Origin of the sequence: Nitrosospira sp. Nsp13, assembly GCF_900101945.1 — a bacterium.
Taxonomy (GTDB): domain Bacteria; phylum Pseudomonadota; class Gammaproteobacteria; order Burkholderiales; family Nitrosomonadaceae; genus Nitrosospira; species Nitrosospira multiformis_D.
Map to the genome: position 1 here is coordinate 115008 of NZ_FMVD01000005.1, position 115343 is coordinate 230350.

Sequence of the window (115343 nt, forward strand, 5' to 3'; positions counted from 1 at the left end):
TCGCAGCACTCCCAGAGAAAATTCGGATCGAGATCCTCCGCCATTTTCTGAGCGATATCCATCAATTCGGACGGCGATGGTGCGTCAAACCGCAGCAGTACCGAAGCCGCCTTTATTTTTGCACGCTTACCGTGAGGCGCCTCCACTTGAAGAGACGTCGTATTGTCGGCAAGGATTGTGCCTACTTTGAAGATACCTTCCTCTTCGTAAAAAACATTCATAAAATGGTTTTTTGCGGGTGCTGCCGGTAAAAATCATGAACATCGCGAACGAAACATGATGTTTGGGAGGATTGACTATGGGATTATAGCCTGAAACGCACTTGCAACAAGACAAGACGGACCAGACAGTGTCCGCTCCGGTTCTGATGGCAGCCTGCCGGACTTGAAGAATCGAAGCGAAAGTGACCGGTACTTTCTATTTGGCTTTTGCAGCCGGCTTTCTTTAAGTCCGACGAACTCCCCTGACACGTTAATGTGAGTTCCAAGTCAATCCGATCTAAAAAACCCTTGTACCCTGATGCTGCGCTCGATATAAGCTCATCCATGACAAGATATTTTTCAGGAATCGACTATAATAAATTTGTACGAAACCGCAATCTCGCCATAAAGGGGACACCGTGAACCAATTTTCAATCGCGTTGGAAAAGCGACGTAACTCTTCCATCCCTGCCTTGATTCTTTTGACCGCGCTCTTGCCTGCCTGCGCGGCTCTTGACGCCGATCCCGACAGGGGTGCAACGATAGTCAAGCAGGATGTTTTTGGCGACAGCTTTACGGCGATAAAGTACCTTGATCAAGGATGGACGCCCGCCGACAGTCTCTGGTTTTACACCATCACGCAGGGATCCGACATGATGCCCTACGATTTTTTCCTGGCGCTGGAGCAGGTGGATAAAGCCGAGCCGTTCCGCTCTAACGAGAACATGAATCGATATCGTTATCTGCCGCAGAAAGTGACTTCCAGTAATCCGGATGGACTGCCGGTTGGATTTGTCAAGGATGATTATAAGGGTAAAGAATATCTCGGTTTGACTTGTTCCGCCTGCCATACCGGACAAATAAACTATAAGGGCAAGGGGATACGGATCGATGGCGGTCCGGCAAGCGCAGATATGGAAACCTTCATGGCGGATATTGTCCGCGCCTTGATAGCGACCCTCAAAAACGAGGAGGTTCGAAACCGGTTTGTGAAAAATGTATTAGCCCGCGGCAATTACAAGACGGAGGCCGAGGTCCTCGCAGACCTCAAAAAATATCGCGAACGTCTCGCCAGTTACATTACGATCAACTACAGCAGCCTCCATTACGGCTATGCGAGGCTGGATGCGTTCGGACGCATTTACAACAGGGTTCTGGAACATGTCATCAACGTCAAAGAGCTCCAGGAACTATTGCGCGACCCAAGGATAATGGGAAGCCACGCGATGACAGAGGAACAGATAAGATCGATAACAAATGGGGCGGGTGATGTCCTGAGCGGCGCTGAACGAGACAGTATCATCGAAAATATTGTGACGACTTTAAACGAGAATAATGGCTGGGAAGCACTCGGGCGTTTACGGAAGAAGCTGTTTAACCCACCTGACGCACCGGTAAGCTACCCATTTCTATGGGACACGCCTCAACATGACTATGTTCAATGGAACGGCCTCACGGAAAATGCCGGGCTTAAGGCAATTGCACGCAATACGGGGGAAGCGATAGGCGTATTCGGCACACTTGACTGGACGGAAAATAAAGGATTCTCGCTATCCGCCTTCATCAATGGCCAAGGTTTGTATGGTCGTCATATCAGCTATTATTCTTCCGTTAATGTCCAGAACCTGCGCCTTATCGAAGCGCGCCTGTTGAGTCTTCAATCTCCACTATGGCCGGAGGATATCCTTCCACCCATTGACGAGACCCGCCTTGCAAACGGGAGATCATTGTTCAATAAGCATTGCGTGAGCTGCCATGCAAGAATCCAGCGCGACGATCCTGATCGCCGCATCGTGGCGCATATGTCGAGGGCGAGCGATGTGGGTACGGATCCGCAGATGGCTGAAAATAGCGTAAGTTACCAAGGTTTCTCCGGCATTCTGCGGAATCAGTACGTTGGCATGAGTGTAGGCGATGTCTTGCTGGATCGGCGGGCTCCGGTTGCGGCCTTGCTGACACGAGCGACTATTGGGGTTGTCGCCACTCCCGACCAGGACAAATGGTTTTTACACCGCTGGATCGACTGGATTTCCAATTTGGCAGCAGGGTTCCGCCATAACGAGATCAAACCATCGATCAAGCACGGTGATTACGACCCAGACACCACGGCTAACCCAGTCGCATCTTTAAAATCTTATAAGGCAAGGCCACTGAATGGCATCTGGGCAACCGCACCTTACCTGCATAATGGCTCCGTACCAACGCTTTATGATTTATTACTGCCAAAAAGACGTCCGGGAGATCCGCCCGACGGTGAATATCGGCCTGATGAGTTTGAAGTTGGTGCACGCGAATTCGACCCTGTGAAGGTAGGCTTAAAAAGCAGCGGATATGGGGGCTTCACGTTCAAGACCGATATCAGCGGCAATAGCAACGCCGGGCATGACTACGGTGTTAGACGTACCGTAGACGAGTCAGATGGGCCTGTGGATCAGAAGATCAAGGATCAATGCATGAATGAAACAATTAAAGACGAACTTTTGGATAAATCCATCAAGGATAAATGCCTGTACCCCATGTCGAAAGAGCAACGTCTCGATTTGCTCGAATACCTGAAGACACTATGATCGACTTTCCGATTTCCGATCAGCACGATTCTTGATATCTATCACCTACAAATCATAAGGGAGCTACCGATGAGTGCAAACTACCTGGAGCAGTACGACGCCGCTGCCGATGCAGATAAATCTCCGTTGGCACGCCGCTGGATCGACACAGAACCGTTACCATTTTTCAAGGAGCTGCGTGAAAAACGCCCCATTCTGATAACGCCCAAATTCACCCTGGTCACACGCTTCGACGATGTCAGGGAAGTGCTGAGCATGCCTAAGGTATTCACGGTTAAGCCCTATGTTCCGAAGATGGCCGATTATCTGATGATGCATGACGATGATGCCCTGCATACACGCGAAAAATCACTGATGCAATGTATGCTGAATCGCGATGACCTGCCTGCTGTGCGCGAAATGGTGGCAAATGTCTCCAAGGAGATCCTCGACACCGCCAACGGCAACATTGAGCTGGTCAACAACTATTGCCGCATGGTGCCGGCAACGCTGGTACGAGAATATTTCGGACTAACCGGAGCGAAACGGAGTGATTTGATCGAATGGTCTTACTGGAACCAATGGGATACCTTCCACAATCAGCCTTTCGATCTGCTGCCCCCGGAAAAATCCCAACACATCATTGATCGCCATAATGAAACTTCCAAAGCGCTCGGTATGTTCATCGTTGAACTTATTGCTCGCCGCCTGCTACAGGTAAAAGCGGAGGCAATAACCCTTTCAACCCTCGTGCGGCTGGACGACGATATCGTAACCAGAATGTTGCGCACGGATTACCCTAAACAACTGGATTTCGACATCAAACGGCTCGGGCTGAATGCTGGCGGTCTCTTGATTGGTGCAATCGAGACCACTGCACAGGCGGTTGCCCAGATCATCCAGTATCTGATGGAACGTCCGGAATGGCTGGGCAAGGCGAAGACTGCCGCGCTAAAGGATAAGCCCGCCGAATTCGATGGCATCGTCTGGGAGGCTCTGCGCTTCGTCCCGATTACTCCCTATTTGTTTCGCACCACCGCGAGCGATTACACCGCGGCCAAGGGTACCGGACATGCCACCGTCCTTCGCGAGGGCACTCATGTTTTACCGGTTACCCTGTCGGCAATGTTTGATGAGCGGGCGTTTGAATCACCGGACGAATTTATGCCGCAACGCAATTGGTACAATTATTTCCATTTCGGTTTTGGTAGTCATGAATGCCTGGGACGCTACGTTGGAATGGTCATGATTCCCGAAATGGTGCGTCAGGTCTTGAATCGGCAAAATATCAAGGCCAATGCACCGATCGACTACAAGTCCGGCCCCTTCCCGGAACAATACGACCTTTCCTGGACCTGACAAGCTGTCGGATTTGAAGGAAATCGGCTGTAAAAATGTCTGGCCCGGACATATTTCGTCGCTTTTTCCAGCCCACAGGCTGCCAGCAATAGAGGGCTTGAATAAGCTCCCGGAATGGGTTGCCGGCAAATGAGGAACGATTGCCAGATTTTGGGATTACCTGGCACCCGCCTCCTTGAGGAGTTTCTCGACGTCCTGGTGGCGATACTTCGATGCCAGCATCAGCGCTGTGGCGCCATTACCCGCCTTGGCGTTCACATCGGCCTTGCCTGAGAGCAGTGTTTGTACCACGCCTGTATGACCGATCTGCGAGGCCAGCATCAACGCGGTCGCACCGTTGTCCAACCGGGCATTCACATCGGCCCCGGCGGCAAGCAGCATTTGTACTATCCGACGATGCCCTTCTTGCGAAGCCTGCATCAACACCGTGACGCCATCGCCCCTCCTGGCATTCACATCAGCTTTGGCGGCAAGCAATTCTCTCACTACCTCTCCGTGGCCTTTCTGCGACGCCTGCATCAATGCGGTGGTGCCGTTACTTGTCTTGGCGTTGATGTCTGCTTTGGCTTCTATCAATACTTGCACCACCTCTTCATAGCCATTCTGCGATGCTGCTATCAATGCGGTAACACCATTATCCGCCTTGGCGTTCACATTGGCTTTGGTCGCGAGCAGCGTCTTGACCCGAGAAACATTACCGTTTCCGGCAGCAGCGATGAGTTCGCTATCGCCCATGTTTGCCCACGTACCCGGTGAAGCGCAGAGTAAGAGCATGCTCAAAACATGCCTATATTTCTGCAACCCGATCATTTCAATTCTCCTTTCCATGACATGTTCCTGATTCCGGTTCATATAGAGCAACGACAACGTTTTAGCTTCGTGTCGGCTTAGCATATGCTACGTGCACCCCTTTTAACGCGAACCATCTCAGATTACGTTGATCAAACTTCAAGTTCAAGCAGTAATACGCTACCAGCCTGCCGGTTTTAAAGATCGAGGCGAGAAAATTGACAGCGCGAAGACAGATCCCGACGATTTTGAAGGCCGATAGTTGTTCCATTGGTCTTTATGGGCCGAAAGCGGCAAAATACAGACCCGTCCGATGGTTTCACAGTTGGCCTTTGCCGTCGATTTCCTTTAAGTCCGGCAGGCTGCTAGACTTATCTAATCTAATACACGTTCAAAGTCATGTATTACCGTTTTCGGGAGACTCGATGCGAAAAATCCTGTTATCACTATTCCTGTTATCCGTAGCTTCAGCAGCCGGCGCGGCCGAGAACAACATACGTCCCGGATTATGGGAAGTCACGACAACGTCGATGTTGTTGGCCTTGGTGCCCCAGATTCCGCCGGATCAAATGCAACAATTGACAAGCCTGGCCAAGCAATATGGATTGGACATGCCGCAGATCCAGAATGGAGCGGCAACATCCAGAGTCTGCATCACCCAGCAAATGGCGGACGAAAAAATTCCTTCCTATTTTCATCAAAATCAAATCGGATGCAGTTTTAAAAACGCGGTTCGAACAGAAAATAGCTACGCGATGGATCTCGTCTGTATAAATCCTCAATTAAAGGGCAATGGAAGAGCTGAGGGCACGTTTACGACTCCCGAGAACTTCTCGGGATGGACGATATTCAAGGGTACTGTACAAGATCGTCCTATCAATGAGCACGCCGATACGAGTGGCCGATGGATCAGTGCAAGCTGTGATACGGTGAAGCCACCCCACTGATTTCTGTCCATAGCCGTTCCTTCGCTCCTCAGGTCATAGCGGCCACAACATAATCATTAACTTGTAGTGGTTTCTCCTATCGCCTTGAGCAATTTCTCGTGGATACCGCCGAAACCACCGTTGCTCATGATGAGAACACGGTCGCCAGGACGAACCGCAGCCACGATGGCTGCGATTAGCTGCTCCAGATTGTCATGGCTCACCGCCCGGCTGCCCATGCCGCTCAATGTCTCTTTCGCGTTCCAGCCGAGATTGGCCGTATAGCAAAACACCAGATCAGCCACCGCAAGGCTATCCGCCAAGCTGTTTTTCCATATACCCATTTTCATGGTGTTGGAACGGGGCTCCAGCACAGCGATGATGCGTGCGCCGCCGGTGTTGCGTAAGCCTTCGAGAGTCGTTCGGATGGCAGTGGGATGATGCGCAAAATCATCGTATACCGTAATGCCATTGATTTCGCCGCGCACTTCCATGCGGCGCTTCACGTTTTTGAATTGCATCAGCGCGGCGATAGCGATGCTGACCGGCACGCCGGCATGGCGAGCCGCAGCCAGCGCAGCCAGCGCATTCATGCGGTTGTGTTCTCCCAGCAACTCCCAATACAATATTCCCTGGACTTCGCCCATGAAATGGATTGCAGCCCCGCCATCGGCCAGGATATTCGCCTGCCAGCCATCGGCTATTCCTACTCGTTCCACCGGCGTCCAGCATCCTTTGGTCAACACACGTTCCAGGCTTCCCTCTTTCCCATTGCTGACGATAAGACCATTACCAGGAATTACGCGTACAAAATAGTGAAACTGCTGTTCGATTGCCGCAAGGTCCGCAAATATATCGGCGTGATCGAATTCCAGGTTATTGAGAATCGCGGTTCTGGGGCGGAAGTGAATAAACTTGGAACGCTTGTCGAAAAAAGCGGTGTCATATTCATCCGCTTCGATGACAAAAAAGGGCGAACCGCCCAGTCTGGCCGACAACCCGAAGTTCCGTGGTATGCCTCCAATCAGGAACCCCGGTTTCATGCCGGCGTATTCGAGTATCCACGCCAGCATCGAACTGGTCGTGGTCTTGCCGTGAGTCCCCGCGACCGCCAGAACCCATTTGTCGCGCAATATATTTTCAGATAGCCATTGCGGACCGGAAATATAGGGAAGGTTGCGGTTGAGGATCTCCTCAATCAGCGGATTGCCGCGAGTTACCACATTCCCGATTACGAACAAGTCAGGATTCAGCCGGATTTGTTCGGGGGAAAATCCCTCTATCAGCGCTATCCCCTGGGCCTCCAATTGCGTACTCATGGGTGGATAAACGCCAGCGTCGCAGCCGCTCACCTCATGACCCGCTTCGCGTGCGATTGCCGCGACGCCACCCATGAATGTGCCACAGATGCCGAGAATATGAATATGCAAGGCTCAACTCCTGAATATGAATAAACGATAGCGGCTTTGGCGCAAAGCAAAGTTGCGGTCTTTACCAGCTATTGCACAAGGAAATGGCCAATGAGGGCCTAAATTCCTGGCATAACCGGAAGAACTGTGCCAGACCCGGGAGCGGGCTCACCCAAAAGATGAGCATCAAATATCAAATAAATTCTTTACGAAATCATAATTCTAGACTGAAAAATGAGCGATCAACACCGGCTTTTAGGTGAAAGCAACCCTCGCGAAATCGCGCATTCCACCCCTTCCGGCCAGCGGATCTAACTGAGCAAGTCCGCCATGGAGCGCGATGTCGGGGGACCTGTTAAGAGATTCCTTCGCGTCCGCACGCAAGCATGCGATAGGTTGTCCTTCATTTTTTGTTACACTTACGGTTTTGCTCTCGTTAATTTATCATCAAGGTCCACCAAGCAACTGGGCCTAATGCGGAGCGTTCTCGATTTTCCTAACCCGACCCCACCAGGCTAAGTGTTGTCGCGCCCTCATACCTATGATGCGAGACTTATAAATCCGGAAATGGTAGCTCATCCGTGTCAAGATGCCGTTTCAGGATGAATATTCACACATGAAATCGCGTCTCTCCCGCTCCATCCGCTGGTCTGCCTGTTTATTCTGCCTTGTATTCAATGCACATGCCGACACGCCACCTTCAACATCGAAAAACAGGAGTGAACGGACAGACCCCGCCGCCAAGGCAGAAACCAAGAATAACAAACCTGTATTCATCGATGCGGAACGCATACAAGGTCATCATGAATATGAAATCGAGGCTAGGGGCGATACCGAGTTGCGTCGCGGCCCTGTTGTCTCAGCCGATCAAAATAACGTACCCGTCAAACAGTCCGGCAATGCGCCGGACAGTGCCCCATTGCAGCCGCAGCAGAACTATACACTATCGCCGGCCGCAAAAGATGGACCCGCTTCAGGATTGCCTGTTACCGCTGCGGAAAGCAAAGACGATGCGTCTGTATTGGCTGGGGTCGAGCACTTGCCAGGACATCTTGAACGGGAGGGAGAGGCTCAACTGCGTAGTGGTGCCCAAGGCGGCCAAACCGGACCGGTGCCTACCCCATCGGCGCCGGCCCCCGCGTTAAAAGATGGAAGCAGGCTGGCAATGCCGGGCGCGGGGACAGAACCCGGTAAAAATAAGCCCGTAACCATCGGGACCGAGCAAATTTGGGGACACCTTGAGCAGGAAGGCGATACCCGGCTGCGTCTGGGTGGCGCGGTGGCGCCGGGCGATGAGCCCCGATTGGTGGCATTGAAAGATGGAAGTGCATTGACTGCTCCATCCACCAAGCCGAAAAAGAAGGAAGCTAGACCTGTGTTTGTTTCGGCGGATCGCCTGGAGGGTCACACCGGACAAGAGATTGATGCAATCGGGAAGGCTGAACTGTTTAACGGCGACCAGTTTATCTCTGCGGATCGAATGAAATACCATCAGGATACGGATATAGCCGAGGCCCAAGGCGGTGTACGTGTCGAACAACGCGGAGATATATTGGAGGGCTCACAGCTCAAGTTCAATCTGGTGGATAAAACCGGGCAATTAAGCGATCCCAACTATCGTTTAAAAGATGCAAGCAGCCGGGGCAACGCCAATATGCTGCTGTTTGAAGGCGAGGATCGATACCGGCTTCGGCAAGCGACCTATACAACATGTCCGGCTGGAGATGATGATTGGTATTTGCAAGTTGACGATGTCGAAATCGACAACGCAAAGAAAGTGGGTACCGCCCGGAAAGTGAAACTGACATTCAAGGATACCCCAATCCTGTATACGCCCTGGATGAATTTCTCATTCAGCGGGAAACGCAAGACCGGGCTTCTTGCCCCCTTGTACGGTTACAATGTCCGGACAGGTGTAGAACTGACGGTCCCGTTTTACTGGAACATCGCACCCAACGTTGATGCAACAATCTCTACGCGCGCGATGTCGAAGCGTGGTGTCGCGTTGAACAGCGAGTTCCGCTATCTGGGAACCACGTTAAATGGCAACTTGATTGCCGAGGTATTGCCAACCGACCTTGATACCAAAGAAACCCGCTATCGGGTGTCGTTTGGACATAATCAGACCTTCGGTCAACATTGGTTCACCCGCCTGGACTACAACAGGGTATCCGACGACACCTATTTCCGTGATCTCGGTAATACCATGAATCTGACCTCCCGAACCAATCTATTGCAACAGGGTCTTGTCGCCTACAATCGTAATCTGGGAGACAACGGGACGCTGAATATCACTTCAGTCGTGCAGCAATTTCAGACTATCCAGGATCCCCGGAACCCGATTACCCCTCCTTACAAGCGGCTACCGCAAGTTACCCTTACCGCGAATAAGGCCGATGTTCTCGGACTGGATTTCAATCTTGTCAGCAGTTACACGAACTTTTCCCACCCTACTCTGGTAAGTGGTCAACGGGTCACGTTCTTTCCCAACGTCAGCTATCCTATGCGAAGCGCATTTGGTTATATCACTCCGAAGGTTGGCCTGCATCATACGACATATAACCTCGAGTCTCCTGGCTCATCCTCCGGCGTACCACAAGATACGGATCCGTCCCGCACCCTGCCCCTGTTCAGCGTGGATAGCAGCGTCATGTTTGATCGAAAAACGGAATTACGCGGAGAACGGTTTACCCAGACTCTCGAGCCACGGCTCTTTTACGTTTATGTGCCATTCCGTGACCAGAATTCACTACCCAATTTCGATTCCGCCAAGACGGATTTCAGTTTTGCCCAGATCTTGACCGAAAATCGCTTTAGTGGCAGCGACCGTATCAATGACGCAAATCAGCTGACCTTTGCGCTTACATCCCGCCTGATTGAGGCGGACACCGGCAAAGAGCGTTTGCGGCTCGCCATAGGTCATCAACTAAGCTTTATAGATCGCCGCATCACTTTGGACGCGCCTTCGACAATCAACAGAAGACCGGATTTTATTGCCGCGATCTCGGGGTTTATCACCCCAACGATAAGCACCGATACCAGCGTGCAATTTGACCACAGCAGGCTGATGGCTGACGTGGTGCGTTCAGGCTTGAGCTATCGCCCCGAACCTGGCAGGGTAATAAATTTTGGCTACCGGTTTACCCGCGATGTGTTGCACCAGGTCGACGCGTCGTCACAATGGCGATGGTCGGAACGATGGCAAACTGTGGCACGGCTGAATTACTCGGTACTGGATCAGAAGATTCTGGAAGGGCTGGCGGGACTTGAGTATAATGCCTGCTGCTGGTCATTGCGGTTCGTGGTCCAGCATCTGACTCTTGCCACGCAGAAAACAACGACTGCGGCATTTTTGCAACTTGAGTTGAATGGCCTGATGCAAATCGGATCAAACCCGCTACAGGTATTGCAGCGTAGCATTCCTGGATACACCAGGACCGGCAGCCAAGGGAGTGGCACAGTGGAGGGGCCATAGCCCGGATAATAAATTGCGAAGGCTCGCGGATTGCCATGATTTCCTTACTCTGCAATCTTTGAACTTAAATCGGCAGTGGACTGCTCGTTCTCCAGTTTAGCGCTATGATCCATAAAGGCTTCTTGCGCCACTTGACCTTCACCTTCATGGTGAGTACGCTACAATCACCAGATTTTGGTTGATACGCTTATTCGCATGGGCACGAAATTTTTGTTACGCCCCCCTGTTCTGCTGGCTATGTTCACGGCCGGGATCGCTATTGCTCAACAACCGGCCTATTCCAGCGGTATTCAATCTATAGACCATATCGTCGCGGTTGTGAACGAGAATGTCATTACACGCAACGAACTGGATGAGATGCTTAAAGCCGCCGTTAAACAATTAGAGAAACAGGGTATGCAGGCACCCTCGCGGGCGGTAATGGAAAAGCAGATGCTGGAGCGCATCATCGTCAATCGCGTACAACTGCAACTCGCGAAAGAAACGGGCCTGACCGTCAGCGATACCGAACTCGACCAGACTATCCGCCGCATCGCCCAGGAGAACAAGCTGTCATTGTCGGAATTTCACAGCGCGCTTGAGGAGGATGGGATCAGCTTCAACAAATTCCGTAATGAAATTCGCGACGAAATTATCTTGGTACGGCTGAAAGAACGCGAGGTAAACAATCGGATAAGCGTAACCGAAGGTGAGGTGGACAATTTTTTGCATACGCAGGAAAACTCGGCAGACAGCAGCGAATACCGCATCGCCCATATTCTGATCCAGTTACCGGAGCAGGCGGATGCCATAAAAATCGAGGCTATGCGGCAGCGAGCAGAAGCGGCTCTGACTCAATTGAAGGATGGCGTCGAGTTTGCCAAGGTGGCCGCCGAATTCTCCGATGCAAGCGACGCCATGCAAGGCGGCTTGCTGGATTGGCGCCCCGCCAGCCAGCTGACCAAGAGATTCGCCGATTACGTGACCCCAATGAAACCCGGTGAATTATCTTCGATAATCCAGAGCCCGAACGGCTTTCATATCCTCAAGCTGGTCGACCGGCGCAATCAAAACGAAGCCATAACGATGGTGGACCAGACTCATGCTCGCCATATTCTTATCAAAATCAATGAGCTTACGTCCGAAGGCGATGCCCGGCGCCGAATAACGGACCTGAAAGAGCGTCTGGACAACGGTGGTAAATTTGATGAACTGGCGAAACTGCACTCTGAAGATGCGAGTGCTGCATCAGGAGGCGATTTGGGCTGGGTCTCGCCGGGTGACACCGTACCGGAGTTCGAGCACGCCATGAGCGCACTTAAGGACGGAGAAATCAGCGGACCGGTACAGTCCCCATTCGGCTGGCACCTGATTCAGGTAATTGAACGCCGTTCCCAGGACATGAGCAAGGAACGGCAGCGGCAAACGGCGCGCCAGGCAATCCGTGCGCGTAAAGCCGACTCGGCTTTCCAGGACTGGCTGCAACGATTGCGTGATCGGGCTTACGTCGAATACAGGCTGGAGGAAGGCTAATATCGAAACGCTGTTATCAAACGCGTTCGATAGCATAAGTGAAGAAAATGACTTCCTTCCGGTAGTGCCATGATCTCTCCTGGAATTTCCGTAACGCCCAAGCTGGCCCTCACCGCAGGTGAGCCTGCCGGAATCGGTCCAGATTTGTGTGTACAAATCGCTCAGCGGAATCTGCCATGCGGGCTGATCGTTATCGCCGACCGTGAGTTGTTGCGAGAGCGCGCCCGGTTGTTACGGCTTCCACTGGAAATAATAAACTACTCCCCGCTCAGCAGCACCGAACACAGAATCGGCTGCTTGCAGGTACTGCACATACCACTGGCTGTACCGGCGACTCCTGGAAAACTTGATCCAGCCAATGCGCGCTATGTTCTGGAAACGTTGGAGCATGCCGTTGATAGGTGCATGAATCGTGAATTCGATGCGATGGTAACCGCGCCGGTACATAAAGGTATCATTAATGACGCCGGTATCGCGTTCACCGGTCACACGGAATATCTTGCCCAGCTCACGAACAGCCGGGTAGTCATGATGCTGGCAGGCGGCGGCATGCGGGTAACGCTGGCCACCACTCATCTACCGCTAAAGGACGTCGCGGCGGCCATCACCCGCGAAATACTGGAGCAAAAACTGCGGATTATTCATCACGACTTGATCACACGCTTCGCCGTCGAGAGGCCCCGCATCGCCGTGGCGGGACTGAACCCTCATGCGGGTGAATCAGGCCATCTTGGAAGAGAGGAAATAGACATCATCATTCCTTTGCTGGAAGAACTGCGTGACGAAGGCATGAATTTAATTGGCCCGCTACCCGCCGACACGCTATTCAATCCTTCACACCTGAAGAATTACGATTGTGTATTCGCCATGTATCACGATCAGGGACTGCCGGTGCTAAAACATGCCAGCTTTGGCACAGGCGTGAACATTACATTGGGGCTTCCTATTATCCGCACATCGGTAGATCATGGCACTGCCCTGGATTTGGCGGCAACCGGCCGGGCCGATCCCGGCAGTTTACTGGTGGCAATTGATATGGCTATGATGCTGGCCGGAAATCGGAAGTAGTTCAGGAAAAATTGGTGCTTTACCATAAATACCAAACCGGATTCCCGCGACACCGGTTGCCAGACAGGATTCATGCAGCACATTCCCCGTAAGCGTTTCGGCCAGAATTTCTTGATTGATCGCCCAATCATCGCGGATATCGTTCGTGCCATCCATCCGGGCAAAGACGATCTTCTAGTGGAGATCGGGCCTGGGTTAGGGGCCCTGACGCGTCCTCTGCTACAATCGCTCGATCATTTGCAAGTGGTGGAGATCGATCGTAATATCGTCGAACGCCTGCACCGGGAATTTTTGGAAGAGCGTCTGACAATACATTCGGCCGATGCGCTGGAATTCGACTTTTCCGTGCTTGGAAAGAATCTTCGGGTGGTGGGTAACCTGCCCTACAATATCTCCACGCCACTCCTGTTTCATTTGGCTCGATTCGCAGACGGTATCCGCGATATGCATTTCATGCTGCAAAAGGAAGTGGTGGCGCGCATGGTGGCTCAACCCTCCACTCCGGACTACGGACGGCTTTCGGTCATGTTGCAATGCCGCTTCGAAATGGAACAACTCTTCATCGTCCCCCCAGAATGCTTCCATCCCGCGCCAAAAGTAGAGTCGGCGGTTGTGCGCATGATTCCGCGCAGGCAACCGTTAATTGAAGCTCACAAGGAAAGCATATTTGCTGGAATTGTCTCCGCCGCGTTTTCGCAACGGCGTAAGACGTTGCGCAACACATTGCACGGGTATCTCAAACCAGAAGACTTCACGGCACTGGGAGTCGACCCGGGAAAGCGGGCGGAGAATTTATCGGTGACACAGTTTGTCGCGATTGCGGATTACCTAAGTGGACGGCAAGCTTCTGCCGTAATACAAGATAACCCATAGACTTTCAGTAGAAATATATCGGCTCTCATTCGGAATATGAAGAGCGATTTCTTATTTATTTAATATTCCGGTCATGAGCCTGAGTATAATTCAAAAAAAGAGGCAGAAAATGAAGACACTCCTTCTTCAGCCATCATCATGAAACTTTCGCCCCTTGCATTCACCTTTACGGTCTTGTTGACCTACAGCCTGGCGCAGTCAGCCAATGCGACTATCTATTGGTTTACCGACGAAAATGGTGTCGCACATTTCAGCAATGTACCCACGGATAAACGTTACGTTCCGTTTACGTCGACCAACGACGCCGTTGCCAAGAAAACAATTCCCGGCACACGTGACAGGCGGCCTGATACGCCGGCCAAGGTTCAGTATGGCGCCATCATCGAAGAAATTGCCAGGATTTACGCCCTGGAAAGTGCGCTGATACATGCCGTGGTTTCCGCGGAATCCGCTTACAACGCCACGGCAGTGTCAAAAAAAGGCGCGGCGGGCCTGATGCAGCTCATGCCGGATACCGCGCGGCGATATGGCGCCACCGACCGTTTCGATCCCGTACAGAATCTTCATGCCGGTACCCGATATCTGAGTGACCTGCTGAGAATGTTCAATGGCAACGTAAGCCTGGCACTGGCTGCTTACAATGCAGGGGAGAACAATGTCGTTAAATATGGAAACCAGATTCCGCCGTTCCAAGAGACCCGGATGTATGTGCCAAAAGTACTGGATCTTTATCGCAAATATCAGGTCAGCATGAAGCTGCCCCCGGTACGACGAGGAATCTGAAAAAACTAGCGACTAACGAAGATACTGCGAATAAGAAAGCTATCGAAGACAGACACGGTTTTTCTCACCCAAATAACCCGGAATAATGGGTCTTCGACTTAGGCAGTCATATCATTCGAGATTGCTCTTATTTCTTCGGCATATACAGGTCAGTAATCGACCCTTCCGCAATTTCGGCCGCAAAAAATACGGTCTCAGACAAGGTTGGATGGGGGTGGATGGTGAGTCCAATGTCTTCCATATCCGCGCCCATTTCAAGCCCCAGCACTGTTTCGGCGATCAGCTCGCCGGCGTTCACCCCTACGATGCCCGCACCAAGAATACGGCGGCTCTTTTTGTCCAGTAGCAGTTTGGTCAACCCTTCGTCGCGCGCCATTGCGATCGCGCGGCCACTTGCCGCCCAGGGAAACACCGCTCTTTCGTACTCGATGCCTTGTTTGCCAGCTTCGGTTTCGGTCAAGCCCATCCAGGCGATTTCCGGGTCGGTGTAAGCCACAGAGGGAATGGCGCGGGCATCAAATGCCGCTTCTGTGGTATGGTCTCCGCCCGCAATGATTTCCGCGGCGAGCTTGCCTTCATGCGATGCCTTGTGAGCGAGCATAGGCTCGCCGCAAATATCACCGATGGCAAAAATATGTGGAACATTGGTGCGCAGCTGTTTATTTACCGGAATGTACCCACGTTCATCGATATTGACGCCGGTGTTCTCCACGCCGATATCGCGGCCGTTGGGGCGGCGCCCCACCGCCATCAAAATGCGGTCGTAGAGCTGCGGTTCAGGTGCGGGGACGGTATCGGATGCGCTTTCAAATGTAACTCTCAAGCCATTCTCCTGCCCCTCGATCCCTGTAACCTTGGTTTTTAGGTAAATCGCTTCGTAGCGTTTCTGTATACGCCGGTGCAGAGGCTTGACGAGATCCGCATCTGCGCCGGGGATCAATTGATCCATCAACTCCACTACGCTGATTTTGCACCCGAGTGCGTCATAAACGGTCGCCATTTCCAGGCCGATAATGCCCCCGCCAATGATAAGCATACGTTTGGGAATATCGTCCAGTTTCAACGCACCGGTTGAATCCATGAGTCGCGGATCATCATAGGGAAAGCCGGGAATGCGTGCCACGCTTGAGCCTGCGGCGATGATGCAGTACTCGAAAGATACGGTTCTCAGGCCATCAGGCGTTTCCACCTGAATCATATTCGGAGAAACGAACTTACCCGTTCCTTGCACCACTCGCACCTTGCGCTGCTTCGCCAATCCAGTCAGTCCCTTGGTAAGTTTGGCGACGACAGATTCTTTCCATGCCCGCAACTTATTGAGTTCTATGGCGGGCTTGCCGAAAACAATGCCTTGGTGCCCTGTTTCTTCTGCTTCGGTGATGACTTTCGCCACATGCAGAAGTGCCTTGGAGGGGATGCAGCCGACATTGAGGCATACACCGCCGAGCGTGGGGTAACGCTCGATCATGACGACTTTTTTACCGAGATCGGCGGCGCGAAACGCGGCGGTATAGCCGCCCGGTCCCGCACCCAGTACCACGATATCGGCATGAATATCGCCCTGTGGAATATCGCGAGATCCGGCCGGCGTGGATTCTGAATTTACCTTGGCAGACGAGTCTGGCGACATCCCGGCCTTCTTCGGTTCGGACGCCGATGATGGAACAGGCGTCTCAATCGGCTCAGCCGACGAAGCTGGCTTGGCCGGTTCAGCCGCTGTTTCCAATACAAGTATGATCGTCCCCTCCGACACTTTATCGCCGATCTTGACTTTAATCTCCTTCACGATGCCCGCCTGAGGCGCGGGAATCTCCATCGTCGCCTTGTCGGTTTCCAGCGTGATAAGCGATGTTTCCTTTTCCACCGTATCACCCGGCTTCACCAGCAGTTCGATAACGGGAACGTCCGTGAAGTCCCCGATATCAGGGATTTTTATTTCGATCAACTGAGTCATGACAAACTTTATATAAGGAAAAAATCCGAGCTCTCTTAATTTCTCGTGGCTCTCTTTGTTGGAAATATTGTTGCCTGATTCATTTATTGTCTGATGTGTCCATCGCCCAGTACGATGAATTTCTGGCTGGTCAGCCCTTCCAATCCCACCGGGCCACGCGCATGAATCTTGTCGGTGGAGATGCCGATTTCTGCACCCAGGCCGTATTCAAACCCATCGGCGAAGCGGGTAGATGCGTTTACCATCACTGAGCTGGAATCGACCTCGCGCAGGAAACGGCGGGCGCGGCTATAATCCTCGGTAATGATTGAATCAGTATGCTGCGAGCCATAAACGGCAATGTGTTCGATGGCCTGATCCAGTCCACTTACCACTCGCACACTCAGAATCGGCGCAAGATACTCGGTGTGCCAATCCTCTTCCACCGCTTCATTCATTTGCGCGATGATGGCGCGAGATGGTGCATCACCACGCAGCTCCACTCCTTTATCTAGATAGATTTTGCACAGAGGAGGTAGCACCTCCCTGGCAATAGCTTCATGCACCAGCAGCGTTTCCATAGTATTGCAGGTTCCGTAACGCTGTGTCTTGGCGTTGTCGGCAATGCGGATAGCCTTATCCAGATCGGCTCCCTCGTCTATATAAACGTGGCATATACCGTGCAGATGCTTGATGACCGGAATACGTGCTTCATCGGAAATACGCTCGATCAACCCCTTGCCGCCACGCGGTACGATCACGTCAACGAACTCTTTCATGGTGATGAGTTCCCCCACAGCCGCCCGATCAGTGGTTTCGATCACCTGAATCGCGGTCTCAGGCAGCCCGGCGGCTTTCAATCCTTCCTTTACGCAAGCCGCGATGGCCTGGTTACTATGAATCGCTTCCGACCCACCGCGCAGTATGGCCGCGTTACCTGCCTTAAGGCATAATCCCGCAGCGTCGGCCGTAACGTTGGGACGCGCTTCGTAAATGATCCCCACCACCCCAAGGGGTACGCGCATTTTCCCTACCTGTATGCCAGCGGGGCGGAAACTCAGATCGCTGATTTCCCCGATTGGATCCGCCAGCGCGGCAATTTGCAGCAGACCTTCCGCCATGCCGGCAATACCTTTCGAAGTCAGTGTCAAACGATCAATCAGTGCCGTATCCAGCCCTCTTATTTTTGCGTTTTCCACATCCTTTGCGTTCGCGGCCAACAGCTCCTGCTCATCGCGCTGGATGGCCATCGCCATGATGGCGAGAGCCTGGTTTTTAGAGGCGGTCTCCGCTCTGGCGACGAGGCGCGATGCGCTACGAGCCTCGCGTCCTATTGATTGCATGTAAGTTTTAATGTCTATGATATCCATATCTCACTTCCGCTTAGACAATGAATTGACTCACTCGTAACTGATCCAACAATGATGGACGCTGTCACCGCTTGCCAGCCGCCAAACGCAATCCCAGTTGCAGCAATTCATCCCATGCGTCACCTTGCGCCACACCTTTGCTGATCCTATCTATTTTCGCGGTATGCAACAAGGCCTGCACCAATTGCTTCATATTGAGACGACTGACTGCGCTTTCCACAATTTTCTGTTGATCTCCCCCCCATACCCTGGCTTGATTCATCAGTTGCATGAGTGGCCTGCCTGAATCCCGTCCTTCAAGAATGACAATCAGCGAGCGAATCTGGCCCGCGAGTGTAGCAACAATAAACGGCAATGCCGTACCCTCGCCCTGCAAGCCTTCCAATATCCGGGTATACCGGACGGTATCCGCCGCCATCATCGCATTGGACAGTTTGAAAACATCGTAACGCGCCACATCCAGCACCGCATCCTTCACCTGATTGAAAGATAGCATGCCCACCGGGTAGAGCAGCGCGAGTTTCTTGAGTTCCTGGTGGGCCGCGAGCAGGTTGCCTTCCACTTTGCCGGCAAGAAATTGTAATGTCTCGGGTTCGGCACTTTGCTCCTGCATTTCAAGCCGTTGACCAATCCATGCGGGCAAGCGGCCACGCTCCACCGGGGAAACCGGAATCATTACACTCGATTTCTCAAGCGCCTGAAACCATTTTGCAGCAGAACCCTGCTTGTCAATTCTAGGCAGGGTAACAAGCGTGACAGTGTCGGGTGGCAGCGAATGGCAATATGCTTCTATAGTCGCGCTACCTTGAATTCCTGGTTTGCCGGACGGAATACGTATATCCATTATACGTCGTTCCCCGAACAGTGAAAGACTACTGCTGCTCTGCCGCAAGTCAGCCCAATTGAAGTGATGATCTATCGTGAAAATCTCACGCTCACCATAGCCGGCCTGACGCGCCCTGGTACGAATTAAATCGGCTGCTTCAATGGACAGCAGCAGCTCATCGCCAAATACCGTATAAAGCGGCGCAAGCTGTTTCTGAAGATGCCGGGAAAGCTGCTCGGGGCTAATACGCATGGCTTTAAGCTATTATCCTAGAATCCGCTGGTTGGCCGCTCATTTTCCGGGATAATACTTTGATCCATATAGATTTCTTGCGCAACCCGATTCTCACTTTTTGCGTGGGTCCGCTACGAGGCGGATTGCACCGTTTCCAGGTCTTCACCTGAACCCGCGATTGAACCGCATTGCCGGATTCAGGAGGATTTGGCGGGTGCTACTTTCACCGCCTCCAGTCGCCGCAAGATTTGCTCCGCGGAGTCACTTTGCATTTCTCGGACGAGCATTGCCTCCTCTCCCTCCTTTGCCACGACCTGCGCATCGGTATAGGGAATAATGCGACGCAGGGCAATCTCATTGGTGGGAATGAGATCTACTCCTTTGGCATCATAGAGGCGAAAAGAAACCCGGTATCGCAATTCGAACTCGCGCACCCTTCCGCCTCCCGATACCGACATGATTTGTTTGTCATTCACTACACTGATAATATCCAGCGTAGCTTGCGCGTCTTTTGCCTTTTCAACCACACGCGTGGTGGTACCCGCCTGAATGAGACGCCTAACATCCATGCCAATGGGATGCCCTACGGGAAAAGAAACATAAATGGTTTTAAACGGCAGCGAGGCTTGACCGCGCAACTGAAAACCGCATGCGGTGAGCACGAAACACAATGCAACCAACAAGATATTTTTCATGGTTAAATCCTCACGGGTGACGCTTATATCCTCACACAACGATATTCACGAGCCTGCCCGGCACTAATATCACTTTCTTGACTGTCTTTCCGGCGATGAATTTCTGTACTTGACTACTTTCCAGCGCCATACGTTCAATCGCCTCTCGCTTTGCATCATTGGCAATACATATCTGACCGCGTAGTTTACCGTTAACTTGCACTACCAGCTCAATTTCATCCTGCACCAAAGCAGTGCTATCGGCTTGCGGCCATGGTTGATCGAGGAGTTCGGTTCCCGGTTTGAGTTCGTGCCACAACGCATGACAGATATGAGGAACGATGGGCGACAGCAGCAATACGATTTTCTCCAGCGATTCCCGCATCAAATCAAGTGCTGCCGGGCTGGAATCTTCCAGTTTTCCGAGAGCATTCATTAATTCCATCACCGCCGCGATGGCGGTATTGAAAGTGTGGCGTCTACCCAGGTCGTCGCTCACTTTGGCAATGGTCTGATGCAACTGAAAACGCAAAGCCTTGAGTTGCCCGTCAACATCGTTACCTCGCGCCGGATTGTCCGTCAGCACTTCTTGTTGCAGGTACTCATACACTTGTTTCCACAACCGTTTCAGAAAGCGGAAAGCACCCTCCATTCCGGTATCCGCCCATTCCAGCGTCTGCTCTGGCGGGCTGGCGAACATCATGAATAGACGGGCGGTATCGGCACCATATTGTTCCACCAGTTTTTGCGGATCAACACCATTATTCCGGGATTTCGACATGGTGCCAATGCCCCCGGATTCAACCGGTTGGCCATCCGCGCGCAGCAGCGCACCGATCGGCTTGCCTTGCTCGTCCGTCTGAATATCCACGTCCGCCGGATTGAAATAGGTGACGCGTCCGGTTTCGGTTTTCCGAAACATGATCTCATTCAGCACCATGCCTTGCGTCAGCAAGTTGGCAAATGGCTCATCAAACTTTACCAGCCCGAGATCACGCATGACTTTGCTCCAGAAGCGGGAGTAGAGAAGATGCAAAATAGCGTGTTCGATGCCACCGATATATTGATCTACAGGCAGCCAGTAATTCACGCGCGCATCGGTCATGGTTTCAGCCATCGCCTTGCCTTGGCCAGTACAGGCATAACGGATGTAGTACCAGGAGGAATCCACGAAAGTATCCATGGTATCCGTTTCCCGGCGTGCGGGTTTGCCGCAGGCCGGGCAGGAACACTCGTAAAATGACGGGGCTTTTGCCAGCGGATTGCCGGCACCATCCGGCACAAGATCCTCCGGAAGCACTACGGGAAGCTGGTCATCCGGAACCGGTACCACGCCGCATGTATCGCAATAAATCAGGGGAATGGGACAGCCCCAGTAACGTTGGCGTGAAATGCCCCAATCGCGCAGGCGATAGTGCACCCGTTTTTCGCCCAGCCCTTTCTGTTCCAGCACTGCCGCTATCGCGTCCACCGCTGCCTGGAATTCAAGGCCGGAAAACTCACCTGAATCAAAGGTCACACCATGTTCTACATACGCCTGCGTGAGGGGGATTGCCAGGTTGCCGTCACTCGGCTTGATCACCGGCCTGATTCGCAGCGAATATTTTGCTGCAAACTCGAAATCGCGTTCGTCATGGGCCGGAACAGCCATTACCGCCCCTTCACCGTAGCCCATCAATACGTAATTAGCGATCCATACCGGCACCTTCGCCTCGGTCAGCGGGTGAATAACAAACAGCCCGGTGTTCATCCCTTTCTTTTCCTGGGTGGCAAGTTCCGCTTCCACGGTGGCGCCGTGCTTGCAAACCTCAATGAATTCGGCAAGTTTTGGATTGCCTCTCGCGGCATATAACGCAACGGGATGCTCGGCCGCGATGGCAACGTAGGTTACGCCAAGCAGTGTATCGGCACGGGTGGTAAAAACTTTCAGCGCCTGTGGCATACCCGAAAGCGTATCGGCAGGAAAGATAACGTCGACACCAAAACTCTTGCCGATCCAGTTGGCCTGCATGGTCTTGACCCGCTCCGGCCAGCCGGGCAGGACACTCAGTGTCTCCAAGAGCTCGTCGGCATAGGCGGTGATTCTCATGTAATACATGGGGATTTCGCGTTTCTCCACCAGCGCCCCGGTGCGCCAGCCGCGCCCATCTATCACCTGCTCGTTGGCAAGCACGGTCTGATCGATAGGGTCCCAATTTACAATACCGGTCTTTCTATAAGCCAATCCTTTTTCCAGCATTCTCAGAAAAAACCACTGATTCCAGCGGTAATAATCCGGTGCACAGGTGGCAAGCTCGCGGTCCCAGTCTATAGCCAGTCCCAGACTCTGCAACTGCTTACGCATGTAAGCGATATTGTCGTATGTCCACCGCGCGGGGGGTACATTATTTTGTATCGCTGCGTTCTCCGCGGGCAGACCGAAAGCATCCCATCCCATGGGTTGCAACACGTTATAACCTTGCATGCGGCGATAGCGCGATAGCACATCGCCAATCGTGTAGTTGCGCACGTGCCCCATGTGCAGCTTGCCGGATGGATACGGAAACATCGACAGGCAGTAATATTTCGGCTTGCCAGCGATCTCAACGGCCTTGAAAGCGGCACTCGTCTCCCAATGCCGCTGGGCATCCTGTTCGATTTGCTGCGGATGATATTTTTCTTGCATAATCCGGCTCGCCATAAAGCTGAGAATTATACCGCGAACAAATACCCCCGGTGCCATCCGTATTGTCTCATTGATGAGGAATTCCGTTCTGCGTCGGCCTCCAGACAGGGTAGCGCTAGGCGCGCCGCCGGAAGTGGCCTGGTCTATTCACCTGAATCCGGGAGCTGGATAGAGTGAATATGCGATTTCTGGGATACAGGGCAAGGCGCAACGACGCGGAATACCGCGACCGTGCAGAACGAGCAGTGTCGATTTGAGCGCGAGGCGGCATGCAGACGCCATGAAAAAATGTTTAGCGGATGACAATTGTCAGCCTGAAGTCCCCGCGCAACAGATCGAAAATGAGGGCATCTTCGCTTGCTTTCAGAACTGCAAGGAGCTCCTGTATCGAGCGTACTTTCCTGCGATTAACTCCGATGATGATGTCTCCCGGCCTGAACCCATGCAGCCAGGCAGGACTATTGGCATCCACCTCGGTCACCAGCACACCTTCAGTTCGCCCGCGACCCGCTTTGAGATTTGCTACTGCCGCACCCGCAAGCTGAGGCACCGCTACCGCCCCGCTACCGGCCAATTCAGGCGGCTTGTCGATCTTTATTTTTACGGTCAGAGGCTTGCCATCTCTTATCAGCCTGAGGTCTATTGTTTCTCCAATCGGCCTCATCCCTACTTTATTGCGCAAATCCACGGCACTGCGCACCGCGCGCCCGTTGATCGCCGTTACCACGTCACGTGGCTTCAACCCCCCCTTTTCCGCAGGCGAGCCGGGGTCAACCGTGCTGATGATGGCGCCTTCGGTGGAGGCCAATCCCAGAGAGGATGCAAGATCGTAGGTGATATCTTCACCGTTCGCGCCCAGCCTGCCGCGGCGCACCTCTCCAAAGCGCACAATCTGATCCAGCACCGACTTGACCATCGCGCTTGGCACCGCGAAACCGATGCCGACGCTGGCACCGGAGGGGCCGATAATGGCCGTGTTGATACCGATCAACTCCCCTTTGAGATTCACCAGTGCGCCGCCGGAGTTGCCCGGATTGATGGATGCATCGGTTTGTATGAAATCCTCGTACCCTTCGATATCAAGTCCGCTTCTGCCCAACGCGCTGACGATACCGGAAGTGACGGTCTGTCCCAGACCAAACGGGTTGCCGATAGCCACAACAAAATCCCCTACCTTAAGCAAATCGGAATCACCGAGGCTCAGAGCCCGCAAATTCTTTGCTTCAATTTTCAGTAAGGCAATATCGGTGCCGGGATCCGTTCCCACCAGCTTCGCCTGAAACTGCCGCCTGTCCTTGAGCGTGACAAGAACCTGCTGGGCATCCTTGACCACATGAAAATTGGTAACGACATACCCTTTAGCCGCATCCACGATCACCCCCGATCCGGCGCTGCGCTCGGGACGGGCTGCCTGATCAGGAAGTTCGAAAAAGCGGCGAAAAAATGGATCGCGAAACAATGGATTGTCTTCGATGGCGGAGCGGGTCTGCACCGAAATATTTACCACGGCCGGCGTCACGTCCTGAAGCAGCGGAGCCAGCGAAGGAACGCTACTCTTGTTATCGAACGGCAGAGCAGAGCGTGTGGGCAACGCTGTCGTTAGCAAAACAAGGAAAACCATTGGGAATATAACGAATCTGAACAATCTCTTCATCGACATGCCGGGCAATTTCATTCAGTCAAATTGAAGTACCGGAATTCAGCTTTTGTTCAAGCTCAGGATTTCCGCCATCGCAGGCTCGAATGTTTCCGGGTCAAACGCCTTATCGCCATCAGCGACAGGTCCGTTTCCCGTTTTAAGCCCGCAAAAATCATAGAGCGTGGGATCAGCCAAATGCGAAGGCTGCACGTTCTGCAATGCCGTAAACATCGTCTCCAGCCTGCCGGGAAATTTCTTATCCCACTGTTGCATCATTTCTTTTACCGCCTGCCGCTGGAGATTTTTTTGAGAGCCGCACAGATTACAGGGAATGATCGGGAAATCTTCAATCTGGGCATAGGTTTCCAGGTCTTTCTCCTTGCAATAGGCAAGCGGACGAATCACGATATGCTGGCCATCATCACTCACCAGCTTGGGCGGCATGGTCTTCAGCTTGCCGCCGTAAAACAGATTGAGGAACAGCGTTTCAAGAATATCGTCGCGATGATGCCCCAGCGCGATTTTTGTCGCTCCCAGTTCGCCTGCAACGCGATACAACACCCCCCGGCGCAAACGCGAGCACAGGCTGCAAGTTGTTTTACCCTCCGCAATGACACGTTTCACCACGCTATAGGTATCTTGTTCGACAATGCGGAAAGGCATGTCAATGCTGGTTAGATAGCCCGGCAATACATGCTCGGGGAAACCGGGCTGCTTTTGGTCCAGATTGACCGCAATCAATTCGAACGGCAATGGCGCGTGGGCCTGCAAGCTGCGCAGGATATCGAGCAACGCATAGCTATCCTTGCCACCCGATAGGCACACCATCACCCGGTCTCCCGCCTCGATCATATTGAAATCGGCAATGGCTGTACCGACAAGGCGCCTCAGCCGTTTGTGCAGCTTATTAATATTATGTTGTTCTTTTCTGGATACGATTTCCATTTTTTTATCTCATCGCTCGAAAGCATTGATTTGCCCGAATATACTAGATGCCATAAAACCCGGACGAGGCCCGGACGATCAGCAGCGCTCTACTTCTGGATCAACTCGCCGCTAGATTTTAAGGAAAATCTTCCGGATAGCAACAGTTTGTTCGGAAATCCTTTCCAAAAGCCGCCTCAGGCACGAAAGAAACGTGCTCCGACAGCTCCTTAGTTACGACTATTGCCCACGAAGTCTGGTGGCACAAACTGGACCTCAACACGCCTCATCAAATGCCGTCATTCATGCCACTTTGATAATTTTCGGGGCAGGCTGATGAAATATCCGGGCTACAAACAACATGACTAAAAGTCAATACGTTACATTTTTTTGTACTTTGTGAATTTCTTGGTTCATGTTTATCCTCTGAACAGGAATTATACGAATCATTTGCCGATAAATATTCAGATTATGAAAGCAACTCATTTCCTAATGCGAATATGTTGTTTTCATTTATGAAAATTTCCCCCTACGATGCAAGTGCAGTTCGGTTACTTCATAAATTTGAAATCAAGGAGTGCTTTTAATGAAATCTAACAAGATCAAATATCTCGCGGCTGTGGTGGCGCTAGCCACTTCAGGCTCTGCTTTTGCCGCATATACGGGTACAACGGGGAATAGCTCGGTATTGTTCAATGCGTATGAGTCCGTGAGCGGTTATACCTTTGCATGGGATACCGGTTTGCGCAAGGATGACATCACCGCATCATCGTCGTTCTCTCACAACCTGGCTGCAGACGCAAACTGGAATTCGTTTCTCTCCGCCGTGGGTGCCTCCCATGTAGCGGATATCAAATGGAACCTGATAGCAGCGGATACCAATTCCGGTTCGCTAGATGGGGACCCTATCAGCTTCCTGACAACGGGAGCCGCTGACGGCGTTCCCAACGGCACGCGTAATGCTCAACTGAATTCCTGGGTTGGCAATGTAAATTCATATATAACTGCAGCAAGCTCGGTAGGCGCGAACGGCGGCCAAGGCGCCATAGACGCCCCGGGGTTTGTGGGGGGAAATACCTACCTGCATCTGAAAGACGGCTCCGCCGACTTTGCATCATATGAAGTTGCGCATGGCTCCAATTGGAATACTAAAGCTAATTTCGATACAACTGCGGGATTAGGAGAGAGCCTGAGTTTTTACGAAATCACAAAAAATGGGACCTCCAATACCGCTATCGTGAATGCGGCGTTATTGGGTACGGTGACACTGAGCAGCGCCGGAGAGCTTAGCGTTTCTCCTGTCCCGGAAGCTGAAACCTGGGCGATGCTTCTGGCCGGTCTGGCTCTGGTGGGCACTATCGCCCGGCGCCGTTCCAACTCCCTGTCCTAGATTTAAAACAACTCACTCCCCGTTTGTAAAAAGCCCGGCACACTTTCGCCGGACGGGGAGTAGCTTTGCCCGAATAATTCCAAAATATTCGGCATTCAACTTATTTTAAAAGGATATTGAAATGAAACAGAAACTGAAACTTTTCGCTGCCTCCCTGGCGCTGGCCTTTACCGGCCAGTCATATGCGGTGGGTCCTACCGTCACGCCGGACCTGATCCTCTACACAGGTGGGGGCGCAGAGCAAAACAATGTGTTTGAGACCATCGCCAAGTCGTTATTCACCCCGGGCACCATAGACTACTACACTGATGATGCGGGCAATGCCAAGGGCAGGTCATTCCGTGCCGTATACGGCAAGCTTGCCGCCGCTGCCGGGTCCCTGCCGGCTGGCTCGAACGTTCTGATTGTCTATCGCTCCCTCGGAGGCGTATTTGCCAACGGCATCGGTCCACTGGTTCGCGGCCAGACCCTGCCTTACTACCGGGTTATCGGCAACGCGACGCTTATCAGCGCCGGCGGCAATCCTTCCTATCGGATCACTAATACCGGCCTGACGGATCCCAAGGCGCCGGATATCGGTCTTGCGAATGAAGAGCTGGCGCTTTTCACCGGTTTAAACCTGCCTTCCGGCGTCTCGCCCGTCACTGCAGCCGAGTTGAGCCATGTTACATCCCAGCCGCTTTATGCCGTCGTGAACGGCATTGCGGTCACCAACAACCTGGCGACGCAGCGGCCCAATGGTTTCAGCAAGGCTGAAATCGCGGCGATCCTTTCAGGCGGTATCCAGGATTGGAGCCAGCTGAGAAATGCGACGGATACCGGAAATCTGCCAGCGGGTCCTGTGGTGGTGATCGACCGGAACTTCGGTTCAGGTGCCAAAGCGGCCGCCAACCAGTACTTCCTGAATAACCCGGGCGGAGCCGCCTTTGGGGGTACCGTAGATCCAATCAATCTGTCGGGTGATTTGGGCGATCCAGTGAATTATAGCGAATACACCGTGCGCACTGAACCTAGCGCCGGCAACGTACCAGGCGTCCTGGACGGCGTATTCGCCAAGGGCCAGCGCGCAATCGGCATCCTCGGCCTGGAAAATATTCCGACCGGAGCCAGCAATTGGCAATTCACGAGCATCGATGGCGCAAGCGTCGGCACCACCACCTTCAACAAGGCACAGGCAATCAGCGGGCGGTACGACTACTTCTATCAGGCTTCCGTCAATACGCGCAAGAATGCGGTGAACGGCCAGCGCTATAACCAGAGTGGCACTGCCTGGGGCGCCGTAACCACCGCCTTCATCAACAAGGCGCTGGATCCGGCCGTGATCACCACCGTTCCCGGCACGATCCTTGATCCCATCACGTTCCCTGAAACGGGGAATGCCGCACTGGATGCCTTCCGCGCCAAAGGTACCCGCTTCGGCAATTCGACCGCTCCACTGCAACTGGTGGAGTAAGAAGGTCACCACGGGGCCCCGCGTTCTGCGGGGTTCTGGTTGGAGCCCTGCGTCCTGCAAGGCGTTTTGGCTTGAGATCCCCACGTTCTGTGGGGATTTTTCGGTTTTTGATCGGTAGAGATGACTGCTAAAACAGCAAATATCCGCCGTGTTTATAACTGGTTGAAAGTGCTTACTTCAGGAATTTTTTTATTCGCGACAATCCCGCCCCACGTTGGATAAAGATTAATCCTGAATTCTGTAATTGATCGTCATTTTCTTGATAGCTTCATGATCCATAATGAATTTTTTATATATGTTGATTTTCGCCGTGTTAGCGATACCGCTACAACTGCCGAATTCTGGTTAAAGGGTTTACCACATGAAATCACCGCGACACAATTTGGCCAAATGCTCCCGTCCCGAGCACTTGCGTCACCGATTAACCACTAGCTTCAAATTGCTGTGGGCGGCCAGCGCGGTGATGCAGGCATGGTCGAATGTAGCTTACGCCATCGACCCGGCGTCATTGCCGACGCCTTGCGCGGGCGGTGCATGCGGCGCTGGCGGCGATCTGCCTTTCGTGGGCCACGGCCAGATAGGTCATGGCGGCATGCCCGAGATCAACGGCCACACCATGACGGTGCACCAGTTAAGCGAACAAGCCATTCTCAACTGGAAAGATTTTAATATCGGCGCCGACAAGGCGGTGGTCTTTGACCAGCCCAGCGTCACCGCGTCTACCCTGAACCGCGTGTGGGGACCGGATGTCAGCACGATTGCCGGACAATTAAGAGCGAACGGTCAAGTTTACCTGATCAACCAGAACGGCGTTCTCTTTGCCAACGGCGCACAGGTCGATGTTGGCGGGTTGGTCGCGTCAACTCTCAATATCAAGGATTCAACTTATCTTGGAGGGTTACTCACGGGCAACACAGGTGTAATAGATAATACATTCCCGGCAGTATTTGAAAGTGGGACAGGTTTCACCGGCAATATCGAAATCAAACCGGGTGCCATTCTCGCTACCGCCAACGGCGGGCGCATTATGCTACTGGCGCCCACGGTCACCAATCAAGGAAAGATCAGCACACCGGACGGGCAGGCCATATTGGGCGCTGGAAAAACCGTCTATCTGGCCGCCAGTAGCGACCCGGCGCTGCGTGGCCTGCTCATCGAGGTGGATGCGGGCGGGCTAACCAATTCAACCGCCAGCAACCAGGGGACAATCACGGCGGAACGCGGCAACATCACCCTGGCGGGGCTGCTGGTGAATCAATCCGGCCGCCTGACTGCAACGACTTCGGTGAATGCCAATGGATCTATTCAACTGTCCGCCGGGGACGTTTCGCGGCGAAACCCATTGGATAGCAGCCTTTCCGCTGGATTTGTCAATGTTGCGGAAAATGGCAGCAACAAACTGTTGCCCAATCAGGGCGGCACTTTAACGTTGTTCCATGGTAGCGTCACCGAGATCATCGCCGATGCGACTGACAAAAAAACCGTCACCGATACTCAGGTTTTCCTACCCTCAGCAGTGTCATTAGTCGGCAAAGAAATAACCCTGCAGGGGAACGCCTCCATTATTGCACCGGGTGGCAACGTAAGCGCATTGGCGGCAGATAATCCTTACGACCGGATTCGCGATCGCAATAACGCTAAGCCGGCACTCATCGAGCCCGACGGCAGTCGCATCTACCTCGACACGGCCAGCCGCATTGATGCTTCCGGTTTGCAAGGCGTGCAGCTCTCCGCCGAACGCAATTTGGTTCAAGTAGAGCTGCGCTCGAACGAGTTGCAGGATGCCCCCTTGCAACGCAACGGCTTTCTGAAAGGCAAAACGGTCACGGTCGATCTCCGCAAAGGCACTCCGCTGGCGGACATCACTCCATTCCGTAATAATCTCAGCCGTGGGGTTTCCGAAAAACTCACGCAGGCCGGCAGTATTTCGCTGGATTCGGGCGGTGATGTGATCACCAAAGATGGCTCCATCCTCGATGTCTCCGGCGGCACCATCCAGTATCAACAGGGACTTGATCGCACCACGACGCTGCTGGGGAGCGATGGGAGAATCTACAATATCGCCGACGCACCCATCGACATCAATTACGTCGGCTTTGCGGACGGATATACCGTCACGTCGGGCAAATGGGGTACCACCACCATCGTGGCGACACCCCGCCCGGTATTGCAGGGATACACGGAAGGACAATCCGCGGGGACGATCTCCGTAAGTACGCCTTGGGCGGCACTGCAAGGGGCGTTGCGGGCGCATGCAACCCCGGGACTGTTGCAGCGCATTGAGGCCGACCTGCCCAAGGGTGGCACGCTGGTGATTGGCGAAGCCAGCCAGGAAGTAAACGGAGGGGAAACCCCGGATTTCCGCGCCCGGAACATTGTACTAAGCCAGTCGGCTCCCAGCCTACCGCAGGGATTCGATTCTGGTACCCCAGCGCCGCCTGAATCCCGGCAAAGCCTGCAGCTATCGACTGATTTGATAAAACAGGGCGGTTTCTCCAGCCTGCACTTGTTCAGCAATGACACGATCACACTCCCTACTGCCGCGGATTTGCGGCTTTCGCCCGGCGGAGCCTTTTCCGCGCTGGCAACCTCGGACATTAATGTAGCCGGCAACATCACTATTCTTTCAGGCGAGGTCAGCCTGAAAAGCCGGGAAGATAGCGTTCACCTGGCTCCGGGCACGCAAATCGACGTGCGCGGTGGATGGGTCAACAACTCTCCGCTTATTTTCGCCACCGCAGATAATGCGCCCCTGTTGCTCGACGGCGGAAAGGTGACTTTGACCGCCCTCAAGAATGTGGTGGTCGGGGCCAGCAGCCAGATCGATGTATCCGGCGGCGGATGGGTGGATAGTAATAACAAACTGACTGCGGGAAAGGGCGGAAACATCCAGTTGAATTCGACGAGTGTTGATAACGCCGGCAATATGCTGGGCACGGTTGAAATGCAGGGAAGACTGCTGGGTTATGGACTATTCGACGGCGGCACGCTCGCCGTCACTGCCCCCACGGTCAGGATAGGCGGAGCGCCTTCAGGAAACACCGGGGAATACTGGGTCGATCCGGCCGCCTTCCGCCAAGGCGGCTTTGCGTCGTATAGCCTGACTGGTGTAAACAACCTGGAGATTGTGGCCGGTACGCAGATCCGCCCGCAAATGCAGAACTGGATACCGGACGCGAGCTACCTGATCAGGCCGACTGGAACCGCCATGTCGGCTTTCAGCCGCATCGGTACGCTGGATGAGTTGTTCCGCAGCCCGGTTAGCCTGACGCTGGCATCGACCAGCGCCCTGAGCCGGCTGGGGCTGGGCAACCTGACCATGGGGACGGGCGCATCCATCATCACAGACCCCGGCGCTTCGGTATCGCTTTCAGCCCGCGAAAATCTAAAGGTATTGGGTACCATCGATGCGCCGGCGGGTCATATCAGCCTGCGGGTCGCACCAGGAGTGATCGTCGGATCCGATGACGTTGCCGGAGGTGAAGGATTCGTAATCAATCAGCATCTTCTGCTGGGCAGTAGTGCTAGGCTACAGACAGGCAGTGTGGCACAGATCCGGAAGGATAGTGCGGACGGCCTACGTAAGGGCAGGATGCTGGACGCGGGCAGCGTAATCTTAAGCGCGAATAAAGGCGATCTGATTCTAGAGTCCGGATCATTGATCGATGTTTCCGGAGCCAGGGGCGAGATAGATCAGTTCACTACCACAGGCGTGCAAACCATCGCCATTGCCGGAGCGGGAGGTGAAATCAGCCTGCAGGCACGGGAGGGCATGGCTGTCAACGGTAGTTTGCTTGGTAAAGCAGCACCCGTTCCGGGCAGCGCCGCAGGCAGATTGTTCATCGGGCTGGATTTATACGATCGTTCCCAAAATCCCAATGCTTCGATTAGTGGTAGCATAGTCTTCTTTCCGACCCAGGATCGTATCCTGACCCTCACTTCGGATCCAGCCACGGGCCTGCCGACCTCACCCGCCAATGGCACTGCTCGGATCAGCGCTGGCCAGCTCCATACCGGGGGATTCGACCAGATCGAACTCAAAAGCACGGACGTAATCGCAATCGATGGTAGCGTGGATCTCGGCGCCAAGCGTAGCCTGATACTGGATGCGCCGGTGCTGAGGGGAAATCCGGGCGCATCCGCCAACCTGCAAGCGGCATATGTGGCATTGGGAAATTTCGATGGAAAAAACCAGCCCGGGGCAGGCACGTTGCCGGTACGCGACCCGGCAACTGGCAATGCGACGCTGACAGTCAGCGCCAAGCTGGTGGATATCCGCGGCAACAGCCTACTCGACGGATTTTCCACCGCACGCTATCACAGCGACGGCGATATCCGGTTTTCCTACAGCTTGACCGATTCAACTACCAATTTTACGGGTTCGCTCAAAACCGCCGGTGACCTGATATTCCAGGCGGCTCAGCTTTACCCTGTAACCCGGGCGAATTTCACCCTCAATCCGGAGGGCGCCTATGCGCCTGGTGCGGTAACCTTCTTATCCAATGGCAGCAGCCTGAGTGACACACCGCTTTCAGCGGGCGGCAAGCTTACGGTCAACGCCACTACCATCAACCAGGCCGGGGTAGTGCGTGCGCCGCTGGGGCAGATCGCCTTCAATGCGACCGGCGGCGTCACACTGCAGGATGGCAGCGTGACCTCGGTATCCGGCGATGGCAAGCTAATCCCTTTCGGCAACGTGCAGAATGGAAAATCCTGGGTGTACCAGGTCGACCCGGCAACATCAAACCTCATCTCATCACCGTTAGCGAAGCAAATATCCTTGAATGCGCCCGCCGTGACTATCGCTAGTGGTGCAAGGGCTGATCTTTCCGGCGGCGGCGACCTGTATGCGTATGAATTCGTGGCGGGACCGGGCGGTTCGCAGGATGTACTGGATAGCCGTTATACCGCGGCCATTCTCCCCGCCTTCAGTTCAACCACCTCACCATCGGTATTTGCTCCGCTCGACCATCAGTATCAGATCGGCTCCGGGGTGAGCGTCGGTGACACGGTCTATCTGAGCGGCGTGCCCGGCCTGGCAGCGGGCTATTATGTGCTGCTTCCGGCCCGTTACGCCCTGTTGCCGGGCGCGTACGCGATTTCCACCGTGAAGGGGGTACGGGATATGCCGCTTCCCGCGCTTACCGCCGCACTTGGGTACCAGGATCTTCCACTCGGGACCGTGTTCGCGCAGATGGATGGATCCAGTATCGTAGCCGGGCGTACTGCAGTTGCAGGCACGGATATTGCCGACAGCCGAACCTCCCTGTTTCACGTCACGCCTGGCAGCGTAGTACGAACGCAATCGCAATATAACGACAGTTTCTCGAACCAGTTTTTCTCTGAAACGGCAGTTTCCGCCGGAGCGGTCATTCCCAGAATCGCCGCGGACGCTGGACAGCTCCAGCTTGCCGCCACCGATGCACTATTATTGAATGGCACTATCGGTTTCAGCACGGCCACCTTCGTCGTTGGGAAGGATGCGAAGGGTAACGCCATTGTGCGCGATGGCCGTGGTGGCGAGGTATCAGTGGAAGCCCCCTCCATCAGTCTGGTGGACAGTCTGGGTCCGGACGACGGTACGTTACAGTTGCAGACTTCGGGACTCAACAGCCTAGGCGCCCAAAGCCTGCTGATAGGCGGGAGACGCACCACCTCTTCTTCAGGCGATCAGCTCACAGTGGGCGCCGAGCGGGTCGAACTGCGCAATAGCACGGCGGCCACCCTGCTCGCGCCGGAAATCATCCTGGCGGCAAAGCAGCAAGTCGTCGCAAGGTCCGGCAGCTCCATTCGCAGCCAGGGAACACTGGATAACAGCGCCGGCGCGCTGCAGGTGAACGGAGATGGCGCCCTGCTTCGCGTCGCGGAGGCGCCTCAGCCCAACTTCAACCGTGTGATCGCAGATCCCTCAGCAGCCTTGCTGGGCACCTTGATCGTGGAAGATCAGGCAAGGATCGCGAGCACCGGCAGCGTTATCCTGGATGCCGCGGCGGATAGCCGGATCGCACCTTCCGCCCGCATCGACGCCCACGCCATCGCGCTCTCGTCAAGCAGGGTCAGTATGGGCGATACGCCCGCTGGTACGCCGGGCGGCGGTCTCAACCTGAGCTCCTCGCTGCTGTCAAGCCTTAGCGAACTCACCGAACTGACCGTGCGCAGCTACAGCACCATCGATTTGTATGGCTCCCTGGTCTTGGGAAGTATCGATGCGGATGGCAAGCCGCGTCTCGACAATCTTCATCTCGATGGCTGGGGGCTGGTGGGTCATGGTGCCGATAACAAACTATTGCAGGCGGCTTCCGTCAATCTGACCAACCTCAATCAGGCGGCTTGCGCCACGGCGTGCACGAGCGACGGCAGCGGCAGCCTGACCGTTCTTGCGCTCAATGGCGATGCGCCCAGCTCCGGCCGTCTGTTCATCGGTGAAGGCGAAAAACACATCAATGGCTTCTCCTCCGTACATATCCAGGCGCGGAAGGATATTGTAGCGACCGGTGATGGCAAGCTCGATCTGGCGAATGCGGGCGATCTGCAATTGCAATCGGCGCGACTGGGCGCATCGACCGGCGCGGACCAAAGTATCACCAACGTGGATGGAAGGGTAGATATCGATCAAGCAGGTACGGGTACCGGCGCCGGTACAGCACTGGTGGAAGCCGGCATAGGCGGAAAACTTGCGATCAGCGGCACACAAATCAGCCAGGGCGGCTTGATCTCGGTACGCGCCGGGGAACTGACACTGCAAGCCACCGGTGATCAATCCGAGGACAACGTTACCCTGCAGGCGGGCTCGCGCATCGAAGCCTCGGGCGTCGAGAAGAAACTGGGGGGGATAAGCGCTTATGCCCCCGCAGGCAAAGTGAGCCTCCAGTCCGCCAGCGGTAACGTCGATATCAAAGCAGCGGCCGGGACGCTATCCGCCGCCGTGGTTGATCTCGCCGGCGCGACAGACGCGGCCGATGGTGACGTGGGCGGCAATGGCAGCGATGCCGGGACTTTATCCATCAAGGCCGGGCACGGCACCCTGTTCCTGGGTGGTGATCTGCGAGCCGGCACCGATGCTCTCGGTAAGCGTCAAGGCACGTTCGAACTCGATGTCAGGAACCTGGGCAGCTACTCCGCGTTGAACCAGTCGCTGGCTGCCGGGGGCTTTACCCAATCGATCGATGCACGTATTCGCACCGGCGACATTCTGATAGCGGCCTCCGATATCGTGCACGCCCACCAGTACAAGCTTAGTGCCGACCAGGGGGCCATTACCGTTGCTGGCACCATCGACGCTGGCGGCGCCACCGGCGGGCGGATCGAGCTTTATGCAAAAAATACTATGACGTTGGCCAATGGCGCGACCTTGCGCGCGGATGCGACAGCGACCGGCGAGCAGGGCGGAAAAGTCGTGCTGGGCACGGCAGCGGGCACGCTCGACCTTCAAACCGGCAGCCAGATCGATGTCGGCGCCGGCACAGGAGGTGGGGGGGGCGAAGTGCTGCTGCGCGCACCGCGTACCGGCAGCGGTGCAGGTGATGGCGTGGCGGTGAGTGGGCTGAATTCGGCTATCCAGGGCACTTCCGCCACAGTGCTGGAAGCAGTCCAAGTTTACCGTAACGTAGATACGCTGACCGCGGGCGCCACGAACGGCACCACGCTAGGGTTCGGTCAGATCGATGCCGATATTGCAAGCTTCATGGCTCACAAGAATACGATCCTGACTACATTGGGCAAAGGCGGCGACAGTACCTTCCACATCCGGCCCGGGGTGGAAGTTCTATCCCCCGGCAACCTGACAGTCGACAGCGACTGGAATCTCTATTCGGCCAGCCGTGCCGGAGACGAACCGGGCGTGCTAACCCTGCGTGCAGGCGGCGATCTGATCGTCAAAGGCAGTATAAGCGATGGCTTTGCCACAGCTGCGCCGGGCGCCGCACTGGGGACCGGCCCCTCGTGGTCCTACCGGCTGGTTGGGGGCGCAGACTTATCCGGCGCGGACCCATTGAGTGTTACTACTACGCCGGATGGCCATTTCATTCTTGCACCCGGCAAGCTGATACGCACCGGCACTGGCGATATCGATGTCGTGGCCGCGGGTGATGTACGGCTTGGCTACGACCAAGCCACGGATAGCTTTACCCAGCCCAATGCCTCCGCTTCGGTGATCTATACGGCTGGAACAGCGGGTATCGCGATCGATCCAGATCTGTTCAAGCTGCCTGTCAATCGCCTGAATGCATCGCTGGGCGCAAACTACACTGTGGGTGGCGGGGATATCAGTATCCAGGCGGGACAGGACATTACCAGCGCGCCCAGCAAGCAACTGGTCGCCGATTGGCTATGGCGCCGCGGCAAAGTCAACACCGATGGCGATGGCACCATAGCCGCAAACCAGAACACGACCTGGTGGGTCAATTTTGCCAGCTTCCAACAAGGGATCGGCGCACTGGGCGGCGGCGATATCGCGGTAAAAGCCGGCAATAACATCAATAACCTCTCCGCCGTGATTCCAACCAACGGGCGGCTCGCAGGTGCGGCCGGTTCCGTCCCCGATCCCGCCAACCTGGTGATACAGGGCGGCGGCGATCTGACCCTGCTGGCAGGCGGGGATGTCAACAGCGGCATGTTCCAGGTTGATCGCGGCCATGCACTGATCAGCGCCGGCGGATCGCTGGGTTCCGCACGTACCGTACAGGATACCGCTGACGGATCTTCCTCTGATACCACCCCTGTTTATACGCTGCTGGTGCTGGGCGACGGCAAAATCGATGTTCGGGCGCGCAAGGATGCTACACTGGAAGGAGTGTTGAACGCTACGACATTGCCTGCTGCTCGCGCTAACACACTCGGAAACAATCTAAACAATACGCCCACGTTTTTCTATACCTACTCAGCGACAAGCAAGCTTAATCTTGATAGTGTTGCGGGCAATCTGACGCTAAATAACAACGTTGGCGCGATCCTGGACAGCTTGCCCGCTAGTGGGTTAACCAAGGCTGGCTTCAAAAATCCGAACTTGCAGGTCTATCCTGCAGGCCTTGAGGCCGTAGCATTGTCGGGAAATGTGCAGGTCAATGAGACCCGTCTATTTCCTTCTCCCAGTGGTGGGTTGACTCTGCTGGCCAATGGCAACGTCACCTTTGGTGGCATGACACGAATATATGAAGCCGATCCCAGTCGCGTTGCCAACCCGCTCAGGCCGGCTCCATTTTTGAATGCCGTCGGCACTTCCACAATCCCGGGTTTAAGTGCAGACATTCATTTGGATACTGCTGCTTTGCCCATCCTTCCCTTATATAGAAATGATACTCAGCCAGCCCGCATTATTGCCGAGACGGGCAGTATTTTAGGTGACAGCCAACTGATTATCCTGCCCAAGCAAGCGCAATTCATTGCCGGCAAAGATATCAGTAATCTCAATTTGGATAGCAAAAATTTAAATGTGGATGATTTAACTCTGCTTCAGGCCGGCCGCGATATTATTTTCGACATCAGACAGGACGCAATCAGCAATAAACTGCTTGGCAATTATGACCGTATCCGCGTGGGAGGGCCGGGTTTGCTGGAGATACTGGCAGGACGCAACCTTGACCTGGGCAACAGCGCGGGTGTGACCACCCGGGGCAGCACCGACGACGCGCGCTTGCCGGCGGGTGGCGCCAGCATCGTCGCGGCAGCGGGCCTGGGCAGCGAAGCGACCGGGGGATTACGCACTCCCAATTACACCGCCTTCATAGACCGGTACCTCGTGGCGGGCGCCACGCAGTCAGGCACGCATCCGGCGGCGCTGACCGCCTATATGAGGCAACTTACCAGCCAGGGCGGTCTGACGGATGCACAAGCGCTCGCAGCGTTCCGCTCCTTGCCCGATCAACAGAAGCTGCCTTTCGTCTCCCAGGTTCTATACAGCGAATTGAGGACTACCGGCCTGGAGCATAATCTCAGCGGCGCCAGTTATGACCGCGGCTACGACGCCATCCAGACCTTGTTCCCGGCATCCGATTATGCCGGCGATATCAATCTCTTTTTCAGCCAGATCAAAACCGAACAGGGCGGCGATATCTCGCTGCTGGCGCCCGGCGGATCGGTGGTGGTAGGGCTGACCAACCCTCCGGCTGAACTGGGAGCGTTGAAAATCGATGAGTCTGTCAGACCCAATATTCCGGCGGCGGCCAATCTGGGTATCATGGCGTTTGGCGAGGGAGCTATCCGTGCTTTTGCCAAGGAGCATTTCACCGTCAATCGCTCACGTATCCTCACGCTGCAGGGAGGTGACATTCTGCTGTGGTCTTCCGACGGGAATATCGATGCCGGAAGAGGAGCGAAAACTGCATCGGCGGCGCCGCCGCCTGTGATACAGACGGATGCCAATGGCAACATATTTGTCAATCCCAGCGGCGCGGTCTCAGGCAGCGGCATCGGTCAATTGCTGACAGGCGCCGGAACCACTGTGGGTTCCGTCGATCTGCTGGCGCCCAGGGGTATCGTCGATGCGGGGGATGCGGGAATTCGCGTAGCTGGCAACCTGAATGTTGCAGCGGTGCAGGTAGTGGGCGCGGATAATATTCGTGTTGGCGGCGTGGCAACGGGGACTCCGGTTTCGGATAGCGGCGTACTGGCCGGCGCCGCGGCTGCAGGGTCCAGTGTTGGAGCGTCAGTTACAAGAACTGTCGATGATTTCGGGCGTGGTGCGGCAAGTACCAATAATTCCAGTCTGTCCAACACACGCCAGCTCATGCCTTCATTTATTCGCGTTGAAGTGCTGGGTCTGGGCGAATAATTATCCATAGGCGAAGCTATAGGAAACGCTTCACCCCTTTGATCACTCCGACCCAACTTCCCCGAAATTCGGGTTCGGTACGCTGCTCGCATTTCCATCATCCTGATCCGGCAGCAAAGCTTCCCCAGAAGGCAAGGGTCAAGTCAACTGAGAGATTTAGGGCCTGTTAACACTTATTTCGCACCCGCGTTGCTACACAAAAAACGCGGAGGCAAGGCGCGAAGCGCAGGCCATAGTAACCTATGGCCAAGCTTCGTAACGCGGCATCCACGTTTTTTGTGCGCAACCCGAAGGGACGGGACGGATTTCATCCAGCCCTTCGTTACTCGCCGCTTACGGAGGCCTGCTCCGCTGCGCGGCTCATGCCTCGTGCTGAATAAAATCCGTCGCCGTCGCGGGTGCGAAATAAGTGTTAACAGGCCCTAAGTTCATCTATCGCGCCGGTCCCTAATTCCCTTCCTTATCAGGCAAGCCTGGCAAAAAAGCCGGCGGCCACCACCTTCCCTTCACCGAATCGCATCTTCTATTTTTGGCCTCTTTTAGAGAAGAGCCCATGAATTCCCTTAGCATAAAAATTCATATTAAAACCATTTTTTGTAGGTTCATTTAAATCCGCTTCAATCGTATATTGCTATCCCGTCTGAATGCTTAATGAAGGAATGTCCGCATGATATGACTTTTGGTTGATTTAGCGGATATCCATGCGTAATGAATTTTTTTCGCATTTCCGCAGGCCTTCCCCCATGACGGCATATATGAGTCAGACGATGATTTGAATAATTTTGTAACAACGCATTCATCAATTGAATAAGGTCCTAAGGACAGGCAGCCGCAGCCCGCTTCGAGATTCGAGCGAAATGCTAACGCAATTTATTCTCATATGCATCTGGCATTAAAGCGAGCGCGGTCGCACGCCTATCCGCCGCTGTATTGATGAGGCAGGAAACAATACTGGGTCACCGAGTGTTTCATAATTTCAGGATATTTTGCTTGTTCGCACTAACCGCTGAATTCGGGTTCTGGTCAAGCGTTTCCATATCAGCGGAAACGCCTCAGCCTGCCCGTGAAGCAAGTACGGAAATCGCTGATGCCGAGAAGAAATTACTTTTCGATATTCTCGATATTCAGATTGAAGGAAACACCGTATTACCACAGATGGTCGTGGAGAGGATTATTTACCCTTTTATGGGAGAGCAAAAAACAATTGACGACCTGGAGGCGGCGCGCAAGGCGCTGGAGCAGACATACAAGGACAGCGGTTTCGTCACGGTCTTTGTAGATATTCCCGAGCAGGATGTCAAGGATGGTGTCGTTAGATTAAGCGTTACTGAAGGCAAGGTGGGACGTTTACGCATCAAAGACTCGCGTTACTACTCGCTGGGACTCATTCGTGAAGCGGTGCCCTCCCTTGCCGAAGGAAGCGTTCCCAATTTTCCGGTGGTTCAGAAAGAAATGGCCTCGCTGAACCGTTCCGCCGCCCTGCGTGTCTCGCCTGTACTGCGCGCCGGTACAACACCGGGCACCGTAGACGTCGATCTGAACGTCAAGGATCGATCTCCACTTTACGCAAGCATGGAGTTGAATGATCGCTTCAGTCCCAATACCAGCCGGTTGCGGCTGATTGGTACCCTCCGTTATGACAACCTCTGGCAGCGGCGGCATAGCCTGAATGCTCAATATCAGATTGCGCCGGAAAATCTTAATGAGGTTCAGGTCTTTTCGGGAACCTACCTGATGGGCCTCGGAAACAGCGGCATCATGCTCGCCGTCTATGGCGTCCACGCGGATAGCAATGTCGCGGTCCTGGGTAGTACAAACGTGATTGGCAAGGGTGATATCGTCGGAACCCGGCTCGTTCTGCCGTTAACCGGTTTGGATAATTATTACCATAGCCTGGCCCTAGGCTTCGACTACAAAAATTTCAAACAGGCGGTGCAACTGGGAACGGACAGCCTCAACACACCGATACGTTATTTCCCGATCAGCCTCCAGTACAACGGCACCCAGCAGGATACAAGCGGCACCACGCAACTGGGGTTGGGAGTCCACTTCTCAACACGCCCTTTGAGTGAGCGCAGGATAGAGTGCATACCAGGAGTTTATGAAGATCAGTTCGAGTGCAAACGGCATGGCGCCCAAGCTGATTTCATCTACCTTCGATCCGATTTGCAGCGCCAGCAAACCCTGCCGAAGGATTTTATTCTGTCGGGAAGAGTATCCGCACAGATAGCCAATCAGCCGCTCGTCAATAATGAACAGTTTAGCGCCGGGGGGGTCGAGACGGTGCGCGGCTACCCGGAATCCCAACTACTCGGTGACAACGGTTTTCAAGGCTCGGTGGGGCTGCAAACCCCCCGTCTGCCGGGGGATCTGATTGACTGGCGAATGCTTGTATTCGTCGACGGTGCTTATACCCATAACTACCAGACCCTGGACACCGATTTGTCATACGGCATCATGAGTACGGGATTTGGCATGAGGATCCGGTCGCCGGACAATCTGAAGGGCCTGAGGGGGCTTAGCGCTTTCAGCGGCGCACTTGATTTTGCCTGGCCTTTACGGAATTTCAGGAATAGCACCACCAACATCCAGACCGGAGATATGCGTGTGCATTTCAAAGTACTGCTCGAGATGTAGCGCATGCCGGTTCAGCTCGAATTATCAAGGATATATAGCCTGATGAATAAAGTATTTTTCTTATTGTTGGCCTTGCACTTCATTTCATTTTCTCCGGTTGCGGGAGCTTATTGGGACGAGGCATGGCCCGCCAGAGCAAAAATCACACTTAATCCGCAAGGTGGGGGGACGGCGGTGGATCAGGTGCCGGTGGCAGTACGCCTGCATTCAGGCAACTTCAATTTTCTGGATGCAGATGCAGATGGCGCCGATCTGCGATTTGTCGCGTCGGATGACAAGACCGAACTCAAGTTTCATATCGAGAAATTTGATTCCATCAACGAATTGGCGGTGATCTGGGTGCTGCTCCCTCAGATTAATCCGGCGGATAAGTCGGCACATTTCTGGCTCTATTACGGTAACGAGGCGGCTACCAGCGCAGCTGACAACAAGAGCAGCTGGGATTCAGGGACTGCGGCCGTTTTCCATTTCAGCGAGAAAGCGCTGCTGCAGGATGCCTCAGCGAATGGGTTGGCGGCAACCGGTGAAATAGCCGTGCAAAAGGCGGCCTTGCTTGGCGCGGCAGCCGTGTTCAATGGAAAGCCTCTTAGCATCCACCCTGCGCCTGCGCTCAAACTGGGAGCGGGAGGTAATTTTTCGTATTCCGCCTGGATCAAACCGGGCGCGCTGCCTCAGCAGGCAGTGCTGTACCGCCAAGAACCGCTTTCCCTCAGAATCGACAACCAGAAGCTGGTACTGGCGTCTGGTGCGACTGTCATTTCCGGCGGTGAAATCAAGGCCGCAGCCTGGCAGCATGTGGCCGTCACGGCAACCGCAGGCAAGGCCACGCTGTATGTGAACGGCGCACCGGTAGGGACAGGCGATCTTACGCTGCCGGATGCGCAGGGCGGCGTGGAGATCGGTGCCGGCTATACCGGCGAACTCGATGAGATTCAAATAGCCAATGTCGCTCGCGGTGAGGACTGGTTCAAGCTGGCCGCGGCAGGTCAGGGAATGGACAGCCAGCTGCTAAAAATCGGAAAACCTTCCACTGACGGCGAAGAAGAGGATGAAAGCGTTTCCTATTTCGGCATTCTTTTTCAAAGCCTGACCGTAGATGCGTGGGTGGTGATTATTATTCTTGCCGTCATGTTTGCGATCAGTCTGGCTGTTATGGTTGTGAAGGGCAAGCTGGTTGTTCGCACGGATCGCGGCAACCGTCTGTTCCTCGATCGTTTCGCAAATGCCGGCAGCGATGATCTGTTGACACTTGACGAGAATGAAAATTATCCCGATTCCACTCTATTCCATCTTTACGGCGCGGGGCTGAGGGAAATCCGCAAACGCTACACCAACGGCAATGAACTTACGCTGACGGGTGCATCCATTGACGCCATCAAGGCATCGATTGATGCCAATCTCATACGGGAAAACAAAAAGCTGAACGCCAACATGGTGCTGCTCACCATTGCCATATCCGGCGGCCCATTCCTGGGACTACTGGGTACGGTAGTGGGTGTGATGATTACCTTTGCCGCAATCGCCGCGGCGGGCGATGTGAACGTCAATGCCATCGCCCCCGGAATCGCTGCAGCGCTGCTGGCTACGGTCGCCGGTCTGGCGGTCGCGATACCCGCGTTATTTGGCTACAACTACCTGGCCAGCCGCATCAAAAACATCACAACTGATATGCAGATATTCGTGGATGAATTCGTAACCCGGGTCGCCGAGTTGTATGGACGCTAAGAAAGGACTGAATCATGTCTGGTGATGTCAAGGAAGACAACCAGCCTTACGACGAGATCAACATCACGCCGATGCTGGATCTTGCCTATGTGTTGCTGGTGATATTCATCATTATGACCACAGCATCAGTGCAGGGAGTGAAGGTAGAGCTGCCGCACACGCGTAACACGGCAAGCCTGGCCCAGCCGCAGACTCGTGCGATCACCGTCACGCTGGATGGAGCGGTTTACCTGGATGCGTACCCTGTGGATATGGTGATGCTGGAACAGCGCCTGAGCGAATTCAAAGGTAACAATCCTTCTCTGCCGGTGGTACTCAAAGCCGATGCGGCAGCACATTACGACAAGGTTTCCGAAGTGCTCGAGATCTGCAAGAAACTGGGCATTACGGAGATTGGCCTGGTCACTAAGAAGAGTTCCGAGTAATGCAGATACAGAACGAATCGCAACCCTACGACACCATTAACATCACGCCCATGCTGGATCTTGCGTATGTACTGCTAGTCATCTTCATCTTGATGACGACCGCGGGTGTGCAGGGTCTCACCATGAACCTCCCCAAGCCCTCCAGCAAACCCAGCACAGAGCAGCATGAAGTGAAAATCATCCAGGTACAGGAGGGCGGGAGCATGTTGATGAACGGCGTAGGGGTGAGTCTCGCCGAACTCGAAACCCACCTCAGTGCAACCAAAGCGCGAGACCCCAAGTTTGCCGTAATGATCAAGGGCGATGCCAAAGCGTCCTATGCGGGAGTAATTGCCGTGGTGGACCTGGTAACGCGCCTGGAGATTGAGAATGTGGGTTTGGTGACGGCAAAAATAGGAAGTTGATGGGCGGCCAGCTTCAAGGCATATCGATGCCCATAGCTAAAGGGACGGCGAAAAGGACGGCAGGGGGCAAGATCTGGCTGCGACGCATTGCGCTCGGGTTGGGGTTATTACTGGTGGTGGCAGGTATCGGCCTGGCTTTGAAGAACCTGATGACGGGAAATACCAGCCCCAAGAAAGCGGCGACCACCATAAAGATCATGCCCGATACGCCGCCTCCGCCGCCTCCCCCGCCACCAAAAGAACCACCTAAGGAGCAGCCAAAGGAGATGAAGGTTGAGCAGCCCAAGCCGCAGGAAGCGCCCCAGCCTCCGGCCGAAGCTTTAAAGATGGAAGGGGCGGCGGGTGACGGCCCAAGTCCGTTTCAGGCCGGTACGGTCACCAATGAGTACCAGGGAGGCACCACGATCGGCGGCAAAGACCCGTTCTCCTGGTTTACCGGATTGCTTAAAGGCCAGATCGAAAGTGCTTTGGCCAAGGATAGAGATCTAGCCAAGGGGGATTACCGGCTGGTGGTCAAGGTCTGGGTTGCCGGGAACGGAAAGATTGAGCGCTTCGAATTGGAAGGGAGCAGCGGGAACGCCCAGATAGACGGGTTGATCAAGGCAGCGCTGAATAATATCGCGCCACTTTCAGAACCGCCTCCGGCAAACATGCCGCAACCCGTGAGATTGAGAATCACCTCCCGATCAGCGGGCGGCTGATGAATGACGATGCAAGAGATAATATGAAAATCAGATATTTACTACAAATAATCCTGGGCATCTTCAGCCTGCTGTCTTCAGGCATGGTGATAGCTGACGCGAGTACGGTCAAACTGGTGAATCTGCTGGTGCAGGAAGGAATTCTTTCCAAGGAGAAGGCTGATATTTTATTGAAACAAGTAGTGGAAGAGGTTTCGCCTAAAACAAACGATGCGCCGCAAAAACTCACTGGTGAGCAGGCACTGCAAGGTGGTGAAGATAAAGGAAAAGTCATTCGCATGCAGTACGTTCCAGAGTTCGTCAAGCAGGAAATGCGCGAGGAAATCAAGCAGGATGTGCTGGCACAGGCCAAGAACGAACATTGGGGGGACCGCAAGCCCCTTCCATCATGGCTGGATCGGTTTACCTGGAGCGGGGATGTTCGACTGCGTTATGACACCGATTTTTTTTCCCAAGCAAATGCCCCGCCAGGGGTATTCCGACTGGCAGGGGTTGATGTGGACAATACCCAAATAGATCGCCTCCGCTGGCGCGTGAGGGCCAGACTCGCCGTGGATGTGAAACTTACGGATCACTTCACTGCCGGAGTCCGTTTGGCAACGAATGGGGCAAGTGAAAATCCGGTAGCGGCGAATCAGACGCTCGGCGATAGCGATCGTTCGTTTGCCGCATTTTTCGACAGGCTTTATATCAACTACAGGCCGAATGACTGGCTGCTTCTCAGTGGCGGGAAGGTAGCCAATCCGTTTTACCGTACTGATATGGTGTGGGATCCCGATCTGAACTTTGACGGAGTCATGTTTTCAGCGAGGCCAAAGGTCAACGACCGTTTGCTGGTATTCGGGGCTGGCGGTGTATTCCCCATCCAGGAGGTCGATCTGGCAAAGAATGATAAATGGTTATTTGGTGGGCAGGGCGGCTTGGAATGGAATATGAACCCTCAATCCAAAGTTACGCTGGCGGCAGCCTACTATCACTATGAAAACATGACTGGAAAAATCAGTCCTTTGAATGGCGATGTAAATTTAAACACCACCGCGGTGCAGTGGCGACAAAAGGGCAATACCTTGATACAACTTAATAATCCACCCGTTGCCGGACTGGATGCCGGAGGCGTATATGGATTGGCATCCGAATTTCATCAGTTGAACCTGACCGGCGGAATAGACCTGGCCACATTTAATCCTGTGCGCATTCGCCTCATGGGCGACTATGCACGGAATCTTGGTTTCGACCCCGGCAAGATGCGACAGCGCGGTGCGAACCTGACCGGAAAGGAAGGCAACACAGCCTACCAAGTGCGCCTCGACATCGGCACGACCATGCTTCAGGACATGGGCCAGTTGCTCGCGGCGAAACGCCATGACTGGCTGCTGTTTGGTGCATTCAAACGCATGGAATCCGATTCGCTGCTTGATGGTTTTACCGATTCCGAGTTTTATATGGGCGGCACGAATGCCCAAGGCTGGATTGGAGGCGCCGCTTATGCGATTGCCGATAACGTCTGGTTTACCGGGCGCTGGCTTACCGCCAATCAGATCATCGGACCAAAACTGGGTATCGATATTCTTCAAATCGATCTTACCGCGAGGTTCTAAGGTGTTTTCCAACCTATTGCGATCTTCTTTTTTCCCGAATATCACCTGGATGGTCATGGCTTTATTCATATTTCCGATGAGCCCGACGGCACCGGCGTGGTCCGCCGATAAAAAAGAAACGCGGCAACGGGAAGCGCAGCGCCGTACACAGCAGGCCATCAAACAGGCTCAAGCAAAAACAGCGGAACTGGAACAGGCCAATACCGAGCTGGGCAACAAGCTAAAGGAGCAGGAGCAGCGAGTAAATGAAGCGCAGCAAAATCTGGATGGATTTTCACGAAAGAACAAGCGCCTGACGGAGGATTACGCGAAGGAACAAGGTAAGGCTGCCGACCTTGAAGCCAGGCTGAAAGAGGCCGAAAGCAATTTGCGGCAGACGCGAACCGAGCTGGCTGAGGTCAGTGCATTGCAACTGGAAACCCAGCGTCAATTCAAGACAATGGCTTCGGAGAAAACAGCGCTGGACGCCACCTTGGCAATTTGTTCCAGTAAAAACGAACAACTATATCAGTTCGGACGTGAGCTGATCAATCATGTCGAGAGACCGGAAGGCTTTACCAGTATTTTGCGAGCAGAGCCTTTCACCCAGATTAAACGCGTTGAACTCGAAAACATTTTTCAGGATTACCGCGACAACCTCGATCAGAACCGTATAAAACCCCTCGGTGTGCGCTCTGCGAACCCCTGATGATGATCCCAGATCCTCGCGACGCACTTTCAATCACTTTCACGGCACCGATGGCAAGGCCTGTTGGTGAATTTACGGGCATCCAGTTTGGCATGTTCTTATCACAAAAACTCATATTGAAACATTTTTTTATAACTTTATATCTCTTCAATAACCACGTAAATTCTAGCTTATGAATTTTCAGCAATTAAGAATCGTTCGTGAAACAGTTCGGCAAAACTTCAATCTGACCGAGACGGGGAAGGCGCTGTTTACTTCCCAATCAGGCATTTCCAAGGGGTTGAAAGAACTGGAGGATGAGCTCGGCGTCGAGATTTTTTCTCGTTTTGGCAAGCGTCTGGTGGGATTGACCGAGGCAGGCAGTGATCTTCTGAAAGTGGTGAATCGCATATTGCTCGATGCCGAGAATATCAAGCGGGTGGCTTCGCAGTTTTCGGGACGCAAAAAAGGAAATTTGACAGTTGCAACCACCCATACGCAAGCCCGCTATGTCCTCCCGGATGTCATTAAGCGCTTCATGCTGGACGTGCCCGAGGTTCATCTCTCCCTGCACCAGGGAAGTCCCAAGGAAATCGCTGAACTGCTGCTCAGCGGTGACGCTGACATCGGTATTGCCACGGAAACGCTCGCCCAGATCCCGGATTTGATCAGCTTCCCTTGCTACGAATGGGAGCATGGAATCATCGTTCCGAATGATCATCCTCTTTTGGCAGTGGATAAGGTGACGCTGGAAGATTTAAGCAAGTTCCCGGTGATTACCTATCATCCTTCATTTACTGGCAGATCTCATGTGGATCATGCGTTCCGTAAAGCTAATCTTGAACCGGATATTGTCATTACGGCGATGGATGCCGACGTTATCAAAACGTATGTAGGGCTTGGGCTGGGGATAGGCGTTGTCTCATCTCTGGCGTTCAGTCCCGAGCGCGATGTTTCCCTGGCCCTTATTCCCGCAGGTCATTTATTTGGATCCAACTTTGCCCGCATCGCCGTGCGGCGTGGACACTATCTGCGCGCGTATGCCTATGATTTCATCGGGAGACTGGCACCGGATCTGACCGAATCCGCTTTAAGGCAAAAAATATATGCTTGAACACCGAAATATTCTGGAACGCCGGGATCAATCCGGATTTACTTTGCTGGAGCTATTGGTTGTTCTCGTCATTCTTGGCTTGCTCGTTGGGTATGTCGCACCCAAGTATTTCGCCCAGCTTGGCAAATCGGAAGTAAAGACCGCTCGTGCCCAGATCAATTCCCTGGAAAAAGCGCTGGACCAGTATCGTCTCGATGTTGGCCATTATCCCACCGGTGAACAGGGATTGGCGGCGCTGAATGTTCGACCGGCGGCTGAGCCGAAGTGGGGGGGTCCTTACCTCCAGAAGGCCGTTCCCAATGATCCATGGGGACGGCCTTATCTCTATAAGGCCCCTGGCGAGCATGGCGAGTACGACTTGTCTTCCTTAGGCAAGGACGGCCAACCCGGGGGCGATGAAGAGAGTGTGGATATCGTCAATTGGTAAAATGCGATATACCGTTCGCGCCCTTTCCGCCGGTCAATTGATATCGCTGGATCTTGATGCTCCGCATGAAGAGGATGCCGCCCGGCAAGCGCAAAGCCAGGGATACGAAGTCATCTCTACGGAAGCACGGTCCGATAAGCTGCGCATGGGAAGGCATGGGCGATTTCCATTGCTTTTGTTCAGCCGGGAACTGTATGCGTTGATGAAAGCTGGGCTCGGCCTGATCGAATCACTGGAGGGCATTGCCGAAAAGGAGCACCGTCCTGAAGTACGGGCCACGTTGCAAGGCATACTCGATGCCCTATACGCAGGCCAGACATTCTCTGCCGCGCTGGCGAGCCATCCCAAGCAGTTTCCGCTCCTCTATTCGGCCATGATACGAGCCAGCGAAAGAACCGGTGACCTGCCGGAGGCGCTCATGCGCTATATCGGCTACGAGCAGCAGGTCGAAATACTCAAGAAGAAACTGGTGGCTGCCTCGATTTACCCATTTCTCCTGATAACGGTCGGCAGCCTGGTAATCCTGTTTCTCCTTGGCTACGTGGTGCCGCGATTCTCCCAGATCTATGCGGATGCCGGAACTTCACAATCCTGGATGTTGCGCATGGTGCTGGCCTGGGCGGGATTGATCGATCAGTATGGGAACACCATCCTGATATCCGCGCTTATTGCTATTACTGCCATGGGTTACGCACTGTCGATACGGGAAGTGCGCGGCTATCTGGTGGGACTGCTATGGCGCCTTCCCATGATTGGTGAACAGATGCGAATTTTTCAGCTGGCTCGCTTCTACCGCACCTTGGGCATGCTGCTGGTGAGCGGCATCACGGTGTCGCAGGCACTGGAAATGGCGCGCGGACTGCTAGCCGTTTCCTTTCACGTCAGCCTCACCCGCGCCAGCGCGCTGATCCGTGAAGGCCGCGCCATTTCCGAGGCGATGGAAGCCGCCGGACTGGTCACACCCGTATCGTTGCGCATGCTCCGGGTCGGAGAAAAAAGTGGCGAGATGGGTCCCATGCTGGAGCATATCGCCACGCTGCATGATGAAGAAATCGCGCGCTGGCTGGAATGGTTTACACGCCTGTTCGAGCCGCTGCTGATGATTTTTATCGGGCTCGTGATAGGTGTCGTGGTACTCATGCTGTACATGCCTATTTTTGAATTGGCGGGTAGCCTGCAATGAGCACGCCGTCAGCCACGATGACGCTTTTCTCGCCTCAGGGCATTGCCGAGGCCCGCTTGCTGGCACAACGTAGCGGACGTTCCGTGGTGGATGTACTGGAAACCAATTCGGAACTGGATGTCGCTCAATTTGTCGCCGAACTGGCGCGCGCAGCACGGTTACAAGCAATGGATATGGCAGCCCTGCATGCGTTAAGCCCGGCTTTCGACATCATGAGTTTTACACTTGCAACCCGGCATGAATGCCTCCCGTTGCGCGCTCCAGGGAAACGGCTACGCCTGGTTGTGGCCGATCCATTTCATATTGAATTTTTCGACTGGGCGATGGAATGCGTACACGAACCCTTCGATCTTTACCTGGCCCATCGCGCCGATATTCTGGCCTATTTGGCGCGCCACGAAGAGAGTCTGCACGCGATGGACGGGGCCATGCTGACTTCAGCGGAAACCGGGAAAACCCACGCCGGCGATATAGAGCATCTCTCGCTAAAAAATATTAATGCGGATGCCAGTCCGATCATCCGGCTGGTCAACTCTACGTTGTATGACGCGCTTAAAAGTGGAGCGAGTGATATCCACATGGAGAGCGTAGCCTCGGGGCTGGTCATCAAATATCGTATTGATGGCGTCCTCGCACAGGTTGGCGCCATGCAGGGGGCGGAGATGGCCGAACAGGCGGTATCTCGTGTGAAAGTCCTGTCAGAGCTGGATATCGCCGAGCGCCGGGTACCGCAGGATGGTCGCTTCAAGGTGATGATGCAGGGGCGGGACGTGGATTTTCGGGTTTCCATCATGCCTAGTATCTATGGAGAGGATGCGGTACTGCGGGTGCTCGACCGCAAATCTCTGTCGGATCAGGCCACCGGCTTGTCCCTGGCGCAACTGGGTTTTGATGACTACATCATCGAAGGCTTTCGCCAACTCGTAAGCGAACCCTACGGTATGGTGCTGGTCACGGGCCCCACCGGTTCCGGCAAAACCACTTCTCTGTATGCGGCGATCAGCGAAGTGAATCACGGCCATGACAAGATTATCACCATCGAGGACCCGGTCGAATACCAGTTGCCTGGCGTGCTGCAAATCCCCGTCAATGAAAAGAAAGGGCTGACCTTTGCGCGAGGTTTGCGCTCCATCCTCCGGCATGATCCGGACAAAATCATGGTGGGTGAAATCCGTGATGCCGAGACCGCCCAGATCGCGGTGCAGTCGGCATTGACTGGACACCTGGTCTTCACCACGCTACACGCCAACAATGTATTTGACGTGATCAGCCGCTTCCTGCACATGAATGTGGAGCCCTACAGCCTGGTGGCGGCACTCAACGGCGTAATGGCCCAGCGCCTGGTACGTCTGGTCTGCCCGCACTGCGTTGAAGACCATGAGCCTTCTGCGCAGTTGCTGGCGGCGTCCCGCTTGCTGCCGGAGGCCACGAAAGACTTCCGTTTCCGCCGGGGCCGCGGATGCGGACAGTGCCGTGGCAGCGGGTATCGAGGCCGGAAAGCGGTAGCGGAATTGCTGGCATTGGATGATGAACTCAGGGAAATGATAATCGCCCGTGAGCCGTTAAGAAAACTTAAAGAAGCGGGCCGTGCGCGCGGCATGAAAAACTTGCGTGAGGCGGCGTTGGCAACCGTGGCAGATGGCAAAACCACTCTCGAGGAGATCAATCGTGTCACGTTTGTGGCGTGACCGGCTTGTTCTGGCGATCTATCCGGATCGCGTGGTATGGCTGCACGCAACCGGTGGCTTACATCCGCATGTCACCGCCAAGGATACGGTTTCGTGCGCCGTGGATAAAACCACGTCCTGGCGAGGCGCGCTATCCATACTACCCGAGATTTTGCGCTCAGTGCAGGCAGGGGGAATGCGGGTCACGGCAATGCTTTCCAATCGCCTGCTGCGGTATGCGATTGTTCCCAATCCGGATAGTGCACGCAGCCGCGAAGAACTGGATGTACTCACACGCCACGCCTTTGAGCGTGCGCACGGCGATGTGGTCGCCGGTTGGGATGTCAGGCTAAGTGATGCCGCACCCGGCCACCCCGCTCTGGCAAGCGCCGTGGACCGCGAACTCGTCGTCACCCTGCGCGATGCAGTGGCTACATCGGGGGCACGGCTGATTTCGATTCAGCCTTACCTGATGGCGGCATTCAACCATTTGAATCGCACCCTGCGGGCACCAAATGGAATATTCGTACTGGCGGAGCCCGAACGGCTCAGTCTGCTGGCGTGGAAGCAGACAGGCTGGTGCGGAGTACAACAGGTTTATGCAATAAATGACTGGGGCAGTAGCCTGCCCGGCATACTGGATCGATTGACGATTACCGCCGGACTACACGACCACCATTCGCTGCAGCTATGCGCACCGGAGCTCGTCGATGGAGAATCTGGCGATCTCGTATCCGCAGGAAATGGCTGGGAAATCCAAATGGCTACGCCGGCATGGCCTTCAGGATTGACGCCAATCCAGGACCGGGTCTTTGCGGGCGCCATGCTGGTGTTGTCCTGATGGAACAACCTACATGAAAATCCATCTTGATCACGCCAAGGCTCAACATGCCGTTCCATTCTGGGCGTGGGGACTTTTGCTGTCAGCCCTGCTACTTTTTTCCATTACCGGTTGGGAGTACCTCCACCTGGAAAGCGAACGTACAAATCTGCAATCGCGAGTTCGAAATGATCCTCACGCGGCTCGCACCTCGAATGTGCCACCTTCCCCTGGAATTCAGAAAGCGCTGCAAGAGCAGGTCCATCAGGCCAACGCCGTGCTGAGCGAGCTGGGCCGGCCGTGGCCAACGCTGTTCTTGATACTGGAAGAAACCACCCAGCCCGAGATCGCACTGCTGGCCATCCGCCCTGACGCCGCCAAAGGACGTTTACGTATCGCGGGCGAGGCGCGCCGACTGGCCGATGCGCTGGAGTATACGCGCAAGCTGACAGCTACCGGGCACATGACTGACGTGGTTCTGGAGGAACACGAAGTGGTCGCTTCGGATCAGCAAAGACCTGTTCGATTTGCGCTGAGCGCGCGGTGGGCTGGCTGATATGGACGCGATGACCTGGAAGATAAGGTATCTGACGCGCCGGCTCGGCCCGGCCGGACTGATCGGGATCGCGCTCCTTGCGGTTACGTTGGGTGTCCTGTTCGTCGGGATACTTCCCCTGCGCGACGAGATCGATAGCTTGCGCATGGAATTGGCCGCCCGTCCTTTGGAACCCCTTCCGGTTGTACCGGTTCTGCCGCCGGACCAGATTCTGGCACAGGAGCTCGCGGTATTTCAGGCGAGGTTTCCCACGGTGAATGAGCTTTCCGGTGAATTGGACACGCTGTTTATATTGACCAGGGATAAAGGACTGGAGCTGAATAAGGGGGAATACGCGCTGGTGGAGAAAGCGGGAGGAGCCTTGCGACGCTTCGAGGTCACGCTGCCGGTAACGGGGACTTATTCACAGATTCATGGCCTTATTCTGGATGTACTGGAGAAGCTTCCCTCAACGGCGCTCGCTGACATTGCATTGGAACGAGGAAAGGTGGCGGATGGGCAGGCCGCGGTCATTCTGCGTTTTGTGTTCTTCGTAAGAAAACGTACATGACATCAGCATTAATCAGACGCCGGATAGCAATGGCGGCAGCCTTAATCATCACTGGCTGGCTCGCCATTCAGGTCGATGATCAGGATGAGGAAGGTGTGATTCAGCTTGCGCATTCAATCCAACGAACGCCTGATCGCTCCAGGACCGCCACCTCGGATGCCACCGCAAGCGGAGCGGCATCTCAGGAACTTTCCGCTGCATTGAACTGGAGCGTGCTGAGTGGACGTACACGCCTTGTACAGGAACAAGACAGCCGATCCGTGGATTTATTCAAGCCGCACGACTGGTATGTGGCCTCCAAACCCCTTGAAGCGCCTGCGCCACCTCCCAAGCCGGTAGCACCGGAGGCACCTTTTTCCTATCTTGGAAAACTGCAGGATAGTCCGCAGGGGACGACATTTTTTCTCTCCGAGAACAATAAAGTGTATTCGGTTGTAGCTGGCCAGAATATCGACAACGTGTGGCGCCTTGACACAGAAGATGCAACTACCTTGAATCTCACGTACTTGCCCTTGGGGCAGCCACAGACGCTCCTTAAAACCGCCAAGCCCGCCTTACCCGCTGAAGATGGTAATCAGGGAGCTTTTTGATGAATTCTACCTTCAGGGCGCGCAGTCTGGCGGTCTGCGTGCTGGTGCTGATGATTTCCTCTTGCGCCTTTGCGCCGTGGCCGAAGGAGGGCGTGCCGGGCGACACTCCGGAGGAGCGCATAGCCAATGCGGATGCAGCGCGGCGTGCAAAACCGGAGGATATGCCCACGCGCAGGGATGTGCATGTCACGCATGAGCGGGCCGTCTATGAATTGCTGCAGGAAGCTGATCGGGCGTTGCGCGAAGGACGGATTGCCGAGGCAGAGGCATTTTTTGCACGCGTGTTGTTCGCGGACCCGGCTAATGCACGTGCTTTGACAGGCCAGCATGCGATAACGAGCGAACGTAAACATGCCGATCGGGTGGAGTCTGCACGCAACCTGTTGAATGAAGGCAATCTGGATGCGGCGCAGGCCATGTTGCGAACGGTGCTGCTGGAAACCCCATCCCATGGCGGGGCACTTGAATTACAGGGGGAGATTCGCCGCAAGCGGGAATTTGTGCGTAATGAGCCCCCCCGCCTCAAATCACCTTTCGACAAACCCGTTTCGCTGGAATTGCGGGACGCCAATATCAAAATGGTATTCGAGGCGCTTTCACGTACCACCGGGATTAACTTTATTCTGGATAAAGACATCAAACAGGATGCCAAGGCGACGGTATTTGTTTCCAATGCCCGCATTGAGGATGCCATAGAAATGGTACTGGCGACCAACGGCTTGCAGAAAAAGGCCTTATCCGAAACCACCGCGCTGGTGTTTCCCAATACATTGCAGAAACTCAAGGATTATCAGGATCTGATGATCCGTAGCTTCTTCCTCACCAATGCCAGTGCCAAACATGTGTCAGCGCTACTTAAAACCATGCTCAAGAGCAAGGATGTTCATATAGACGAGCGTCTTAACATGCTGGTGATTCGCGATACGCCAGAGGTGATCCGCATTGCGGAGAAGTTGGTGGCCGCCAATGACATGGCTGATCCAGAAGTCATGCTTGAAATTGATGTACTGGAAATAAGCCGCAATCGCTTGCAGGAACTGGGAATCACATGGCCAACGACGTTAACCAGTACGGCAGGACTTACTTTGAGTGCAATTACGGCCAATATGGCATCGGCCCCACTCGAATTTCTTACCATCAATCAGAATGCACAAGCTACTTTCAGGAAAGTCATAAGTGATATCAATATACTTGCGAATCCGCGCGTCCGCGTGCGCAACAACGAAAAAGCCAGGGTACAGGTCGGGGACAAGGTCCCGCTGATAACTACTAATGTGGCAGGCACTACCGGCACCTCTTCCGAAAGTGTTCAGTATATCGACGTGGGTCTCAAACTTGAGGTGGAACCTCGCATCGCCCTCGATAATCATGTCCATATCAAGGTGGGGTTGGAAGTGAGTTCGCTGGGGGTCCCCACCGTTTTAACCAACGGCTCCCGAGTGTTCCAGATCGGCACGCGGAATGCCAATACGCTGCTGCGCCTCAAGGATGGCGAAACGCAGGTACTGGCAGGCCTGATTTCGGATGATGAGCGGAGAAACGCGAACAGGGTGCCCGGGCTGGGAGATCTCCCGGTGCTGGGGCGATTGTTCTCCAACCAGGAAGATAAAAAGAACAAAACAGAAATCGTGCTGGCGATAACGCCACGTGTTATCAATAATATCCGGCGTCCGGAATCAGAACTTTCGGAATACTGGTCCGGCACGGAACTGAGTATTAATGACCGGCCGCAGATCGTTGTTCCAGGTGTCGGAGGAAGCGGCACTGGACGTAATTCGTCGCAACGCCCGTCTCTCCCGATCGAACAACCTTTACCGCAGGAGGTAATTCAGGATCAACCGCAAACACCGACGACTCCATCACCGGCCGTCAGTCCGCCTGCGGACAGTTCCAGCCCTGCAGGCGGCGGACAACCTCAGCCTCCCGATCCATTTCGTTCTCCAGCCAATATCCCATGAAAGGCTTTACCCTGATCGAACTGGTGGTGACGGTGACTATCGTGGGCATCCTTGCCATGGCGTTGCTGCCACTCGGCCAGTTAAGCGTCAAGCGCATGAAGGAAGCGGAATTGCGCGCTGCGTTGCGCGACATCCGGACAGCACTGGATGCTTACAAGAAGGCTGCCGACGAAGGCCGTGTGGAAAAAGCGGCGGAGACTTCCGGCTACCCGGCGTCACTGGATATGCTTGCCCAAGGCATTCCGGATGCGCGCGATCCCAAGAAGCGACTTGTACGCTTTTTACGCCGGGTTCCTCGCGATCCGATGAATCCTGACACGGGCGCCAGTCCGCAGGAGACATGGGGCAAGCGCAACTACGAAAGTGGTCAGGATTCTCCCCAAGCCGGGGACAACGTGTTCGACGTCTATTCCTTCAGCCGGGAAATCGGACTGAACGGTATCGCCTACAACGAATGGTGATGACATGGGCCGCGCATTTCCAGGTTTCACGCTGATCGAACTGCTGGTGGTGCTGGCCATCCTGATGCTCCTGCTGACAGTGGCTGCACCTCGCTATTTTAGCGGGGTGGATCGGGCAAAAGAAGCCGCGCTGAAGCAGAACCTTACCGTGATGCGTGAAGCGGTGGACAAGTTTTATGGTGATCAGGCACGCTATCCCCACACGCTGGAAGAATTGGCGGAGCGTAAATATATTCGCAGCATACCGGTGGATCCCGTAACGGAAAGCGCAACAACCTGGGTTATTGTTCCGCCGTCGGATGATACCCCGGGCGGTGTGTACGATTTGCATAGTGGCGCCCCCGGTGCCGCTATGGATGGATCAAGCTATGGCGACTGGTAGGCATACATTCGCCAGGCACCAGCAAGGATTCACTTATCTCGGGCTACTGATGTTTATCATTATCTCCGGCATTGCTCTCGCCTCTACCGGTCAAGTCTGGCATGCCGAAGCCCAGCGGGAAAAAGAAAGGGAACTCCTGTTTATCGGCGAACAATTTCGCAAAGCCATAGGGAGCTATTATGAAAACACCCCTGGCGGGGTCAAACACTATCCGCTCACGCTGCAAGATCTGCTGGATGATAAGCGTTTCGTCAAAACGCGACACCATTTGCGCAGAATCTACCGTGATCCGATTACCAGAACGGTTCAATGGGGACTGGTCAGGGAACAAGGGCGCATTACCGGGATACACAGCCTATCCACTGCTAAGCCCTTCAAGCGGGATGGGTTCCCGCGTGAATTTGTCGATTTCACCAACGCCGAAGAATATACGGATTGGCGTTTTATCTACACGCAAAATGCAGCAGCCTTATCCACTATCGCGGCAACCCAGCCAGGGAATGTCGGCACGCCTCCGTCAGGTCCTGCGCGGCCCAACCCCAGCGGCCCTTCCGGACCTGTCGCACCGGCAAAGCCGGGCAACCGTTTCGCATTGTGCGGAAGTCAGCTCACCATCGCAAATGCCCAATGCCGGGAAAGTTGCGGGGATTTGACCGGACCGGCATGCCATGCCTGCTTTGACGCCGCATCCGATGCTCGCCGGGCTTGCTTGCGTAATTAGCCACGACATTCCCAGCTACCGAGTGAAAATGGCTGGGATGAAAATCATCATCCACCTCACACTCATGCGTGAGTCCATAATTTTGGTCGGTGGCGCTATCGGGGACGCAACCTCGCCTATGATAAAAAAGAAATAAGTAAACCCGATTTTATTGGTTCCTCATATAAAGAGGAGCTGGTAACTTCTGCTTTTTCAACACTCCCTGACATTTAATTCAAGGCGCCTGCCCCCCGGCGACACTGCTCATTGATTCGGGAGGCTAAGTCAGACAAAACCATGGAGGAAGCATGTATCGAACACTGATTGCCGGCTTGCTGCTAATGAGCATAGCACAAGCGGAATCTCGAGAAATCTCGCTGCTGAATGTTTCCTACGACGTGACCCGCGAGTTCTATAAAGATTACAATCCGGCCTTCGCCGCGTTCTGGAAGCAAAGAACCGGAGAGACAGTGACCGTCAATCAATCTCATGGTGGATCGAGCAAGCAGGCCCGAGCAGTTCTGGATGGCTTGGAGGCCGACGTCATTACCATGAATCAGTCAAATGATATCGATCTGCTTGCGGAACGAGGAGGATTGATTTCGCAAGATTGGGAGAAGCGTTTCCCACACAACAGCGCACCTTATACATCCACTACCGTATTTCTTGTTCGCAAGGGCAATCCCAAGAACATTCATGATTGGGGTGATTTGGTCAAACCTGGTGTGTCCGTGGTGATTCCCAACCCGAAGCTTTCCGGGAACGGCCGCTACAGCTATCTTGCTGCATGGGGATATGTGATCAAGAGGGGCGGCAACGAGCGGGGCGCGAAAGACTTCGTTGCCAAGTTATTCCGGAATGTGCCCGTGCTGGACGGTGGAGGACGGGCGGCTACCACAACATTCGTCCAGCGGAACATCGGCGACGTCCTTCTGACTTTTGAAAATGAGGCATTCCTGACCCGAAAAGAACTCGGCGACGATAAATTCGATGTGGTGTACCCATCGATAAGCATTCTGGCCGAGAACCCGATCAGCATCGTGGACAAGGTGGTCGAAAAACGCGGCACTCGCAAACTCGCTGTCGCATACCTGGAATATCTTTATTCAGAAGAGGGCCAGGAACTTGCCGCCAGACATTACTTCCGACCCCGTAATGCAGTGATTCTTGCACACCATCACGCGACATTCAAAGAACTGGATCTGTTTACCATCGGCGAGATATTCGGTGGTTGGAAAGCGGCCCAGATTAGGCATTTCGACGATGGCGGCCTGTTCGATCAACTTTATCACGTGAAGTAACAACGACGAATACGGCAGCCACCCAATAATGTAGACCTGCCTGCGATGCCTGGTTTGCCGCGGACTCCGATGCTCATGGGGCTTCTTTACATAATTAGCGGAATCCTTAATTCATTTTGGACAATTCAAGGGGGGATAGAGTCGCGAAAGATTATTCACATAAAAACAATCGCCGTTGTTCGCATTGCAGAATCTCCGCGCAACTCCCTCATATGAGAAAAAGAGATAAACAAATCAAATCTTATTAGTTCCTTGCATAAGGCGACACTGGTAACTTCCATTCCGTCACAGCTCCTTGGTTTATTTCAAGGGCCTGTCGCCAAGCAGTGCCTTTTCTTGTCCCGCAGCGGTAGCCAAACAGGATTACGAGAGAGCATATTTTTATATGGGTGTTGCTGATCGGCGCAGCACAAGCGCGAAAACGACGCAGACGCCCTATCCGGAATACCGGGAGAGTCCTTTTGGAACATATCAATGAAATGCTATTGTCAAATCGCGTTTGCATCCGCGATCAGCGTATTACCTATGGGTTCGATTCAAGCGGAGGAATTCAACATCCCATCAGGCAAATCCGGGGTGATCCAACAAAGAGCGCAGCAGATAGGTCAAGCAGGAATATTGGTTGCAGATAAAAAAGCGGTCGATTCAATAGACGGAAACTTCAAATGGTCGATCAAACCGGGGCATCGACCTGCTGAACCGTCTCCTCCAAGACCCGCTATGAATACGGATCGCGAGTATGACTGGTGGGAAAAATCTGCTGCGGCTAAAACGGAATCCCCCCCAAAACCCACCAGCTATCACCGGCGTTCCAACAGCTATGCCACTAATCCCGATACCGATCCACCTAGATATGTGCGCCGGTTGAGCGACATCGGCATTGAGGCATTCAAGGATATCACCTGGCTGGATATTGGTTTTGAGTTCCGTACCCGCTACGAAATGCGTCACAACGATATACGCCGGGTTGAAGGCGGATTCGACAACCCTTTCTTTCTGCGCTCCCGCGCCTATTTAGGCATAAGAGAAATCCTTGATCCGTTTCGTGGCGCTGTCGAATTTCAGGATTCACGAGTCTACAATAACAGATTTCCGACGACTGATCAGGAGTACAACCCCTATGACCTGATCCAGGCATACGGCGAATTATATTTCAAAAACGCGCTGGGTGAAGATGATCGCAAACAGAACCGGCCTCTTAGATTCAGGGTAGGGCGCATGGCCTACGAAACGCTGGACCGGCGTTTTATCGCACGCAACGAATGGCGCAACACCACTAATACTTTTGAAGGTTTTCGTCTAAATCTGGGCCGGGAAGCCAATGACTGGGAAATCGATATGTGGGGATATCAACCAGTCAAACGCCTGCAAACGGAATTTGACAGGCGCAACGATCACCTGTGGTTCTTTGGTGCAATTGGCCACTGGCGCAAGTGGTCCGACATCATCACGTTGCAACCCTACTACATGGGCCAGCTGCAAACGGCTGACCCCAATGGCCATACAGCAACAAACCAGCTCGATCGGGAAATTCACATGCCATCGCTGCGTGGCTATGGCAAGATTGGAAATTTGCTGGATTACGATATCAACTTCAGCTATCAGTTCGGTACTAATGGTACCCAGCAGCAGGACGCGTATGGCTACACTACCGAAGTAGGGAAGAACTTCAATTACCCTTGGAAACCACGTGTGAGTGCTTTCTATGGTTATGCTACCGGTGACCGGAATCCCAATGACAATGTGAATAATCGTTTCGACCGTTTCTTTGGTTTTGCGCGCCCCTGGTCAGCGGATCATTACGTTATTTATGAGAATATCAAGGCTCCCAAAATCAGGTTTGACCTTCAGCCGACCCAAAAGCTGGGATTAGAAGCCGGCTATAGCTGGTTCTGGCTGGCCAGTAGCACAGATCGTCTTTTCGACTCCTTCGACGGCAACATCAGTGTCGTCAAGGATCCCGGTTTCAATCGGGATAAAACCGGAAGAAGTGGCGATTATGTTGGAAGCGCGGTGGAATTGCGCTTGCGCTATCAGCTCACGTCGCGGATTAACACCGTGATTGGCTATACTCATTTCACTGCAGGTGATTTCGTAAAAAACAGGATAGCGGCGCAGCCTGACCACATCGCACAGCGCTCAGGCAACACCGATTTCTTCTACGTTGAAGTGTTGATGAGCGCCTTTTAAACATTTCGTGGATGCGTGACTTTGCCCATTTCGCAAGAATCAGCTGCCTAAACTCCCTATATGAGAAAAAGAGATAAACAAATCTAATCTTATTAGTTCCTCATATAAGGAGGGACTGGTAACTTCTGTTCTGTCGATAATCCTGCACTTTAATTAAAAGGCACCTGCCACCCCGGCGGTGCCTTCTCATTATTCGGGGCAGCAGCCAGATAAAAACTATGGAGAGAGCAGTGAAGTACTACTATTGGCAAATCGCGCTTGCATCGGCGATCAGCACATTACCCGTAAGCTCGATTCAGGCGAGGGAAAACAACCAGCCAATGGGAGAATCCCGGGTGGCAACCCAGCAAGCGGCGCAGCAATTGGCTCAGGCCGGGATATTTGATTCAGATAATTGGTCGATAAAATTATCAGACAATAATTACAAATGGGCGATACCGCCATCGGCTAACCCTGCCGCATTGGATAACCCCGCTACCCCCCTTGCGGTCAAACCGGAAGCCAGCAAAAAATCCACGAGCTATTTTCAACCTTCCAGCAGTTATTCCACACAACCGGAGTCCGATCCACCCAGATATGTGAAGACCTTGAGCAAAACCGGGATCGAGGCCTTCAAGGATATTACCTGGCTGGATGTTGGTCTGGATCACCGCACCCGATATGAGTTCCGGAGTAACGATATACGACGCACCGACCTCACGCTTGACCAGCCTTTTTTACTACGCTCACGGGCATATGTCGGAATAAGGGAACTTCTGGACCCATTTCGCGGCGCGATCGAATTTCAGGATTCCCGGCGTTACAACGGCAAGTTCCCGCATGACGACCGTGATTTTAATGAGCACGAACTGATCCAGGGGTATGGTGAACTGTATTTCAAGCAAGCGCTGGGTCAGGACGATCGGAACCAGGACCGCCCCATCAGGTTCCGGATAGGCCGTATGGCCTATGAGGCTCTTGACCGGCGTTTGATCGGGCGTAACGAATGGCGCAACACCACCAATACTTTCGAGGGCTTTCGCATCAACCTGGGCCGGGAGGTCAACGACTGGGAAGTGGATTTATGGGCCTATCAACCTGTTAAACGGTTCTTGACTACTTTTGATCAACGCATCGAAAATCAGTGGTTTTACGGGGCTATTGGTCACTGGCGCAAGTGGTCGGACATTATCACGCTCCAGCCATATTATATGGGCCTCATACAGGACGGCAGCAAGATGCCAGGGCAAGTCGACCGCGAGATCTACGCGCCTGCCCTGCGGGGCTATGGGAAGATAGGCAATACCAACCTGGATTATGATTTCAACCTGATCTATCAATTCGGCAGAAACGGTGCAGAGCGGCATGAGGCACACGGTTATACGCTTGAGGCGGGTTATACCTTCAAACACGACTGGAAACCGCGCATCAGTGTCTTTTATGGCTACGCCAGCGGCGATCGCCATCCCAATGACAACGTGAATAACCGGTTTGAACGCTTTTTTGGTTTCGCGCGGCCTTGGTCGGCGGACGACTACATTGTTTTTGAAAATATCAAAGCACCTAAAATCAAGCTCGAGTTTCAGCCGGCAAAAGACTTGCGCATAGACGGTGGATATAACTGGTTCTGGCTCGCGAGCAGCACTGACCGCTTTAATAACTTGCTCGATGGCAATAACAGCGCAATTCGGAATCCAGGTTTCAATCGTGATCCAACCGGGAGAAGCGGCGATTTCATCGGACATGCGTTTGATATCCGTGCGCGTTATAAACTTACGGCCAATATCGACACCACTGTCGGCTATTCGCACTTCGTCAGCGGAAACTTCACGCGTAACCGGCAAATAGCGGCACTTGGCAGAAGTCCGGGCAGCTCTAATTTTCTTTACGTTGAAGTAGTAGTCAGCGCTTTTTGATCGAGCTGACTAGGTTCATTTAATCATTACATCAGGGGAAAAATGAAAATCAAAACATGGGTGACATCGGCCTTACTATCAAGTTTGTTAATCAATGGCCACGCTGTTGCGGACCGGACTTTGCTTAATGTTTCCTATGATCCAACGCGTGAACTTTACCAGGAGTTCAATGAATCATTCATAAAACAGTGGCAGGCCAAGACTAACGAAAAAGTGACCGTCAAGCAATCCCACGGCGGTTCTGGCAAACAGGCGCGTTCCGTGATCGACGGTCTTGAGGCAGATGTGGTAACCCTCGCCTTGGCCAACGACATCAACGCCATCGCGGAAAAGGCCAAACTGCTACCGGAAGACTGGCAGAAACGATTTTTGCGCAACAGCACGCCTTATACCTCGACCATCATTTTTTTGGTGCGCAAAGGTAACCCTAAGGGGATTAAGGACTGGAACGATCTGGCCAGACCCGGTGTGGCTGTGATTACACCCAATCCGAAAACCTCCGGGGGCGCGCAATGGAATTATCTGGCTGCGTGGGAATTTGGCAAGCGAAACTTTGGTGAGGCTAGAGCAAAAGAATTTGTTGCCGATATCTACAAGAATGTTCCGGTACTTGATTCCGGCGCACGCGGTTCAACAACGACTTTCGTCGAGCGTGGTGTCGGTGACGTCTTCATTTCCTGGGAGAACGAAGCATTCCTTGCGATCAAGGAGTACGGTTCCGGCAAGTTTGAAATCGTGGTGCCGTCACTCAGCATACTTGCGGAACCACCAGTCGCGATAATAGACAAAGTGGTGGACAAGAAGGGCACACGCGATCTCGCTGAAGCCTATCTACAGTATTTATACTCGGAGGCAGGCCAAGAGATCGCCGCAAAAAATTTCTACCGCCCTACCGACACCAAGATTGCCGCAAAGTATGCCAGCCAGTTTCCTGCCATCAAGCTGTTCAAGATCGATGATGCGTTTGGCGGCTGGAAAAATGCACACAAGGTTCATTTTTCGGATGGCGGAACGTTTGATCAGATTTATCAGAAATAGCAGCCTTCGGCGCCAGGGCATCATCATATAATTCAGGAGTCAGCATGACTGCATTGATCGTGGGTGGAGACTACATACAAACCTTGAAGCGGGAACTCCTCGCACATGGCCTGACTGATGTCGAACACTGGGATGGCAGACAGTCGAGAATTACCAAGCGTACAATCCCCGGCAGCGCCAGACTGGTGGTGATACTGTACGATTATGTCAGCCACAGCGTATCCAATGCTTTGAAGCAGCAGGCAAATAAAAGTGGCGTACCCCTGGTGTTTTGCAGAAACTCAACGCATGCGTTGCGCAGGAAGCTGGAAAGTATAGAACTCAGCGAGATTCCCTGTCGCGGCGGCGACGCTATCCTATCCCTAATACTCATCGTTGGACAATGGATCTGCCTGTCAGCTTCGGTTATCTTAATGCCCGAAAAAAGGAAAAAGCACCGGTATGAAAACAAGGAATGCGCATGATGAACTGAGGCGGGTTCAGGCGACTACCGATTATCTGCTGCAGCCCTCGGAAGATGGCTGGATAATCGGGCATTTCTCCAGTAATCGTTTGTCAAGCGTCTTTCAGCCGGTAGTCAATGCAAATACCCGGCATATTATTGGGCATGCCGCTTATATTCGTTCCGAGACGGACAATACTAATGTATTGTCGCCGTGGGGCATTTTTGCGCTGGCGACGGAGGATACGCTACTGGTCAATCTTGATCGCTTGTGCCGCACGGTGCATGCAATCAATTACTTTAGCGCTGCTTCCGGGCCGGGCGATCTTTTTGTCAGCGTGCAGCCGCGCCTGCTGGAAAGCGTCAAGGACGATCATGGCCGCGCGTTCGCAGAGGTCCTCGATCTCATCGGAGTGGCTACCTCTCGCGTCATTATTGAAATCCCGTCCGAGGTGAATCGCAACTGGCGGCTGCTCAGGCACGTGATCGGCAACTATCGTTCACGCGGCTATCGGATCGCGGCAAATCACAGTGGTGCAAGTGACAGCTGGATGGTCGAACTTGGAAGCCTGTATCCGGATATCGTCCGGCAGGATGCCTCTGATCTGTTGCAATCCAACGGCTCGGATTCGCTGCTGGATACCGTTCATCGGTTTGGGGCCTCTCTGCTAGTACGAGATATCGAGACCAGCCAGCAGATGACAGCCGCGATTCGCGCAGGTGCTCATTTATTGCAGGGCCGTTTTCTCGGGGAACCGGCCCGTATGATTGAAGTAAGCCGGCCACGTGTCGTGGCGGGTGGGAGCCATGGGGCACGCGAGTGAGAAGCGCATGATGGTAAAACTGGATCGACAGGAGCTTTGAGTTGAGTACGTTCAAGCAACATAGCGTTTTGCCGGGCTTTAATCTGGCGCTCGGGTTTACCCTTCTTTATCTGAGCCTTATCGTGCTGATCCCGCTGTCGGCGGCGTTTATCCGTACGTCCGCGCTTACATGGCCGGAATTCTGGACCGCGGTGACGACGCCACGTGTAGTGGCCTCCTACCGGTTGACCTTCGGTGCTTCATTTGCGGCCGCACTGGTCAATGCCGTATTCGGCCTTCTGGTTGCGTGGGTACTGGTACGCTATCGCTTTCCGGGCAAGAAGTTGGTGGACGCGCTGGTGGATCTTCCGTTTGCGTTGCCAACGGCGGTGGCTGGCATTGCGCTGACTGCGCTTTACGCCGGGAATGGCTGGATCGGTCAATTTTTTGAGCCGCTCGGCATCAAAATCGCTTTCACGCCGATCGGCATTTTTATCGCATTGACTTTTATCGGTTTGCCGTTCGTGGTGCGCACGGTGCAACCGGTACTCGAAGATATCGAATCGGAATTGGAGGAAGCTGCGGCAACGCTGGGTGCGAATCGGTTCCAGACGTTTTCGCGGGTGATTTTTCCCACGCTCTTTCCGGCGTTGATGACGGGTTTTGCGCTGGCGCTTGCACGCGCAATCGGCGAATATGGATCGGTTATTTTCATTGCCGGCAATATGCCCATGGTTTCCGAGATTACGCCACTTCTGATCATCACCAAGCTTGAACAGTATGATTATGCGGGCGCTACAGCCCTGGCGGTGGTCATGCTGGTCATTTCGTTTGTGATGCTGCTGATCATTAACCTGCTGCAATGGTGGAGCCGCCGCCAGAGCATCGCCACATGAGGATCTATCAATGACCACTGTCGCTCTTCCGGTACCTGCCGGGATACGTCGCAGGGCGGCCACCGATGAGCCCGTCTGGGTGCGTAGAACTTTGATCGGACTCGCGCTGGCGTTTTTGACGCTGTTCCTCTTTATACCCCTGATCTCTGTTTTTTACGAAGCGCTGAAGAAGGGCACAGATGTCTACCTGGCGGCCATCACCGAACCCGATGCGCTGTCGGCAATCAAGCTTACCCTGACTGTCGCGGCGATCGCCGTACCGGTCAATCTGATATTCGGCATAGCCGCGGCTTGGGCTGTAGCCAAGTTCGAGTTCCGTGGCAAGAGTCTGTTAATCACCCTGATTGACTTGCCGTTCTCGGTGTCTCCCGTGGTCTCAGGGTTGATTTACGTGCTTATTTTCGGCTTGCAGGGTTGGCTTGGACCGTGGCTGGCGGAGAATGATATCAAGATCATATTCGCGGTACCCGGCATTGTGCTGGCCACGATTTTTGTGACGGTTCCATTTATCGCCCGTGAATTGATTCCACTGATGCAGGCACAGGGTACCGAGGAAGAAGAGGCTGCGGTGGTGCTGGGCGCCAATGGCTGGCAGATCTTTTTCCGCGTCACGCTTCCGAACATCAAGTGGGGTCTTTTATACGGTACCATTCTTTGCAATGCGCGGGCGATGGGCGAATTTGGCGCGGTATCGGTAGTTTCCGGCCACATTCGCGGCAGTACCAACACCCTGCCGCTTCACGTCGAGATCCTTTATAACGAATATAATTTTGCGGCTGCATTTGCCGTAGCGTCGCTTCTGGCATTGCTTGCATTGGTGACGCTCGCGCTGAAAACATTCGTTGAATCCAGAAATAAGCAGCATCAGGAGAATGTCAATGAGCATTGAAATACGCGGTCTTTCCAAACAGTTCGGAACTTTCGCCGCGCTGCGGGATGTCAGCCTGGAAGTGCATTCGGGTGAATTGCTGGCACTGCTTGGCCCCTCGGGTTCCGGAAAAACCACCCTGCTGCGCGTGATCGCAGGGCTGGAAGTAGCGGATACCGGCCAGGTATTGTTTCAGGGGGAGGACACGACCAAGCAACATGTACGCGATCGGCAGGTGGGTTTTGTATTCCAGCACTACGCGCTGTTCCGCAATATGACAATTTTCGAGAATGTTGCATTTGGATTGCGTGTACGAGCAAAGAGTGTACGTCCCTCGGACGCGGATATTCGCGACCGCGTACACAATTTGCTTAAGCTGGTACAGTTGGACTGGTTAGCTGACCGGCATCCACATCAACTTTCCGGGGGCCAGCGTCAGCGCGTTGCCCTGGCACGGGCACTGGCGGTGGAACCAAAGGTGCTACTGCTGGACGAACCTTTTGGAGCCCTTGATGCCAAGGTGCGCAAAGAACTGCGTTCCTGGTTGCGCAGGCTTCATGACGAAATGCATATTACCAGCGTGTTCGTTACCCATGATCAGGAAGAAGCACTGGAGGTGGCAGACCGCGTAGTGGTGATGAATGAAGGCCGCATTGAGCAAATCGGCACGCCGGATGAAGTGTATGAGCAGCCCGCGAGTCCCTTCGTCTATGAGTTTCTCGGCAAGGTGAATCTGTTCCATGGCCGGTTGCACCATGGACGCGCCCGGATAGGCGAAATTGAAGTCGACGCGCCTGAACACGCCGAAGCCGAGGAGCTACCCGCTGTTGCTTATGTGCGCCCTCACGATATCCATGTCGATCGGGTGATTCACGATGGTGGGGCGCTTGCGGCGCACGTATTTCATATTCTTTCGGTTGGCCCGGTGGTCCGTCTTGAATTGACTCGCGACGACAGCGCAGAACAGGAACTGATCCAGGTCGAAATCACAAAAGAGCGCTTTCGTGAATTGCAGCTGGTGCGAGGCGATCAGGTTTTTATTAAGCCCTCTCGTTTTGATCTGTTCCCTAATCAGGTGCATTGAACCCGAATCCGGCGGCTGACCACTTATTTTTCAGTTTGGCACGATGCTCCGCAAGACTTTTTATGTATCGACCTCGCCTTTGTGATGAGCCGCTACAGGACGGACTTAAGTAAGGGAGTTCGCCATACTCAAATACCTGCTTCCGCTTTGATTTCATTCGTGCGTTTATACAATAAAAAAGCCCCAACTCGTAAGAGCTGGGGCTTTTTTATTTATAGGTGCCTGGCAGTGACCTACTTTCGCATGCGAATGCACACTATCATCGGCGCGACTTCGTTTCACGGCCCTGTTCGGGATGGGAAGGGGTGGGTCCAAAGCGCTATGACCGCCAAGCGTAACTTTAATCATGGCAAGCGGGACACCAATGGATCCTGGTTGTCTTATCGCGAGCCACGTTCTGGAAGAAGTAAATTGGGAAGATTGTATCCGGGCAAACACCTCATTCGGCATCTGAGGGAATTGCGGGGTCGACTTGCACCCTTGCACTCCACTTTCCACGCCTTATGCCTTATATCTTACTACTTAAGGTTATAGGATCAAGCCTCACGGTCAATTAGTATCGGTTAGCTTAACACATTACTGCGCTTCCACACCCGACCTATCAACGTCGTGGTCTTCGACGAACCTTTAGGGAGGTTTAACCCCCGGGAAGTCTCATCTTGAGGCGAGTTTCCCGCTTAGATGCTTTCAGCGGTTATCTCTTCCGCACTTAGCTACCCGGCGATACGACTGGCGTCATAACCGGTACACCAGAGGTGCGTCCACTCCGGTCCTCTCGTACTAGGAGCAGGTCCACTCAAACTTCCAACGCCCACGGCAGATAGGGACCAAACTGTCTCACGACGTTTTAAACCCAGCTCACGTACCACTTTAAATGGCGAACAGCCATACCCTTGGGACCGGCTACAGCCCCAGGATGTGATGAGCCGACATCGAGGTGCCAAACTCCCCCGTCGATATGAACTCTTGGGAGGAATCAGCCTGTTATCCCCGGCGTACCTTTTATCCGTTGAGCGATGGCCCTTCCATACAGAACCACCGGATCACTATGACCTGCTTTCGCATCTGCTCGACTTGTCAGTCTCGCAGTCAAGCACGCTTTTGCCATTGCACTATCAGCACGATTTCCGACCGTACCTAGCGTACCTTCGTACTCCTCCGTTACACTTTGGGAGGAGACCGCCCCAGTCAAACTGCCTACCATACACGGTCCCCGATCCAGATAATGGACCTAGGTTAGAACCTCAACAACATCAGGGTGGTATTTCAACGTCGGCTCCATGAACTCTAGCGAGTCCACTTCAACGCCTCCCACCTATCCTACACAGATATTGTCAAAGTCCAATGTAAAGCTACAGTAAAGGTGCACGGGGTCTTTCCGTCTAGCCGCGGGGAGATTGCATCTTCACAAACATTTCAACTTCGCTGAGTCTCAGGAGGAGACAGTGTGGCCATCGTTACGCCATTCGTGCAGGTCGGAACTTACCCGACAAGGAATTTCGCTACCTTAGGACCGTTATAGTTACGGCCGCCGTTTACCGGGGCTTCGATCAAGAGCTTGCACCCCATCAATTAACCTTCCGGCACCGGGCAGGCGTCACACTCTATACGTCCACTTTCGTGTTTGCAGAGTGCTGTGTTTTTATTAAACAGTCGCAGCCACCATTTCTTTGCAACCCCCTTCCGCTTCACGCGCGAGGCGCTACACGTACCGGGGGCACACCTTATCCCGAAGTTACGGTGTTAATTTGCCGAGTTCCTTCTCCTGAGTTCTCTCAAGCGCCTTGGAATTTTCATCCCGCCCACCTGTGTCGGTTTGCGGTACGGTCTTCATTCAACTGAAGCTTAGTGGCTTTTCCTGGAAGCAGGGTATCACTCACTTGGCGTCCCGAAGGACGTTGCGTTATCACGCCTCAACTAAGCCGCCCGGATTTGCCTGAGCAGCACGTCTACACGCTTGAACCGGGACATCCAACACCCGGCCGAGTTAACCTTCTCCGTCCCCACATCGCATTGAACAAAGGTACTGGAATATTGACCAGTTTCCCATCAGCTACGCATTTCTGCCTCACCTTAGGGGCCGACTCACCCTGCGCCGATGAACGTTGCGCAGGAAACCTTGGGCTTACGGCGAGGGAGCCTTTCACTCCCTTTATCGCTACTCATGTCAGCATTCGCACTTCCGATACCTCCAGCAGCCTTCTCAAGCCACCTTCGCAGGCTTACGGAACGCTCTCCTACCATCTACACTTGCGTGTAAATCCCTAGCTTCGGTGCACAGTTTGAGCCCCGTTACATCTTCCGCGCAGGACGACTCGATCAGTGAGCTATTACGCTTTCTTTAAAGGATGGCTGCTTCTAAGCCAACCTCCTGACTGTTTTAGCCTTCCCACTTCGTTTGCCACTTAACTGTGTCTTTGGGACCTTAGCTGAGGGTCTGGGTTGTTTCCCTTTCGACACCGGACGTTAGCACCCGATGTCTGTCTCCCACGCTCGCACTCTTCGGTATTCGGAGTTTGCCATGGGTTGGTAGGCCTAAACGGCCCCCTAGCCATAACAGTGCTCTACCCCCGAAGGTGATACGTGAGGCACTACCTAAATAGTTTTCGGAGAGAACCAGCTATTTCCAGATTTGTTTAGCCTTTCACCCCTACCCACAGCTCATCCCCTAATTTTTCAACATTAGTGGGTTCGGACCTCCACGAGGTGTTACCCCCGCTTCATCCTGGCCATGAGTAGATCATCTGGTTTCGGGTCTACACCCAGCAACTAAACGCCCTATTAAGACTCGCTTTCGCTGCGCTTCCCCTATTCGGTTAAGCTTGCTACTGAATGTAAGTCGCTGACCCATTATACAAAAGGTACGCAGTCACGGAACAAGTCCGCTCCCACTGTTTGTATGCATGCGGTTTCAGGGTCTATTTCACTCCCCTCCCGGGGTTCTTTTCGCCTTTCCCTCACGGTACTGGTTCACTATCGGTCGATTACGAGTATTTAGCCTTGGAGGATGGTCCCCCCATATTCAGACAGGATTTCTCGTGTCCCGCCCTACTTGTCCCAATCCTAGTTCCACACTCAAACTTTCGCCTACGGGGCTATCACCCACTATGGCCCGACTTTCCAGACGGCTCGGCTAGTTCAAGTGCTAAAAATTGGAGGCTGTTCCCATTTCGCTCGCCACTACTTTGGGAATCTCGGTTGATTTCTTTTCCTCTGGCTACTTAGATGTTTCAGTTCGCCAGGTTCGCCACGCTTGACCTATGTATTCAGTCAAGGTTGACCCTTGCGGGCCGGGTTTCCCCATTCGGACATCTCCGGATCAATGCTCGTTTGCCAGCTCCCCGGAGCTTTTCGCAGGCTTCCACGCCCTTCATCGCCTGTAATCGCCAAGGCATCCACCACATGCACTTATTCGCTTGATCCTATAACCTTAAGGGCTCGGGAACCAAAAATCAGAACTGAGTCCGGTCAAAAAGCCGGTCCAACTCTGAATCCCTATTCCAAACCAATTTGGTTACAGGTGTTTGCTCGCACTGCATCCGACTAAAAATACAATGCGTCGATACAATCTAACCCATTATTTCGCATCCCCAAACGCGGAGCCAAAAAAAGCCACGCATTCGCTGAATACGAAATGTTTTACTTCTTCCAAATTGTTAAAGAACGCAGGGAAAACAGAATAAAGAAGCAAAAATTGGTGCAGAGCACCTCACAACTTCTTTCCGTTATTCCCAAAATACAGCCGCTGGTTAAAAACCAGAAGTAAACGCTTTCGTTTACTTCTATTTTCTAAAGATGCGTCATTCTTAATCGCAGAATTGGTGGAGGTGAACGGGATCGAACCGATGACCCCCTGCTTGCAAAGCAGGTGCTCTCCCATCTGAGCTACACCCCCGTTAGCTGGTGGGTCTGGGTGGATTTGAACCACCGACCCCACGCTTATCAAGCGTGTGCTCTAACCAACTGAGCTACAGACCCTGAACAGAGCTCAAAAAAAGGGCCGGGGCTTCTCGTTTTTCCAGCCCTACGCCTGAGCCCCCAGCTCTGCTTTATAGAACAACCGATAGGTTGTGGACACTCGATCAGGAATTTTCTCTAGAAAGGAGGTGATCCAGCCGCAGGTTCCCCTACGGCTACCTTGTTACGACTTCACCCCAGTCATGAATCTCACCGTGGCAAGCGCCCTCCTTGCGGTTAGACTACCTGCTTCTGGTGAAACCCACTCCCATGGTGTGACGGGCGGTGTGTACAAGACCCGGGAACGTATTCACCGCGACATGCTGATCCGCGATTACTAGCGATTCCGACTTCACGGAGTCGAGTTGCAGACTCCGATCCGGACTACGACGCGCTTTCTGAGATTAGCTCCCCCTCGCGGGTTGGCAACCCTCTGTACGCGCCATTGTATTACGTGTGAAGCCCTACCCATAAGGGCCATGAGGACTTGACGTCATCCCCACCTTCCTCCGGTTTGTCACCGGCAGTTTCATTAAAGTGCCCAACTGAATGATGGCAATTAATGACAAGGGTTGCGCTCGTTGCGGGACTTAACCCAACATCTCACGACACGAGCTGACGACAGCCATGCAGCACCTGTGTTACCGTTCCCTTTCGGGCACACTCACCTCTCGGCGGGCTTCGGTACATGTCAAGGGTAGGTAAGGTTTTTCGCGTTGCATCGAATTAATCCACATAATCCACCGCTTGTGCGGGTCCCCGTCAATTCCTTTGAGTTTTAATCTTGCGACCGTACTCCCCAGGCGGTCAACTTCACGCGTTAGCTACGTTACCAAGTCCGTTAAGACCCGACAACTAGTTGACATCGTTTAGGGCGTGGACTACCAGGGTATCTAATCCTGTTTGCTCCCCACGCTTTCGTGCCTGAGCGTCAGTGTTAACCCAGGGGGCTGCCTTCGCCATCGGTGTTCCTCCACATCTCTACGCATTTCACTGCTACACGTGGAATTCCACCCCCCTCTGCCACACTCTAGCCTTGTAGTTTCAAACGCAGTTCCCAGGTTGAGCCCGGGGATTTCACATCTGACTTACAAAACCGCCTGCGCACGCTTTACGCCCAGTAATTCCGATTAACGCTCGCACCCTACGTATTACCGCGGCTGCTGGCACGTAGTTAGCCGGTGCTTCTTCTTCCGGTACCGTCATTAGTCACGGGTATTAACCGTAACCTTTTCGTTCCGGCTGAAAGAGCTTTACAACCCGAAGGCCTTCTTCACTCACGCGGCATGGCTGGATCAGGGTTTCCCCCATTGTCCAAAATTCCCCACTGCTGCCTCCCGTAGGAGTCTGGGCCGTGTCTCAGTCCCAGTGTGGCTGGTCGTCCTCTCAGACCAGCTACTGATCGAAGCCTTGGTAAGCCTTTACCTCACCAACTAGCTAATCAGACATCGGCCGCTCCAAAAGCGCAAGGTCTTGCGATCCCCTGCTTTTCTCCTCAGAGATTATGCGGTATTAGCGCATCTTTCGATGCGTTATCCCCCACTTAAGGATACGTTCCGATGCATTACTCACCCGTTCGCCACTCGCCACCAGGGTTGCCCCCGTGCTGCCGTTCGACTTGCATGTGTAAAGCATGCCGCCAGCGTTCAATCTGAGCCAGGATCAAACTCTTCAGTTTAATACTGGTAAAACTCTCGCTTGACGTGTTACTGCGATTCCGGTTTCTATCGAGATAGCCCCCGGAACCTACTTACATCGTGCGAGCACTTCGACTCTTAAGCTACCCGGTATTTCGCCTCGAAAGACAAAATAATTCCGGGTGTCCTGGTCAAGTGCCCACACCTATCGGCTGTAAATTTTTAAAGAACAATGCCTGCTACAAACTACAGGCCAGACAACGAAGGCGGAATTATACAGATACCAGACAGGGGGTCAAGGAGTTTCTGGAACTTTCTCGTACTCTTTATCAGGCGAGGGTTATCCTGGCGAATTTTCGCTTGCCTACTTGTACCACGGCGGTCTCTCCGCGACTGAGCCTGAGCGCTTTATCGCCGACCTTTTCGCCATTTAATTTGACACCACCCTGCTCAATCATGCGCAATGCTTCGGTCGTACTGGCCGTTAATCCGGCCTGCTTGAGTACTTGAGCAATGGGCAATCCTTCGGTTCCCGCATGCAGCACTTTCTCAAGAATGTCATCCGGTATCGCGCCACGCCTGAAGCGCGCCTCGAAGTCAGCCAATGCCCTTTCCGCTTCGTCCTTGCTGTGAAAACGCGCAACAATCTCTTGAGCGAATAGTACCTTGATGTTGCGCGGGTTGCGCCCGTCCCGCACTTCCTGCTGCCACTGGCGAATAACACTGATCGGCTCAAATGACAATAACTCGATATAACGCCACATCAGTTCATCAGAAACAGACATCAGCTTGCCGAATATCTCGGTTGGGGTCTCGGCGATGCCGATATAGTTACCGGAGGATTTGGACATTTTGTTGATACCATCCAGTCCTTCCAGAAGCGGCATGGTGAGAATGCACTGCGGCGATTGCCCGAAATGCTTTTGCAATTCCCGTCCCACCAGCAGGTTGAATTTCTGGTCGGTGCCTCCCAGCTCGATATCCGCTCTGAGTGCAACCGAGTCATAGCCTTGAATGAGCGGATACAAAAATTCATGAATCGCTATGGGCTTGTTACTTTCATAGCGCTTGCCAAAATCGTCCCGCTCCAGCATGCGTGCAACGGTATGGGTAGCCGCCAGCTTGATCAGATCGGCGGCATTGAGCTTGTCCATCCACGTGGAATTAAACACGACATCGGTCTGCTCAGGCCTGAGTATCCGGAAAACCTGATTTGCGTAGGATTGCGCATTCTCGACCACTTGTTCCCGAGTGAGGGCAGGACGAGTCGTGTTCTTGCCACTGGGATCGCCGATCATCCCGGTGAAATCGCCAATCAGGAACAAGGCGTGATGCCCTAAATCCTGCAGGTGACGCATCTTGTTAAGCAGAACAGTGTGACCCAGGTGCAAATCCGGCGCGGTTGGGTCAAATCCAGCCTTGATCCTGAGTGGACGATCCAAAGCAAGCTTTTGCGCGAGCTCCTCTTCCACAAGGAGCTCGCCGCAGCCGCGCTTGATGATCTCCAGTTGTTCCGTTATCTGCCCGGTCACAGCGGCGCGTTGGGCGTGCTACCCATGGTTATCCGCCGCAAAACCCCAATTGATCAGTTTGTCGAGTACAGCGTTGACATAATCCACGCGACGGTTCTGGTAATCAAGGTAGTAGGCATGCTCCCACACGTCGATGGTCAGTAACGGCTTGAGTCCATGGGTCAACGGCAAATCCGCATTGCTCGTCTTGACCACCTTGAGCTTGTCGCCATCCTGCACCAGCCACGCCCAGCCACTGCCGAATTGGGTCGTGGCCGCCGCCGCCAGTTCTTTCTTGCACGCTTCCACGGTATCGAATGATGCCTCAATTTTTTTCTTCAACGCCGCGGGAGGCTCACCACCTCCCTTTGGGGACAGGCTATTCCAGTAGAATGTGTGGTTCCAGATTTGCGCCGCATTGTTGAAAACCCCGGACTTGTCCGCCTGGCCAGCTGTGGCGGCAATGACCTTTTCCAATGACAAATCCGCGAGCTCCGTACCCGCTACCAGCTTGTTCAGATTGTCGACATAAGTCTTGTGATGCTTGCCGTAGTGAAAGCTCAGCGTGTTGGCCGAAATGACGGGGTCCAACGCGTTATCCGCGTAAGGTAGCGGCGGTAGAATGTGGGGCACACTTCCAGTTTTTTGATCGCTCATCTTTTCGCTCCTATGTGGTGACATGAAAAATATCCGTTCTATTGCTCTTGTGTGGAAACACAAACGAATCGAACCCATGTAAACAGTACGTAAAGGGGAACGAGTCGATGCGTGGTTGACTATACGGCCAATCCGGCAATTATCCAGGCAAGTATATCCGAAAATATGTGCGCCATCGCACTTGGAACCGGCACAGGAACTAAACCCTGCATGAGCGCAAGTGCCTATCACCCGGTTTAACCTATAATTCTAAATCCGGTAGTTGACCGCTCATTTTTTAGCTCGACGCCAGGATCCACCAAGAATTTTCGCATCGCGTGACCTTGGTGAGTTCGCTACATCGCCGGATTTAGGATAACCTGAAATACCAACCCGCTTTCATGGAGACAGAGGGTGGTGAATCCCTCCCAGGAACAACTATGACGGAACCCACTATTACCTGCCCTCATTGCAAAACCGAAATCCGGCTCACCGAGTCGCTTGCCGCGCCGTTGATAGCCGCCACGCGCAAACAGTTCGAACAGCAGCTTTCGCGAAAGGATGACGAGATCGCAAGGCGCGAACAAGGTATTCGAGAGAAGGAGAAAGAAGTTACGGAGGCGAGACGCACGCTGGATATCCAGATAGCCGATCGAGTCGCCGCACAGTTGAATACCGAACGTGTTCGTGTGATTGCCGAAGAATCCAGAAAAGCAAAGCTTGCCAGTGCTGCCGAGCTGGAAAACAAGGCACGCGAGCTCACGGAACTTCAAGAAGTGCTCAAAGGCCGCGACGAGAAGCTGGCCGCGGCGCAAAAAGTGCAAGCCGAGCTCACCAAAAAACAGCGGGAGCTCGACGATGCCAGGCGCGAACTCGAACTTACCGTGGAAAAACGCATACAGGATGGGCTCGGCGAAGTACGCGCGAAGGCCAGGCTAGAAGCGGAAGAGGGACTTAAGCTCAAGGTAATGGAGAAAGATCAGACTATCGCATCCATGCAGCAAAAAATTGAAGAGCTGAAGCGCAGAGCCGAACAGGGGTCACAGCAGCTTCAGGGAGAAGTGCAGGAACTGGCGCTTGAAAACCTGCTGCGTGCCAAGTTCCCTTTCGATGCGATCGAACCGGTGCCCAAGGGCGACTACGGCGGGGATGTACTGCATCGCGTCGTCGGCACGGACGGGCAGCCCGGCGGCACTATTCTGTGGGAAACCAAGCGCACCCGAAACTGGAGCGATATGTGGCTAGCCAAATTGCGGGAAGACCAGCGTACCGCCAAAGCGGAAATTGCCGTGATGGTAAGCCATACATTGCCCAAAGGCGTTGAAACCTTCGAAATGGTTGAGGGTGTCTGGGTAACACATCCTCGCGCTGCACTGCCGGTGGCGCTTATCCTGCGCCAGTCATTGCTGGAACTTGCCCTCGCGCGGCAATCATCCGAAGGTCTGCAAACTAAAACGGAGATGATCTACCAGTATCTCACCGGGCCGCGTTTCCGCCAGCGCGTCGAAGCGATCGTCGAAGCGTTTTCCACCATGCAGGACGATCTCGACAAGGAACGCAAGGTGATAATGAAGCAATGGGCGAAGCGAGAAGAGCAAATTATGCGCGTGATGAGTGCAACAGTGGGTATGTATGGAGACTTGCAGGGGATTGCGGGCAAATCGTTGCAGGAAATCGAGGGACTTGAGCTGAGGAGCTTGGGCTTGAACGACGAACATTTGTCATAATTTCTGCCAGCGGACCCATAAGCGCCGCACTTTTGTCGCCCGCAGAACTCTCCATCCACACAGGCCGGAGGGGTATTTCTATTTTGCGAAGACTATGATGCTACCGAGCAAGCGGGGAGATTCTGATGCCTGAACATGAGGATACCCTGGCTACCCAGCATGTGCGTGAGACGGTAGACGCCATCTACCGTTCCCGCTCGCGCCATATCTTTGCCACGTTGATCCGCCTCCTTGGCGACTTCGATGTCGCCGAAGAAGCGCTACACGATGCATTCAGGGCGGCGCTGGAGCAATGGCCGCGCGAAGGCGTGCCGGCCAATCCTCAGGCATGGCTTGTTTCAACGGGCCGTTTCAAAGCGATCGATGGCATACGCAGAAGAGCCCGGTTCGAGCCGTTGCCGGACGACGTGGAAGAACGGCTGGCAGCCGATGGTGGCGATGAACTGGACGGCGAAGGACTCGAGGACGACCGGCTTAGGCTGATCTTCACCTGCTGCCATCCGGCCCTGTCTCCGGACGCTCAGGTGGCGCTCACCTTGCGCGAAGTATGCGGCCTGACGACCGAGGAGATTGCACGCGCTTTCTTGACCGCCGCACCCACGCTGGCCCAGCGTATCGTGCGCGCCAAGGCGAAAATCCGCGACACGCGCATTCCTTACCAGGTGCCTCCCCCGGCCGAGCTACCGGATCGAGTGGACAGCGTCCTGCGTGTGATCTATCTGGTATTCAACGAAGGCTACTCCGCATCTTCAGGGGAAGCGCTGATGCGGTCCGATCTCTCGGGTGAAGCGATTCGCGTAGGCAGGCTGTTGATTGAATTATTGCCTGAGCCCGAGGCGCTTGGACTCCTGGCACTGATGCTGCTGCAGGAATCGCGGCGCGCAGCGCGCAGTGCGCCGACCGGTGATCTGATCCTGCTGACCGATCAGGATCGTTCACTCTGGAACGGGCATTACATTGCGGAAGGATCGGCGCTGGTGGAGCGGGCGCTATCGTCGCGGCGGTTCGGTCCATACATGCTGCAAGCCGCAATTGCGGCGGTGCACGCCAATGCGCCCAACGCCGCGGCGACAGACTGGGCTGAAATCACCAGACTCTATGATTTACTGCTGCGCATCGACCCATCCCCTGTGATCGAACTGAACCGCGCCGTGGCGGTGGCAATGCGTGACGGACCCCTGCCAGGTCTGGCACTTATTGATGCCATCCTGATGCGGGGTGATCTCGCTGACTACCACTTGGCGCACTCGGCACGCGCTGACTTGTGCCGGCGGCTCGGGCGAGCGGCGGAAGCACGAGCCTCCTACGAGCGCGCCCACGAACTCGCCCGGCAGGAACCCGAACGGCGGTTTCTTAAGCGCAGATTGCGTGAACTGCCGGGTTGAAACATTTCCCGCCTCTTACTTAGTCTGCGGAACTATGGAGAGCGGTCCGATCAGCCCGCCTCCATTCAACAAAAACATCATCTCGCGCAACGCTCCCGATGTCGAATTTGGTCTTTCCCCAACGACTATGGGATGTCAACCAGTTTTCCAAGCCAAACCGGAGGTGTTGCCCATGAAGTACCTATGCCTGATCTGTGCCGAAACGGTCATGGAGCAGATGACAGAAACTGCAGCGGAAAAGCACTATGAGGAATACTCCGAATTCACGGAAGCCATCAGGGAGAGCGGCCACCTTCTCGGCTGCAACCGGCTGCAGCCTCCTGATGCCGCGATTACAGTCCGGGTGCGGAAGGGTAAAGTCACGACGACCGACGGCCCCTTTGTGGAGACCAAGGAACAACTCGGGGGCTATTATGTCATCGAGGCCAAGGATTTGAACGAGGCGATACAGATCGCCTCACGAATCCCGGGGGCACGGATCGGGTGCGTCGAAGTGCGGCCCATTGCGGAGGACGAACGTACGCTCCGTGCACTTGGATGTGGCGCTACAGCCACCCCGCAATAGCGCAGAAGGCAGCGAAAACAGGCAGCCGCCCTTCCCGTTTTGCCCAGTTTTTCTTTAGAAAAAGAAATTTCAGCAGGCATGTCGATCCGGTACCCGTCATTTCGACTAAACAGTGCAGGCAAAAACTCAAGTAAGCTTGAGCCTCAAACTGGAATTTGAACCTAAATCCGGTAGTTGGACGAGGTGAAGTGTACGGTTTTTGGGGTGCGGGGCAAGGCGCAACAACGCGAAATGGTTATTCCATTTCAAGGCGTTGTAACGCAGCCATGCGCCACAAAAACCGTGCAATTCACCCCGTAGCGGCCTCACCCAAAAGGTGAGAGTCAAATAATACGAAATATTGTTATTAATCATAATACTGCTCTATTAAATGAGCGGTCAATTACCGGATTTAAGTTGAATACTCAACCCTGAAAGGAGAATAATCATGACTACAGCAATCAAACCCATCCCAGACGGTTACCACACGCTTACCGCATACCTGACGGTCCGGGGAGCGTCCGATGCAATTGAATTCTACAAAAGAGCCTTTGGAGCCACCGAGTTGTTCCGGCTCAATACGCCAGATGGGAAAATAGCCCACAGCGAATTTAAAATTGGCGATTCGATATTCATGATCTCGGATGAGAACCCGGGATGGGACATTGCTTCTCCCGAAAAACTGGGAGGCAGTCCGGTAGCCCTTCATCTCTACGTTGCCAATGCCGATGCCACTTTTTCCGACGCAATCAAGGCGGGAGCTAAAGAAACGATGCCTCTCGCAAATCAATTCTGGGGAGACCGCATGGGCAAGCTGGTCGATCCTTTTGGCCATCAATGGCTCATCGCCACACATATCGAAGATGTTGATCCGAGCGAGCTCCAAAGCAGGATGGAGGCTCATTGCACGGTGCACAAGGCGTGAGCCGACGGCACGCCTGTCCTTCCGTTCAACCGGAGTATGGTCCCCGGCTATTGCAAATTTCCACGCTTTCACGGCCCCGAACCGGGCAGCGTTACAATGGAGGCACGCATGAAATACATGTTGCTGATTTATGGTGACGAAACGGCATTAAGCGAGTCTGAACGGGAAGCATGCTATGTGGAATCCACTCAGCTCGCACATGAGATCAAATCAAACGGACAATATCTGGCCGCCAATCCCTTGTACCCCACCGCTTTGGCAACCAGCGTGCGGATGCGCGAAGGCAAACGGCTCGTGACGGATGGTCCGTTCGCGGAAACACGTGAGCAGCTGGGCGGTTACTTCCTGATCGACGCTGGAGATCTCGATGAGGCGATCGGCATCGCTGCACGAATTCCCATGGCCCGCAAGGGTACAGTCGAGATCCGGCCGGTGATAGAGATCGCGGGCCTGCCGGCTGATTAGCCCACGGCGACAGAAGTAGTCAAACGTAATCAAGCGAAAACCCTGGCCGGGCATTGACCACCGAAACAGTACTGATAAATTACCAGACCATAGGAGACGACCATGAAGGTAGAACCACAGAAGGAACATGAGTGGCTGCAGAAGCTTGTAGGTGAATGGACCTATGAAAGCGAGTGTCCGACGGAACCGGGCAAGTCGCCGGAAAAATTTGCAGGATCGGAGACCGTGCGTTCACTCGGTGGTCTCTGGATACTGTGCGAGGGCCGTGGCGAGATGCCTGGCGGAGAAATGGCGGCAATGTTAATGACGCTCGGCTATGATCTGCAGAAGAAACAGTACCTGGGAACCTGGGTGGGATCGATGATGACCCACCTATGGGTGTACGCCGGCTCACTGGACGCAGAGGAAAAGGTGCTGACGCTCAGCACCGAAGGCCCAACCTTCACGGAAGAGGGGAAGCTGGCGAAATACAAGGATGTCATTGAGATAAAGAATCCCAACCACCGGATACTGACGTCACATATGCTGGGTGATGATGGCGAATGGCATCAATTCATGACGGCAAACTATCGGCGAAAAACGTAGCGACCGAAGTGTTGCCACTTTGATCAGACGCATCGGGTGCGGCAAGGATTATTAAAATGGCGAAGGTCAAACGCCTGACAAGATGCTGCGCCTGATGGGGCATAATACCGGTTTCCCGGTTTCACACGATTACCGGCGCTTGCCGCGCGCACGCCGGCAAGTGAGTCTATTGTTAACGCTGTGTTGCGGGATACATTATCGTACGATGAATTTTCGAGAGGAAAAACCATGACCACCAAGATTTTCGTGAATCTTCCCGTAAGCAATCTCAAAAAGTCTGTCGCATTTTTTACCAAACTCGGCTTCACTTTTAATGCCCAGTTTACTGACGAAACCGCCACTTGCATGATCGTAAGCGAGGACATATTCGTCATGTTGTTGACCCGGGAAAAATTTGGAACTTTTACCCCCAAAGAAGTTTGTGATGCCACGAAAAGCACGGAAGTTCTTGTTTGCCTGACATGCGAAAGCCGGGATGAAGTTGATGATATGGTTCGCAAAGCCGTCGCTGCTGGCGGAGCCACTCCCATGGACTCGGGCGACTATGGGTTTATGTACCAACATGGCTTCGAGGATCTGGACGGACATCTTTGGGAACTGATATACATGGAGCCGACCGCGGAAGATCAAGGTTAACCTGCACTCCCTAATGCTCGGATAGGCGCTTTCTGTTCGGCAAATTGCCCTTCAAAGCGCCTCTTACCGGCCGTGCAACTATGCTCCGTGAAGATCAACCAGTTGCTTATCCGGATAACGCTCCATCTGATATCTTAACCACAACCTGCCGCCGATGTGCAATGCCAGGGTATCCGCGTTGAATTGCAAAACTGGATTTTCCATTTCGCTCGTCGTTTGCCGGAAAAGCTGCAGCCACCGCTCGAACAATTCGGAGGTAAGTCCCGGCAGAGCTACGTGCTTGGGCATGGGAGCACCCCGGAAATGGCTGGTTCCCCGCAATTTCATTGACCAGAAATTAGTCATCTGCACAAAATGCGCGTCCCAGTCGGTAACATGTCCTTCAAAGATCGGGCCCAGCAATGGATCTTTTCTGGCTCTTGCATAAAAAGCATGGACCAGCCAGGAAATCTCCTCCTCAGTACAAAGATCAGGATGAGGTGCCAAAAACTCGGGTTGTGACATATTCATAATTGATTTAAATACAAGATTCACCGCGACCAGCGGATGCGGTTGTGGGTTAAAAAGACCTGATCATACAGGCTGATGTTGCACGAACACCAATTATAGTAACATTTTACTTTAAACATAAGAAAATGTCACAAGTTATTTGACCAAGTGTTCCAAGCGGATTCGAGACGGGCTTAAAGTGAACACAAGCTCCCGCACCTCTAAAACACCCCATCCCTTGATACACCATCGCCCCTCAACATCACGCGCAATGTTTGCAGCGCTTCCAGCTGAATCTGCCGTACACGCTCGCGGGTAAGATCGAGATGCTTTGCCAGTTGCTCCAGTGTCTGAATGTCATTGCCATTGAGCCCGTAACGCTGCTCGATGATATATCGTTGTTTGTCATTCAACCGGCCAAGCCACTCTCGCAAACGATCCTTGATCTCGGACTGCTCCAGCATGAGGTCGGGACCGGGAGTGTTATCGTCCGCCATGACATCGCCAATGCACAGCAACGGATCGACATCGAGCGGCGCGTCCAATGACATCATGCTCGCGTTCAAGGACAGCATCCGCTGTACTTCCTTTACCGGGCGCCCCAATAAATACGCAACATCTTCCGGTTTGGGATCCTTGCCGGTATGCGCCTCCAGATGGCGGGACGCTTGCAGAATAATGTTCAGATCCTTGATGACATGCACCGGCAGCCGAATTGTGCGGGACTGGTTCATAATACAGCGTTCAATGTTCTGGCGTATCCACCACGTGGCATAAGTTGAAAAACGGAACCCACGTTCCGGGTCAAATTTGTCCAGCGCGTGCATCATCCCCATGTTGCCTTCTTCGATCAGATCCAGTAGCGCAACGCCATGGTTGGTATAGTGTTTGGCGATATTCACCACCAACCGCAGGTTGCATTCAATCATTTTCTGACGCGCGTCGAAATCGTTCTGCCTGACCAGGCGTGTCAGCACTCCCTCCTCCCGTGCGCTCAACAGGGCATTATGACCAATTTCGTTGAAATAAATTTGGGTGACATCGGTCAACAGGACGTCGCTGAGCGTCTCGTTTCCAACATTGGAAATTTTTTCTGTGGCGACGTCAGGTGTTACCTCATCCGGCTCTACTGGGTCTGCATCGAATGATTCGTCATCGTCAGTATAGTCGCGTTGTCTCATCCGGATAACTCCGGTAAATATTTCAGTGGGTCCACCGGTTTTCCATTCTTGCGAATTTCAAAGTGGAGCTTTACCATGGTGGTATCGGTATTTCCCATTTCGGCGATTTTCTGTCCTTTGGCCACCGTTTGCCCTTCTTTCACCAGAATTTTGTCATTGTGGGCATAAGCGCTGAGATAGGTATTGTTATGCTTGATGATAATGAGCTTGCCATAGCCGCGCAGGCCCGCACCGCTATATACCACCTTGCCCGCCGCGGATGCTGCCACCGACTGCCCCGGATTACCCGCGATATCGATCCCTTTGGTACTTTCCGAGAATGGCTCGAGTACCTTGCCTTTGGCCGGCCAGATCCATTCCACGCGGTCAACATTATCGATAGCATCCGCCGCGGGCGCCAGGGGTGCTATGGGTGCCACCGGACTTATTTCGGTACCCACCGTTTTTTCAGCAGTCATTGGAGCAATCTTCGCAACCACTATCGGGGGGGCGATCGTCAATCCCTTCAACTGTGCTACGGCTTGTTCCGAATACGGCAGCTTGAGTGCCTTCGGTTCGACTTTAAGCTTATCGGTATTAGTCCCCGGTTTCTCTTCGAATACTGGTACGGTAGTAGGCGCAGCCGCTACGGTCGCCGATGGTTGCACCGGTTGAGGAAGTGCGAACAGGGAAGGTTGTGACAGGCGGGATGGCGAAGATAATGTGAGTTGTTGACCGATATTGATAGCGCCAGGATCCTGGATGTTATTCCACTCCGCCAGATCCTTTTGATCAATGCCACGGCTTCGCGCAATACTGTAGAGGGTATCCCCCTTTTGTACGGTATGGAACTCGGAGCGCCCCGCTGGCTCCACTTCCGCGCCTACCCCTATTTTACCCGCCTGAGACTCTACTGCGGTGCTCTCAATCACCGGTGCGCGGTGTGGGGTAGATTCACAACCCGCAATCAACAGTAAAAGTATGAGAAAGGGATGATAGCTTACCGAAGAAAAAGACCTCTCTTGGGGGGATGGAAGCATGGAACTCATGATAATCGTTAGAGGGAGTTCGCCAGGGTTCGGAAAATTCTGCTCGATTCCTTTACTTGTCATTCTTTATCTCTTGTTATGCGTGCTTAACCTTTCAAGATACCCGGTAGCATGGGTACGAACCTGACCTCATCGAGTATTGTCTCAGTGTAACCCTGCGAATTATGTGCGATAACGCACAGAAACTGCTCCTGACTTCCTTTAGGAAAAACCATTCTACCGCCAACCGCCAATTGCCCGAGCAATGACGAAGGGATATGCGCAGCCGCGGCGGTGAGAATGATGGCGTCAAACGGCGCGAACTCCGGCAGTCCGAGCAGACCATCGGCATGCTTCAGACGAACATTGCCAAGATGTAATTGCCGTAGACGAACGCGGGCACGGGTCAGCAACGGTCCAATGCGTTCGATCGAATAAACCTCGCGTGCAAGCTGTGCCAGTATGGCTGTCTGATAGCCGCAGCCCGAGCCGATTTCCAATACTTTACCGAGACTGGAACCTGCACGCAGCAATTCGCTCATACGCGCCACAATAAATGGACTGGAAATGGTCTGCCCAAAATTGATCGGCAAGGCGATATCATCATAGGCGCGATTTGCCAAAACCTCTTCAATAAAAATATGACGAGGAATGGCACTCATCGCCCCCAGAACCACTTCATCAACGATACCTTGCTTGCGCAGACGCTCGATCATGCGCGCACGGGTACGCTGGGAAGTCATGCCGATTCCGGAATGATGAGTGTTCAAACTAAAATACCTTGAACTTGAACAGAGGGTTTGTCACCATGGAACACAACGTTGAGATGCTTTACTGCAACTTCAACCACTGTTTTACCGCATCCAGCTGCCCATATCGGGTCAGGTCGATTTGTAACGGTGTTACCGATACCCGGTTACGCTCAATCGCAAGAAAGTCTGTACCCTCTCCGGCATCCTGGGCGGGACCTGCGGCACCTACCCAGTAAACTGTTTCCCCCCGTGGGCTTTGCGATTTGACTACCGCTTCGGCCTTATGGCGGCGGCCAAGCCGGGTTACCTCGATGCCTTGCAGCTCGTCATAGGGAATATCGGGTACGTTGACGTTGAGTAATACCGGTCCATGGAGTTTGTCGCCTTCAAAACGTTGCACCATTTCTGTTGCAACACGTGCGGCGGTAGCAAAATTTCCGGCGGACAAACTGGCAAGGGAAACAGCGATAGAGGGGACGCCCAGCAAAAAACCTTCGGTAGCGGCGGCTACGGTTCCGGAATAAACCGTATCGTCACCCATGTTGGCACCATCATTAATGCCGGATACGACCATGTCCGGCAATGTGTCCAGCATGCCCGTAACCGCCAGATGCACGCAATCCGTGGGGGTGCCATTCACGTAGTAAAAGCCATTATGAGACTTGCGCAGATGGAGCGGGCGATCCAGTGTAAGTGAATTACTGGCGCCACTTCGGTCGCGCTCCGGTGCGACCACGATGATATCCGCAATCACGGAAAGCGCTTCCGCGAGACAGGCAAGGCCTGGCGCAAAATACCCGTCGTCGTTACTGAGCAATATGCGCATTCGATTCGAACAATACCCAGGTGATTGCGTGACTTATCAGGGGGCAAGCATACGCTTAACAATCGACTTGCGGATCTGATTGGTCGGGGCGAGAGGATTTGAACCTCCGACCACTTGCACCCCATGCAAGTACGCTACCAGGCTGCGCTACGCCCCGAAGTATAAATTATAGCAAACAAGCCAGGGGGTAAGGAACCTCTATTGATGCGCGGCAGGGCAAAGGGTATGAAATAATAGTAAAGTGGCATGAAACGGCGTCTTGTCCAAATTCATGGCGTACTTTCAGAGATACCCACTTCAAAAAGTTAGCCGGACACTACTGATTCTTCATCATGAAAAATATTCTGCTGTTGCTATGCTTCCTGCCGCTCGCAGCATGCGCCCCCCAGAAGGCGCTGAAGGGATTCGATAGTGATTTTGATGGCGGCAAATCCTGGGCTGAACTGCAGGTGCAACTGCCTGCCTACCCCAAAGCGGAGAATCTGCTGCCATTTGACGCCGGCCCCGCCAGCAATAATCTTCATTACATTGATGCTCCCTCCATCGTGGTGGGAGAAGATGACATAGTCCGCTACACTCTGGTAATCAAATCACCTGAAGGAGCAATGAACATAAGCTACGAAGGTATGCGATGTGCGACCGACGGCGTGAGGGAGAATGTGAGAGCGGAACTATTAATTTTGAAATTCCAGATCGCTGAAAAAAGGCTTTACGCCATTGGCCGTGACGACAAGACCTGGGTACGGGCGCGGGGATCGAAATGGGAGGAACTCGAAGATAAATCCCAGCACTATGCACAACGGGCGCTTTCCAGATATTTCTTCTGCCCGGCTAATATTATTGTAAGAAATGAGAAAGAGGCTATTCAAGCGTTGAAGAGCGGTAGCCATCCGCGCGTAATTCAGTAGCCCGTGGTACACGCTGAATCACGCGTTGAAGCATCGCAACAGACAGTTCCATGGTCGCTAGCGACCTGCCGAACTTAAAGAATCAAAGCTAAAAAGTGAATGGGCACGGACCCGCGGAGGATTTATTCCGAGATCCTTTAAGATCGAAGCAGTGACACGACACTTTTGATCTCGCGCCGCAACAATGTCAAATCGACTGCCGGGAGAGACGCCGAGGCTACGGTGGCATTAGTACCGGATACCGGCTCGACCATGCCCTGTCCCAGGCGGCTGCGAGCACCGTGGATGGTGAAACCGTGCTCGTAAAGTAATTCCCGAATACGGCGAACCAGCAGTACTTCATGATGCTGATAGTAACGGCGGTTGCCCCGTCGCTTGACAGGCTTTAATTGTGCGAATTCCTGCTCCCAATAGCGCAATACATGCGGCTTGACGCCACACAACTCGCTAACTTCGCCAATCGTGAAATAGCGCTTCGCCGGAATGGGCATTAAAGCGCTACTGGGCGTTATGTTTTCCATGCTGATTCTGTTCAACCATTGCCTTCAGTTTCTGGCTGGCGTGGAAAGTCACCACACGCCGCGCGGTAATTGGTATTTCTTCGCCGGTCTTGGGATTGCGGCCCGGGCGTTGCCGCTTATCGCGCAATTGAAAATTGCCGAACCCTGAAAGTTTCACAGCATCTCCATTCTGCAGCGCGGCGCGGACTTCTTCATAGAAAGATTCCACCATATCCTTCGCCTCTCGCTTGTTAAACCCAACTTTCTCGAATAGTAAATCCGCCAGCTCAGCCTTCGTTAAGGTCATACTCTCCCTCATCTGTTTATTTACGTTTCTGGATGTGGCTAATCAGCCATTCCTTTTCTTTCAACCTAAAACCGGTAATTGGACGGGATGAATCAAAACACTGTCTATTAAATGAGCGGTCAACTACCGGATTCAGGTTCAATTACGTAGCCTTGCGCCAAACTGATTTTCCAGAATATTTATCAATTTTGTCATGACCAAGTCTACTTCCGCGTCAGTCAATGTTTTTTGAGTATCTTGTAATAACACCCGGAATGCAAGACTTTTTTCGCCATTTTCCATCCCCTTGCCGCGATACACGTCGAACAGGGAAATTTCCAAAATCGTGGGTGATTTTTCCGCTTGCATACCATCCAGCATCGCCTGCACGGTAATATCCTCCTCCACCACCACAGCGATATCGCGTCGTATTAGCGGAAATTTTGATATCTCCGCAGCCATCGGCAGCTTTCGTGTCAGCAGGATATCCAGATCCAATTCGAACAATACAGCGGAATCAGGCAAACCAAGCTTTTGCTGCCAGCGGGGATGAAGTTCTCCCAGATAGCCGGCGATTCTTTCACCCAAACGAATTCGGGCCGATTTACCGGGATGCAGGGTGGGATGGGAAACTACCTCAAAATTCGGCAGTGCGGGCCAAAAGAGCGCCTCGATATCCGCCTTTACATCATAAAAATCCACTCTGCGAGCGGACATTCCCCACTGTTCCGCTACGGCGTCTCCATAGCAAAGTCCAGCCAGTTTCTCCGGTTGCGCATAAGTTTCACCTTCTCTCACGAAGCAACACCCGATCTCGAACAGTCGCACTCTGGCCTGCTTGCGGTTAAGATTGAATTGCAAGTTTGATATCAGGCCGCCAAGCAGGCTGCTACGCATCACCCCCATCTGACTGGATAGCGGATTTTTCAATGCTATTGGTGCTTTCTCCCCCGCCAGCTCCAATTCCCATGAGACATCCACGAAAGCATAGTTGATGACTTCCTGGTAGTCTCGTCCTACCAGAATCTGCCGCAACTGCGGCGATGCGTGTACGGATTCAGACGCGGGCAACATGCCCAGCTTTGCATGGGGAAACGCCGCTGGAATATGGTTGTATCCGTAAATGCGTGCCAATTCTTCAATCAGGTCTTCTTCTATGGCGAGATCGAAACGGTAACTCGGCGGCGTTACACGAAATACACCGGCCACGCCGGCCGTAGCGGAAAAATTGAATTGCAAGCGCCGTAATAGCGTGGCGGCCGTGGCCTCATCAAGTGTGATGCCCAGCACTCTTCGCGACCGCTCCAACCGCAGATCAATCGGATTGCGTTGCGGCAATTTATTCCTGACTTCAGTAATCGGGCCCGCCTTGCCGCCACAAATATCGAGCACCAGATTTGTGACGCGTTCCATCGCATTGCGCGTGGCGGCAAAGTCCACGCCGCGTTCAAAACGGTGCGCCGAATCGGAACTGAAGCCCAGGCGGAAAGATTTACCGGCGATTACCTCCTGACTGAAAAATGCGCTTTCCAGAAACAGGCCGGTTGTACCTTGCTGCACGCCACTTTCATTCCCGCCCATGATACCTGCGAGCGCCAGCGGCCTGGCCTCATCGGCGATCACCAGCATGTCGGGCTGCAAAACGAGGTCTTCACCATTCAGCAATTGGAGCATTTCGCCGGATTCGGCATAGCGCACATGGATTGCACCCGCACCCGTACGCCCGCCCGTAATCCTGGCCAGGTCGAAAGCATGAAGCGGCTGGCCGGTTTCCAGCATGACATAGTTGGTCACGTCCACCACTGCGTTGATCGTGCGTATCCCACTGCGCTCCAGGCGGCGAATCATCCATTGCGGCGTGGAAACATCAAGAGATATTTCACGTACTACTCGCCCACAATAAAGTGGACAAGCATCCGGCGCATCCACGTATACCGCCAGACTTTCGTCGATCCGATCCTGTACCGGTTCGATTTCGAGCGGCTTAAGCATTCCGGAAGTAATCGCCGCCACTTCCCGCGCTATGCCGGATAGCCCCAGGCAATCGGCACGGTTGGGTGTCAGCTTGAGTGTAATAAGGGTATCATCCAGTTCGTAATAATCGCGGAAATCCACACCTGTTGGCGCATCGCCAGGAAGCAGCAACAAACCCGCCTCGGTTTCTTCCAAACCGAGTTCCCTGGCTGAGCACAGCATGCCGGAGGATTCGACCCCGCGTATCCTCGTCTGCTCAATGACAACCTTGGGCAGTTGCGCACCAGCTAAAGCACATGGCACTTTTATACCGGCGTGAACATTCATCGCACCACAGACGATTTGTAGCGGCTGGTTACCTGCGGTAGAGCCAGCGTTCACTTGGCAGACTTTGAGGTGATCGGCGTCTGGATGTTTTTCCACGGACAGAACTTCAGCCACCACCACCTTGTTGAAAGCCGGGGCGACAGGCTCGATGGCTTCCACTTCCAGACCCGCCATGGTCAACGCATGGGCGAGATCACGGGTGGATAATGCTGGATCAACAAAAGTACGAAGCCAATTTTCAGAAAATTTCATGAGCGCCTGGTTTGCCGCGAAAGAAACGGTTCATGTTCTATGGGTATTGCCACCAATCTGAATCCACGAGAGCGTCCGCCGTGCGGTTGCCTGTCTCGTTTAATGAAAATCTCATGCGCCTGAAAAATAGTTCTTAATGTGTCACAAGTATTCATCTACAGAGTGCAGCGAAATTTTTATGCCCACCCTATTCTGAGAACCGAGGCAATGACAAAGTCAGCGATTACCGGAATCGGGATTGAATTGGATCGATTGACTGAAGCGCTCTAATTGAACTGCTTAAGGAATCGCAAATCATTCTCGAAAAATAAGCGCAAATCGTTCACGCCATACCTCAGCATCGCCAGGCGCTCCACTCCCATGCCAAAAGCGAAGCCAATATATTTTTCGCTGTCTATATGAGCATGTTTAAAAACATTAGGATGCACCATGCCGCAACCCAGGACTTCCAGCCAGCCTGTGTAACTGCATATACGGCAACCACTACTACGGCACATCACGCAACCAATATCCATTTCCGCAGATGGCTCGGTAAACGGAAAGAAAGAAGCGCGGAAGCGCACCGGCAAATCGTCGCGCTCGAAAAAATGTTGCATGAAATCCGCTAGTACACCCTTTAGCGCCGCGAAATTGGCGTTTTCATCCACCCATAAACCCTCTACCTGATGAAACATGGGGGTATGCGTCAGATCGGAGTCGCAACGATATACCCGCCCTGGCGCGATTACCTTTAAGGGCGGCTGGTTGTTTTGCATATATCGTATCTGTACCGGCGAAGTATGTGTACGCAGCAAATGCTCATGATGCTCATTATTCCCGCTACTGCCATCGTCGACGTAGAAGGTGTCGTGCATCGCCCTTGCCGGATGATTTTCAGGAATGTTAAGCGCGGTGAAATTGTAGAAGTCGGTTTCGATCTCAGGGCCTGATGCCACCACAAAACCAATTGAACGAAATAATGACTGGATACGCTCCAGCGTAAGTGTTACCGGATGCAAGCCGCCCATTCCCAGGCCACGGCCGGGCAGCGTCACATCCAGTGTCTCACCGATCAACTGCGCCTCCATCTTTTTTTCCTGTATCGCATCACGACGGAGCTTAAGTGCTGCTTCCAGGGATTCCTTCGCCTGGTTGATGCGGCTACCCATTGCAGGCCGTTCTTCCGGTGGTAGCTTGCCCAATCCCTTCAGCAATTCGGTTAGTCTGCCGTTGCGGCCGAGATAGCATGCCTTGGCCTGCTCCAGCTCAATGGCATCATCTATGCCATTGAACAGACTAATGGCTTCACTAAGGAGGGAATCCAGATTATTCATGAGAACGCAATAGGGAGCTCAGTTACCACAAGAAAAAAGGAGGCAAGGCGCATCTGCCTTTAGCCTCCTCGCGGTTCTCGGTACAACCGGCTATATGGCCAGGCTGGCCTTGGCTTGTTCAACTATTTTCACGAAAGCCGGCTTGTCAAATACGGCAATATCAGCCAGCACCTTGCGATCCACTTCAATCGCGGCCTTCTTCAAACCGTTCATGAATACGCTGTAGGATAGGCCACATTCGCGCGCAGCCGCATTGATACGGGCGATCCACAAGGCGCGAAACTCACGCTTCTTCTGGCGACGATCACGGTACGCATACTGTCCCGCTTTCATCACCGCTTCCTTGGCAATGCGATAGACGTTTTTGCGGCGCCCGCGATAACCCTTCGCCAGATTCAGCACTTTCTTATGACGGGCGTGAGCCGTTACACCACGTTTTACTCTTGGCATGGCAGTCTCTCCTTAAGCGTAGGGCATCATGGCGCGCACGGACGCCACATCGCTGCAATGAACGCCAGCGGTACCACGCAATTGGCGCTTGCTCTTCGTGGTTTTCTTGGTAAGTATGTGGCGCTTGAATGCCTGCGAACGTTTAACGCTGCCGCCGGCTCGCACTTTAAAGCGCTTTGCCGCACCACTCTTGGTTTTCATCTTTGGCATGACACAACTCCTGTTTTAATATGACGCCGGGTGTTTCCTGTTGGAACGCTTTTAAGACCCGAAAATCACTTGTTGTTCACCCGCCACAGATTATCTGTGCCGGGCTTGCTGCTATCGACGCAGAGCTCGACAATCCCTGCCTAACGTCACTTTCCAAACCTCCGGCCGCTATGGTGCCGCACCCGAATCCATTGCGGATGTGGCGCCATCAGTCTCCGCCTTCGGCTTGCTTTCCTTCGGCTTGGCTACTTTTATTTCCTTTTTCCGGGGAGACAACACCATTACCATCTGCCGCCCCTCCATTCTGGGAAACTGCTCCACCACCGCATGCGGCTCCAGATCACCCCTTATCCGCTCCAGCAAGCGCACACCGAATTCCTGATGCGCCATTTCACGGCCGCGAAAGCGCAACGTAATTTTAGCTTTGTCACCCTCTTCCAGGAAACTGATCAGGTTGCGCAGCTTGATATGGTAATCGCCGTCATCGGTGTTGGGCCGGAACTTGACTTCCTTGATCTGGACTTGTTTTTGTTTGAGCTTGGCTTCGTGTTTTTTCTTGCTTTCCTGATAACGAAACTTGCCGTAATCCATCAATCGGCACACCGGCGGCTGGGCGGTAGGCGCAATTTCGACCAAATCCACCTCGGCTTCCTCCGCCATGCTATTGGCGATCGCCAGAGAGACTACACCTATCTGCTCTCCTTCCACACCAATCAAGCGCACTTCCGGCGCATTAATCTCCAGATTGATACGCGCTGCTTTTTCCTGAACTATAGTAGTTCCCCAAGTCTGTTAATAAATCAAGCCGCGCCGGCTCTGATGGATGCTTCCGCTTTCAGCCGCTCAATCAACGTCTGCAAAGACATCTGGCCGAGATTCGAACCCTCGCGGGTTCGCACGGAAACCATTTTCGCCGCCACTTCCTTGTCGCCCACTATGATCTGATAGGGCAGTTTTTGTAAACTATGCTCCCGTATTTTATAAGTTATTTTCTCATTTCTCAAGTCCGCATACACTCGAATGCCATTGTACTTGAGTTCATCGGCCACTTTTCGGGCATAATCCGCTTGTCCCCCGGATATATTCAGCACCACCGCCTGATCCGGCGAAAGCCATAACGGGAGCGCCCCTGCGTGGTTTTCGATGATAATGCCGATAAAGCGCTCCAGCGAACCAAGAATCGCCCGATGGAGCATCACCGGCACGCGGCGGGAATTATCCTCGGCAACGTATTCAGCGCCTAACCGCTCCGGCATGGAAAAATCCAGTTGCAGCGTACCGCACTGCCACACACGTCCGATGCTGTCCTTAAGAGAAAATTCTATCTTGGGTCCATAGAAAGCGCCTTCGCCGGGCTGCAAATCCCAATCGAGCTTTTTATGGTTCATTGCCGATTGCAATGCGGCTTCCGCCTTATCCCACTGTTCTTCCGAGCCAACACGCTTTTTCGGGCGGGTTGAAAGTTTCACCAGGATTTCGTTAAATCCGAAATCGGTATAGACCTTGTGTAACAAATCAATAAATCGCACCGCCTCATCCTGCACTTGGGATTCGGCACAGAAAATATGCGCATCATCCTGAGTAAATGCGCGTACCCGCATGATACCATGCAGCGCACCCGATGGCTCATTCCGGTGACATGAGCCAAACTCCGCCAGCCTCAAAGGCAAGTCACGGTAACTTTTTAATCCCTGCTTGAATACTTGAACGTGACCGGGACAATTCATTGGCTTGACGGCAAAGTCACGATCTTCCGAATGTGTAATGAACATGTTCTCGCGAAAGTTTTCCCAGTGACCGGAACGCTCCCACAAACCTTTGTCCAGCACCGATGGCGTACGGATTTCCAGGTAATCATTATCGCGAAACACTTGCCGCATGTACTGTTCCACCTGTTGCCAGATGACCCAGCCTTTTGGATGCCAGAATACCATGCCCGGCGCTTCTTCCTGAATATGAAATAAATCCAGTTGTTTGCCGAGCCTGCGATGATCGCGTTTTTCCGCTTCCTCGAGACGATGGAGATAGGCGTCCTGATCCTCTTTTTTTGTCCAGGCCGTGCCATAAATCCGTTGCAGCATTTCATTGTGCGAGTCCCCGCGCCAGTAAGCGCCCGCCAACTTCATCAACTTGAATACCTTGAGCCTTGAAGTCGTGGGTACATGCGGTCCGCGACACAAGTCGGTAAAATTCCCCTGGGAATAGAGTGAAACATCTTCATCGCCAGGAATGGCTTCGATTATCTGAGCCTTGTAATGCTCGCCCTGATTCTTGAAAAAATTAATGGCCTCGGAGCGCTCCCACACTTTGCGCTCCACTTTCAGATTACGCGCGCTGATTTCCGCCATGCGCTTCTCTATCGCCTCCAGATCTTCCGGCGTAAACGGACGCTTGTAGGAAAAATCGTAATAAAAGCCATCTTCGATCACCGGACCAATAGTGACCTGGGCTTCCGGAAATAATTCTTTCACCGCATGTGCCAGCAGATGCGCGCTGGAGTGGCGAATGATTTCCAACCCTTCCGGATCTTTCTCGGTAACAATGGCCAGATCGCTGTCGGTCTCGATGCGGCTGGATGTGTCCATCAATTTACCATTCACTTTTCCCGCCAGCGCGGCGCGAGCCAGTCCCGCACCGATCGACGCCGCAACTTCGCCCACCGTCACCGGTTGCTCATACCTGCGTTCCGAACCATCCGGCAGACGAATGACAGTCACAACTTCTTCCTTTCGTAAGGGTAGCCTAAGCTATCAAGTATTCTCAAAATTCGCGGAAGCCAGCATTTTTTCCGCACGACTCGTGTTGTGCAAGCCGCATTCTCCCATAGCTCTCATTGAGCGACAACTCAATGCACCAATCAGAGACTGATCGAGACCTACGAACATCATGACCAATGCAGCGCCGCTCGCACAAGAGCCCCGGAAGAGGTTCTTTAGCTGATGCGGAAAAACAGCGATTCCCGCATGCTCCGATAAGTGGCATTACAGTCTTACTGCTACCGAGGACGGTATTGAGAAGCCTGCCAGGTTGTATAAAGCATGCGAAACGAACATTTCCACAAGGGAACTGCCCGGTTCTGATAAACCAGAGAAGATTAAGAAGAAAAGTTTAGGGAGACCCAAACAACATCGCCCGGACCAGCAATTCGCGCCCGTTGGGATCGCCTGTCTTGCCTATCACTTTCAGGCTACGGAACCTCTGAATAGGCTTCCGTGGTGCATACTGCGGGCAAAATCCACAAATTTATTCAGAGGTGGTCCAAGCCGAATAATCCATCGTTCTATGTAAAATTAAAAGCTGGCCTCACGCTTGAGCAGCTCTTCGATCTTGAGACCCACTTCCGATTGGCCTCCGAATACGGTCCCAATCTTCTTTTTGCTGAGATGCTCCAGATTGGTGGTATAGGCTTGAGCGGGTAGCGGGAAGAATTTAACTTCTTTAACCAGCGTCACCGCATTGTTCATATAAAACTCGACAAGCTCCTTGACTTCAGGTTTCTCAGCCGCCTTGACGTTGACGTAAATAAAAATTGGGCGAGACAGGGGCTGATAGCTCCCATCTTCCACTGTTTTGGCGGATGGGAGGACGCCGCCTTTGCCTCCATCAACAGCGGCTGCTTTGACCTTCTTCTGATTCTCGACATAGTAAGCGTAACCAAAGAAACCGAGTGCGTTCTTGTCGCTTGCCACTCCCTGCACCAGCACGTTATCGTCCTCGGATGCGGTAAAATCGCCACGGCTCGACTTAGCCTTGCCGACGATAGCTTCCGTAAAATAGTCGAAAGTGCCGGAATCCGCACCCGCACCATAGAGTTTCATCGGCTCGTCAGGCCACGCCGGATTTACTTGATTCCATCTCATGATTTTGCCCTGCGCAGTCGGCTCCCAGATTTTCTTTAACTCTGCGACAGTGATGGTTTTGGTCCAATCATTTTTCGGATTTACCACCACCGTCAACGCATCAAACGCCACTGGCATTTCGACATATTGCACGCCGGCTGCTTTGCAGTCATCCATCTCTTTTTTCAGGATGGGACGCGACGCATTGGCAATATCGATTTCCCCACGGCAAAATTTCTTGAAACCGCCACCGGTACCTGAAATACCGACCGTTACTCTAATTTTACCTTTCTTGGCTATTTGAAAATCTTCCGCCACCGCTTCGGTTATGGGGTAGACGGTGCTGGAGCCGTCTATTTTAACAACCGCGTCGGCGGCGCCTGCAACGCCGGCAGCGCCGATTAACATACCCAGTACGACCGATATCCCAAGTGCCTTTCCAGTTGGCAATCTTAACATTTCATTCTCCATTTAATTGATCAGATATCGTCAGGTACGCAATATGACCATACTAAGTCACCCATATTACCGTTTTGCGACATTGGCACGAATCGGCATTTGCGACTCATGGATTATGCCTATCGAACGGTTTGATCATAAAGGCAAATATGGGTGACAAAATTGCGACGCTCCGGGGAGCACATCTTATTAACAGCCATTTCCGCTGTTTAATTGCTTAATCCGCCGCGGCACTCCGCACAACGTCCGCAATCTTCTCCGCCCAATGTTCAACCCTCTGCTTAGATTCACCTTCCACCATTACCCGTATCAGTGGCTCGGTGCCTGATGCACGTAACAGCACGCGGCCGCTACCGTCCAGATCGCGTTCAGCTTCCGCCTGCGCCATTTTGATCGCCACATTGACGCGTGAATCGAATCCTTTGGGAACCTTGACGTTGATTAACTGTTGCGGATAAAGCGTTACCCCGCGTGTCAGCCCTGCCAAAGTCTTGCCGGTATCGCGCAGCGCATATAATACTTGCAGCGCGGAAATAATGCCGTCACCCGTGGTGTGCTTGTCGGTGCAAATAATATGGCCTGAGCCCTCACCGCCCAGCTGCCAACCTTCTTTCTGCATGAGTTCCAATACATAACGATCACCCACATTAGCGCGGGCAAAGGGAATATTCAGTTTCTTCAAACCATTTTCGACCGCGAGATTGGTCATCAAAGTCCCTGCCACACCCCCCTTGAGCAATCCCTTCCGCTGACGGTGTGCGGCAATAATGTAGATCAGCCGGTCGCCGTCATAGAGGGTACCTTTATTATCGACCATGACTACACGATCAGCATCGCCGTCCAGTGCAATACCGATATCGGCCCGATGCCGCCTGACAGCTTCCCGCAGGGCGGCACTATGGGTTGCACCGCATTCGTGATTAATATTGAGACCATCGGGCTGGACCCCGATGGCAACCACATCCGCACCCAGCTCATGCAGCACGTGCCCAGCAATTTGATATGCAGCCCCGTGGGCGCAATCAATCACGATGCGCAAGCCGCGTAGATCGAGGTGATTTGGAAAGGTACTTTTGCAGAACTCGATATAACGCCCTCTTGCATCATCGACACGCCGTGCTTTGCCGAGCTGCGCCGAAGGCATCGACTTGATGGGAGCATTCAATCCCGCCTCTATCTCATGTTCCGTGGCATCGGGCAATTTGCTACCCGCGGCGGAAAAGAACTTGATACCGTTATCCTCAAACGGATTATGTGAAGCGGAAATGACAATCCCCGCCTGCAAACGCAATGCACGGGTAAGATAAGCCACTGCTGGTGTCGGAGTGGGTCCGGATAACAGTACATCCACCCCGGCCGCGGACAATCCCGCCTGCAGTGCCGATTCCAGCATATATCCCGATATGCGCGTATCCTTGCCGATCAGTACTGCCGGACGTTCACCCTTGGATAAGTGCCAGTCGGAGGAAGCCAGAACCTTGCCGGCAGAATAGCCGAGATGCATAACGAATTCCGGCGTGATGGGTATTTCTCCTACACGTCCACGCACTCCATCAGTGCCAAAATATTTTCTGGTCATCGAAAAATTCCTTAAGTGGTCAGAATTGAGCGAGAGGCGCGCATGGCTTTCACCTCGGTGTTTTACCTTGCGAACACATGATCTTCATATGCAATCGGATCACGCGGGCATTGGGACAATATTCTGGCTGTTTTAAATGGCGGCATTCCTGAAACGCTAGACCATGCTTACCGCATCATAAACCGCCAGCGCATCCCTGGTCGCTTTGACATCATGTACACGCAAGATTCTAGCGCCCTTGGCTCTCGCCAGTAAAGCTGCGGCAACACTGGCATGAATCCGGTCACCCACCTCGTTGCCGGTGATCTTTCCCAACATGGATTTACGCGACAATCCCACCAGCACCGGTACACCCATATCCATGAATTGATCGAGATGGCGCAGTAATTCGATATTATGGCTCAGTGTCTTGCCGAAACCGAAGCCAGGGTCTATTACCAATCTCTCGCATGGAATACCCGCAGCTTCCGCCGCGTTCAGGCGCTGCCGCAAGAAGTCCTTCACTTCTGCTACCACGTCATTATACTGAGGATTAGCCTGCATGCTGAGCGGATCGCCCTGCATGTGCATGAGGCACACCGCGACACCGCCTTCCGCAATTACCTCAAGCGCACCAGGCGCCCTCAGAGCATTTACGTCATTAATCATGATCGCGCCGGCCTCTATTGCTGCCCGCATCACTTCCGGCTTGGATGTATCCACCGAAACAGGCGTGTTCATGCTTGATAAGGCCTTCACCACCGGAATGATACGATGCAGCTCCTCTTGCACACTCACTGGAGTGCCGCCGGGACGAGTGGATTCACCCCCAATATCCAGCAAATCAGCACCCTCTTCAATGAGGTGCGCCGCGTGGCGCAGAGCACTTTCTGTCGACGCATACAAACCACCGTCAGAAAAGGAATCTGGCGTTACATTGATGATCCCCATGACCAGAGGGCGGGATGAAACGAGATTTTGAAATTGCCTCAAGGAAAGACCGCGGACACCGAAGAGTTCGTTGACGGGAGGAGACGCAGGGTTGACTGAGTATACATACAAATAAGACGGGACAAGCCCGCCTTATTTGCTTCGTATCCTCTCTACGCTCAAACTTCCTGAGCGGGAGTCGCTGTTGTTGCCGGTGCCGCCGGAGGTGTATTGTCTTTCGGCGGCGGAGGCGCAGATTTGGTGGGTTTGGGCGGCCGTGGCGCACGACCTTCCATAATGTCGCCAATCTGATCGGAATCTATGGTTTCCCATTCCAGCAGAGCTTTGGCCATGACTTCGATCTTGTCGCGGTTTTCCTCGATCAGCTTGCGTGCCAAGCCATATTGTCCGTCAATAATGCGACGAATTTCTATGTCCACTTTCTGCATGGTGGCTTCGCTTACGTTCTTGTGCGTCGTAACGGAGCGACCGAGAAAGACTTCTCCCTCGTTCTCTCCATATACCATTGGACCCAGAGAATCAGACATGCCCCATTGCGTGACCATGCGCCGGGCCATCTCGGTGGCACGCTCGAAGTCGTTGGACGCACCCGTCGTCATCTGCCCCATGAACACTTCCTCGGCGATACGTCCCCCAAAAAGCACGGCAATGTTCTGCAGGATCTCCTCGCGATCCATGCTGAAGCGGTCTTCCGTCGGTAATTGCATCGTTACGCCCAGCGCACGTCCGCGAGGAATAATGGAAACTTTATGCACCGGATCGGTTTTAGGCAGCAGTTGTGCCACCACCGCATGGCCAGATTCGTGATAAGCCGTATTGCGCCGTTCGCGCTCCGGCATCACCACAGAACGGCGTTCCGCACCCATGAAAATCTTATCCTTGGCACGCTCGAAATCGTCCATATCAACGAGCCGCTTGCTACTCCGTGCCGCAAACAGTGCTGCCTCGTTCACCAGATTGGCGAGATCGGCACCCGACATCCCGGGCGTGCCACGTGCGATGATCTCCGCATGCACATCGGGCGCAATCGGTACCTTGCGCATATGTACATGCAATATCTGCTCGCGTCCCCGTATATCCGGTAACGGTACCGTTACCTGCCGATCGAAGCGACCGGGGCGCAGTAGTGCCGGATCGAGCACGTCAGGCCGATTGGTGGCCGCAACGACAATCACCCCTACGGCCCCTTCAAAACCATCCATTTCTACAAGCAACTGATTCAGCGTTTGTTCACGCTCATCGTTACCACCTCCCAGGCCTGCACCACGTTGACGGCCAACCGCATCAATCTCATCGATGAAAATAATGCAGGGTGCATGCTTCTTCGCTTGCTCAAACATGTCTCGTACTCTTGCAGCACCCACCCCGACGAACATTTCCACAAAATCGGAGCCGGAAATACTGAAAAACGGAACTTTGGCCTCGCCTGCAATGGCACGCGCCAGAAGCGTTTTACCGGTGCCAGGATTCCCCACCATTAGAACGCCACGGGGAATACGTCCCCCCAGCTTCTGAAATTTGCTGGGATCGCGCAAAAAATCGACCAACTCGGAAACTTCCTCTTTGGCTTCCTCGCAACCCGCTACGTCGGCAAACGTCACTTGATTGGTAGATTCATCAAGCATGCGTGCCTTGCTCTTCCCGAATGAGAACGCGCCACCACCCCGGCCCCCGCCCTGCATCTGACGCATAAAGAAAATCCACACGCCGATCAGTAACAGCATCGGAAACCATGAAACGAAAATATTCATCAGCAGCGACGGCTCTTCTTCCGGTTTGGCGTCGATAATGACGCCGGCCTTAAGCAAGTCACTGACCATCCAAGGATCGGAGGGTGTGTAGGTAGTGAATCGTCTACCATCGGATTTAGTGCCTTTCAGCGTGCGGCCTTCGATGGTCACCTTGGCGATTCTGCCCTGCTTCACTTCCTCGATGAATTGAGAATATTCCATCGGAGCTTGTGCAGTCTGCCGCGTGCTGAACTGGTTGAACACTGTCATCAGCACCAAAGCAATCACTAGCCAGATGGCCATGTTTTTAATGAGATTGTTCAAGATAGCTCCTTGGCTCGCGCCGTCAAAATCCTTGAGTATTTCATTCTAAACCCATTTCAGGTTTTATAACAGCGAATAGCATGGATAAATGCCGCCACTGCCGCCTTGCTTCGGTAAAATATATCTCCTGCGGCGTATCTGGCCTAACTATGAAAATGGTTTAACTCCGCTTACCCAGGCCTAGCAAATAAATTTCACTACTGCGGCCACGAGACGCTTCCGGCTTTCGTGTTACCACCTTGCCGAACCCGGCACGCATCGCGCTTAGGAACTCCTCAAAACCGGAACCCTGAAACACTTTGACGAGAAAATTGCCGCCAGAGTTCAATTGTTCCAGGGAGAACTCCAGCGCGAGCTCGGCTAAATACATGCTGCGCGCCTGATCACTCACTCCTATGCCACTTATATTAGGTGACATATCTGAAATTACAAGATCAGGAGGGTACTTCCCCAATTCTTTTTTCAGTTCCGCCAAAATGGACGCTTCGCCGAAATCGCCCCTGATGAACGTCACTCCCGGCAGCGGCGCCATTTCGAGGAGATCCAGCGCGATTACTTTTCCCTTCCTGCCCAGCTTTTCCGCCGCCACCTGCGACCAGCCACCGGGAGCCGCGCCCAGATCCACCACCGTCATGCCTGGCCCGAGCAAATGATCGCGCCTGGCGATTTCAATCAACTTATACGCGGCACGTGAACGATAACCTTCTTTTTTTGCCTGCTGGACAAAAAAATCATTCACATGCTCTTTCATCCATGCTTTGCTGGTTTTGGCACGCTTCATCGCGTAAAATGCCGGTTTCCGAGAAATCTCATGCTAGCCCTTACACTGGATCATCGACGTGCGCTCCGGGCGCTTGCCCACACCATCCGGCCAATTGTCCGGATAGGCGCGGAAGGTTTGTCGGAAAATGTTATTCATGAGTTGGATCAAGGACTCAAAAGTCACGAACTGATCAAAGTCAGGGTGTTCAGCGATGGACGGGAAATAAGGAACGCGCTGCTCCAGGAAATGTGTCATCGCCTCGAAGCGGCGCCGGTGCAGCACATCGGCAAGATACTGGTAATCTATCGTCCCAAACCCGACGAAATTGCAAAGCCGGCTACCGCTGCATTCCGTAAAAAAAGAGAATCACGCCGAACCAAACGCAGCTTTCAAGCGTGACATGCGGCCGCAACCGATGAGCCCAATTTATTAGGCTTATTAGATATATCTCACACCAAGAATCTCATACTCCCGCACCCCGCCAGGCGCCAGGACCTCAGCTATATCTCCGGCATACTTGCCAATCAGGGCACGCGAAATGGGAGAACTGATGGAGATTTTTCCCTCCTTTATATCGGCTTCATCGTCGCCAACAATCTGGTAAGTCACTACCGTATCATTGGCGATGTCCTGCAAATCGATCGTTGCGCCAAATACACAAGCGCCACTGGCATCCAGCAACGCCGGATCGATGATTTGAGCATTGGAAAGTTTACTTTCCAATTCGGCAATGCGTCCCTCGATAAAACCTTGCCGTTCCTTGGCTGCTTCGTATTCGGCGTTTTCTGAAAGATCCCCGTGGGAACGGGCTTCCGCAATGGCGGCGATGACAGCGGGGCGCTGCACGGTTTTCATTTCTTGCAATTCGGCACGCAGTTTTCCCGCGCCAATCACGGTCAATGGAATTGTACTCATAGCCTATTACCACCTTCCTGTATTATATACGATGCATCGTCCAGACTATTTCGCAAGATTTCGGCATGACGAATCCAGTGCGATTGACAGGCGATTGCTTTTTTCATTAAACCGCACCGGGCGGCACCGCCGCTGCATGCAATTCCTGCAAGCGATAGGCCTGCAATTCTCGTAGGCTCGCCATACCGATGCACGCGGCGCGCGCACCCGCCAGCGTGGTGTAATACGTTACCCTTGCCTGCAATACGGCATGGCGGATCGAATAAGAATCCTGAATCGCACTCCGCTTATCTTCCACCGTGTTGATAATTAAATTCATTTCCCCATTTTTGATCATATCCACGATATGGGGACGCCCTTCCGCCATTTTGTTTACCGGTGTTACCACCAGTCCTGCTTCGATCAGCACCGTTGCGGTACCTCGAGTAGCATAAAGGGTGAATCCAAGTTCCGCAAGATTGCGGGCGATTTCCACCACCCGGGGCTTGTCCGACTGGCGCACGCTGATGAATACCTTGCCAGCGCTGGGTAGTTTGACTCCAGCAGCCAACTGTGACTTGACGAACGCTTCGGCAAAAGTATGTCCCACGCCCATTACCTCGCCCGTCGATTTCATTTCGGGCCCGAGTATGGTGTCCACCCCAGGAAATTTGATAAAAGGGAACACCGCCTCTTTGACTGAATAGTAGGAAGGGATCACCTCTCCGGTGACACCTTGACGGGCAAGCGTCATCCCGGTCATACAGCGGGCGGAAATCTTTGCCAGTTGCAATCCCGTCGCCTTGGACACGAAAGGGACCGTGCGCGATGCCCTGGGATTGACTTCCAGCACGTATACCGTATCACCCTGAATGGCGAATTGCACGTTCATCAATCCCACCACTTTAAGTGCACGCGCCATCGCTGACGTCTGGCGGCGCAACTCATCCTGCAGGACAGTTGAAAGACTGAAGGGTGGCAGCGAACAGGCGGAATCCCCCGAGTGCACACCAGCCTGCTCAATGTGTTCCATGATGCCGCCAATCAGCACGGCCTCTCCGTCACAAATCGCGTCCACATCCACTTCAATGGCATCATTGAGAAAACGATCCAGCAACACTGGTGAATCGTGCGAAACCTTCACCGCCTCGCGCATATAGCGTTCCAGGTACATCTGCTCGTGGATAATTTCCATGGCACGCCCCCCCAGCACATAGCTGGGGCGCACTACCAGCGGATATCCGATTTCATTTGCGGCGGCGAGTGCCGCTTCCGGGTTGCGCGCGGTACGATTTAATGGCTGCTTCAGCCCAAGCTGGTGCAACATCTTCTGAAAACGCTCGCGATCTTCTGCGCAGTCAATCATGTCGGGGCTGGTGCCAATGATGGGCACCCCATTAGCCTCGAGATCGCGCGCGAGTTTCAGCGGGGTCTGTCCGCCATATTGCACAATGACGCCCAGCGGCTTCTCCACCGCGACAATTTCCAGCACGTCCTCCAAGGTCAACGGTTCAAAATATAGCCGGTCGGAGGTATCGTAATCGGTCGAAACGGTTTCGGGGTTGCAGTTGACCATGATGGTCTCAAAACCGTCCTCCCTTAAGGCCAGCGCCGCGTGGACGCAGCAGTAATCGAATTCGATGCCCTGACCGATGCGATTGGGCCCGCCACCCAGCACCATGATTTTTTTTCTGCCGCTGGGCAGCGCCTCGCATTCCTCCTCATAGGTAGAGTACATGTAAGCAGTACGGGTAGCGAACTCGGCGGCACAGGTATCAACCCGCTTGTATACTGGACGCAAATCCAGTTGATGGCGCCTGGCGCGCACTTCGACCTGGGTGGTATTCATCAGCTTCGCCAGACGCTGGTCGGAGAAACCGCTGCGTTTCAGGTCGCGCAGCGCCTGCGGATCAAGCGTATCCAGCGTCTTGCCGGCAAGAGACTGCTCCTGTTTCACCAAATCGTCGATCTGCGCCAAAAACCAGGGATCAATGTGGGTAAGTTTGTGAATTTCATCCAATGCCATGCCGCAACGAAACGCGTCAGCCACATACCAGATTCGCTCGGGGCCGGGATCGCTCAATTCGGTTTCGATAATTTCAATATCGGTTGTTTTCTCATCCAGTCCATTAACGCCGATTTCCAGTCCGCGCAGGGCTTTTTGCAACGATTCCTGGAATGTGCGCCCAATTGCCATGACCTCGCCCACTGACTTCATCTGGGTGGTAAGACGGTCGTTGGCCTGAGGAAATTTCTCAAACGCGAAGCGCGGTATCTTGGTAACGACATAGTCTATTGCCGGCTCGAACGAGGCTGGCATCGCCCCGCCGGTGATGTCATTCCTGAGCTCATCCAGCGTATAGCCTACCGCAAGTTTCGCCGCAACCTTGGCAATGGGAAATCCGGTTGCTTTCGAAGCAAGGGCGGAAGAGCGCGACACGCGCGGATTCATTTCGATAACCAGCATACGGCCATCTTGCGGATTAATCGCAAACTGTACGTTGGAGCCGCCAGTTTCCACACCGATTTCGCGCAGCACCGCGATCGATGCATCACGCATGATCTGGTACTCTTTGTCCGTCAGTGTCTGAGACGGCGCAACAGTGATGGAATCACCCGTATGAACGCCCATTGGATCGAGGTTTTCGATGGTACAAACGATAATGCAGTTATCTTTCTTGTCACGTATCACTTCCATCTCGAATTCTTTCCAGCCGATCACTGATTCCTCAATCAGCAATTCCCTGGTGGGCGAGGCCTCCAATCCACGCTCACAAATGCCGAGAAATTCCTCGCGGTTGTAGGCAATGCCGCCGCCGCTACCGCCCATGGTAAATGACGGACGGATAATGGCGGGGTAACCCACCATCGCTTGTACCTGCAACGCCTCCTCCAGGCTGTGCGCTATGGCGGAACGCGCGGAACCCAACCCGATTCTGCTCATGGCCTGTTTGAATTTTTCACGATCCTCGGCCTTGTCGATCGCCTCACGCGAGGCGCCAATCAATTCGACACCATATTTTTTCAGCACGCCATTCTTTGCCAGGTCGAGTGCGCAATTCAACGCCGTCTGTCCACCCATCGTCGGCAGCAACGCATCAGGACGCTCGGCGGCAATAATTTTTTCCAGCATGGGCCAGATAATAGGCTCGATATACGTCGCATCGGCCATTTCGGGATCGGTCATGATAGTGGCGGGATTTGAATTCACCAGGATGACGCGATAACCTTCCTCGCGCAGCGCCTTGCACGCCTGCGCGCCGGAATAATCGAACTCACACGCCTGGCCGATGATAATAGGCCCCGCACCAATAATGAGGATGGAATTTATGTCGGTACGTTTAGGCATAGCACGGTGAAATGCAAAATGTGAAAGCGGCGCACCCTGCGTACGCTTCATATTCACGTCTCACCTTTTTCCCTCCATCAAACCGATAAATTTGTCGAATAAATAATCCAGATCGTGAGGCCCGGGACTGACTTCGGGATGCCCCTGAAAGCAGAATGCACGCTGGCCGATCAGTTCAAATCCTTGCAGACTGCCATCAAACAACGATACATGCGTAACCCGTGCATGCTTCGGCAGCGTCTCGATGTCTACCGCAAAGCCGTGATTCTGGCTGGAAATCATGACTCTTCCCGTATTCAGGTCCTGCACCGGATGGTTGGCGCCGTGATGGCCAAATTTCATTTTGATGGTTCTGGCGCCACTGGCCAGTCCCAGCAATTGATGTCCCATGCAAACGCCAAAAATCGGCACCTCCTTTTCAAGCAATTTCCTGGTGGCGGCGATGGCGTAATCACAGGGCTCGGGATCACCGGGCCCATTGGAAAGAAACACTCCATCGGGTTGCAATGCCAGAATTTCATCCGCCGATGTCTGCGCGGGAAGTACCGTAACCTTGCAACCGCGCTGCGCCAGCTTGCGAAGTATGTTGCGCTTGATTCCAAAATCGAGTGCGGCAACATGAAAGCGCGAGTTTTTCTGAACTTGATAGCCGCACCCCAGTTCCCATTCACCTTCGTTCCATTCATAAGGCTGATCACAACTCACCACCTTGGCGAGATCCATTCCGACCAGCCCGGGAAATTCTCTGGCATGCTCCAGCGCTTCAGCTTCATTGAAATTGCCCGTCATGAGACAACCGGCTTGCGCGCCCTTTTCCCGCAAGATGCGCGTAAGCTTGCGGGTATCAATATCCGCTATCGCCACTACGCCTTGTTGCTTGAGATATTCCGGCAAAGTCCGGGTTTGCCGCCAATTGCTGGAGAGCAAAGGCAGATCACGGATCACCAGACCGGCGGCATATACCCGCTCAATCCTGCCGGATTCAACGTCGTCGGGATTCGTACCCGTATTACCGATATGCGGATAAGTCAGTGTGACGATCTGCCTGCAATAAGATGGATCAGTCAGAATCTCCTGATAACCGGTCATAGCGGTGTTGAACACCACTTCGCCCGTGCTGATGCCTTCCACGCCGATGGATATGCCGCGAAAAATGGTGCCGTCGGCGAGCGCGAGAACGGCATGCGGGCGTTGTGACACGGGTAGCTCCTGGAATACTGACAAGGCGTGGAAAACGGGACAGGCTATCGCCTGTCCCGTTTCTCTGAACTTGAAATTATACGCCCAAAAGGCGCATCCTTCAACGAAATGCGGCAGTGCGATCAACCGGAAAACATTAGACAGTTTTATCTGCCAGCCGGGTTAACCGAAGCTACCCGCGCAACCCGAGCACGTCCTGCATATCAAACAAGCCACTTTGCTTGTCCACAAGAAAACGGGCGGCACGCAATGCCCCTTCGGCGAAGGTCGCACGACTACCCGCTTTATGTGAAATTTCGATGCGCTCGCCGGTCCCTGCAAACAGCACCGTATGGTCGCCTACAATATCCCCTCCGCGCACGGTGGCAAAGCCGATGGTGGCGGGCGCTCGCTCACCCGTATTGCCTTCGCGTCCATAAACAGCGACTTCCGGAAGATTTCTGCCAAGCGCCTGTGCCACTACCTCACCCATGTGCAGCGCGGTGCCGGAAGGTGCATCGATCTTGTGGCGATGGTGCGCCTCTATGATTTCGATGTCATAGCCTTCATTCAACACTTTGGCTGCCACTTCCAGCAGCTTGAACGTCACGTTCACACCCACGCTCATATTGGGCGCAAATACGATGGAGATGTCTTTTGATGCCGCTTTGAGATCTTCCTTTTGTTGTGTCGAAAAACCCGTGGTACCGATAACCATTTTCACGCCCAGCGTGCGGCATACCGCAAGATGCGCGAGGGTTCCTTCAGGACGAGTGAAATCAATCAGTACATCGCTCCCGGGAAGTGCGGCGGAAACATCATCGGTAATGGTAATGTTGCATGGCGCGCCAATCAGCTCTCCGGCGTCCTTCTTGAGATAAGGGCTCCCCTCCCGCTCAAGAGCAGCGGATAACCGCATGTCCGGCGTCCGCGCAACCGCTTCCAGCAGAGCACGCCCCATGCGGCCCGAACTTCCGGTAATGGCAATATTCAATGTCGTCATCTATATTCTGAAGTTTCTGTGAATCATCGTGCCGAGCTTGACGAATGAGCGAAAATGAGCGGCCAGCCATTGAACTTGGATGAGCCAGGTTAACCTCTACTCTTTCGGCTGATCCGCTTCTCTACTTCCCCTGTCTCCCGCTTGTGATGGCGTTTGCCTGGAAACTACCGGCTTCGGTTCCGATAAAACTGGAGCCTTGCTCACCATCGAAGAATCGCTGGATGCCGGAACACTGCTTGGAGCCGGAATACCGCCTGGCGAAATAGCACTCAAAGCGGGACCATTGCCTTCGTTAGCGATGGGTTTGATCACCTCATCTACCGGCTGAGGCAGGATCGCGGCCTGCGAAGGAGGTGCCTGCCTTAAGCTGGACATCTCCGGCTCCCGTAGCGCAGTGGCATCAACCGGGGCTGGAGTGCCGCTTTCCACGTTAGCCATGGATCTGGTTGGATCAACTGGTTGAGGTGGAGCAAAAGCGAGTGTGGGTGCAAAGCTGCCACCCACACGCACTACTTTATCATCCTCGAAAAACACCGTCAGTTGCCGTTGCTCAACCAGATTACCCTTTTGCTCAAGGCGATAAACGTAGTCCCACCGGTTGTCGTGAAAAACATCACTAATCATTGGCGAACCCAGCGCGAAGCGTATTTGCGATCGGGTCATGCCAGGTTTTAGTTTATCCACCATTTCCTGGGTAATAACATTCCCCTGCTGAATCTCGATTTTGTAGACCAGAGATGGAACAGACGAACATCCAGCGAGCAGTTGCAAAACAAGCAACGTGAGTATTTTCGCGCGCATCGCGGCAGCGTATGTTTCCAAAGCAGACTTAACGTTATATGATACAGCAAATCACTTACAGGATGGATATAGCCATGAGCAAGCCGAATGATCTTAAAACCATGGGCCTGAAGGCCACGCTGCCGCGGCTTAGAATACTGGGGCTATTCGAAAACAGTCCAGTACGGCACCTATCGGCGGAAGATATTTACAGAACACTTATCGGTGAAGGTGAGGATATCGGTCTTGCCACAGTCTATCGGGTGCTGACACAGTTCGAGCAGGCGGGTTTGCTTGAACGCCACCATTTTGAGAGTGGCAAGGCGGTGTTTGAACTTGCCAGCAGCAGTCACCACGACCATCTGGTATGCCTGCAATGCGGTCGCGTAGAAGAATTCTATGATGCGGAAATTGAGAAGCGTCAAGTTAGAATTGCCAAGGATCGTGGCTTCACCATACACGAGCACTCGCTGGCACTTTACGCGGATTGCACCAAGCCGGCATGCCCGCATCGGAAAACATAAGAAAAACGGAATAAAAAGAAGCGAGGTTGATTCCACTACCCTCACTCATCGCGGAAATCTATTCGATTAACCTGCACGACCCGCTCCATTGCGTCCGTGCGTGAACATCAATGCCGCTCGATCCGCTGTCAAGGGGTTGACCAACGATGAGCTAACCGTTACTGTTCAGTGTTTTATTTATCATTTTGCCGGCACCCAACATTAGGATCCAAGAAAGCATGAGCACGGAATTAACGGGCGCTGAAATTACAGTGCGTTGTTTGCAAAAAGAAGGGGTGGATTATATATTTGGCTATCCCGGCGGAGCCGTGCTGTATATTTACGACGAGTTGTTCAAGCAGGATAAGGTCAAGCACGTCCTGGTGCGTCATGAGCAAGCGGCCGTGCACGCGGCGGACGGCTACGCCCGCTCCAGCAACAAAATAGGCGTGGCATTGGTAACATCCGGTCCTGGCGTGACTAATGCGGTTACCGGAATCGCCACCGCCTATATGGATTCGATCCCGCTGGTCATCATCAGCGGACAGGTGCCTACTCACGCCATTGGGCTGGATGCATTCCAGGAAGTCGATACCGTGGGCATCACGCGTCCCTGCGTCAAACATAACTTTCTCGTGAAAGACATCAACGAACTCGCCACTACGATCAAGAAAGCGTTCTACATCGCTTCAACCGGCCGCCCTGGTCCGGTACTGGTGGACATACCGAAAGACGTGAGCCAGCAGAAGACCGGATTTACCTACCCGGAAACGGTCAGCATGCGCTCCTACAATCCCGTCACCAAGGGGCATTCCGGGCAGATCAAAAAAGCGGTACAACTCATATTGGGGGCCAAGCGGCCGATGATTTACACGGGTGGCGGGGTCATTTTGAGCGATGCCGCCACACGGTTGACTGATCTGGTACGCATGCTGGGTTTTCCCTGCACCAATACATTGATGGGACTGGGCGGATATCCCGCCACCGACAAACAGTTTGTCGGGATGCTGGGAATGCATGGTACCTACGAAGCCAACATGGCCATGCAGCATTGCGACGTGCTAGTGGCCGTTGGCGCCCGTTTCGACGACCGCGTGATCGGCAACCCGAAGCATTTCTACAACGAAGACCGTAAGATCATACACATAGATATTGACCCATCGTCCATTTCCAAGCGCGTGAAGGTGGATGTTCCCATTGTCGGCAGTATTTCCGACGTATTGGATGAACTCATAAAATTACTTAAGGCTGGTAAAGAGAAGCTTGATCAATCCGCTCTTGACGCATGGTGGACGCAGATTGATTTGTGGCGTGCGCGCGATTGTCTCAAGTATGATCGTGCAAGCACCATCATCAAGCCGCAGATGGTGATTGAAAAACTCTATAAAGTGACCAAGGGAAACGCTTTCATTACCTCGGATGTCGGCCAGCACCAGATGTGGGCGGCGCAGTTTTATAAATTCGATTTACCGCGCCGATGGATCAATTCCGGCGGCTTGGGAACCATGGGCTTTGGTCTTCCGGCAGCAATGGGGGTGCAGTTCGCCAACCCTAAGGGTGCGGTAGCCTGCGTGACTGGCGAAGCCAGTATCCAGATGTGTATACAGGAGCTGTCCACCTGCAAGCAATATAACCTTCCCCTCAAGATCGTTAATTTGAATAATCGCTACATGGGAATGGTGCGTCAGTGGCAGGAGTTCTTCCATGGTAACCGTTATGCTGAATCTTATATGGATGCACTGCCGAATTTTGTCAAACTGGCCGAGAGCTATGGTCATGTCGGCATGAAAATCGAACAGCCCGGCGATGTCGAAGGTGCGTTAAAGGAAGCGTTTAAACTCAAGGACCGATTGGTATTCATGGATTTCATTACCGACCAGACCGAGAATGTCTTCCCGATGGTACCTGGCGGCAAAGGCCTCTCTGAAATGATTCTGGTATAAATCTACCTTTGGCAGCTGATCGCTCATTTTTCAACTTTAGCAAATGATCCACAATAACTTTTTACATCACTTTACTTCCACTTTTTTGGTGGGTTCGCTACCACTGCCGGGCTTAGGTTAAAAAATGCGACATATCATTTCCCTGTTGATGGAAAACGAGGCGGGGGCCTTGTCTCGTGTGGCCGGCTTGTTCTCTTCCCGCGGCTACAATATTGAGTCGCTTACCGTGGCGGCCACCGAAGATCCCACTTTATCTCGCATGACGCTGGTTACCGCTGGATCGGATGATGTAATTGAGCAAATCACCAAGCAATTGAACAAGCTTATCGAAGTGGTCAAAGTGGTGGATTTGAGTGACGGTGTTCACATCGAGCGCGAACTGATGCTGATAAAGGTGCGCGCCGTCGGCAACGATCGCGAGGAAATCAAGCGCATGGCCGATATTTTCCGTGGCCGGATTATTGACGTTACCGATAAATCCTACACCATCGAACTGACCGGCACCGGCTCCAAGCTTGACGCGTTTGTTGAAGCCATGGAGCGTAGCACGATTCTGGAAACGGTGCGTACCGGAGCCTCCGGCATCGGTCGTGGTGAACGAATACTAAAAATATAACAGTATCTTTTTTGATCTATGGGGCAGCGGGGTGCTCACCCGCCAGTTCTTGGCACTCTTCTAATTTGGGCGGAAAGGAAATTATGAACGTTTACTATGATAAAGATGCCGATTTGTCGCTCATCAAGGACAAGAAGGTAACCATTCTGGGTTATGGCTCGCAGGGCCACGCTCATGCCAATAACCTGAGCGACTCCGGTGTGACAGTTACCGTCGGCCTGCGCAGGAACGGAGCATCCTGGAGCAAGGCAGAGAAGGCTGGCCTGACCGTCAAGGAAGTAGCGGAAGCCGTGAAGGAAGCGGATGTCGTGATGGTACTGCTGCCGGATGAGGAGATCGCCGCCGTTTACAGCTCGGAGATTGAACCCCATCTCAAGAAAGGGGCCACGCTTGCGTTTGCGCATGGCTTCAATATCCATTATGGTCAGGTGTCGCCTCGCGAGGATCTCGACGTCATCATGATTGCGCCCAAGGGACCTGGTCATTTGGTGCGTTCAACCTACCTACAGGGCGGTGGCGTGCCCTCGCTCATTGCCGTGCACCAGAATACGTCTGGCAGAGCGCGCGAACTGGCGCTTTCCTATGCCGCGGCAAATGGGGGAACTCGGGGAGGGGTGATTGAAACCAACTTCCGCGAAGAAACCGAAACCGACTTGTTCGGTGAGCAGGTAGTACTGTGTGGCGGTCTTACCGCTTTGATTCAGGCGGGTTTTGAAACCCTGGTTGAAGCAGGGTATGCCCCGGAAATGGCCTATTTTGAGTGCCTGCATGAAGTCAAGCTGATTGTGGATCTAATCTATGAGGGCGGTATCGCCAACATGCGTTATTCCATCTCCAACAATGCCGAGTATGGCGATATTTCGCGCGGTTCACGTATTGTTACCGATGCAACCCGTGCTGAAATGCGCAAGATTCTTCATGAAATCCAGATAGGTCAATACGCCCGCGAGTTCATTCTGGAAAACCGCGCTGGCGCACCCATGCTTAAAGCCAGCCGCCGCCTCGCATCCGCTCATCAGATAGAAACGGTTGGTGCGAAACTGCGCGATATGATGCCGTGGATCAAGAAGAACAAGCTGGTTGACCAGGCAAAGAATTAGGGATTGATGGAAAGCGGAAGATGAACGGGAGCGGGACGCTATGGAGCGCCGCAACCACCACCATTATTTGTTTTATGGGTGACTTCCGTCTCTTCGAATCGTGGCCCGGCGGATGGCGCAATGCTCAGTCGTTATAATTTTCGCGTCGGAATCGCCGGGCTAGAATGAACCGTAAGCGTTTGGTGGTTGATCGCTCTTTTTTTAGCTCATTTGCCAACTAAGCGACATGCCTAGCAATGGTTTCTTACCTCATTCTACCTTCACCCTTTGGATGATTTCGCTACAGCTGCCGGATTTAGGTTAGAAATATCTGCGCAACAACACGCATACATCCGCACGGATGTGGGGCCGGTCATCTTCCCTGGCTGCCGGTATATTAGTTTATTCATTTCACCACTGTTTACCAGCGGCAGATAACCGTTTACCATGCATCGGTCTTCTTCGGTATTGCACATATAATGCATGATCCTCATTTGCCACGTCTCATGCTCAAATCCAAATTGCGCCGGCGGGGCATTTACTTACTACCCAACTTATTCACCACCGCCGCGTTGTTTGCCGGCTTTTACGCCATCGTACAGGCGATGAACGGTCGTTTTGAACACTCCGCGGTATCAATTTTCATTGCGATGGTGCTGGATGGGCTGGATGGCCGGGTAGCGCGGCTGACACACACCCAGAGCGAGTTTGGTGCGGAATACGATAGCCTGTCCGACATGGTTTCGTTCGGTGCCGCCCCCGCGCTGGTGATATACGAATGGGCCCTGAAGGGCATGGGTAAGTGGGGCTGGATTGCTGCTTTTATTTACTGTGTCTGTGCTGCGTTGCGTCTCGCACGTTTCAATACCAACATAGAGATAGTGGACAAGCGATTTTTTCAAGGCTTACCCACTCCGGCTGCGGCCGCTCTGATTGCAGGACTGGTTTGGGTAATGCTGGACTTCGAAATAGCAGGGCCGGATATCCGATGGCTCGCGTGGGGTATCACACTGTTTGCCGGACTGACAATGGTCAGCAACCTCCCCTATTACAGCGGCAAAGCAATTAATCTGCGCAAGAGCGTACCCTTCATTACCGTTCTGTTTCTGGCGCTGTTTTTCTTTGTGCTGATTCCCAGCCACCCTCCCGTTGTGCTATTTTGCCTATTCCTTCTTTATGCTCTTTCCGGTTATGTTATGTGGCTGTGGCGCCTGATAAAAAGAAAAAAAACGACGGAAGCCGCTACGTAGCCCGGATCTTTCACCAAACTGGCCTGAAAATTGTCGTGGCGTTATGAATCATGGCATTTGATGAGAACGTTGCGATCCAGTTTGTGCCACCAGCCTTCGGTGAAATATCCGGGCTTGTGCTCCTCTCTGTTTGTGGGCATGCATGACAGGTGTAAATCACGACGTCAAACTGGTGGCCTATCACATAGCTTTTAAAAATTGCTCACGACCACTTAACATTTCCCTAATGCTTGCTGTGCTATATTTTTAATCTCCCGTTGCTTCCGGCGGGATAGTGTGAAACCGGAAATCTTCTGAGCAAACCGGTTCTGGATGAACTATGATTTTAAGAGCGTCGCTCCATGCTGTCGAAGCTTGGACGAAGTAGTATGGGGTGCATGGAACTCTTTATGTACGTATGAATCGCAATTTTACCGGCTTTGATCTAACAAGCCATGCCGACAGGAGCGCGAACGATGAAAGCACGACTGATGCAGCAGGCATGCGCAGCGAGGGAGTAACGGCTATGTCCCTGACGGAGCACCCGGCCTGGAAGGCACTCGAAGCACATTACCACGTAATCAAGGATTTGCATTTGCGTCAGCTTTTTGCTGATGATCCCAAGCGGGGCGAGTACCTCACGGCAGAAGCCGCGGGCGTTTACCTTGACTACTCAAAAAATAGAATCACTGGCGAAACGCTACGCCTGCTTGTGCAGCTGGCCGGGGAATGCGGTTTGCGTAAACGCATTGATGCCATGTTC

89 protein-coding genes, 3 tRNA genes and 3 rRNA genes (2 of these 95 cut by a window edge) are annotated in these 115343 nt (G+C 53.5%); 54 read left to right on the plus strand and 41 right to left on the minus strand.

Annotation, left to right across the window (positions count from 1 at the left end; translation table 11 throughout):
• Positions 1–221 carry the beginning of a ribonuclease catalytic domain-containing protein gene (locus BLO43_RS07995; RefSeq protein WP_090906619.1) on the minus strand. Its footprint begins 1636 nt before the window's first position, so 221 of the gene's 1857 nt are visible here — the first part of the coding sequence; its start codon is at positions 219–221; its stop codon lies off the left edge, out of view.
• Between the two features lie 398 nt (positions 222–619).
• Between BLO43_RS07995 and BLO43_RS08000 the strand changes: the two genes are divergently transcribed.
• The gene (locus BLO43_RS08000) at positions 620–2767 is read left to right on the plus strand and encodes a di-heme-cytochrome C peroxidase (protein ID WP_302847686.1); all 2148 of its coding nucleotides are present in this window, start codon (positions 620–622) and stop codon (positions 2765–2767) included.
• Between the two features lie 69 nt (positions 2768–2836).
• A complete protein-coding gene (locus BLO43_RS08005) occupies positions 2837–4105 on the plus strand; it encodes a cytochrome P450 (protein WP_090906620.1) in 1269 nt (422 codons plus the stop codon).
• A 156-nt stretch (positions 4106–4261) separates the two neighbouring features.
• Here BLO43_RS08005 and BLO43_RS08010 read toward each other — a convergent pair whose 3' ends face one another.
• Positions 4262–4933, minus strand: coding sequence for an ankyrin repeat domain-containing protein (locus tag BLO43_RS08010; RefSeq protein ID WP_175443895.1), 672 nt, complete (start codon positions 4931–4933; stop codon positions 4262–4264).
• Between the two features lie 386 nt (positions 4934–5319).
• Between BLO43_RS08010 and BLO43_RS08015 the strand changes: the two genes are divergently transcribed.
• Positions 5320–5841, plus strand: a complete 522-nt coding sequence (locus BLO43_RS08015) for a DUF3617 domain-containing protein (protein ID WP_090906622.1) — start codon at positions 5320–5322, stop codon at positions 5839–5841.
• Between the two features lie 56 nt (positions 5842–5897).
• On the opposite strand, the gene mpl is transcribed toward BLO43_RS08015, so the two are convergent.
• Entirely contained in the window at positions 5898–7250 is a 1353-nt protein-coding gene (gene mpl / locus BLO43_RS08020; RefSeq protein ID WP_090906623.1) for a UDP-N-acetylmuramate:L-alanyl-gamma-D-glutamyl-meso-diaminopimelate ligase, read from the minus strand.
• A 595-nt stretch (positions 7251–7845) separates the two neighbouring features.
• Here mpl and BLO43_RS08025 point away from each other — a divergent pair.
• The 5 genes from BLO43_RS08025 (at position 7846) to BLO43_RS08045 (ending at position 14940) form a co-directional block, all read left to right on the plus strand.
• Positions 7846–10704, plus strand: coding sequence for an LPS-assembly protein LptD (locus tag BLO43_RS08025; protein ID WP_090906724.1), 2859 nt, complete (start codon positions 7846–7848; stop codon positions 10702–10704).
• Between the two features lie 195 nt (positions 10705–10899).
• Positions 10900–12216 carry a peptidylprolyl isomerase gene (locus BLO43_RS08030; protein WP_090906624.1) on the plus strand — a complete coding sequence of 439 codons (1317 nt, stop codon included), beginning with the start codon at positions 10900–10902 and terminating at the stop codon, positions 12214–12216.
• 69 nt (positions 12217–12285) lie between these two features.
• Positions 12286–13284, plus strand: a complete 999-nt coding sequence (gene pdxA / locus BLO43_RS08035; protein WP_090906625.1) for a 4-hydroxythreonine-4-phosphate dehydrogenase PdxA — start codon at positions 12286–12288, stop codon at positions 13282–13284.
• A gap of 72 nt (positions 13285–13356) precedes the next feature.
• Positions 13357–14157, plus strand: a complete 801-nt coding sequence (gene rsmA, locus BLO43_RS08040; RefSeq protein WP_090906626.1) for a 16S rRNA (adenine(1518)-N(6)/adenine(1519)-N(6))-dimethyltransferase RsmA — start codon at positions 13357–13359, stop codon at positions 14155–14157.
• Positions 14158–14295: 138 nt separating this feature from the next.
• The gene (locus BLO43_RS08045; protein ID WP_090906627.1) at positions 14296–14940 is read left to right on the plus strand and encodes a lytic transglycosylase domain-containing protein; all 645 of its coding nucleotides are present in this window, start codon (positions 14296–14298) and stop codon (positions 14938–14940) included.
• A gap of 127 nt (positions 14941–15067) precedes the next feature.
• Here the strand turns inward: BLO43_RS08045 and lpdA are convergent, their stop codons facing one another.
• The 7 genes from lpdA to ttcA all read right to left on the minus strand — a co-directional run bounded on the left by lpdA (position 15068) and on the right by ttcA (position 25226).
• Entirely contained in the window at positions 15068–16894 is a 1827-nt protein-coding gene (gene lpdA, locus BLO43_RS08050; RefSeq protein ID WP_090906628.1) for a dihydrolipoyl dehydrogenase, read from the minus strand.
• 83 nt (positions 16895–16977) lie between these two features.
• Positions 16978–18243 (minus strand): glutamate-5-semialdehyde dehydrogenase, encoded by a 1266-nt coding sequence (locus BLO43_RS08055; RefSeq protein ID WP_090906629.1) that lies wholly within the window; start codon positions 18241–18243, stop codon positions 16978–16980.
• A 64-nt stretch (positions 18244–18307) separates the two neighbouring features.
• Positions 18308–19321: a DNA polymerase III subunit delta gene (gene holA, locus BLO43_RS08060; RefSeq protein ID WP_090906630.1), complete on the minus strand. Its 1014-nt coding sequence runs from the start codon at positions 19319–19321 to the stop codon at positions 18308–18310.
• A gap of 179 nt (positions 19322–19500) precedes the next feature.
• On the minus strand, positions 19501–19998 hold the full coding sequence (gene lptE, locus BLO43_RS08065) for an LPS-assembly lipoprotein LptE (protein ID WP_090906631.1): 498 nt from the start codon (positions 19996–19998) through the stop codon (positions 19501–19503).
• Positions 19999–20029: 31 nt separating this feature from the next.
• Positions 20030–22642: a leucine--tRNA ligase gene (gene leuS, locus BLO43_RS08070; RefSeq protein ID WP_090906725.1), complete on the minus strand. Its 2613-nt coding sequence runs from the start codon at positions 22640–22642 to the stop codon at positions 20030–20032.
• 292 nt (positions 22643–22934) lie between these two features.
• On the minus strand, positions 22935–24263 hold the full coding sequence (locus BLO43_RS08075; RefSeq protein WP_254773390.1) for a DegQ family serine endoprotease: 1329 nt from the start codon (positions 24261–24263) through the stop codon (positions 22935–22937).
• A gap of 78 nt (positions 24264–24341) precedes the next feature.
• Complete coding sequence (ttcA, locus tag BLO43_RS08080) at positions 24342–25226, minus strand: tRNA 2-thiocytidine(32) synthetase TtcA (RefSeq protein WP_090906632.1); 885 nt, start codon at positions 25224–25226, stop codon at positions 24342–24344.
• A 565-nt stretch (positions 25227–25791) separates the two neighbouring features.
• Between ttcA and BLO43_RS08085 the strand changes: the two genes are divergently transcribed.
• The 31 genes from BLO43_RS08085 to BLO43_RS08235 all read left to right on the plus strand — a co-directional run bounded on the left by BLO43_RS08085 (position 25792) and on the right by BLO43_RS08235 (position 67898).
• Positions 25792–26595 carry an FxDxF family PEP-CTERM protein gene (locus tag BLO43_RS08085; protein ID WP_090906633.1) on the plus strand — a complete coding sequence of 268 codons (804 nt, stop codon included), beginning with the start codon at positions 25792–25794 and terminating at the stop codon, positions 26593–26595.
• Positions 26596–26716: 121 nt separating this feature from the next.
• Complete coding sequence (locus tag BLO43_RS08090; protein ID WP_090906634.1) at positions 26717–28048, plus strand: substrate-binding domain-containing protein; 1332 nt, start codon at positions 26717–26719, stop codon at positions 28046–28048.
• A gap of 361 nt (positions 28049–28409) precedes the next feature.
• Positions 28410–38816, plus strand: coding sequence for a filamentous haemagglutinin family protein (locus BLO43_RS08095; RefSeq protein WP_090906635.1), 10407 nt, complete (start codon positions 28410–28412; stop codon positions 38814–38816).
• A gap of 990 nt (positions 38817–39806) precedes the next feature.
• Positions 39807–41453 (plus strand): ShlB/FhaC/HecB family hemolysin secretion/activation protein, encoded by a 1647-nt coding sequence (locus BLO43_RS08100; RefSeq protein ID WP_175443896.1) that lies wholly within the window; start codon positions 39807–39809, stop codon positions 41451–41453.
• Positions 41454–41495: 42 nt separating this feature from the next.
• Complete coding sequence (locus BLO43_RS08105) at positions 41496–43178, plus strand: DUF2341 domain-containing protein (protein ID WP_090906637.1); 1683 nt, start codon at positions 41496–41498, stop codon at positions 43176–43178.
• Positions 43179–43192: 14 nt separating this feature from the next.
• Positions 43193–43603 (plus strand): ExbD/TolR family protein, encoded by a 411-nt coding sequence (locus tag BLO43_RS08110; protein WP_074631083.1) that lies wholly within the window; start codon positions 43193–43195, stop codon positions 43601–43603.
• Complete coding sequence (locus tag BLO43_RS08115; RefSeq protein WP_090906638.1) at positions 43603–44007, plus strand: ExbD/TolR family protein; 405 nt, start codon at positions 43603–43605, stop codon at positions 44005–44007. Before BLO43_RS08110 ends, BLO43_RS08115 begins: the two co-directional genes overlap by 1 nt.
• Positions 44007–44708, plus strand: a complete 702-nt coding sequence (locus BLO43_RS08120) for a TonB C-terminal domain-containing protein (RefSeq protein ID WP_090906639.1) — start codon at positions 44007–44009, stop codon at positions 44706–44708. The genes BLO43_RS08115 and BLO43_RS08120 overlap by 1 nt, the downstream gene beginning before the upstream one ends.
• A gap of 23 nt (positions 44709–44731) precedes the next feature.
• Positions 44732–46306, plus strand: a complete 1575-nt coding sequence (locus tag BLO43_RS08125) for a putative porin (protein ID WP_175443897.1) — start codon at positions 44732–44734, stop codon at positions 46304–46306.
• Positions 46307–46361: 55 nt separating this feature from the next.
• Positions 46362–46994, plus strand: a complete 633-nt coding sequence (locus BLO43_RS08130) for a hypothetical protein (RefSeq protein ID WP_090906641.1) — start codon at positions 46362–46364, stop codon at positions 46992–46994.
• A 172-nt stretch (positions 46995–47166) separates the two neighbouring features.
• A complete protein-coding gene (locus BLO43_RS08135) occupies positions 47167–48087 on the plus strand; it encodes a CysB family HTH-type transcriptional regulator (protein ID WP_074631079.1) in 921 nt (306 codons plus the stop codon).
• Positions 48080–48514 carry a type II secretion system major pseudopilin GspG gene (gene gspG / locus BLO43_RS08140; RefSeq protein ID WP_090906642.1) on the plus strand — a complete coding sequence of 145 codons (435 nt, stop codon included), beginning with the start codon at positions 48080–48082 and terminating at the stop codon, positions 48512–48514. The genes BLO43_RS08135 and gspG overlap by 8 nt, the downstream gene beginning before the upstream one ends.
• A 1-nt stretch (position 48515) precedes the next feature.
• Positions 48516–49697, plus strand: coding sequence for a type II secretion system F family protein (locus BLO43_RS08145; RefSeq protein ID WP_090906643.1), 1182 nt, complete (start codon positions 48516–48518; stop codon positions 49695–49697).
• Positions 49694–51385 carry a GspE/PulE family protein gene (locus BLO43_RS08150; protein WP_254773391.1) on the plus strand — a complete coding sequence of 564 codons (1692 nt, stop codon included), beginning with the start codon at positions 49694–49696 and terminating at the stop codon, positions 51383–51385. Before BLO43_RS08145 ends, BLO43_RS08150 begins: the two co-directional genes overlap by 4 nt.
• Positions 51366–52205, plus strand: coding sequence for a hypothetical protein (locus BLO43_RS08155; protein ID WP_090906645.1), 840 nt, complete (start codon positions 51366–51368; stop codon positions 52203–52205). The genes BLO43_RS08150 and BLO43_RS08155 overlap by 20 nt, the downstream gene beginning before the upstream one ends.
• A 13-nt stretch (positions 52206–52218) precedes the next feature.
• The gene (locus BLO43_RS08160; protein ID WP_090906646.1) at positions 52219–52740 is read left to right on the plus strand and encodes a PilN domain-containing protein; all 522 of its coding nucleotides are present in this window, start codon (positions 52219–52221) and stop codon (positions 52738–52740) included.
• Position 52741: 1 nt separating this feature from the next.
• The gene (locus BLO43_RS08165) at positions 52742–53290 is read left to right on the plus strand and encodes a hypothetical protein (protein WP_090906647.1); all 549 of its coding nucleotides are present in this window, start codon (positions 52742–52744) and stop codon (positions 53288–53290) included.
• A gap of 29 nt (positions 53291–53319) precedes the next feature.
• Positions 53320–53880, plus strand: coding sequence for a hypothetical protein (locus BLO43_RS08170; protein ID WP_090906648.1), 561 nt, complete (start codon positions 53320–53322; stop codon positions 53878–53880).
• A complete protein-coding gene (locus tag BLO43_RS08175; RefSeq protein ID WP_090906649.1) occupies positions 53880–55838 on the plus strand; it encodes a secretin N-terminal domain-containing protein in 1959 nt (652 codons plus the stop codon). Before BLO43_RS08170 ends, BLO43_RS08175 begins: the two co-directional genes overlap by 1 nt.
• Complete coding sequence (locus tag BLO43_RS08180) at positions 55835–56299, plus strand: type II secretion system protein (protein ID WP_090906650.1); 465 nt, start codon at positions 55835–55837, stop codon at positions 56297–56299. The genes BLO43_RS08175 and BLO43_RS08180 overlap by 4 nt, the downstream gene beginning before the upstream one ends.
• A 4-nt stretch (positions 56300–56303) precedes the next feature.
• Positions 56304–56681, plus strand: coding sequence for a type II secretion system protein (locus BLO43_RS08185; RefSeq protein WP_074631070.1), 378 nt, complete (start codon positions 56304–56306; stop codon positions 56679–56681).
• The gene (locus BLO43_RS16755) at positions 56668–57402 is read left to right on the plus strand and encodes a type II secretion system protein (protein WP_175443898.1); all 735 of its coding nucleotides are present in this window, start codon (positions 56668–56670) and stop codon (positions 57400–57402) included. Before BLO43_RS08185 ends, BLO43_RS16755 begins: the two co-directional genes overlap by 14 nt.
• A 287-nt stretch (positions 57403–57689) precedes the next feature.
• The gene (locus BLO43_RS08195; protein WP_090906651.1) at positions 57690–58682 is read left to right on the plus strand and encodes a sulfate ABC transporter substrate-binding protein; all 993 of its coding nucleotides are present in this window, start codon (positions 57690–57692) and stop codon (positions 58680–58682) included.
• 474 nt (positions 58683–59156) lie between these two features.
• The gene (locus BLO43_RS08200; RefSeq protein ID WP_090906652.1) at positions 59157–60872 is read left to right on the plus strand and encodes an alginate export family protein; all 1716 of its coding nucleotides are present in this window, start codon (positions 59157–59159) and stop codon (positions 60870–60872) included.
• 218 nt (positions 60873–61090) lie between these two features.
• Positions 61091–62767 carry an alginate export family protein gene (locus BLO43_RS08205; protein ID WP_090906653.1) on the plus strand — a complete coding sequence of 559 codons (1677 nt, stop codon included), beginning with the start codon at positions 61091–61093 and terminating at the stop codon, positions 62765–62767.
• 42 nt (positions 62768–62809) lie between these two features.
• A complete protein-coding gene (locus tag BLO43_RS08210; RefSeq protein WP_090906654.1) occupies positions 62810–63805 on the plus strand; it encodes a sulfate ABC transporter substrate-binding protein in 996 nt (331 codons plus the stop codon).
• 44 nt (positions 63806–63849) lie between these two features.
• The gene (locus BLO43_RS08215; protein ID WP_090906655.1) at positions 63850–64269 is read left to right on the plus strand and encodes a DUF2325 domain-containing protein; all 420 of its coding nucleotides are present in this window, start codon (positions 63850–63852) and stop codon (positions 64267–64269) included.
• Positions 64247–65071 carry an EAL domain-containing protein gene (locus BLO43_RS08220; RefSeq protein ID WP_090906656.1) on the plus strand — a complete coding sequence of 275 codons (825 nt, stop codon included), beginning with the start codon at positions 64247–64249 and terminating at the stop codon, positions 65069–65071. The genes BLO43_RS08215 and BLO43_RS08220 overlap by 23 nt, the downstream gene beginning before the upstream one ends.
• Positions 65072–65112: 41 nt before the next feature.
• The gene (gene cysT, locus BLO43_RS08225; RefSeq protein ID WP_090906657.1) at positions 65113–65946 is read left to right on the plus strand and encodes a sulfate ABC transporter permease subunit CysT; all 834 of its coding nucleotides are present in this window, start codon (positions 65113–65115) and stop codon (positions 65944–65946) included.
• Between the two features lie 10 nt (positions 65947–65956).
• Complete coding sequence (gene cysW, locus BLO43_RS08230) at positions 65957–66835, plus strand: sulfate ABC transporter permease subunit CysW (RefSeq protein ID WP_090906658.1); 879 nt, start codon at positions 65957–65959, stop codon at positions 66833–66835.
• Positions 66825–67898, plus strand: coding sequence for a sulfate/molybdate ABC transporter ATP-binding protein (locus tag BLO43_RS08235; protein ID WP_074631061.1), 1074 nt, complete (start codon positions 66825–66827; stop codon positions 67896–67898). Before cysW ends, BLO43_RS08235 begins: the two co-directional genes overlap by 11 nt.
• Positions 67899–68118: 220 nt before the next feature.
• On the opposite strand, the gene rrf is transcribed toward BLO43_RS08235, so the two are convergent.
• The 7 genes from rrf to BLO43_RS08270 all read right to left on the minus strand — a co-directional run bounded on the left by rrf (position 68119) and on the right by BLO43_RS08270 (position 75660).
• Positions 68119–68231: ribosomal RNA gene (gene rrf, locus BLO43_RS08240) — 5S ribosomal RNA — on the minus strand.
• Positions 68232–68430: 199 nt separating this feature from the next.
• Positions 68431–71320 (minus strand): 23S ribosomal RNA (locus BLO43_RS08245).
• 397 nt (positions 71321–71717) lie between these two features.
• A tRNA-Ala gene (locus tag BLO43_RS08250) sits at positions 71718–71793 on the minus strand.
• A gap of 6 nt (positions 71794–71799) precedes the next feature.
• A tRNA-Ile gene (locus BLO43_RS08255) sits at positions 71800–71876 on the minus strand.
• Between the two features lie 121 nt (positions 71877–71997).
• Positions 71998–73533: ribosomal RNA gene (locus tag BLO43_RS08260) — 16S ribosomal RNA — on the minus strand.
• The 16S, 23S and 5S rRNA genes sit together here with 2 tRNA genes alongside, the layout of an rRNA operon.
• A gap of 288 nt (positions 73534–73821) precedes the next feature.
• Positions 73822–75024 carry a tyrosine--tRNA ligase gene (gene tyrS / locus BLO43_RS08265; protein ID WP_090906659.1) on the minus strand — a complete coding sequence of 401 codons (1203 nt, stop codon included), beginning with the start codon at positions 75022–75024 and terminating at the stop codon, positions 73822–73824.
• 18 nt (positions 75025–75042) lie between these two features.
• Complete coding sequence (locus tag BLO43_RS08270) at positions 75043–75660, minus strand: superoxide dismutase (RefSeq protein WP_090906660.1); 618 nt, start codon at positions 75658–75660, stop codon at positions 75043–75045.
• Between the two features lie 419 nt (positions 75661–76079).
• Here BLO43_RS08270 and BLO43_RS08275 point away from each other — a divergent pair, with 419 nt between their 5' ends.
• The 7 genes from BLO43_RS08275 to BLO43_RS08305 all read left to right on the plus strand — a co-directional run bounded on the left by BLO43_RS08275 (position 76080) and on the right by BLO43_RS08305 (position 81906).
• Positions 76080–77366, plus strand: a complete 1287-nt coding sequence (locus BLO43_RS08275; protein ID WP_090906661.1) for a DUF2130 domain-containing protein — start codon at positions 76080–76082, stop codon at positions 77364–77366.
• A gap of 125 nt (positions 77367–77491) precedes the next feature.
• Entirely contained in the window at positions 77492–78751 is a 1260-nt protein-coding gene (locus BLO43_RS08280) for an RNA polymerase sigma factor (protein WP_090906662.1), read from the plus strand.
• Positions 78752–78923: 172 nt separating this feature from the next.
• Positions 78924–79316: a YciI family protein gene (locus BLO43_RS08285; protein ID WP_074631056.1), complete on the plus strand. Its 393-nt coding sequence runs from the start codon at positions 78924–78926 to the stop codon at positions 79314–79316.
• A gap of 427 nt (positions 79317–79743) precedes the next feature.
• On the plus strand, positions 79744–80220 hold the full coding sequence (locus BLO43_RS08290) for a VOC family protein (protein ID WP_090906663.1): 477 nt from the start codon (positions 79744–79746) through the stop codon (positions 80218–80220).
• A 108-nt stretch (positions 80221–80328) separates the two neighbouring features.
• Complete coding sequence (locus tag BLO43_RS08295) at positions 80329–80685, plus strand: YciI family protein (protein WP_074634131.1); 357 nt, start codon at positions 80329–80331, stop codon at positions 80683–80685.
• Between the two features lie 102 nt (positions 80686–80787).
• Complete coding sequence (locus tag BLO43_RS08300; RefSeq protein ID WP_090906664.1) at positions 80788–81270, plus strand: DUF1579 domain-containing protein; 483 nt, start codon at positions 80788–80790, stop codon at positions 81268–81270.
• Between the two features lie 228 nt (positions 81271–81498).
• A complete protein-coding gene (locus BLO43_RS08305; protein WP_090906665.1) occupies positions 81499–81906 on the plus strand; it encodes a VOC family protein in 408 nt (135 codons plus the stop codon).
• 78 nt (positions 81907–81984) lie between these two features.
• Here BLO43_RS08305 and BLO43_RS08310 read toward each other — a convergent pair whose 3' ends face one another.
• The 6 genes from BLO43_RS08310 to BLO43_RS08335 all read right to left on the minus strand — a co-directional run bounded on the left by BLO43_RS08310 (position 81985) and on the right by BLO43_RS08335 (position 86318).
• Positions 81985–82410 carry a group III truncated hemoglobin gene (locus BLO43_RS08310; protein ID WP_074634130.1) on the minus strand — a complete coding sequence of 142 codons (426 nt, stop codon included), beginning with the start codon at positions 82408–82410 and terminating at the stop codon, positions 81985–81987.
• A 206-nt stretch (positions 82411–82616) separates the two neighbouring features.
• On the minus strand, positions 82617–83576 hold the full coding sequence (rpoS, locus tag BLO43_RS08315) for an RNA polymerase sigma factor RpoS (RefSeq protein ID WP_090906666.1): 960 nt from the start codon (positions 83574–83576) through the stop codon (positions 82617–82619).
• Positions 83573–84667: a peptidoglycan DD-metalloendopeptidase family protein gene (locus BLO43_RS08320; RefSeq protein WP_254773392.1), complete on the minus strand. Its 1095-nt coding sequence runs from the start codon at positions 84665–84667 to the stop codon at positions 83573–83575. Before BLO43_RS08320 ends, rpoS begins: the two co-directional genes overlap by 4 nt.
• A gap of 23 nt (positions 84668–84690) precedes the next feature.
• Positions 84691–85353 carry a protein-L-isoaspartate(D-aspartate) O-methyltransferase gene (locus BLO43_RS08325; protein ID WP_090906667.1) on the minus strand — a complete coding sequence of 221 codons (663 nt, stop codon included), beginning with the start codon at positions 85351–85353 and terminating at the stop codon, positions 84691–84693.
• Positions 85354–85414: 61 nt separating this feature from the next.
• Positions 85415–86161, minus strand: a complete 747-nt coding sequence (surE, locus tag BLO43_RS08330) for a 5'/3'-nucleotidase SurE (protein WP_074631049.1) — start codon at positions 86159–86161, stop codon at positions 85415–85417.
• A gap of 80 nt (positions 86162–86241) precedes the next feature.
• A tRNA-Pro gene (locus BLO43_RS08335) sits at positions 86242–86318 on the minus strand.
• A 175-nt stretch (positions 86319–86493) separates the two neighbouring features.
• On the opposite strand from BLO43_RS08335, the gene BLO43_RS08340 reads away from it, so the two are divergent.
• On the plus strand, positions 86494–87069 hold the full coding sequence (locus BLO43_RS08340; RefSeq protein WP_090906668.1) for a CNP1-like family protein: 576 nt from the start codon (positions 86494–86496) through the stop codon (positions 87067–87069).
• A 137-nt stretch (positions 87070–87206) separates the two neighbouring features.
• On the opposite strand, the gene BLO43_RS08345 is transcribed toward BLO43_RS08340, so the two are convergent.
• The 13 genes from BLO43_RS08345 to BLO43_RS08405 form a co-directional block, all read right to left on the minus strand.
• Complete coding sequence (locus BLO43_RS08345; RefSeq protein WP_090906669.1) at positions 87207–87590, minus strand: MerR family transcriptional regulator; 384 nt, start codon at positions 87588–87590, stop codon at positions 87207–87209.
• Positions 87568–87888, minus strand: coding sequence for an integration host factor subunit alpha (locus BLO43_RS08350; protein WP_256324047.1), 321 nt, complete (start codon positions 87886–87888; stop codon positions 87568–87570). Before BLO43_RS08350 ends, BLO43_RS08345 begins: the two co-directional genes overlap by 23 nt.
• A gap of 126 nt (positions 87889–88014) precedes the next feature.
• Entirely contained in the window at positions 88015–90408 is a 2394-nt protein-coding gene (gene pheT, locus BLO43_RS08355) for a phenylalanine--tRNA ligase subunit beta (RefSeq protein WP_090906670.1), read from the minus strand.
• A gap of 266 nt (positions 90409–90674) precedes the next feature.
• The gene (pheS, locus tag BLO43_RS08360) at positions 90675–91721 is read right to left on the minus strand and encodes a phenylalanine--tRNA ligase subunit alpha (RefSeq protein ID WP_090906671.1); all 1047 of its coding nucleotides are present in this window, start codon (positions 91719–91721) and stop codon (positions 90675–90677) included.
• A 90-nt stretch (positions 91722–91811) separates the two neighbouring features.
• Positions 91812–92171: a 50S ribosomal protein L20 gene (gene rplT / locus BLO43_RS08365; RefSeq protein WP_074631043.1), complete on the minus strand. Its 360-nt coding sequence runs from the start codon at positions 92169–92171 to the stop codon at positions 91812–91814.
• A 12-nt stretch (positions 92172–92183) separates the two neighbouring features.
• The gene (gene rpmI, locus BLO43_RS08370; protein ID WP_041512338.1) at positions 92184–92381 is read right to left on the minus strand and encodes a 50S ribosomal protein L35; all 198 of its coding nucleotides are present in this window, start codon (positions 92379–92381) and stop codon (positions 92184–92186) included.
• Between the two features lie 168 nt (positions 92382–92549).
• The gene (infC, locus tag BLO43_RS08375) at positions 92550–93155 is read right to left on the minus strand and encodes a translation initiation factor IF-3 (protein WP_090906672.1); all 606 of its coding nucleotides are present in this window, start codon (positions 93153–93155) and stop codon (positions 92550–92552) included.
• Positions 93156–93181: 26 nt separating this feature from the next.
• Complete coding sequence (thrS, locus tag BLO43_RS08380; protein WP_090906673.1) at positions 93182–95098, minus strand: threonine--tRNA ligase; 1917 nt, start codon at positions 95096–95098, stop codon at positions 93182–93184.
• Positions 95099–95671: 573 nt separating this feature from the next.
• Positions 95672–96628 carry a PstS family phosphate ABC transporter substrate-binding protein gene (locus BLO43_RS08385; RefSeq protein WP_254773399.1) on the minus strand — a complete coding sequence of 319 codons (957 nt, stop codon included), beginning with the start codon at positions 96626–96628 and terminating at the stop codon, positions 95672–95674.
• Between the two features lie 268 nt (positions 96629–96896).
• Positions 96897–98258: a phosphoglucosamine mutase gene (gene glmM / locus BLO43_RS08390; protein ID WP_090906675.1), complete on the minus strand. Its 1362-nt coding sequence runs from the start codon at positions 98256–98258 to the stop codon at positions 96897–96899.
• 156 nt (positions 98259–98414) lie between these two features.
• Entirely contained in the window at positions 98415–99188 is a 774-nt protein-coding gene (gene folP, locus BLO43_RS08395) for a dihydropteroate synthase (protein ID WP_090906676.1), read from the minus strand.
• Between the two features lie 158 nt (positions 99189–99346).
• Positions 99347–101242: an ATP-dependent zinc metalloprotease FtsH gene (gene ftsH / locus BLO43_RS08400; RefSeq protein WP_074631037.1), complete on the minus strand. Its 1896-nt coding sequence runs from the start codon at positions 101240–101242 to the stop codon at positions 99347–99349.
• Between the two features lie 160 nt (positions 101243–101402).
• The gene (locus BLO43_RS08405) at positions 101403–102023 is read right to left on the minus strand and encodes an RlmE family RNA methyltransferase (RefSeq protein WP_074631036.1); all 621 of its coding nucleotides are present in this window, start codon (positions 102021–102023) and stop codon (positions 101403–101405) included.
• 30 nt (positions 102024–102053) lie between these two features.
• On the opposite strand from BLO43_RS08405, the gene yhbY reads away from it, so the two are divergent.
• Positions 102054–102404: a ribosome assembly RNA-binding protein YhbY gene (gene yhbY, locus BLO43_RS08410; RefSeq protein ID WP_090906677.1), complete on the plus strand. Its 351-nt coding sequence runs from the start codon at positions 102054–102056 to the stop codon at positions 102402–102404.
• A 39-nt stretch (positions 102405–102443) separates the two neighbouring features.
• Here the strand turns inward: yhbY and greA are convergent, their stop codons facing one another.
• The 5 genes from greA to bamE all read right to left on the minus strand — a co-directional run bounded on the left by greA (position 102444) and on the right by bamE (position 109231).
• Complete coding sequence (gene greA / locus BLO43_RS08415; protein ID WP_074631034.1) at positions 102444–102920, minus strand: transcription elongation factor GreA; 477 nt, start codon at positions 102918–102920, stop codon at positions 102444–102446.
• A gap of 106 nt (positions 102921–103026) precedes the next feature.
• On the minus strand, positions 103027–106248 hold the full coding sequence (carB, locus tag BLO43_RS08420; protein WP_090906728.1) for a carbamoyl-phosphate synthase large subunit: 3222 nt from the start codon (positions 106246–106248) through the stop codon (positions 103027–103029).
• A 60-nt stretch (positions 106249–106308) separates the two neighbouring features.
• Complete coding sequence (carA, locus tag BLO43_RS08425; RefSeq protein ID WP_175443899.1) at positions 106309–107448, minus strand: glutamine-hydrolyzing carbamoyl-phosphate synthase small subunit; 1140 nt, start codon at positions 107446–107448, stop codon at positions 106309–106311.
• 172 nt (positions 107449–107620) lie between these two features.
• Positions 107621–108430, minus strand: coding sequence for a 4-hydroxy-tetrahydrodipicolinate reductase (gene dapB, locus BLO43_RS08430; protein WP_090906678.1), 810 nt, complete (start codon positions 108428–108430; stop codon positions 107621–107623).
• Between the two features lie 96 nt (positions 108431–108526).
• Positions 108527–109231, minus strand: a complete 705-nt coding sequence (gene bamE / locus BLO43_RS08435; protein WP_090906679.1) for an outer membrane protein assembly factor BamE — start codon at positions 109229–109231, stop codon at positions 108527–108529.
• Positions 109232–109305: 74 nt separating this feature from the next.
• On the opposite strand from bamE, the gene fur reads away from it, so the two are divergent.
• The 6 genes from fur to pgi form a co-directional block, all read left to right on the plus strand.
• Complete coding sequence (gene fur / locus BLO43_RS08440; RefSeq protein ID WP_074631030.1) at positions 109306–109734, plus strand: ferric iron uptake transcriptional regulator; 429 nt, start codon at positions 109306–109308, stop codon at positions 109732–109734.
• A 218-nt stretch (positions 109735–109952) separates the two neighbouring features.
• Positions 109953–111656 carry an acetolactate synthase 3 catalytic subunit gene (locus BLO43_RS08445; RefSeq protein ID WP_090906680.1) on the plus strand — a complete coding sequence of 568 codons (1704 nt, stop codon included), beginning with the start codon at positions 109953–109955 and terminating at the stop codon, positions 111654–111656.
• Between the two features lie 124 nt (positions 111657–111780).
• The gene (gene ilvN, locus BLO43_RS08450) at positions 111781–112272 is read left to right on the plus strand and encodes an acetolactate synthase small subunit (protein WP_074631028.1); all 492 of its coding nucleotides are present in this window, start codon (positions 111781–111783) and stop codon (positions 112270–112272) included.
• An 83-nt stretch (positions 112273–112355) separates the two neighbouring features.
• Entirely contained in the window at positions 112356–113372 is a 1017-nt protein-coding gene (gene ilvC, locus BLO43_RS08455) for a ketol-acid reductoisomerase (protein ID WP_074631027.1), read from the plus strand.
• Between the two features lie 485 nt (positions 113373–113857).
• Positions 113858–114601 (plus strand): CDP-diacylglycerol--serine O-phosphatidyltransferase, encoded by a 744-nt coding sequence (gene pssA / locus BLO43_RS08460; protein WP_254773393.1) that lies wholly within the window; start codon positions 113858–113860, stop codon positions 114599–114601.
• A 397-nt stretch (positions 114602–114998) separates the two neighbouring features.
• A protein-coding gene (gene pgi, locus BLO43_RS08465) for a glucose-6-phosphate isomerase (protein WP_254773394.1) crosses the window boundary here: on the plus strand, positions 114999–115343 show its 5' end (the start). Its footprint extends 1392 nt past the window's final position; the window shows 345 of its 1737 coding nt (coding positions 1–345); it begins with the start codon at positions 114999–115001; its stop codon lies beyond the right edge, outside the window.

What these genes read in the sequence shown, in the direction of transcription:
- lptE (WP_090906631.1), bottom strand. Translation starts at nt 19,998, where the DNA reads ATGAAAAATATCTTGTTGGTTGCATTGTGTTTCGTGCTCACCGCATGC.
- carB (WP_090906728.1), bottom strand. Translation starts at nt 106,248, where the DNA reads ATGCCTAAACGTACCGACATAAATTCCATCCTCATTATTGGTGCGGGG.
- BLO43_RS08090 (WP_090906634.1), top strand. Translation starts at nt 26,717, where the DNA reads ATGAAACAGAAACTGAAACTTTTCGCTGCCTCCCTGGCGCTGGCCTTT.
- BLO43_RS08285 (WP_074631056.1), top strand. Translation starts at nt 78,924, where the DNA reads ATGAAGTACCTATGCCTGATCTGTGCCGAAACGGTCATGGAGCAGATG.
- bamE (WP_090906679.1), bottom strand. Translation starts at nt 109,231, where the DNA reads ATGCGCGCGAAAATACTCACGTTGCTTGTTTTGCAACTGCTCGCTGGA.
- BLO43_RS08320 (WP_254773392.1), bottom strand. Translation starts at nt 84,667, where the DNA reads ATGACAAGTAAAGGAATCGAGCAGAATTTTCCGAACCCTGGCGAACTC.
- yhbY (WP_090906677.1), top strand. Translation starts at nt 102,054, where the DNA reads ATGCTAGCCCTTACACTGGATCATCGACGTGCGCTCCGGGCGCTTGCC.
- BLO43_RS08170 (WP_090906648.1), top strand. Translation starts at nt 53,320, where the DNA reads ATGGCGGCAGCCTTAATCATCACTGGCTGGCTCGCCATTCAGGTCGAT.
- holA (WP_090906630.1), bottom strand. Translation starts at nt 19,321, where the DNA reads ATGCGTATTAGCCCCGAGCAGCTTTCCCGGCATCTTCAGAAACAGCTT.
- BLO43_RS08385 (WP_254773399.1), bottom strand. Translation starts at nt 96,628, where the DNA reads ATGTTAATCGGCGCTGCCGGCGTTGCAGGCGCCGCCGACGCGGTTGTT.
- BLO43_RS08305 (WP_090906665.1), top strand. Translation starts at nt 81,499, where the DNA reads ATGACCACCAAGATTTTCGTGAATCTTCCCGTAAGCAATCTCAAAAAG.
- BLO43_RS16755 (WP_175443898.1), top strand. Translation starts at nt 56,668, where the DNA reads ATGGCGACTGGTAGGCATACATTCGCCAGGCACCAGCAAGGATTCACT.
- BLO43_RS08030 (WP_090906624.1), top strand. Translation starts at nt 10,900, where the DNA reads ATGGGCACGAAATTTTTGTTACGCCCCCCTGTTCTGCTGGCTATGTTC.
- BLO43_RS08180 (WP_090906650.1), top strand. Translation starts at nt 55,835, where the DNA reads ATGAAAGGCTTTACCCTGATCGAACTGGTGGTGACGGTGACTATCGTG.
- BLO43_RS08350 (WP_256324047.1), bottom strand. Translation starts at nt 87,888, where the DNA reads ATGAGGGAGAGTATGACCTTAACGAAGGCTGAGCTGGCGGATTTACTA.
- folP (WP_090906676.1), bottom strand. Translation starts at nt 99,188, where the DNA reads ATGGGGATCATCAATGTAACGCCAGATTCCTTTTCTGACGGTGGTTTG.
- rplT (WP_074631043.1), bottom strand. Translation starts at nt 92,171, where the DNA reads ATGCCAAGAGTAAAACGTGGTGTAACGGCTCACGCCCGTCATAAGAAA.
- BLO43_RS08300 (WP_090906664.1), top strand. Translation starts at nt 80,788, where the DNA reads ATGAAGGTAGAACCACAGAAGGAACATGAGTGGCTGCAGAAGCTTGTA.
- BLO43_RS08135 (WP_074631079.1), top strand. Translation starts at nt 47,167, where the DNA reads ATGAATTTTCAGCAATTAAGAATCGTTCGTGAAACAGTTCGGCAAAAC.
- BLO43_RS08120 (WP_090906639.1), top strand. Translation starts at nt 44,007, where the DNA reads ATGGGCGGCCAGCTTCAAGGCATATCGATGCCCATAGCTAAAGGGACG.
- BLO43_RS08005 (WP_090906620.1), top strand. Translation starts at nt 2,837, where the DNA reads ATGAGTGCAAACTACCTGGAGCAGTACGACGCCGCTGCCGATGCAGAT.
- BLO43_RS08175 (WP_090906649.1), top strand. Translation starts at nt 53,880, where the DNA reads ATGAATTCTACCTTCAGGGCGCGCAGTCTGGCGGTCTGCGTGCTGGTG.
- fur (WP_074631030.1), top strand. Translation starts at nt 109,306, where the DNA reads ATGAGCAAGCCGAATGATCTTAAAACCATGGGCCTGAAGGCCACGCTG.
- ttcA (WP_090906632.1), bottom strand. Translation starts at nt 25,226, where the DNA reads ATGGAAATCGTATCCAGAAAAGAACAACATAATATTAATAAGCTGCAC.
- BLO43_RS08185 (WP_074631070.1), top strand. Translation starts at nt 56,304, where the DNA reads ATGGGCCGCGCATTTCCAGGTTTCACGCTGATCGAACTGCTGGTGGTG.
- BLO43_RS08145 (WP_090906643.1), top strand. Translation starts at nt 48,516, where the DNA reads ATGCGATATACCGTTCGCGCCCTTTCCGCCGGTCAATTGATATCGCTG.
- BLO43_RS08310 (WP_074634130.1), bottom strand. Translation starts at nt 82,410, where the DNA reads ATGTCACAACCCGAGTTTTTGGCACCTCATCCTGATCTTTGTACTGAG.
- BLO43_RS08270 (WP_090906660.1), bottom strand. Translation starts at nt 75,660, where the DNA reads ATGAGCGATCAAAAAACTGGAAGTGTGCCCCACATTCTACCGCCGCTA.
- BLO43_RS08205 (WP_090906653.1), top strand. Translation starts at nt 61,091, where the DNA reads ATGGAGAGAGCAGTGAAGTACTACTATTGGCAAATCGCGCTTGCATCG.
- BLO43_RS08015 (WP_090906622.1), top strand. Translation starts at nt 5,320, where the DNA reads ATGCGAAAAATCCTGTTATCACTATTCCTGTTATCCGTAGCTTCAGCA.
- BLO43_RS08105 (WP_090906637.1), top strand. Translation starts at nt 41,496, where the DNA reads ATGAATAAAGTATTTTTCTTATTGTTGGCCTTGCACTTCATTTCATTT.
- BLO43_RS08195 (WP_090906651.1), top strand. Translation starts at nt 57,690, where the DNA reads ATGTATCGAACACTGATTGCCGGCTTGCTGCTAATGAGCATAGCACAA.
- pheT (WP_090906670.1), bottom strand. Translation starts at nt 90,408, where the DNA reads ATGAAATTTTCTGAAAATTGGCTTCGTACTTTTGTTGATCCAGCATTA.
- BLO43_RS08110 (WP_074631083.1), top strand. Translation starts at nt 43,193, where the DNA reads ATGTCTGGTGATGTCAAGGAAGACAACCAGCCTTACGACGAGATCAAC.
- BLO43_RS08075 (WP_254773390.1), bottom strand. Translation starts at nt 24,263, where the DNA reads ATGGTTTTCCTTGTTTTGCTAACGACAGCGTTGCCCACACGCTCTGCT.
- BLO43_RS08115 (WP_090906638.1), top strand. Translation starts at nt 43,603, where the DNA reads ATGCAGATACAGAACGAATCGCAACCCTACGACACCATTAACATCACG.
- BLO43_RS08055 (WP_090906629.1), bottom strand. Translation starts at nt 18,243, where the DNA reads ATGGATATCATAGACATTAAAACTTACATGCAATCAATAGGACGCGAG.
- BLO43_RS08275 (WP_090906661.1), top strand. Translation starts at nt 76,080, where the DNA reads ATGACGGAACCCACTATTACCTGCCCTCATTGCAAAACCGAAATCCGG.
- rpoS (WP_090906666.1), bottom strand. Translation starts at nt 83,576, where the DNA reads ATGAGACAACGCGACTATACTGACGATGACGAATCATTCGATGCAGAC.
- BLO43_RS08010 (WP_175443895.1), bottom strand. Translation starts at nt 4,933, where the DNA reads ATGGAAAGGAGAATTGAAATGATCGGGTTGCAGAAATATAGGCATGTT.
- BLO43_RS08085 (WP_090906633.1), top strand. Translation starts at nt 25,792, where the DNA reads ATGAAATCTAACAAGATCAAATATCTCGCGGCTGTGGTGGCGCTAGCC.
- BLO43_RS08165 (WP_090906647.1), top strand. Translation starts at nt 52,742, where the DNA reads ATGGACGCGATGACCTGGAAGATAAGGTATCTGACGCGCCGGCTCGGC.
- pssA (WP_254773393.1), top strand. Translation starts at nt 113,858, where the DNA reads ATGCTCAAATCCAAATTGCGCCGGCGGGGCATTTACTTACTACCCAAC.
- BLO43_RS08235 (WP_074631061.1), top strand. Translation starts at nt 66,825, where the DNA reads ATGAGCATTGAAATACGCGGTCTTTCCAAACAGTTCGGAACTTTCGCC.
- BLO43_RS08095 (WP_090906635.1), top strand. Translation starts at nt 28,410, where the DNA reads ATGAAATCACCGCGACACAATTTGGCCAAATGCTCCCGTCCCGAGCAC.
- BLO43_RS08210 (WP_090906654.1), top strand. Translation starts at nt 62,810, where the DNA reads ATGAAAATCAAAACATGGGTGACATCGGCCTTACTATCAAGTTTGTTA.
- BLO43_RS08280 (WP_090906662.1), top strand. Translation starts at nt 77,492, where the DNA reads ATGCCTGAACATGAGGATACCCTGGCTACCCAGCATGTGCGTGAGACG.
- BLO43_RS08150 (WP_254773391.1), top strand. Translation starts at nt 49,694, where the DNA reads ATGAGCACGCCGTCAGCCACGATGACGCTTTTCTCGCCTCAGGGCATT.
- BLO43_RS08220 (WP_090906656.1), top strand. Translation starts at nt 64,247, where the DNA reads ATGAAAACAAGGAATGCGCATGATGAACTGAGGCGGGTTCAGGCGACT.
- leuS (WP_090906725.1), bottom strand. Translation starts at nt 22,642, where the DNA reads ATGCAAGAAAAATATCATCCGCAGCAAATCGAACAGGATGCCCAGCGG.
- BLO43_RS08130 (WP_090906641.1), top strand. Translation starts at nt 46,362, where the DNA reads ATGGCTTTATTCATATTTCCGATGAGCCCGACGGCACCGGCGTGGTCC.
- BLO43_RS08215 (WP_090906655.1), top strand. Translation starts at nt 63,850, where the DNA reads ATGACTGCATTGATCGTGGGTGGAGACTACATACAAACCTTGAAGCGG.
- greA (WP_074631034.1), bottom strand. Translation starts at nt 102,920, where the DNA reads ATGAGTACAATTCCATTGACCGTGATTGGCGCGGGAAAACTGCGTGCC.
- lpdA (WP_090906628.1), bottom strand. Translation starts at nt 16,894, where the DNA reads ATGACTCAGTTGATCGAAATAAAAATCCCTGATATCGGGGACTTCACG.
- BLO43_RS08025 (WP_090906724.1), top strand. Translation starts at nt 7,846, where the DNA reads ATGAAATCGCGTCTCTCCCGCTCCATCCGCTGGTCTGCCTGTTTATTC.
- BLO43_RS08045 (WP_090906627.1), top strand. Translation starts at nt 14,296, where the DNA reads ATGAAACTTTCGCCCCTTGCATTCACCTTTACGGTCTTGTTGACCTAC.
- BLO43_RS08445 (WP_090906680.1), top strand. Translation starts at nt 109,953, where the DNA reads ATGAGCACGGAATTAACGGGCGCTGAAATTACAGTGCGTTGTTTGCAA.
- pheS (WP_090906671.1), bottom strand. Translation starts at nt 91,721, where the DNA reads ATGAATAATCTGGATTCCCTCCTTAGTGAAGCCATTAGTCTGTTCAAT.
- rpmI (WP_041512338.1), bottom strand. Translation starts at nt 92,381, where the DNA reads ATGCCAAAGATGAAAACCAAGAGTGGTGCGGCAAAGCGCTTTAAAGTG.
- BLO43_RS08160 (WP_090906646.1), top strand. Translation starts at nt 52,219, where the DNA reads ATGAAAATCCATCTTGATCACGCCAAGGCTCAACATGCCGTTCCATTC.
- BLO43_RS08345 (WP_090906669.1), bottom strand. Translation starts at nt 87,590, where the DNA reads ATGGAAAACATAACGCCCAGTAGCGCTTTAATGCCCATTCCGGCGAAG.
- cysW (WP_090906658.1), top strand. Translation starts at nt 65,957, where the DNA reads ATGACCACTGTCGCTCTTCCGGTACCTGCCGGGATACGTCGCAGGGCG.
- BLO43_RS08125 (WP_175443897.1), top strand. Translation starts at nt 44,732, where the DNA reads ATGAAAATCAGATATTTACTACAAATAATCCTGGGCATCTTCAGCCTG.
- glmM (WP_090906675.1), bottom strand. Translation starts at nt 98,258, where the DNA reads ATGACCAGAAAATATTTTGGCACTGATGGAGTGCGTGGACGTGTAGGA.
- BLO43_RS08200 (WP_090906652.1), top strand. Translation starts at nt 59,157, where the DNA reads ATGAAATGCTATTGTCAAATCGCGTTTGCATCCGCGATCAGCGTATTA.
- surE (WP_074631049.1), bottom strand. Translation starts at nt 86,161, where the DNA reads ATGCGCATATTGCTCAGTAACGACGACGGGTATTTTGCGCCAGGCCTT.
- ilvC (WP_074631027.1), top strand. Translation starts at nt 112,356, where the DNA reads ATGAACGTTTACTATGATAAAGATGCCGATTTGTCGCTCATCAAGGAC.
- BLO43_RS08340 (WP_090906668.1), top strand. Translation starts at nt 86,494, where the DNA reads ATGAAAAATATTCTGCTGTTGCTATGCTTCCTGCCGCTCGCAGCATGC.
- pdxA (WP_090906625.1), top strand. Translation starts at nt 12,286, where the DNA reads ATGATCTCTCCTGGAATTTCCGTAACGCCCAAGCTGGCCCTCACCGCA.
- dapB (WP_090906678.1), bottom strand. Translation starts at nt 108,430, where the DNA reads ATGACGACATTGAATATTGCCATTACCGGAAGTTCGGGCCGCATGGGG.
- BLO43_RS08290 (WP_090906663.1), top strand. Translation starts at nt 79,744, where the DNA reads ATGACTACAGCAATCAAACCCATCCCAGACGGTTACCACACGCTTACC.
- BLO43_RS08295 (WP_074634131.1), top strand. Translation starts at nt 80,329, where the DNA reads ATGAAATACATGTTGCTGATTTATGGTGACGAAACGGCATTAAGCGAG.
- rsmA (WP_090906626.1), top strand. Translation starts at nt 13,357, where the DNA reads ATGCAGCACATTCCCCGTAAGCGTTTCGGCCAGAATTTCTTGATTGAT.
- gspG (WP_090906642.1), top strand. Translation starts at nt 48,080, where the DNA reads ATGCTTGAACACCGAAATATTCTGGAACGCCGGGATCAATCCGGATTT.
- BLO43_RS08405 (WP_074631036.1), bottom strand. Translation starts at nt 102,023, where the DNA reads ATGAAGCGTGCCAAAACCAGCAAAGCATGGATGAAAGAGCATGTGAAT.
- ilvN (WP_074631028.1), top strand. Translation starts at nt 111,781, where the DNA reads ATGCGACATATCATTTCCCTGTTGATGGAAAACGAGGCGGGGGCCTTG.